We start from the raw sequence: 115,343 nt of genomic DNA on the forward strand, positions 1-115,343 counted from the left end.
GGCCGCCACGCCGGCGTGCAGGCTGGACCCGGCTACCTTGCCAATCCCGTCACCGAACGGATCACCACTGGTCGGCAGAGTTTGCAAAGTGAACACCTTTCGCCCCGCCTGTGAACCGACAGCGATACGGTAAGTGATCGAGTGCCCCAGCAGGGGTGTCATCGGGTCGTCATCCACCGCATCCGAGGCCAGATAGCTGTTTTCGACATCCCGTTCCAGCAGGCCTTGCCGTTCCAGATAGCGACCCACCCGGTGGGCGATGGTGTGCGTCAGCTGGGTGAGCTCTGGGCTGGTCGGCGCCTTGACCCAGCGGAAACGCGCTGAGCCGTGGGATTGCTCGACATACACACCGTCGAGAAACAGCATGTGGAAGTGAACATTCAGATTGAGCGCCGATCCAAAACGCTGGATCAGGGTGACCGCGCCCGTCTTGGCCACTTGGTGGGTATGGCCCGCTTTCTTGACCAGGTGCGTGGCAATGACGCGGTAAACGATGCCCAGCACCCACCCCATGATCTCGGGCCGGCTGGCAAACAGGAAACGCAGCTGAAACGGGAAGCTCAACACCCACTGACGCATGGGTTGTTCAGGCAGTACTTCATCAACCAGCAAGGCGGCACTTTCGGCCATCCGCCGCGCCCCACAGCTCGGGCAGAAACCGCGACGCTTACAGCTGAAAGCGACCAGGTGCTCGGCGTGGCAAGACTCGCAGCGAACCCGTAGAAAGCCATGCTCCAGCCGCCCGCATTGGAGAAATTCTTCAAATTCCCGTTGCACATAGCCCGGCAATTCCTTTCCCTGTTTTGATCTCCTTTTTTCATTATTCTTCTAAGTAATTTGTTAAAGCTTCCAAGAACAGCTGGGCTTTAGCCAATGTTTCATCATCCATCGTTGCCAAAAAATTTAAATAATTTGCTTTAGCTTGCTCATGCAACACATGATGAATATCCGCAATATGCTCACCTTCTTTCGTTAACTGATAAAAAATCGACTTTTGATTATCTTCCACTTGGTATGTCGTGATTAATTCATCCTTCAATAACTTATTCACAGCCTTTGAAACTGCTGCTTTTGTTAACGCTAAAGCATCACTGAGCACTTTATTATTCACAGCATCATGTTGCTGAATACAGCTCAAAATATGCAATTGCGTTAATGTGTAATTGCCCAAATCCTTCAATAAAATTTCACGCTTTTTCTCTCGATGAATTTCTTGTGCATGTATTAACTTTACTAAAGTTCGATACATTTTTTCTGTTTGTGTTGTCATAATCATTATCTCAGCTTTGTTTACCAGTTAACTATATTCCTGATTTAAATTATTGTCAACTGGTTAACTATAAATTTGAGTTAGTTTTATAAATACTTATAATGTTCCAATGATCAATAATCCTTTACTCAAAAAACCGAGAATCGCTCGCGGTTGATGCACTTGGAATGTAGTGCATCGAATCGATAAAACATTCCATGTATTTGCCATTTTATTTGGAGCTTTGTCATGGAAAAAAAACATTGGTCAAAAGTGGAATATCTCCACGAAACTGTTAAAAACTCAAACATTATCATTAAAGGTCAACATAGCTATTACAGCGATTGTTGGGATCAGGGCTTTGAAGCTTCTGTTGTGCGCTATTTATATGGCGATGAAGAAAGCTTAAAGTGGGAACCTTTATGGCACATCGATCAATTATACATTGGTGATTATGTCTGCATTGGCGCAGAAGCGGTAATTCTCATGGGCGGCAATCATACACATCGCGCAGATTGGTTCAGCTTATATCCTTTTATGGAAACTATCATCGATGCTTATCAAAGCAAAGGTGATACGCATATTCATGATAGCGCTTGGATCGGTATGCGAGCGATGATTATGCCAGGCATCACAATTGGAGAAGGCGCAATCGTTGCCGCTGGCAGTATTGTGACAAAAGATGTGGAACCTTATGCAATTGTAGGTGGATCACCTGCACAATTAGTAAAATACAGATTTCCACCAGAGATCATTCAACAGTTATTAGCATTGCATATTTATGATTGGGCACCTGAGAAGTTTCAGGCGCTTCGCCCATTCTTAACACAAAATAATATCGAAGCATTGATTGAAGCTGAGAAACATTATTCGCTGTAATCGTGATTTTCCTTAATGTATCTATCCCTTCCTTTAGAAGGGATCGTTTAAAAATTTTCCTGCCACTGCCAACCGTTTTCAGTTGCCACTAAATATTTTGTAATACCAATATTTTCTAAAAATTCTTGATCATGAGCCACAATCACTAAAGCGCCACGATAACTTTGTAATAATTGTTCCAATGCTTGTAATGATGGTAAATCCAAGTGATTATTGGGTTCATCTAGCAATAGCAATTGTGCAGGCTTTTTTTGATATAAAGCCAGAATCAAAGCTGCTTTTAGCTGTTCACCACCACTTAAAGCCTTCATCGGCTGATTAATCACTGTATTGTCCAATCCCAACTGCGCTAGCTGCATTCTTAAATCTGTAATTTTCTCTTTGGTTTGCCCGTCTGAAACCTGCTCCAAAATAGATTTTGATAAATCCAAGGAAGACAATTGTTGATCCAAATAAGCAAAACTCACATGATGTATTACTTCGCCTTGTGAGGGCGAAATCTTCCCTGCTAATGCTTTCAACAATACAGATTTACCACTGCCATTTTTACCCACAATTGCAATGCGATCGCCCTTCTCAATTTGCCCATGAAATTCGCACAGGTGCTCAGCTAAATATGGCAATATCAGCTGGTTCAATTCTGCTAATATTTTCGGCACAAAAGCATCCACATCATAACCATGCAACACAACAGATTCCTGCTGATCTATGCGATTTTTTGCAGATTGAATGGCTAATTTACCTTGTTCAGCAATCTGATCACGTTGCTGCTTTGCTTTGCCTGAACTTAATTCACTACGGTTCTTTTGGCGATCTAACAATATCTTTGCTTGATTTTGCTCACCGCGTTGCTTATTGGCTTGAGAGGATCGTTTAGCTTGTCGCTCCAATTGTTGTTGTACAACTGCCAAGCGCTTTTTCTCTGTCTGTTTTACTGCATTCAATTGCTGAATAGCAGAAGCTAATTCGGCATCCCTTTGCTCAATATAATCTTGATAAGCACCGCTATATGCTGTTAAGCCTTTAGCAGATAATTCCACAATGGCATTCACTTGGTTCAACAAATAACGATCATGAGTAATGATGATCACCTGCCCTTGCCATGATTGAATCATCGACCATAAAACTTGTTTATAGTGATAATCCAAATGATTACTTGGCTCATCCAAAATCAAAATTTGTGCTTGTGATAAGAAAGCAGCCGCAATGCGAATACGCATTTGCTCACCACCACTTAATTGCTGCATAGCAGTTGCTAACGAAACATGGGATAAAGACAGATCAGCCAATAAATTCAGAGCCTCATCCTGAATGCACCAACGCGAACCCACAGTTTCAAAATCATCAGGATCAACACTACCATTTTCAATGCGTTGTAATGCATCCAATATAGACTGAATCCCCAGTGCTTCAGCAACGGTTTCGGCACTATTTTCATGGGCTTTTTGTGATAAGTAATAAACTAAATCTCTATTGATACATGAGCCTTCCGTTGGCAATAATCGCCCCGCCATGATTTGTGCCAATAAGCTTTTGCCCACGCCATTTCGCCCAATCAAAGCTGTGATTGGCTGAGAGAATGTATAAGTTAAATTTGAAAAAACTGTGTTGCCATTTGGCAAACCATAAGACAACTGATTAAGCTGCAAAAATTTGGACATAAAACCTCCTTGATTGATCGTAATAACAAGTCAAATCAAGTTAATTGTTCATGTCAGCAAACCTCATCAGTTCTAAATTAAGATGCACGTATTTTAACTTTGTACAAAATAAAGTCAATGAAAAACACGTATAGGAAGAATAAACGCCCTTTTCACCCAAGTCCAACAGCTTTGGACCGCAGTTGACTCTTTCGACACCCCTGCGATGCAACCCAATCCGGCTGACGGGGAGCCAGCAACGCTGAAAATTTACCCTCCTCTTTCCCACTAGCGGCTCCTTTTCCGACAACCAGCACGGCGGATCCCTGCCGCGGCGCTGTGAACGCAGCATTTTGATTGGTATCGTTGGCCTTCAGGCTCGTCAGTCAAACAGACCCAGGAGCAGCTCAGCCGGTGGCGCCCGGCTTTCGGGTAACGCCCTGGTCCCGCTGGTTTCGGCTTTGTGCTTCAGGTGATCAAGGATCTGCTTGATCACTATAGGGTCTTCAATGCAGGCGATGACTTTCATGGCGCCGCCGCAGCCGCTGCAGGTCTCGATGTCGATATTGAAAACACGCTTGAGCCGTTGCGCCCATGTCATCGACGCTCGCCGTTGTGCTGGTGTTGCCGGTTCATCAGCCACCCTGACCTTGTTGCCCCTGCCCCGTTTTGCCGGCGTGACCAACGCCCGGTGCCGACTGTTGGGTGCGAACACCCCGTGGAAGCGGGTTAGGTTGACTCTGGGCTTCGGTACCAGGGGCGGCCAGCCTTGCAATGAAATCCAATGGTTCGAAAATGACGTGCGTGGTGCCGTCCCGGTACGGCGTCTTGAGCTGGTAGCGCACGTTGCCGCCTCGTGTTAACGACAGCCGCTTCTCGGATACCGCCGGGCGGCTGATGTACCGGCACAGCCGTTCGAGCTTCTTGCGTTCATCGGCCCTGGCCGCCACGCCGGCGTGCAGGCTGGACCCGGCTACCTTGCCAATCCCGTCACCGAACGGATCACCACTGGTCGGCAGAGTTTGCAAAGTGAACACCTTTCGCCCCGCCTGTGAACCGACAGCGATACGGTAAGTGATCGAGTGCCCCAGCAGGGGTGTCATCGGGTCGTCATCCACCGCATCCGAGGCCAGATAGCTGTTTTCGACATCCCGTTCCAGCAGGCCTTGCCGTTCCAGATAGCGACCCACCCGGTGGGCGATGGTGTGCGTCAGCTGGGTGAGCTCTGGGCTGGTCGGCGCCTTGACCCAGCGGAAACGCGCTGAGCCGTGGGATTGCTCGACATACACACCGTCGAGAAACAGCATGTGGAAGTGAACATTCAGATTGAGCGCCGATCCAAAAACGCTGGATCAGGGTGACCGCGCCCGTCTTGGCCACTTGGTGGGTATGGCCCGCTTTCTTGACCAGGTGCGTGGCAATGACGCGGTAAACGATGCCCAGCACCCACCCCATGATCTCGGGCCGGCTGGCAAACAGGAAACGCAGCTGAAACGGGAAACTCAACACCCACTGACGCATGGGTTGTTCAGGCAGTACTTCATCAACCAGCAAGGCGGCACTTTCGGCCATCCGCCGCGCCCCACAGCTCGGGCAGAAACCGCGACGCTTACAGCTGAAAGCGACCAGGTGCTCGGCGTGGCAAGACTCGCAGCGAACCCGTAGAAAGCCATGCTCCAGCCGCCCGCATTGGAGAAATTCTTCAAATTCCCGTTGCACATAGCCCGGCAATTCCTTTCCCTGCTCTGCCATAAGCGCAGCGAATGCCGGGTAATACTCGTCAACGATCTGATAGAGAAGGGTTTGCTCGGGTCGGTGGCTCTGGTAACGACCAGTATCCCGATCCCGGCTGGCCGTCCTGGCCGCCACATGAGGCATGTTCCGCGTCCTTGCAATACTGTGTTTACATACAGTCTATCGCTTAGCGGAAAGTTCTTTTACCCTCAGCCGAAATGCCTGCCGTTGCTAGACATTGCCAGCCAGTGCCCGTCACTCCCACTCAATAGTTGGCACAAAGTCCTATTCTAGGCACTACCATTACTTTACAACGCCTGAAGAAAAGAGGATATGTTTCCTTAACTGAATTACATTTACAACTTAACCCATCTCTTTGCGAACCGCCGAGTACGTGACCCGTACGCTCGGTGGTGTGAGAGGCGCACTCCGTCAGTTACTGGCGGAGCCGTCTACTCGATTATGTGCCGTTTTATTCCATTTTATACATTTAACAATTGCTGAAACGTAAAGTCGGGTTTAAACATTTCAATTTCGTTTTGAGTTGATTCTTCTTGTGCTTCTTTGCCATAGATAAACATTTGCTGTTCATAATTTTCAATAGCCTCTTCAATGCTGTTAAATTTCCCATTGGTCAGATTATCCGACAATATCAAGGCATCCATCAACCCGCTGTTTACGCCTTGTCCTGCAAAAGGAGGCATCAAATGAGCAGCATCTCCAATCATCGTTATGGGTAATGGACGCTTACTTTTCCAAGACTTACCTAAGGGAAATATTCGTGTCGCTAACCCTACAAAAGATGATGTCACACGAATCAGTTCTTTGTAGCGTTCGTCCCAATCGGAAAATTCTTTCAGAAGAAAATCAACGACACTATTTCTGTTTTGAAAATCTACCTGCGTTTGGTTTTTCCATTCATCAGGTGTTTTAAAACTTATTCCAAAATGCAATGCACCATTATTATTAGGATTCGCAAATAATAAATTACCTTGATGAGCAGCCATTAGCCGGTTTCCATTGCATAGCTGAAAAAATCCAGGACAGTTCACCTCTGGATGATGAATATCGGCTTGTATATTGAAAGTACCTGTTTCTTCAACTTCCGTGTCGGTAACAAATTTTCTTACTTTAGACATTCCACCATTGGCAATAATAACCAGATCTGCTGTTTCACTCGGTTTATTCTCAAAAGTTAGTGTCCACTTCTTCTTACCAGGTTCAAGCATAACAAGTTTTCTATCCCAAATAACCGTGTCGTTTTCTAAACTATTCAACAAGATAGCCCTTAAGTCATTTCTGTTTATTTCAGGATTGTCAAATCGATTTTCGGGCTTTACATTTTTTGTGGATAAAATATTGCCTTTTTCATCAGCAATATTTACACCCATTGGTAAGGCTAAGTCATAATAAGTTTGTAACAATCCCGCTTTTTTCATTGCTTCCTGACCTGAACCTTTGTGTAGGTCAAGGGTTCCACCAAAAATTCTTGCCTCTCGGTCGTTGTCTCTTTCGTAAACTGAAACGTCTATGCCGTTTTGCTGTAATAATTTTGCCATAGTCAGTCCAACGGGTCCACCACCAATTATTGCAACGTTCTTATCACTAAGTAAATTCATTTGTTTTTCTTTATTGCTCATTTATATGTTTTTCAATTCCGTCAATTATTGTTGTCCAATCTTCAAAGTGCAATTCGTGTCCTGTTCCTTCAAGAGTAATTAATTTCGTATTTTGTATTTTCTCAATTAATACACCAGCGTTTTTATAGTGCCAAATTTTGTCATCTGTTCCGTGAATTATCAAGGTTGGTTGATTTACTTCATTTAGTCTATTCCAATATTCTTCACTACCTTGCAATGTAGCGTGATTGAACATACTTATATAATTGTTTGCTCTATTGAACTCAGCTCTTATCAGCTTTTCACTTCTTTGTTTATCAAATTGTTTCTTGCCGCACATTAATTCTGCACCCTGAATTAAATAGTTTACCACACTGTCTTCATTTGACCAATCGACTGTGCCTGCTTTACCATGGAAATCTAAAATACGTGTGTCCATCTCAGGAATAGTTGGGTCCGAGTCTCCCCAAGGGCCTGTAGACATAAGTGTTAATGAGCTAACTCTATCGGCAAACTTTATAGCTGCTATTTGTGTAATTAGCCCACCTAATGACATACCCACAAAATGTGCTTTGTCTATTTCATAGCCGTCCAAAATTGCAATGGCATCATTTGTTAAGTCAACAATGTCGTATGGTGCTGAACCCGGCTCATAATTAGTGGATTTTCCTACATCTCTGTTGTCGTAACGAATAACAAAAAATCCTTTTTCAGATAATTGTTGGCAAAATTCAGTGTCCCAATACAGCATTGATACGGTTGCACCTGCTACCAAAAGGATTGCTGGATTTTTCTTATTTCCAAAACTTTCCGTACAGAGTTCAATGCCGTTTGTTTTAATTATTTTCTCTTTCATTTCTGTTTTCCTTTGTTTGCAACTGATTATTATCAGTCCTAAAATTAATATCCAAAGTAGTTTTTTTTCATTTATCAATGTTTAACTGTTATGCTGGTATCTTTCACAATGCCCGCTAACTTATATATATACGAAACATTCTACTCTATTTCATACCCATATGGCAAGATAGGCGAATGTTTTTACTATTTTATTTCGCATTTTGAATTTCTCAAATATAAAAATTATTTTAACATTTTAGTACTTATAGTGCTTAATTATTGGTGATGCTGCCAACTTACTGATTTAGTGTATGATGGTGTTTTTGAGGTGCTCCAGTGGCTTCTGTTTCTATCAGCTGTCCCTCCTGTTCAGCTACTGACGGGGTGGTGCGTAACGGCAAAAGCACCGCCGGACATCAGCGCTATCTCTGCTCTCACTGCCGTAAAACATGGCAACTGCAGTTCACTTACACCGCTTCTCAACCCGGTACGCACCAGAAAATCATTGATATGGCCATGAATGGCGTTGGATGCCGGGCAACCGCCCGCATTATGGGCGTTGGCCTCAACACGATTTTTCCGCCATTTAAAAAAACTCAGGCCGCAGTCGGTAACCTCGTGCATACAGCCGGGCAGTGACGTCATCGTCTGCGCGGAAATGGACGAACAGTGGGGATACGTCGGGGCTAAATCGCGCCAGCGCTGGCTGTTTTACGCGTATGACAGGCTCCGGAAGACGGTTGTTGCGCACGTATTCGGTGAACGCACTATGGCGACGCTGGGGCGTCTTATGAGCCTGCTGTCACCCTTTGACGTGGTGATATGGATGACGGATGGCTGGCCGCTGTATGAATCCCGCCTGAAGGGAAAGCTGCACGTAATCAGCAAGCGATATACGCAGCGAATTGAGCGGCATAACCTGAATCTGAGGCAGCACCTGGCACGGCTGGGACGGAAGTCGCTGTCGTTCTCAAAATCGGTGGAGCTGCATGACAAAGTCATCGGGCATTATCTGAACATAAAACACTATCAATAAGTTGGAGTCATTACCCACTGCGCATACCGTATTCCTCACGAATTAATGCTCAAATACAGACCGGTCAAAAGAGATGTCAATCATAGCATCAGGCAAGCCGGTGACTAACAGGTTGCATAACCTCATTATCATTGGGAGATGTGCCCCTCCGCCGCCTTGCCCGAATCGACCTTGTTCGGTCATCGTGAAAGTCTGTTTGCTATTGTCGTTGGGGATAAACCATCAAGCTTTTCAGCATCGCGCATCAAGTCCGCAACCCCTTTGCTGGCGTGCCCCAAATCAAACACTACGACCGGGCCAACCTCTATACCCTGCCCAAGAAGCGCCGGATCAATCACTATGATCTGACCTAAATGCTCTGATTTTTTCTCAGTACTAAAAGCTAACGTGGATGGTGTAACTTGAACTGGTGACTGCCCGTAGACAACAGTTTTCACAGATAAAGCGAATATTTTGCATGTCCTCATCCCACATAGTGTCCGACTAAAACCCAGGCCGTGCCCACCCGACCATCCTGCCCGCTTCAATACACCCTATGTGACAATCGTGCCCTGACCAGGCCGCATGCGAATTTTGAGGAAACAGGGAGAAAATAAAAAGAAAACAAAAAGTTATCGGCTGAAGTATTTGCACTGATCTCAAATCAGGCGAAGCCTGACAGCACGTATGGGTCTGGCAGGGGACTTTAGGGATGAGGACATGCAATTGTGATAACCCTCCCGCCACGGGGTCGGTTAAATTCGTATCCTGCCGGTGCAATTCCAACGGACGCATTACCAGTTCGCCGGGTAGCATGGCCAACAAAGCCAGGCATCGAGCACACGGGTTTCACTGACGGCCGCTGCATAGACGCCGGTATCCGGGAAGAAATAAACCGGGGTGGCGTTGTTCAACTGGTCGCCTTCATCGGCCAGAGCACCGATCACCTCATGAGGCTTCAGCAGCATATCCGTTAAATATTCATCCGGGTGGATGGCATTCAGCGATATGGCCAGCTCCAGAAATTCATCCAGGGTGTGGCGGGTACGATACCCCCGGAATACTTCGTATGAAGGCGAGACGCATTCTCCATACTGGGAACAGGCATCATACCCGGCCAGCTGCTCTTCGGTGAATCTGGAGGCATGCTTTGCCACGAGACTCGTAAACTGCTCTTTATCGTCCATCACAATCCTTACACTGTAGGGGCCTGTTTTGTCAGACGCGACCACCGGCTATGAACCGACAAGACGTCAGTCGCCTGCCAGCCCGGGCGAGGTGGAATACAGTTTACCAGTTCCGGCCGACCGACTTTGCTGCCAGGAGACGCTAAATACACTAATATTGAATCGTTGCATCTTCGATATCCGGGTGACATTCTGGTTCCCGGCTTTTCTGATCGGGTATGTAATGATCAATGCCCCCTCCCCCAGGATAAAATTATCAGGGCGCAAGGGTAGCTGGAGGAAGGATGGATACCATACATTTCTGCTTAATGCTTTTTTTTTGCTTCTGACGTTCTGGTAATCTAATTTTTATCACGATTTGAAAATGATAAATGGAATACACGTAATGAGTTACGCCCACCTTTTTGAAAATTGCGATCATGTTATTGAGGGCAACATTCTCCTCGACATTGCGAGTATTCCGCCCGTTCTGAAAAAGGCCCTGATCTTTCTCATCCAATCCGGACTGGAGCGGGAGGCATTTAACGCTCAATTAACAGAGCTCTTGATATTACCGCAGCCGAATTGTCAGCCCACCTGCTTACTCCGGGAAACGCCTGAATGCGGTTCTTTGTCTTTACCTTGTTTTAATTTCACTACATGCTAACGTATGCATACATTAGGCAAAATGGTTTCTCCAATGGAAAAGACGCAATCACCCGCAGAGCGCTTTTACGAAAGCATTTATTATTCTGATGAAAGCCTGGAAGAGGATTACCTCGCGGAGCTCCGCAATTTCAGCAGCGACCACTGGGACACTGCACTGCGTGCCGCCCGTTTGTCTGCGGCGGTAAAGCGTTTCAAGACATCGGAGATGCTTCGCTTCATTCTGGAATTCGTTGTTCCCGAGAACGCTCAGGAAGACGCCCCCGATCTGACACCGCTCGCAGCGAAGCGGCTTTGCAACTCCCTGTTCGGCCGGTCTGGTAGCCAGTCCATTCTTGTCTATGTCTTTGGCCAGGCAGGCCGTGTGCATCGCAGTGCAACCTGTTCCCCCAAAACCATAGAGGCTATCGCTGCTCTTTATCGTTCTGACGCTGAACGCTACTGGAATTCAACTCTTGCGACAATTGAAAGGGTCAAACACACCTACCGCGCAAAAATCCGAAACTCCTGATCCAGTTATTAGACCTTACGCCTTAATGCTAATGTATGCGTCCATTAGCTTTAAGCGAAGACGGACTTATTCAGGATGCTTTTACCAAAGAAGAACCACTGGGATTGGTTTTGATGGCTGTGCCAATTTATATTACCGGTCTGATCATGATAGGTACTCTGTTCACATGTAAGAAATGAACAGCCTGTTTCTGTTTAAGGCGAACAGGTTTATTCTCTTCACGCTTCCATGTCCCCCATAATTTCCCATCCCTCTTCAGAGCAATGAGTAATTGTTTGGTCCTTCAGATTCTCCCACCCTACTGTCTTCGCAGGCCGTCAGGCAGACACTTTTAAGCCGGTGGTTATAGAGACCAATACGGACGATTTCCTGGAGATAATCCCTTTCCTCCACCGTTAGTAACTGCCCTTCCTTTGATTTTGTAATCATGTCCTGCCAGTTAAGCAATTTCTCGTAATTCACATGCTCACTGGTGTCGAGGCAATGCAGCCGGAAGTAACGCATAAACAGCGGGAATTCGTCGGTCTGGGCGATATCTGAAGCTCTGACGGTGAGCCGACACAAACACACAATGGTGGCCTGCTGCATTCTTATCAGCACATTCATGCTCTGGGGTAAGTTGTCCGGCAGCTTCAGGGGGCAGTCGGAAAGGCGTTGTAGAAGTGGTCCTGCTTCCGCTGGCTCGCGGCCCTCATATACCTTCAGGGGCTCGGTCCCCAGTTCCTGCATCATGGGGTGATACAACCATTCGCGTGACTCCGTCGCATCAATGATGATTTTCTCGATACATTCACTGTAGGTACCATCTCGTCTACCAAGCTGAACCTGACTGATTTCGTATTCTATATCCGGCAGATCAATGCGCAATGCAGCTACCATCTCCGAGGCATGGAGATGGTCGAACGTCAGTTTCCCGGCCACACTGCGGTCAATGTCCAGAAACACAGCTACGCAGAGATCGTTCACCTTCACAAACAGATCTGCCGTTGCGCCGAACATGCTTCCGCTGCCGCTGACTTCATCAAGTGGGACCGTGCCTCCATCGTAACCGGCCAGAAGATGCGGGAATCCTAGAAGTTGTTTTTCCTGAATAATTTCAATAATTTTTCCCCGAATCGCCTCCATCAGGCCATCACAATCACCGAGGAGATCGGTACTGTGGCTATAGTGCCAAAGTTTGACCTCTCCCTGTCTGGCTATCAAATCCGTACGACACCCAGGACAGATGCAGTTGCATGCGCTTCCTCTGCTGACTTCCGTGATGTCCAGAAACCGTCCGGTTTCGCGATGGAGTCCGAAAGGAATCCCATAGGTATAGCTCTTTCGCATGTCAGTGCCCCCGCTGAATACATACCTTCACTATATCGGGCGAAGACAGCATGACACTTCGATAAGAAGACTATTTTTCGTGAGATTTTAATACCGTAACTGAGCGGATTGATAAAACGATGATGATTAGACACGGGTGAAAAGTTACTTTTCCGATTGCCAAAACCTCCACCAGCAGTGTGCCATATTAATCTGGACGGATTCGGAATTAACGAGCGTTTCTTCAGCTGACTCATTTTTTGGCCGAAAATGGCTTTGTTTTATACACCGCAATTACCTTCAATGCAGTTTGTGGTTATTAATATAATCCATTATAAATTTCATGAGCTCCGGGTCACTTCGGGCTGAAAAAAGGACTTTCGCTACTTCTTTCATTGCATTTGTCGCATTACTGGGTAATGACTCCAACTTACTGATAGTGTTTTATGGTCAGATAATGCCCGATGACTTTGTCATGCAGCTCCACCGATTTTGAGAACGACAGTGACTTCCTGCCCAGCCTTGCCAGATGCTGTCTCAGATTCAGGTTATGCCGCTCAATGCGCTGAGTGTAACGCTTGCTGATAACGTGCAGCTTTCCCTTCAGGCGTGATTCATAAAGCGGCCAGTCATCCGTCATCCATACCACGACCTCAAAGGCCGACAGCAGGCCCGGAAGACGCTCCAGCGTGGCCAACGTGCGTTCACCGAATACGTGCGCCACAACCGTCCTCCGTATCCTGTCATACGCGTAAAACAACCAGAGCTGGCGTGATTTAGCACCGACGTAACCCCACTGTTCGTCCATTTCCGCGCAGACGATGACGTCACTGCCCGGCTGTATGCGCGAGGTTACCGACTGCGGCCTGAGTTTTTTAAATGGCGGAAAATCGTGTTGAGGCCAACGCCCATAATGCGGGCGGTTGCCCGGCATCCAACGCCATTCATGGCCATATCAATGATTTTCTGGTGCGTACCGGGTTGAGAAGCGGTGTAAGTGAACTGCAGTTGCCATGTTTTACGGCAGTGAGAGCAGAGATAGCGCTGATGTCCGGCAGTGCTTTTGCCGTTACGCACCACCCCGTCAGTAGCTGAACAGGAGGGACAGCTGATCGAAACAGAAGCCACTGGAGCACCTCAAAAACACCATCATACACTAAATCAGTAAGTTGGCACCATTACCCGGGAAGAGGGGGAAAATCTAGTGTGACAAACTACCCTCAGGATAGGATGACAAATTGCCCTCAATTCTGGCTCCACTACCGGTTACAGCCAAAAAACCATGAGTAAGCGCAGGATGCCAGGGAGGGAACAGCAAAACTGTGACAAATCACCCTCAACCTTCCAGATCAAATGTGACGAACCACCCTTAAATCTGTGACAAATCACCCTCAACCTTCCAGATCAAATGTGACGAACCACCCTTAAATCTGTGACAGATAACCCTCAACCTTCCAGATCAAATGTGACGAACCACCCTTAAATCTGTGACAGATAACCCTCAACTATTCAATCGTCATGGAGGTTATATCACGGAAGGAAAATACGATATGCGTCGTCTGGCGGCCTTTCTTTTTCTCGATGTAAGAAAGGCGCATTGGTGTCCGGCTGTTGATCTCGTCAACACTTGCCTTCAGGAAACGGCGGCGAAAGTCCGGCATACGCTGGTAACTTTGAGGTAGCTGGTAGCGTTCCATGATCCAGTCGATTTTCAGGGACACGACACCTGAGCCATCAGGTTTACGGTACTGGCACAGAGATTCGTATAAACGCATGGCGTACGGATTGGTAATCTCTTTTGTTTCACTGAGCCGGAACTGCGTAAACCGGTTCTGTAACCCGATGAAGAAGGGAATCAGATATGGGTTGATATGTACGCTGTAAAGCCCTCTTGATGGGCTGTGCGCACGTTTAATAAACCAGGGAAAGGATTCATACCCTTTTTCATCGCCGGCATCCTCTTCAGGGCGATAGAAAACCACTTCCTTACCCGCAAAACCTTTTAAAGCCTGTCGTATATCCTTACTGGCTTCAGCGGAGGTCAACCCGAATGTTTCAGCGTATTTAGCAACGTGAATTTCGCAGATGCCGTCATGTTCCTGCAGGGAGCCGTCGGATTTTCTGATCTGGTGAACGAACAGATACAGCAGACGCTTTTGATCCCTGGAGAGACTATATGCCGCCTCAGTCAGCTCATTTGACTGGACAATCCGCGGGCTATTTTTACGTTTTTTATGGTTTATAACCGCTATTTCCGCCATGACAGGTCCATGTGAAGTGTGACAGACTTTAAGATTGTCACACTTCATAAAACAGAGTCAACAGGGATGGATAACTTTGTGAAAAGCAACGCTTCCTGAGGGCAATTTGTCACAGGGTTAAGGGCAACTTGTCACAGAAAGGGCGGCTATTTGAGGGTGATTTGTCACACTGAAAGGGCGTTTTGTCACAGATCCCTCTCTGGAACCCGCATGGATAAAGGCCTGTGGGCATTCTAAAAATAAAGATCTAACAACTATTTAAAAAGATCTTATAAAAATATCCCCGTGGATAAGTGGATAACCCCTAGGGGAGGTGATTTTGCAGGCATTGAGCGTATGCAGAATTTATGAGTACTGTTCCATGGTGCTTCCTCGCTCACTCGGGGCTTCGCCCTGTCGCTCGGCTGCGGCGAGCACTGCTGGCTCGATTATATCTGTGGCCAGAAGTTAGACATACAGCCTATTAATTACGTGATGAGCGGCAGGGAAAAACACCAAAAGCCTCCCCCATTACCCCGGAACAAATTGAAATCCGTGAGCTCAGGAAAAAGCTACAACGTATTGAAGGTAATGACTCCAACTTATTGATAGTGTTTTATGTTCAGATAATGCCCGATGACTTTGTCATGCAGCTCCACCGATTTTGAGAACGACAGCGACTTCCGTCCCAGCCGTGCCAGGTGCTGCCTCAGATTCAGGTTATGCCGCTCAATTCGCTGCGTATATCGCTTGCTGATTACGTGCAGCTTTCCCTTCAGGCGGGATTCATACAGCGGCCAGCCATCCGTCATCCATATCACCACGTCAAAGGGTGACAGCAGGCTCATAAGACGCCCCAGCGTCGCCATCGTGCGTTCACCGAATACGTGCGCAACAACCGTCTTCCGGAGCCTGTCATACGCGTAAAACAGCCAGCGCTGGCGCGATTTAGCCCCGACATAGCCCCACTGTTCGTCCATTTCCGCGCAGACGATGACGTCACTGCCCGGCTGTATGCGCGAGGTTACCGACTGCGGCCTGAGTTTTTTAAGTGACGTAAAATCGTGTTGAGGCCAACGCCCATAATGCGGGCAGTTGCCCGGCATCCAACGCCATTCATGGCCATATCAATGATTTTCTGGTGCGTACCGGGTTGAGAAGCGGTGTAAGTGAACTGCAGTTGCCATGTTTTACGGCAGTGAGAGCAGAGATAGCGCTGATGTCCGGCGGTGCTTTTGCCGTTACGCACCACCCCGTCAGTAGCTGAACAGGAGGGACGGCTGATAGAAACAGAAGCCACTGGAGCACCTCAAAAACACCATCATACACTAAATCAGTAAGTTGGCAGCATCACCATTTCGTCCAAGCTCGCCGCGTTTAAATAAAAGGAAATGAAGGGAACAGGTAAAAATATTAGATGTTTAATTCTCATACGAGTTACCACCATGGAGCGGAAACAGGATTTTGAATGACGTGATGACTTTACTAATTAAGCTTATTTAGAGGTATTAATAGAATATTAAAAAATTTTAATTTTACTGCTGACGTTTTCATAAATCTCCTTTCCTGAAAAGTCGGCGATAAATTGGTTACCAATATCTTCATATTACTGACGGACCAGTGTCCATACGCTTGCGGGTACTTTATCGTAGAGTTTCTTCATTGTCAGTTCAGCTTTTCGATGGTCATATGCCCCGGAAATTTCCAGTGATGCTATACCTGCATTTTTTTCACAGAGTCGTTCGAATACTTTTTCCAGTGTGTCGAAAGAAGAGCACTTACGAAATTTCATTAAATACGCCTGCTTAGTTTCGGACATGGTCAACCTTAATTTATTTCCCGCGAAAGTACGGTTTCCCAATCTTATGTCGTTTTGTCCCTAGAATCTAATTTTTTTCACAAATATTTGATGTTTATCTCCGGATCGTTGTTGTAGTCGCTCTCTCTTTTTTAGTTGCTGTGAACCTGTTCATAAGTGGATACCTCAGTGCTAAAATAGCTGTAAATAAAAACAGTGTATTCAGGTGACCACCATGAACAGCAAGCCAGTAACCAGACAGTTTGAAGACTCAGACCTCCATCAGGAACTGGTCACGTTTGAGGTGCCCAATAATGACCTTAAGGAGCTCATTTTTTACTTTTCTCATATGAAATACAACACGGCTAAAACTTACCTTCAATGGCTGCGTTCCTGGAACGAGTGGTACCAAGCTAATGCAGGAAAGGAGGGAAACGAAGCCTGGCCTGCCAGTTCTCTCCCGGTGACAGAACCCCCGTTGTTGGCCTATCTGGACTATCTTCAGGGCTCGCTGTCACACAGCAGCATTAAAGGTTGTCTGCACGCGCTGAACAGTATCCATAGGAAAGCACTCGATCGCCCTGGGATCATCACATCCAAGGTCAAGAGTATTCTTGCAAGCCTCGAACAAGCTGAAGCCCGAGAGCAAAAAGTGACTCGTCAGGCAACGCCATTCCTAGTCTCCGACCTGAAAGCTTTGATTAAAGCCCACGGTACGACACAGTCGGTGCGCAAACTCCGAGACCTTTGCATTATCTGGACAGGTTTTGAAACACTGTTGCGCTCAGCAGAACTTCGGCGCATTCGGATGCAGGACCTTGTGCTGAATGAACAGACAGGCAGTTTTACCCTGACGGTGTACCGGACAAAATCCACTGTCAGTACCCTGCTTACCTATCATCTGACCCCTCATCTCACTGCCACCCTAATCAGGCTGATGGATATGGTCAAAAGGGACCAGCAAAGCCATCCGAAGGATTATCTCTTCCAGGCAGTTAACTATCAGGACAGCGGATATATGCCCCCTGGATGGGGTCTCCGGAGCAAAGGGAATGAGATCAATACGCTGCTGAAAAATCATAATATGCCTTACCGACCTACCCGTCCCCCGATCGGGAAAAATGGAAAGCCCATTATTGTCGATGATGAGGGTATGCTCAGTAAAAACACATTGCTCCGGGCCTTTGAAGCGTTTTGGGATGAACTTCATCCGCAGGAAGCGGGCACCCGATGCTGGACTGGTCACAGCGTTAGGGTTGGCGGCGCCATCGAACTTGCTAATGCCGGGTACACGCACTTGCAGATCATGGAGATGGGTAACTGGAGCAATCCAGAAATGGTTTCCCGCTATATCCGTAACATTGACGCAGGTAAGAAAGCGATGACGAAGTTCATGCGTGAGGCGCTGGATGAGTAGCGCCCCTGCGGGCGCTAATGAGGATTACTTCTTTCGAAATGGATTAAAGCGGCCAAGATCATGAGGGGCGTCTTTCGGCGGCATCATCCCGGTGCGTTTAAATTTATAAACCCCGTTTAGCTTCATCGTCTGCACGCCCAGATTTAACAGTGCCACCAGCTTCAGGGTATACAGAAACGTGAATGCCGGGACCATCTGAATAAAAATAAATAGCAAACCCGCACACATCACACGCAGCCAGGCTGCATACTCCATGCTCAGCGGCCGCTTAAAGTAATGGATTTCCAGCAATCCGACCGTCTTGTTACTGATCCACACCGCTGCCAGTGAGAGTAACAACACGATGCACACCATAATGCCCAGTTCCATGATCCTCACTCCCCGTCGATTTGATATTTTGAGTTTCTGATTTACCCGCTTTGGTTTTGTTTTTCGCCTTCTTTTTGGGTTTGATATGGTGGAACAGGAAACAATCCACCAGCACCCAACCATTAGCATATCGGGCCAGCAGTAATTTCTGGCCCGGATAATGTGTGTGGAAAAGCATTTTCACATCAACGGTATTCATGATCTTCTGCTTGCGCTTCAGTTCCTCCCCAGGCATCTCAAATTCCTGAATAAACGGTGATGACAACCGCTGGCGAAGCATTCGAATTGCACTAGCGTTTTCATCGTGTTTTGCCAGCCTCCCGAATCGCACAAGCGCCTTATGAGTTACCTGAACAGGCCCCAGATGGGAATTAACCAGTTCATACTGCCAGTAGTATCGCAGATCCACTTTTACCCAGCTGATGCTGTCTTCCAGTGCGGCTTTCATGATGGTTCCCGACATCGGGACCATGGTCAGCTTGGCCAGACGCATCTGAATGTAATCAGCCAGGGGCCTAAGGGACTCAGGTACATTGCTGTTCAGGAGAAGGTGCTGAAGCCCCGGTGTCGACGTCTGCCAGCTCAGGTTGCGGCCGTCAGGCAAAAATTCAAAGTTCTGATCCGCTGGCGCCGATTTTGCGTTGTTCTCTTTCCGCATCAGAAAATAATGCCCACACAGTAACTCGGCCCGTACCTGGTCCTCTATCGGGTCATGGCGGGCCTTACTGAGATCAACCGTCAACACAACACGGTTGATGGCATCCTCATGGTATTTTTTCACCCAGACACAGACACGATAAAGTCTCTCATCAAGTTTCTGGCTGGTCGTGGAAATCCATTGCATGCTTTTCTCCTCAGACCTTTCTCATAATGAAAATGCCAAGATCTGCACCGGGTACAAGTTCCGTGTAGCTATGGTTGCTCCTTCGACCATTGGACAGTGCTTCATCCTGCGCTGGCACCCAGTCCTGAAGTCTTTTAATTGTTGGCTTTTGTCCGACGCCAAAAATGGGTAATGAGGCTTTCACCACCTTGTAATCAGTCTCGGCATATTTGCTACTTCCACGCTCCTTGCCTTCAGGCCGGTATGTGAACAAATGCGCTATCGGAACCGGGAAGGTATTGGTTCGACAAAGGCGATACCCTTCGCCGTCTCTCAGTACTTTTCTTTCCAGTAATGCCTTCGCTCTATCGATGTTCGCCACCACTGTCAGGTCAGTTGTCACGGGCGATTTGACCGCTACTAAACGACGCTTATCCAGCATCGCGATGAGATCACTTGCGTTTGTTTTTACCTGGTTTCGGTTTAGCCGCCAGGCAAAAGTAACTTTTTTGAGCTGTTCTTCCACAAACAGAATTTTGCGAGTGGAATGCGCAGTCACCAGACCGGGAAGCTTACGGTGAACTTCCTTAAACCGGATGTGTTTCTCCGAATTCACCCTTTTCATTGCAGAGGCAAAGTCACTTTTGGCATCATTTATATCGCAAATAATTCCGCTCAGCTGTTCGGCACCCTCAGGAACAATAATCAAACCCGGGTATTTGGTTGTCACTTTCGTCGAATTCCTGCTGAGTACATCAATGTCATCGATACAGAAATCCTGAATAACACGGATAATTTCATCCACGGAGGCATCTGAAATAGTACTCACCTCGATGGGGTTCACCTCTTTCAACCGCTCTTCGTGTCGTGTGACGGTCCCCACAGTCATCAGCTCGGCCATCACCGGCTGATGGTCATTCAGAAAGGATCTGAGCTTTTCAATTCGCTCCAGAATCCGGTCACGGTAAAAGAGTAAATCTTCACTGGCCATTCATCACTCCGGTTTCAATAAAGCAGCGCAACACCGTTACGTCTTCAACGACTTCTGAAGAGTCGATATGCAGCCGGTAGTTGTACTTTTACAGCACCTTCCGCAATTCCCCGGGATTGCCGGTTGTATAAAGTGGCAGAGGTTCAACCTGCTGACCGTCATGCCGAAAACAACGATTAAGGTCATTCAAAAGGCCAAAACTGACCGGCTGGCGTTGCAGATTGATGCGCTGCCAGTCCTGCTTTACACCAAACTTCACCCACCAACCCAGACCAATCAGTTCATTACGTATGTTCTGCACATTGCCCAAATCCGATACTGAAACATCCGGGATTACACCCTTCCCTTCCACCAGCAAATGCATCACGCTCTAAAAATCAGGCTGACGGCTCTTCCTTGCGTGCTTCAGAATTGTACGAATCGAACGCAAGCTGTGGCGGGAATGCAAATTACGACGTTCAGCCGAACTAAGCCATCTCTGGATAAGCTCATTTGAATATGACACCGGCATTTCACCGGGGCCTGACCTTTCGATTTCACGCACATACAGCAGGCAGGAAGTAGCGGCACTCACTACTGCGTCAGAATTTTCGTTCATGTTCACGTCCGTTAATATCAGAAATCTGCTTATCCGGTGTCAGGAACAAAGGCTGATAGTACAGGCGCCACGGATAGTGTACCGTCAAACCATCCGTTCCAATCCGGTTCAACCGGTAGCGTCCATTAATTCTGTCAACAGACCAGGTGCCAGGAACTACAGAACGACTCCAGCGGAAAACCGGCAGATCTCCGAGCTGAAGTGTATTCACGAGCCCTTTATCCATTTCGGTCACGCGTACCTTCAACAAGAAGCCCAGCCAGGGTAAAGACCAGATACACAGCCAAACGGGCTGGAGGACAACTTTGTTTAACAAATGACCTGTCATGAACATCGCTGATAAAAACATAAAACTGATGATAATCCAGAACACCATCCATCCTAACCAGGCTCTTGTCTCACGAAGTTTCCATTCAAGAAGGTAAAGTCGCTTTTTCATCCAGAGCCCCCGGAACTCAGTGAATGACTGATGTCTGCTGCATCAAAATAGTGGTGCGTGGCAGGATCTCGTTTCGCCACAACTCTTGAGCCGTCGTCCATCCATGTAGAATTCCGTTGCCACAGTGTGAATTGAACGCCATGACCTCATCAGTTAGCTGATAGACCAGCCTGTCTGGCATTTCAATGTACTCCGGAAGCGAAAGCAGGACGCCGTGTATCACGTCGCCGGTAAGCCTCGACAACGTCTCTTCGTCGTCCAGATTCTTTGTGGGCATCGTCGAAAGCGGGATAGAGAAACAACAGAGATCCATTCCCACCGCGTCAAAACCAACATCAAAACCTTCGTCATTGAGCACAAATCGGAAGATAGCCTCAGGCGCCTGTTCTAGACCCGGCAGCGAGCCCTCCGGCACTTCTGTGCCGGTAAAAAACTTATCAGTCCAGTTACTGAATGGACTGGTGAACACCCAACAAAGCAGAGGCAACGCAATATCCGTTTTAAGTACTCGTTTCGTGCCGGACGTTCCTGAAGAGTGAATTTTGCTTTTCATTATTTACCTGTAGAGTGCTTTACTTACAGCTATATAAACACATTCCGGAATTTCCCCAATAGGTTGGAAAACACTAAAATTCACAGATACTGGTTCCCTTCTGTTTTAGCCGGTGCTCAAGATAGATACTTGCCAGGTCGAGTGGCTGATTTTCTTCGAGACAGGCCTGAACAAGGTCTTCAGTGGATACGGATACCAGCCCTCGGGTTTCAAGAATTTCTTTCGCCGTCGTCAATGCTCGTGAGGCGCTTCGACTTAGCTGAATTTTCACCTGAGAACTGTTTTCACACAGGGCATCAGCTGGTACGGTCTGTGAATCTGTATTGCTCATAGGGGTATCACTCCATATCAGGGATCGAATGAAAATTAACTGCAATAGACTTCTCTGGTTGACCGTTTTCTACAGTGCTTAGCCAGGTTCGAGCCGGAAGTTGTTGCTCACAAAGAAGCAGATAGCCCTCGCCATTTCGGTGCTTTTGTCCCAGAGCATGCAGGAGATCCCCAGAATATGGACCCAGAGCTGTTCGGGTATAAAACAACGTCCCAGAATGTATCACTTTCGACAATTTGCTAAGCAAAACGGTCTTCTCGTCTTCATTTTCGGGTAAGACAAGGATTATCCTGAATCCCTTGGCTACATGTGATTGGAGATCTGCCACCAGCGTCCGAAACCTGAACGCATAAATAACCAATCTGAATCGGGTCATTAACAGCGTTGTCGCGGCAAAAATAACGACAACTGAGCCGAATTTAGAACGGTAGAACCACCAGTTGAGGGCACCGGCCACTATCAAAACGACCAGCAGCACAATGCTTCCGTAAAAAAATGCAGCCGGAAAACGGGTTCTTTTTCCTTCGAGGAACGCAGATGCCAGTATTACGCCTGTGATGCAATACACAACCCAGTCAAAGAACGATTCAGTCATCATTAGGTGATAGTGTCTCGTGTTGTATTAAATCGGACGCCTGCCGTTATAAAGTCCTCAGCAATCGTGTCCCATGCAGCCATCAACTTCGCTAAAATTGTCACAACTCTCGGTTGTAACGTAACGTTCCCCACTAGCTAAACGGCGCTGTAAATCGATCTTTACTTCAGCCGCCGGTTTGAGAAACAGATATTCCAGTTGTGAGTCAGTTCCTGAAGAAAGCAGTAGCTCAATACTGAAATCAATATGCCGGTATGTGAAATGGCTATTGTCATTAGAGAAGACCGAATTCACAGGGTTATTGCTCAGGATTGTAGTGGCAGGCATAGTGACTCCTTTGTTTTAAACAGTATACAAATCTCTAACGATCCATTTTTCAGATAAGAGACCTATTTTCGCGAAACCGAAACAAAAGAAGTAAAAAGTAATTTGGAGGCTCCAGCATTCGGACTGTGTGCTGCCGGAAACGTCAGCAAGGGGCAAAACATTCGAGTAAAAGAAGCAGAGAAGGAAACAGCTGGAAGGATGTAAATTAGGCTAGGTTTGGTTGAAGAAGGTAATGGAAGGCTTACATGTAACGGTGCCAAGAGTACAGTACCGTAAAACATATAGGGCAGTAAGAACGTTGTAAAATTGTGAAATCAATGCAAGTTTTGACGAAAGCAAAAAAAAAGGCACGGATAACCGTGCCTTCTTAGAAGTATAAAAACCTGAAAATATATAATTCAACCTTCAGGACTCATGCCGCATCAAAGATTTTATCCTCTGATGCTGGGATGAATTCACGTAAGTTAGCGAACACCTCAGAAATTAATTCCTGACGGTCATGGATTTTAATCCGACCACCAGCTAATTCTGATACATTCACCCCTTGGTAAAGTTCAGTAACAACTTCACCATCTGTATCAAGGACTCTAACATTAGCAACCATAGGAAAGTAAGATTTTGAAGCATATCCTTCATAAATCCCAATAATTGATTCATTATTACGGCGTAAAACCACCTTGCCAGACGGCAGCGTTGTTTCATCCATATAACAATCGGTTAATTGCTCTTCGAAATCGTCCTCTTTAAGTGAAATATGCAAACTAAGTTCGTCGGTAATACGACGCGTATATGAATACTCACTAAATGTATAACCGGCCATGTTTATATCACTGAACGTGCGATAAACCTCATAAAGCCCGGATGTTATTTCATCTGATACATAGTTGATAAGCCCAATAAAATGCGTATCCCAGAATTTTTCCAGTGCAAATCGGGCGATTAAAACCTGACCATCAACTTCCATCAGTCTTTTGTACTCTTCACGATCATAGCCACCTGGCTGGGCGCTGTCCGCAGAGTTACTCAGGATCTCACTACAGACATCGTCGTATTCAAAGCGGCTGGTCGCGAAATGTTTACCGGAAATATCCAGATATTGACCGGAAACCAGGTCGAAAACCTCAAGGAAGTAAACCAGTCGCTTCTTGAGTGCATCCGCATCCAGGCCAGCCAGTTGGGTATCATTAAGAGTATCCACATAATGCCCCGCAGATTCTCTTAACTCACTGGCTGATATACTGCATGTAAACGAAACTTCGTCGCTCTGGCAATGAGAGACACTGATAAACATCTCTGTTTCATCAAAATCAATACCAATGCCTGCCAGTACTGCACGAACGTAGTTCTGGTTATCAGTAGAATTAGTCATCTTCACTTCCTCAGGATTATTAAAGGAAGTGCCCCACAGGGGAGCGACTTCCCCAGTGGGTGGATTAAAAATATGTACTACTGCGCCATTCTTTCCTGCAAGTTGATCAGAATAGGTAGCGCGGTCATTTGGTAGAACAAAGTTACTTTTTGGAATGAAGAGGTAAAAAACAAGGGTTAAACAACATCCCGTAACTCTTCGACCGCTTCTTGGACCAACGCAACTCTGTCACAAACCTGCACTCGGCCGGTAGGTCCCACGGAACAGAAAGTACCGTGCGATGATTCAGACAAAACACTCCCGTCACAGCCAGTGAATCGAACGGTCATCATTACAGGAACATCCTTTCCGGAACTAACGCCAGTATAAAGACGAATGATTTTTTCATCATCGCGATACACTCCCGTCGTCCCTTCAGACTCCTTGAAACCGATGTAAAGGTCTGGCATACAGGCCGGGTATTCATCTGTATTCAAATCAAGATGCAAAGTCAGGTCATCTTTTACACGACGCTGATATTGATATTGACCTAAACGGTTAAATGAGTTCTTTACAGATTTAATTATCTGGAGAGAAGTATTCAAACACTTGGAGATACTTTTCTCGAACTCTAAGATGAAATCACCAAAATCAGAATGGAAAAATTGCTTAAGTGCAAAACGGGCAATGAGAACTTTACCCTCAACACTCATGCGATTTTGATAGATTTCCTTTCTTAAAACAGGATCTATTGAATCATGTTCAGACTCCGGTACAGACCCCGCCAATATTAATGATGCGATATCGACAATATCTATAGTACTGTGCGCGTTATGATAACCGCGAATTCTTATGTTCTGAAAACCAGACTTTTCATATACTTTAAGAAAGTATTTGATTTTAGTCCGAAGGACTTCAGTTTCAGAATACGGCGCATTATGCTTAATCAATTCTGATATATATAAATCCAGATAAAATAACAAATCATCAAGCGCCACATTTGCTTTAAAAGAAAGTTGTTCAAAATGATTTTCTTTGTCATATATTGTAATATCCTCTTGGCTTATATTCAGGCCAAGTTGACATTTAAGCATTGCACTAACAAAGTTTTTATCATCACTTTCATTAAACATATTCACTTCCTCTTTAATGAAGAAAGGAAGCAACCCCCACGGGGAATACGCTTCCCCAATGGGTAAAATTAATTACATAGAAAGCAGGTCATCTGAATGCTCTGGAGCATACGAATTAACTTGCTTAAGCGAGTTATTTATAGCCTTTCGATAAAGCGATGAAGAGTGTGACTGAACCATTTTATACTCAGTTACGAGAAGAGGTGATGTAAAGCAACCTAAGTTCGCATTGAGGGATAAAGATCCACCGTCGCAAGCTTCTATAACAGCGTAAATACGCCGCTTCATCACCCTACCCGACAGATAACGATTAACATGGTTCAGGAACTTATCCGCTCCTGAAACACTACACACATTCCAGTCAGCAGAAATTATCTGGTCTGCGACTGAAACGGGTACAGGTTCGACTACTATCTGGGCATTGATTTGATGGTCAACACTGAAAAAGCTGGTGATTACTTGTGGAACTGAACTCTCCGCAATCTTTTCTGTAACTGCGAAAATCAGCGGCAAAGCCGTTGATAAGCGCGAGCGTAAAAGTTCATGCAGATGGTTGATAAAATTATGTCCTTTTTCAACCATACCAAGTATTAGATCCTTGTCTGCATTGCTGGAGCGGTAATATACATACTCCAGTTTTTCACGGTTCACACCCTCATTTAGACAGTCCGGCTCAACATCCACAAGCCGCAGGTGAGCAGTTGACACTGAAACCTCAAACCGAAAGGTTTCAAGAGTGACCGGCCCAGCCTTCAACAACGCAGCTCCTGAGCAATATTGTGCTATAGGGTGGTAATCCACGTCATGTCCCCATAAAGGCTCACAATCGCGCAGATATCGCCTTAAATGCGGCATTAAAGTCCGGACAGGAATATCAGCCTTAACAACTAGACTCTGAATCACACCCGTTTCCAGATTGACACTTTGGATCACGGCACCTTCAAAGCCCATTTTCACCAGCATCGCTTCAATTATTTTATAAATCGCTTTCATTTTGTAGCCCTCGGTTAAGAGGGAATCCTCCCCAAGGGAAGAATTCCCTCAGGGATTAGATAAGTTGATAATAAGTATTAATACCCGTTACGAATCGCGTGTTGTCTTTCACTCAGGTATGCTTCGTATTCATATTTTCCGGATGCGAAACACTCTTTAAAAAAGACACTGCAAAACGCCTTAAGATCATCTCTGGCATGCATTTCTCTATCTGACATAACTTTCGCATAGTCAGATGTGTCAACATCTGCTAAACGCCATCCGTATTTCATGTAAACACGATTACTGAGGGCAAAGCCTTTAAGATAGCGACTTGCATTTTTCATAATCTGACGACTACCTGACAAGTTAGACAACAACCTATCAGGTGCAATCATCGTTTCAAGGATATCAACTGGCAGACCCTTAGAAAATATTTGTACATTATAACTGCCGAAGCAATCATGATACTTAAAGTCTTTTATAAGACGGTCTGGTTGATCAGATGTAATCTTGTTTAAAACATCAAGTGCCAAACGTATACCTTCCTTCACTATTTCATGTAATTCGAAATTCACAAATGAAAAGAAGGAACTCAGGCCATCCTTGAACGTGAGATAGTCTTCACAAAAACGTCCTTGTCGGGTCAGATGTAGCAATCGTTCCTTATTATATTCACATTCAGTCACGTCGTAACTATCACCGCGTGTCAGAGTGAATCCTTCCCTTGAGGAAACTGGAAATCTAATATGGTCAATTAAAAAAGACCGATTCCGTTTATTTTTAACTACATCTAACTGACATTTAACACAATCCGCGATGTCCTGGTCTTCAAACCCAGGAAACGGGATATCTAAAAATGTTGAACTGTATGCGGGGGCATACGAATAAAGAAAATCAAATGAAACATCGGCGTCACAGCATATTCCAGTAAATTTACCGTCGGTGCCACTCAAGCAGATAACATTACTGACCTTCACTGAATGTTTACGCGATATCAGAAATGCATTAATGATTTTCTCAATAATTTTCATGTAATCCTCACTTAAATAAAAAATGGGATTACACCCATCAGGGATGTAATCCCCGGATGGGTAATGTTAATCAGAAATCGTAAAGACCTAAATCTTTATTTCGCCCCGAAATCGTGGAAGATATAAGGCGATTGACACGTTTCTGTATATTATGCTCAGATGTCTCTTTTATAAAAAGTGGTAATGACTTACCAAGAGACCGTCCATTTTTTGAATATTGACAGACTATATAGCCATGTCTCCAACCAGTACTGATATAAGACTGAATGCATTTGATAAACCCAGAAGCCGCCGCTTCTGTTCGTAAAGAGGCATATGATTTCAGATACCTTTCTATTGAACATAGTGCAACAGCTTTAAGAGTCACCTCCAGCATTTCATTCCCGTGCTTAACTCTCTTAATCAACTGATCTTCATTCCGTTGCAGGTATACATTTCGCAGTCCTGCAATCAAAATTAAAACCTGTCTGAGTAATGCACAGAGCCTATTACGAACATATTTCATGAAATCTTCAAAATACAAAAGCCAGAAACAAGCCGCCTGACTTATTAAGATTTCATGCGAGCAAGACAGCATCTTAGCCAGCTCGATATCTTCAGTTCGAAAAGAAAAGTTACTTTTCTCAAACCGCTGTTGCTTTGAATTACACGTATAGAGCTCTATCCATACAGAGATAAACTCAAGTGACTCCATGTCTTCACAGAGCAATTCAGCACTGTTGATACACTGCTGAAGTTCAAGGCCGATATCATACGAAACCGGACAATCTTTCAGAGACTCAACGTAGTCAGGGACGAACTGAGATAAATGCGTTGTTTTCAGATACAGGCTGAGATGCACTTGTGTCAATGGCTTTACCAGCGACGTTACAGGCAACTCATTAATGGAAGTTGGTACAATGCCATTCTTTATCAGAACCGCATTGACCAGATCTGTAGCTAATTTCATAAGACCTCCAGATTCAACTCTGAGGGCCACCCCGATGGGAGGTGCCATCAGGGATGTAGTAAAAATATGTGTTATCTTTATGCGCAAAGTGCCATGACATTGTCGATATAACTGACAAGTGATGGTCGCTCATCCTTTACTGCAAAGTGACGAAGGCCATCAAGGTTGTATGCTGGAAGGAAATCGGCATACCCTCGCGCACGAAGATCATCAATAACAAGTTTTAAATAATCAAATTTACCAAGTGAACCTCTTAATGGAGGTCTTCCCGGCTTGGACAAAATTTCAAAAGCTTGCTGCCAGGTGATTTCTTCCGCTTCTCGTGTTGCAAGATTAAAATGCACATACTTAAATGCTTTATAATCTCCACGACTTGTAAGATAGTAATTCGGAAAGAAGTATTTATCACAACGCAACAAACAGGTTCCTGAAGGACGAATAACGTACAACAGGTTTTTGTCTTTATCTATTATGCTGTGTTTTAAAATCGTGAAGTCAATTTCATTATCATGAAGGTAATAACACGAAGATGGTTGCTCAACGATATGAGATGAAATCACAGCAGCGAACGTATTAAATAAATCTTGATTTTCAATATTCATAACAATGCTCTCCGATATTTAACGATGAGCATCACCCTAACGGTAATACTCCCGTCAGGGGTTTTAAGTTTTATGGATATACCATGTCATACAACCGACCGTAGCCAGATGTATCGCACATTTATTAAACTGAGCAAGCATCTCAGCCGTAAAAAAAACCTGAATAACAGGTGATTTTCACGAAGGAAATCGGATTATCTGTTTAGGATTTAACGTAAATAAACACTAAAGAGATAACCCACCCCGGCCTGAAAAGGCGGGGGAGTTATCGGATTTAAAGCTGAGCAAGACATTCAGGAGCCCATTTTACGGGGAATCCATCCGGTCCTGTTAATTTTAGTACATCGTTCCAGTCGACTCCTTTCTTCCCTACAGGAATATCGAAATCAGGTTCAAAGACTTTAATTGTCAGCTCTGAAGTGGGATATCGCTTTGCAAAAAACTCTTTCATACGTTCCTGAAGTCGTTTAGCTGACTCCATTCCCGGGGAAGTGCCTTTTGTATTCACAAGATCCTTATCCGCCCAGATGTAAAACTGTATTACTTTCACACCAGGGGGAGGCAGGAGACTATCCGGCACTTCAACGTTTTCAAGGCACCAGGCAGAGCTCGCGGCCCAGCACGGTGTTGAAGTCGCTTCAGTAACTGACAGCGCGTTTTCTATGCCTTCAGCCACACCTAACGTCCAGGTACGGGTACCTGGATTGAAGTGTGGATCGTACAGCTGAATTGAGCCGCCAGTCATATCGGCAGGCGGTTTCATCATCAGTTTCGGATTCTCAACATGTGCCTTATCACCATTTAACTCGACGAACGTTCTGTGGATTGTCAGAGGACGCCCACGGGTATCGCGATAAATTGCGATCATTCCCGGGTAAATCGTGGGTTTTTCCAGTGACTTATCCATGTAGTAAAGTCGTTTGTTCAGACCTAAATCCTTGGGAAGGTTGCTCAGAACTCGATTAAGACCTCGATTTCGGAGATACACCCACACAGGGCTCTCAGGTTTGATTTCACCGGTATAGTGATATATCACTTCAAGTTTACGCCCTCGTTTTTCAACTTCATCGCTGTCAAGCGTTTCGGTTGCACGAACTGTTGATTTATAACGACGTTCACTTTCGAGATCCGCATCAGTTAATGGAGCGTACAAATCCATCCCAAAGAAATCAGTCAGGATCTTCTTACAAGTCTGGGTCTTGCTCAGCTTGTAGTACTCTGCCAATACATCAATACCGTCACAAAATGCATTCACTGGAAAATCATTGTGAATGGCACAACCGGTAAAGAGGTCCTTTTTACGGAACCGGAACTTTGATTTCCCGACCCCACTAAATGGGCAAGGAACCTGGCCAGGTGCTTTATCACAAGCGTCTTTAAATGCCGGTATTCTATCGAATACATAGCGCCAGCCTGATACTTCCGCTATACGAGCGTGAACCATTTTTATAAAGTGGTCAGTGACTTCATGTGGTGTACGCTTAACAGCCTGGGATGCATAAGTCATTTGTTCTCTCTTATCTGGCATTGTGGGTTTCTCAATGCCCTCTGCGATGCAGAAAACAGGGAGAAACCCACAACGCAGAATCTAAGAATGAGGGCCCACAAGAGCCCTCAACAATTACGCTTCAGTCTTGAAGCCGATATTTTCAAGACGCTGGATAAAACCATCAACCATTGACGTTGCCATTTCTCCATTACCCTCTGGTATAGATACATCCCGGAGAATTCTTTCTTCTGGCAATTCACTTTTGACAATTTCACCCATGCGACCAAAAATACGGACACGATGCATCGTCCCGACTTTTTCATACTCGACACGGTAAGTCTTTATCTGAGTCATATATTGCTCCTTAATCCTTCAGGGAGCAAAGCGACCCAACCGGGCGTCGTTTTGCCCCGATTGGGTAGAGTTTAATTAGATAGAATTTGATGTACTAATTTACTGACCTCATTCGGCAATAAAGAAATATCATCAACATTTACGAAGGTGCCCTCATTAAAACCCATCAACACATCAGTTTTAATACCAACACCAGCGATTTCAATGCCGTTACTTTCAGCAACTGAAAAAACATCATTAATGGTGTAAGCCGACTCAGTCGGATAACCATCAGTAATAAGGAAAACAATTTTCCTGTCAAACTGGCTTTCAAGTAACAACTCTAAAGCAGCATTTAATGCAGAACCCGTTGGGGTATTATTGCCCTTGCAGCCAAGTGAGAATTTTGAAAGTTTCTCTTCCGCGTTTTCATCAAACGTTTTGATAACTTCAAAATCTTTGTCTACAAACGGATAAATCACATTAGCAACATGCATTTTTGAAATAGCTTCAATTGCCAGAGTTAATGCAAGGTCAGTCTTAATTGCATGGATATAACGGTGTTCCAGACTCATTGAACCTGAAATATCACGAACAATGACCAAGCCGACGTGGCCCCGGTTTTTAGATTCGCTTTGTGACCGAAATACATCCCTAACACCCATCGGAGACTGGATCAGTCGATTAATATCGAATGACAAGCCTCTATCACGGGTTTTAAATTGACCACGCATTTTTACCTGCTGTAAAACAGATAAATCTGCCCCAAGGGTCTGGCTGATATTTAATGCTTCATTGTAGACATTCAGATCAATGTTCAAATCTGGAACATCCCACTCACTTGCACCAAATTCAGCTTTAACCTCATCCGACACACTGGCAGCAATTACGGAGATCTCTTTTGCAAGAACCTCATGAAAATCCTCGCTTTCCTCATCACTGTTTAAAAAATCATCCAGCAATTTGGCAAGCATATCCCACTGTTCAGGAGAAAAGTTACTTTCCCCATCAGAAGAATTTCCATTTGAACTGTCGTTTAGGGAAGGTGTCGAGTCAGCATCATCCGAGCCGGGGGTCGCCGATTCATCACCTTCAGACTCACCATCAGGTTCGCCGTTAGAGTTCTCAGCATTTTGTTCATCCCCTCCGGATTGGTCCGGTAACCCATTACCTTCCGCAGGCGCCTTACCATCACCAGAATCATCGCCTTGACCTTCTTTATCACCATCCCCTTCACCCTGGCTATCACCATTGGGTTCGGTATCAGGTTCATTCTCAGAGCCAGATGATTCATCTGTATCGTCATGCGGGTCTTTCGACTGCTCCTCTTCTTGCTGTTTCTCTTTTGCTTCATCCCTTAAACGCTCTAAAAGAGCCAGAGTTTTACGCGCCAGAGAATCGCAATTTTGCGTACTTTTGCAACTTAGAGCTTGATGAATGATCTCATCGACTTCTGAAGTTACAGGTGCAAGGATTTTCTTTGCATAATCGAAAAATGGGTCAAGCGTTTCTTTATGCCCTTCTTGTTGGAGAACGTTAACCCGCAATGTATTAAGCAGGTACATTTCAATAAACTGAACCGGGTTTTGAGGGGTTGAAGAAATATCAACCGTCATACGCCCAGCTTCAACCATCAAGGCATAAGTCACCGCGAGGCGTTTTTTTGCCTCCTGATAATCAATACCCGTCTTCGCTTCCATCTGGACATCATCAAAAAGATTAATAAGTCCTTTTAGTCGACAAGCACGAGCATATGCTTTTTGCTTTTGTTTTAGGTTTTGAAAATCAGCCTTCAAGTCATCATCAATACTGATGAAGCCATCTGCATTGATCAATTCTCCAACAAAAGCTTCACGGTATACTTCATGCTCTGTATAACGACCGTGTCCTGCTTCATGACATATGAATCCTTCAATTAGCTTGACAAATCTCTCATCGCTATAATCACCGTTAGGTAAAACACAGACATTGTTTTGGGTGTTGAAATAAGGTGTACTCACCTTATTGTCAATAATTACATAAATCCCATTTATACCGCTTATCACGCTGGCTATATTCGTCAGGCGTTGAATATGGCGTGGTGAAGATTTTAAATCAAATTTCATTTGAGTACCTTTATTTGATAAAGGGTACTCACCCAGATGGTGAAGTACCCATCTGGGGATATTTTTACAAGACTAAATTACCAACCGGTCAATTCGAGTTCGCAGTCAAATGCTCTATTACTACCACTGGCCTGAATAGAAACATCTTCATCAGGGCCAACAGCAGGCTCAGGTGCATTCACTGCCTTGTTCTCAAGATCTTCAACCGGGTCTTCTCTGAAAACATTTGCTGAAGAAAAAACATCATCCTCAGCAGTATTCAGAGAGTTAGCCGCTGTAACCTGTGAATCGATATTGAATGACCGGGTTATGGAATCCAGCCAGTCGGTTACCTTTTGTTCACCGGAGATAATACGTTTCAGCATTGACGCATCGCTCATGAAATAGAACCACTGCTTTAATACCGCAACATCACGGGGAGAAGAAATGGCACCTTTTGGTAAATTATTCATGATATGCTTAATAGCTTCTGCAAGAACAACAGCCTCTTTATGAATGAACATGAAGCTAATTATTTTATCCTGCATCTGCTTTAATCGGTCAATCGTGCTGGAACGCAAATTATCATTTTTGCTGATTTTTGTATAAACCTTCATAGCTTCATCGGCCAAGTCAGTTATCAGTTGTTCTTGATAAAAGTCCTGCGTTTCATCCCCCTCCACACTAATCGGTGAAAACGGAATGAAATGTGCCAGATTAAACCGGAATGATTTAACAAAATCATCTTTAGTCAATTTCAACTGGTCAATTAAATCTGACATCAACGGACTGCGATCTTTCTCAGCCTGAATATGAGTGTCATAGTTATCAACCACGTTCTGGATACCGGCTTGAAATTCACGTTCGATTTCTTGTGCCTCTTCGAGAAACTCCTCCATCCTTTCAACTGGCAGTATCCACATATTGCTATAGCGGATGCACAACCGTGAACAAAGGGTTGAAATTCGACTAGTGATAGTGCTTTTGAAACTCAGTGCCTTTATGTCTATCCAGCGAACTTCGCTTTTAGACACGCTCTTCTGGTCTGTTATATCATCACCGCCATAGGACAGTTCGATTTTATCAGTTCGCCGAGAGCCCTGACACCCACTAATTTCAATTTTTGTTATAACAGCACCTTCCTGCAAGTCAGGATATGCTTTTATAAAGTTTTCACTGATTTCCTTTGCAGAAACTTTATTAAGTTTAGAAGTATTGAAAGTCATAGGTTTTCTCCAGATTTAGAAATGGGAAAACCTCCCCGTCGGGAAAGATTTCCCGATAGGGTTAATAATATTACTTTTCAAGTGTTGTTAAAAGAATTCCAGGAAATTCATTTTCGACATCCGCCGATTGAATGCTCCCTTGATACATGAATCCTTTTGATTCAAGGCCCTTAATCATGGCTTCCATATCTTTGTTACAGACTTCATAACAAATAAATGAATAGTCATTATTATGCTGCTTCAGACCTATATATTGATTTCCATCTTGTGCAATCACGAAAGTTTCAGTTCCGTTTGCACTCAGAAAACCGTAAAACGTAAGATGAGCAAAGTCTGTCACACGGCATTCAGCCTTCTGATAACTCGTCCCATCTATAACTACTTTTTTGCAGTGTAATACTCCATTGTACGGTTCTTGTCGTCACCGAGAATTAAGTCGATGGCTTCCAACACCATACCAGTGGCATGTGCAGGCAGAGCCGACGCAAAAGCAATTTTAAATGTATCCAGTAAGGACATGGTCTTTAACGTCATTGACGTTCCAACCCATGCCACAAGCTGGCGTATATCCATTACACTGTCGTCAGTTCCTGTGTTGTTTACTGCAACGGCTACCGAAACGAATTTTTCAATTACCAGCATAGGCAGGTTATTGTAGCGTTTAAGCAAAACGTTGGTTAATGCAACCTCTGAAGGCCTTTCCATCTCCACAATCAGGAAGCGCTTGATAAACGCTGCATCCTGCCGCTGCGATGAAACGAACTTACGAGATCCCCCACTCATGTTTGTGTTTGAAGTACCCATAAACCGCGTAAACTTATTTGCCTTAACCACTTCGCCACCGTTGGCAGCTAGTGACCAGGGCTTTCGCTCTATAGGCATATGAAGCTTTGCGGCAGTATCAGGGTCAATCTTGTCCACTTCATCCAGAAGAATGAGGTGGCCTTCCTGAAATGCCGTTACAAGCTCGCTAGGCACAAAACTGGTGTTACCGTTAATAAGACTACGCTCACCTTCCAGCTCATCAGCGCGAATATTGCTGTTGATTTGCTTTATGGTTAGCGGCCAGTTCAGCATATGGCTAATATACATTGCCATTTCAGTCTTACCTGATCCAGATTCTCCTTTCAGGCATACACTCAAATCTATATCGTTACTTACAAGCAATTTTACTACTTGCTCAAGTATTCGAGAATTTGGTATATAGTCCTTATTCAGATTCGCACGATATGGAGAAAACTTTTTAAACACTGGAACAATCATATCCTCATCCATCTCAGGAATGCCAAATAAATCTTTTGCTTTGACAAGATAATACTGTTCTTTATTCGCAAACATCTTACTTGATATAACATTTGCGGGTAACAGATTACCAATGATTTCTTCCTGTACGGAATTGTCGGATTTTAATACAGTTGCGGCGTTAGTCATTTTTAAAACTCCGGTAAAATGCAAACACCGCCCGCTGGCAGATGTTTGCCAGTGGCATGTTAGTGGAAAGTCATCCTACACGCGGTCGCCATCTGTGTTCTGATAGCGGCAACGTTGTAACCAAGATGAGTTCCTACGATTTCGAATACTTCTGACTCAATCCATTCAAACTGGCGTTCAAATGTAGGGTTTACGATTACCCAACCAAAAGTATCTCTTAAGGTTAACTTGTTATTAACGACAAGTTTTTCAAACAAATTAATTGTTGATTTAAATACTTTAGAATAGACATCCATTATATCCCGATCAGTCCATTTCATTGCCAGTTTGTTTTCTTGCAACAAATAGTCCTGTTCGAAAAAGATATCCCATCCCATCTCTTCCTTACAATCATGCAGAATAACCTCTTTATCTTGATGATAACGAGCTAATTCAGCATTTTCACCTCCGTAACTGTGCGTATATTCATATAAGCTTTTTTTAAGCTCTGACCTGAACTCAATAGCATCAATACCATGAGTGGCACATGTAAGCTCAAATGATTTCGACATATACCACCGTGTTTCGGCTTCAAGAAGCGGATTCACGGTTATGTTACCGAATTCATCAGTGGAATAGAGTGATTTTGTAATGACGAGATGCCTTACGTTTTCCAACGACTCTTCCATTGCGACGACGTATAACTGATATACATCTTCAGGGGCCCAGTCAAAAACCAGACCACCTAACTCCGCACTGTACTCTTCTAGAGTGAAGAGATAATCAGTTTCCGCAGCAAAACTAATGTCATGCAGAATTTGATTTTTGAGTAGTTTGGGACAATTACCAGGCAAAGCAACATCTTCCGACACACTAGGCTCCAGTTCCGGGCCTGAATGTTTATCTTCTGATTGAATACTTTGTTGTGCGGCTATTGCATCATTTATATAGTCAAGTGGAGACTCAACTATAGTTATTATTTCTTTTTCCTCTTCTTCAAAATCGAATATAGAGAAAAAATCCATTTGCTTACTGCAAAATGCAGTCGGCCTTATTTTTTGTTTCATGGGATCTCCTAAGGGAGAACTCCCATGAAGGGATTTCTCCCCTTTTGGGTGGTTTAAATGTCAGATCTGTCTAAAGCTACTTTGCCCAAAACCCTTAGGAGGTTTAGGTATGTGAGCTAACTTACTTGTTGCAACTACTCTCATGTAGTCAAGAGGATGCTCTCTCCCTTCCAATGTGATGGTATCCACAACAAGATAACCGGAGACCATTAACTCATCACCTTGATTTATACCAGTGAAACAGCCTGAATACATCTCTGGTGATACTTTGATTTGAATCGAAAATTCTCTCTCAGTAATTTCACCATTAATTTCAGTTTTCATTCTGTTTTTGAGCTTTATCAATAACCCAACGTTTCCGCTAGTCATTTCTTTCTCCATTGCACTGATAACTATCCCGGACACTTTTACTTCATTAACATATTCAAGATATGACATTACTTCTCTCCTCAATTTAAGCAAAGAGAAGCCCCGTCAGGGTTTCCCCTTAACAGGATTAGATAAATTTGTTTACAATGAACATAAATGTCATCATGGCAATAACAGAAAAGCCAAACAGCTGACCAAAAGATCTTGGTGCTTTTACCGTTTTAGCGTTATTGATTTGTGCCAAGAGTTCATCAACTGTCGCTTGCCGTTTATCTGCTTTCATTTGATAATCTAAACATTGCTCCTCGCGTTTAGTGAGAAACTCAATTTTCGACTTGATAGCATAATCCCAGCCTTTGGAATCGAAAACGCTCAATTCACTAAAGGTGTGTAACATGAGTTCATCAGGAAAACCTAACTCTTTCATTAATGGGCGAACGGCTGCATACATTGCATCTACAGTTTCATAATGTGCTTTGGTCACTTCATTAAATCGATTACGCAATGCTAATTTCTCGCGCTTCTCAATAATTTCAGAAACCCAGGCAACCAACTGATCATTTTTTAACTCTCTGGATTTAGCGAGTGAATAATCAAGGTTATCCACATCAAGAAATGTGTTCAACCCGTACTTTTCAAACTCTTCATTTAAGAACTTATCCAGATCGGCTAAAGTTTTAAACATTGGAATTGCAGGTGCTTCTTTGAGAAGTGTGTAAGCTTTCTCAAAGTCAATTGGATTGACAAGAATTTGCTGCATTTCCACATGATAATAAGTAGAAAAAGCAGAAAGCTTTTGAGCCAGCATTGAAACTGATTTCAAAGAATTCAGTTCAATTATGGTTGGACCATCTTCATTCATAATAACAATAAGGTCATTATCATGCCCTGAATAAACATTCAGAGAATCCAATAACTTCTTGTTAACCACCTTATCCATATCTGGGATCAGATCAGCGAAGGCGATGAGAAGAGCTTTACTGCGTGCTTTACTTTTAGACATTTGGGGTCACCTATATATAGTAAGAAGGAAGGAATCATTAAATATCCCAACACAAAGGCAAAGCCTGTCATTCATCTCCCGTAAGCTATGAACCGCCTGATTTATACTTTCTGGCATTAGAAGTACGCAACGAAAATAGCTCAATTAAGAGCTAAGTTAGTTACGATTTGGTAAATTCGATTGTCCTTTTTCAGACATGGGAAAGGCACCAGCGACAAAGGTGACATTTTGCCGGTGGTGCCTTGCAGCTTTAGAAAGCTGGCCGCTTTTCACGGCTGAATATGCGCTTAACGCGCAAAGTAACTTTTATAAAGTTACTTGAAATGTGGGAGCAATAAATTCAAGCTCATATACGTTATACTACACGGGTTCATTCCTGTAAATAAAGAAATCAAAATTATTCTGTCAAAGGGGATTCTGTTCTACTTTTCGCAGCCTCTTTCAATTTATCTTCAGCACATTCGCTTAAAAAGAAAGACGGATCACCGTACCACATTACATGCAGCTGTTGCTCTGCTCGTGTAAACCCAACAAAAAGCAGTCGTCTTTCTTCTTCAATCGCCTCCTGCCCCACAGACCGCTTACTTGGAATCTGATCTGCATTACAACTCATAATAATTACATTTTTCCATTCAAGACCCTTCGAACCGTGCAACGTCGATAAAACTACTTTATCCGGTGTATATTCCTCATCCTTCTTCTTTGGCCCCAGACACATCGCCGCAGCTCGATTTATCATATTTTGCCAGCCTGTCTTTTCGGCCCATTGCTTACAGGTATCCAGCGCAATTCTGCTCAGTGATGGTGATCCTTTCTGCGTCCTCATTTTTATCGACGACAACTCCATCCACTTAATCAGATTTGCGAACCTTTTTTCTATTTCAACCTTTTCCCGAGTCTCCTGTGTAAACCGGGTGAAGTTTGAATGAAGCGTTCTTGTTTCCAGGGAACTTTCATTCGGGATGTTCAGTTCACCAAAAGTTACTTTTCTTCCTTTCATGCTCAATGCTGTCTGGTCCAAGACCTCTTCATTTTCACCGAAAAGCGCCAGCACCCTCTTCATTAACCGGACATCGTTGGAATGTCGGAAGAATGCCATCAAATGCAATACATCGCTTGTCTCCTTTTCATCCCAAAATGACTTCCCACCATAACGAAGTACCGGCTGCTCTATCAGGCTTTCAAGCTGATCGAGATGTGCATTACCTCTGCTGAGGATTGCCCACCCAATCGGGTCTTGGTTAATCAGATTGAGAATGCCTTGAATTTGCTCATCCATATCAACATATGAGCGGAAATGAACTTTTCCCCCACCGCCCTTAGCTGAACGGAGATCTTTAGCGTATCTGTAAACATTTTTTTCAATCAATGCCCCTGCTACCTTCAAAATCTCTGGTTCACATCTGAAACAAGTATTCAAATAAAATATGTTGGGCCTGAATTGTTTTTCAAACTGCTGGAATATTTTGACTCCACCTGATGCCCTGAATGAATAAATTGCCTGATCATCATCCCCAACGATGCTAGTGTTAACACCTGCCCTCGTATGTAGTGAGATCCAGGCATACTGAATCGAGTCGGTATCCTGAACTTCATCTACAACTAAATGTGTCAAGTTAAGTGGCTGCATTTTCCCCGAGTACATCTGGCCCACAACAAAACGTGAGAGTGCATTCAAATCTGCAACGTGGTCTTTCTGACATATTGCCTGATAGGTGTTGAACAAGTGGATTTGTTGCCGCGTATGGCGAACTGAAATGATGTCCGTATCCATTTCCCTTCCAATCGCGTCAATAGCAAATTCTGCATCCGGGTATCGAAAAGGCGCGCCGGACTCCTTCAATGCCCTGTGAATTACAGAACGCTGTGCCGAGCTAATCAACATCTTGCCCTTCCAGTTGACCATATCCAGTTGCATCCGGATAAAGCCGTGGAATGTATTGACCAGCACCCTATCCTGGTCTTTCTTACTTAATCGACGTTTCAGTTTTTCAGCCAATGAATTTGTTGCTGCACGGGTAAATGTGACCATCCCCACTTTGGCATAAGGGAACTGCCTGAGGATAGAGATCACCGCCTCTATCATCGTGAATGACTTTCCAGATCCCGGTGCTGCAATAACCATATTATTAGCATTTGCATTTTCAATGATGACCCTTTGCTCATCTGTTGGTTTACCCATAAAAGCCTCTGAATATTTAGTCCCCTTTATTATACGATTTAAATTTGACGGATTTTTCTTTACAAGACTCATTTTTGGTCACTTCATATTTTTCCATTTTTTCTTCATTTAGGTTGTTTGAGAAACTGGCGAGTATGAAATAATGCTTCTAGACATAAAATTCATTCAAAAAGGGTCATAAATGAAAAATAAACGGTTTGTATCCTTGGTTTCAGCTTTAGTTGCAAGTGCGTCTCTGGTAGGGTGTGCTGGGAACGCAGGTCAATCCCCTAACTCCGCCCAGCACAGCGACACTCATGGGCTCTACTGGCATGCTAACGCAAAAGATTCTGTAGCCAAAAATGCTTACTCTCTGGCCGGGTTTGACGTTTCTTTTAATGAGGAAACTGTTCAGCCAGGTGGTGATGCAGATAACTTCCTTTCCAAACTCTTGATTAGCGGCTCTATGGGATATGTGACAGGCGGTCTCAGCGGATTAAGCATTATGAGTTTGGGCTCTCTATACAGCTCCTCTGACGCCGAATACATTCAGGTTAACCAGTATGTTGTCTTTGTCCCGAACCCGAAGAAACTTCCTTATAACGATGAAAGCCTAGTTCGTGCCGGTGCTGCGTATGTTTACAATCACACCAAAGAGTCACAGGTAATGCTCGGATTCAACCCATCGAAGCAAAGTGCAGCTCTGGCGTCCTGCAAGATTGATAGGGCGGTCATCAATAAATGGAGTACATGCGAGCTCACTTCAAAACCAGCTCCTGACGTAATGCCAACTAATTCCATGTACAGCTTCCAGGCTATTCGCCCTGCGACTGGAACTGAAATCCCCCAACTTAATCTACCTGCCGGTGAGTATTCAGTTATTCGTTACGTGTTCATTCCATTTAAAGGCAATGAGTCAAGCAATAATTTCTCAGGTATTATTTTCCGTTCTGATAGTCCAAAGTTCACCATGCCAGGCGGCGCAGCTGCTTCAATTAATGGGAAAGACTATTACCTCTTCTCTGGTGAGTATGGTCAGAAAGGATTCCCGGAAAAAACTCTGAAATCAAAATAACAAAAGGGGCTTTACAGCCCCTTTTTTTTAATATTTTGGTATTTCCTTACCTGTAATTGGATCTACATAAGTTGACCCAACTTCACAAATCGCAGGGCGTGGAAGATAGCTACAGTCTACGTTCTCCTCTTTAATGGCCTGAGCGTTTTCCTGTCTGGCTTTTATCATATTCTCCTCTCCTCCCATTGCATCTTTTGTTCTTTCTGATGGAAGTTGATAATTCTCGTTTTTAAATGGCAAATTTGCTGTTATTGACGATTCTGAGAATGTAGCGTACTGGTCCGGTACTTCTCCGACCTGAACAGCATCGTTAATCCATTCTGTTAAATCAATCTTGTCAAAATCTAACTTTTGGATCTGCCCTATTGATAAGCCAACGCAGTTTGAAGTAACCGGGTCTATTCCAAGCTGCGGGTAGGCCTGCTGCATAATAACGCGAGATAACATTGAATTGTAACAGCACATGTCTGTTGCTTTTTTAACACATTTCTTTGTAAATCCCAGATTCAGATATTTAACACAACGGTTTGTATCCAGTGTAAAACAGGATTTCTGATTTTTGTGAATAGATGCTTCCATTTCTTTTTGATCGCAGGCCACCAGCATTTCAAGCAGCATTTTTGTGACTTGATATGCCGTATAAATCCAGCCGATTACATTTAATGCAAGCATAAAGTTTTGAACAGCAGCAGAAAAGACTATTTCTCCACCCGTTGTCGCTACATTTTTAAATACGAAGTCTCGAACTGTATCGGGAAGCAGGTCATAGGCTTTTTCCATGGCCATCTGCTTAAGTTTACCAAGCCCGAATGAACTCATAGTCTCCTTAGCAAGCTGACCACTTTCACCAGCAGCGGATGATCCTACTGTTCGGCCAAGGTTACCGGCCACGTTTTCGTAAACGCTGGTTATTGAACTGGTCACATTGTTCCACATTTGTCCGACAGTTTTACCTGCCGATGCAGTCCATTCACCCACTGAGTTAGCCATTGATGCCCAGGTTCCGCTCTCCCCTCCAGTCCAGTTTACCAGTTGAGCATTCACTCGGGTCCAGTTCGTGTTTCGGATCATCGACCCGGCCAGCATTATCGCCTCCAGTGACCCAGCAGCACCCTGCGGCTTTTCGCAGCAATCTGTTTTGGCCAGTCCGTTCACAAAACCAACGGACCTGCCGCACCACTCTGCTTTCCCCTCAAAGACAGAGCAGGAGTTAGGGTCGTTTGGATCTTCGCATTTTGCTTCACCTTGCATGTACTGAACCATATTGGAGTACGCGGCCACTTTCCCAAAATCTTTGTTTTCTTCTTTTGGGCCTGTTTCACATGTTCCGCCAGAACATGGGATCATACCTACACAGGAGTTAGTCTGTGACTCTACCTCTCTGACTACGTCTTTCCCTCTGTCACATGTATATTTCTGCTCATACATGTAGCAAGTATTTGTGCCTTCATCGAACCAACCTTCAGCACATGTCTGATTATCTAGCACACACGCAGCATCATTTTTATATGTGCTGCATGCGTCAGGCATATTTTTTATATCGTCGTAGTTGTAGCAAAGGTCTTTGCCTGTGGGGTCTTTCATGATGTTTCCCTTCGCATCATAAGAGCACAGTTTTTCCTTCGCCAGGGGATCACAGAAATAGCCTTCAAGGTTTGTTTTCCAGGTTAAGTATCCTGTATCACCTTTGTAAAGCGGTGTGGCCATCTTAAGCACACTTTCCGGGAGTCGCTTTGTACCAACATCCATGTTGACAAACCTGTCAAACCGACAGAATGAATTCGGCGTTTGTACTGCATCAAAACATCCTGCGGGCTCCTGTATATGTTTATCCTCCAACTTCATATTTTCAAAAGTCATCTCAACTTCAAAATAGCCTTCCCCACCACCGCCAACCCATACGCGCGAAGCCATAGTCACTTCACGATCCTGCTCCTGATATACAGAGGTTTTTACTTGTTCAGTAATATCGTAGACTTTATCGAGCTTCCAGGATTTCTTTAACTCCCATTGACCTTGTGGAGATGGATAATTGCTACTTCTATATGCTCCATCTATATGAGCAAAAATCTGTGTACCATCAAGCGTGACCCTCATATGGTCATCCCACTCTGCGTTAATTATTTTCGCAGTTGCGAGCTTTGCATCTGGATGGAATTTTAAGGTTAATGAGTTGTCATAGACTCCATCGTTCCAATAGTTGTCGTCCCTTCTGCCAAACCAGACTCTCACACAATTATCTCCGCACATGGACATATCACCATTACCACCTGAGATATAAACCGGCACGGAAAAATCACGAGTTATCGTGCAACTGTTAAAGTTATCTTTCTTGGGTGAATTGCAGTAAAACTCTTTGTAATCTGGATAGTGCGTAGTAATTGTTTGTTTTGATGTTTCCGTATTACAATTCTGTAGCCAGTTTCCTGTACCAGCTACAGCATTTCCTATTTCGTTTCGACCCGCATTGAACATAGGGTCGTTAGGTTTAATAGTAGATGCTGGGTTTTCTTTATTTGCATTCACCAGAGTACGGTAGGCGACTCCATCATAACTTTGCGCTTCAAACAGCTGACTTTTTCGATTTTTGATGTCATTGATGAAGCCATTTTCATCTCCATACCGGCCACCAGCATTGAACTGAACATCACTGTGCTTCTGCTCTGAGCTGAATAGTTCCCCTGTACTGGTTTTGGTACCTGCCGTTGTATTCGGGTTGTTACTTATTCCAATATTACCGCTGCTGTCCCTAGAAAGTAACTTTGCCCCCTCTTTCGTATAATTCGAGTTAATTGTACCGCCCGACATGCTAGGTAATTGTACAGCCTTACCGATCGATTTCCCGTCGGACACCCCATTACTCATAACACTTTCATTTGAGTTCGGCGTCCCGTACTTCCCAACATTTAGGTTTGTTGACTCTGCTTTACCAACATATTTCTCGGAAATTTTGCCGCTCAGATTTTCCCCGGAATCAGCATTTTTATACTTTTCCACAATATCCTGAGCACTGGTGGTTGCGTTCCGGTTGGCGTTGGGATTGGCAAGGTTAAAATTGTTTTCAAGCTGGTCAAAAATCGCATCTGCCGCAAATATTTTAGGCGTTAACGCAATGTTTATGAGCGACACGTAAAATGCCCAACTCATAGTATTAGCTATCATAGACGCAATAATTGCTGAAGAAATTATTTTTCTATGTTTCATATATAATACTCAATTTTTTCAATTAGTTGGGTATATACCTGACGCAGCAATCATTATAGCGCCACAGCATGTAAACATAGTTATCTATGCCGATTTTTTTCCGTCCACCTTTAAGCGTTGACCAGTCATGGACAGAATCGCCTAGGCGATGACAGCAATCCGGACCATTCGCCTCCGGCGTTGGGTAAAGCATTGAAAGTCGGTATTGAGATCGAGGAGTGAAGTATTCCCACGTTTTTTCACACATTGCGTCAGCTCCCATTGTTCTCATAAGCATTCCCTGCCTATGTAACTTCGTCAGTAGACGCTGAGTTATAAGTGAGCTGGTTCTGACGGCATCATCATTCGCATAGATGTGTCCAGTTAACGGATAAAGGTTCCCATCACACCCGGCACAAAAATATGCAGCCAAATTATCCTTCCCGGCAGTCACGGCCACGCAGTCAGCTGCACATACCATTGAGGCGATAGGGTTTGCAAATACCACAGCTTCGGGGTTTAGCACGAGCGTCAATAGGTCACTTTCCCACATCGGATCTACTTCGCTGATATACGTCAGACTGGCATCAACATAAGGTTCTGCTGTACATTCACCAATAACCAGCAATTTCAACATCGTCATGATTGGGAATTCCCAGAGATGTACGTCGTAGAATCCGGCTTCTGTTGCGGTCATAGGCTGGTTAGTATTGCTCTTGCCGATGTCGAACTGTGATTTTTGCAGCATGGTTCCCTCTAAAAATGGGCTGCACCACGGACTTTTCACCACTTCAACAATTTTTACTGGTTGGAAAAAACTTAGCTGCCATCCGATTTCTGGTATCCCATTTTGATCCGTGCAATAGCAACCAGGGCGTGAGGGGGCGGCACCTTCAGGGGCTGCTCCAATTCCCATGATCCGCATCGGGAAGATACAACTCCAGCAGATGTTTTTGATTAGGCCCTGCCATACTCCCGCTGACTGGCACATTGCTCCCGGGACACCGGTATCTGCGGCCATTGTCATTGCAGGCAGCGAGAGCGACAGCATGACAGCGATCAATATTTCCAAAAGTAACTTTTTTAGCTTCTTCACCGGCACGCTCACTATTTAGTAATGAATGTTGTCACGCTTTCCATATACGCAACCACTTTGTTAAAACACTCTCTCATCTGGTCCGGGTAAGTTAGCGTCAGCCAAGTGGCCAGCAGCGCCCCAAAAATAAATCCTATTTTCATATCAATTCTCCTCTGCCGCGATTTTTGTTCCAATACCACGTATTTCAGCTTCACTGAATTGCGTTATACGGAATTTCTCTTTTTCAGTGGAGATCAGCGCTGGCGTGTTTTTTATCTGGAAACGAGCAATAATTTGCTCATTAACTTTGAACACCTTCCCATTGAATTTTTCGCGCAGATCATTCAAATGATCCCATCCATTTTCCTGTTTGATGCGCGTGAACATCGGCATCACCTGACCGCTGCCAAGACGCTGGCGATATTGCTTCTCTGCCCACTCAAGTTGCCCTGGGTTCATTGGGTCAAAAATTATCATTGTGAGGTTCTGCGGGAACCTGGCCAGTGGGTTAATGAGCTCGCCAGCAGAAGCAATGACGCGACCCTGCTTATCTTTAACGTCCTGAGTAACCCTGATTGTCGGGTCGATTAGCCATTCCTTGTGCTCTTGAGCGGGAGGCAGATTAACCATGTACTGGTTTTTCCAGGTATCAGCGACTGCTCTCTTCTTGGCGCCGTCCCAGTCGTATTTCTGTGCTCGCTCTTCGAGCTCTTTAATAATGCTCTTCTCTTCAACCGGATAGGTCGTACCAGCAATCGGGAAAAGATCTTGGTCGGGTTTTCTGGCCAGTTCGCGCTGGAAGAAATCAACGTTGAAAGAGCCGACCATTTTTGCAAACCGGGATTGCTCACGGGAGATTATTGTCGGGACCTGCGTGATCTGGTACTGGTTAAATGCGTCCGGGTCAATCGTAATTAGTGGGGAGTCAAACTTCCCCTTCACCACCAGCTGGTTGATAGCTGCCTGAGTTTCAGGGAGGCGTGTAGTGCCTTTCTTCAGACCATTAAAAACCACTCTCGCCTTATGTTCTGACGCGGTACGGAGTAGATCTTCCAGGACGTAATCAGGCAAGCTAAATGACGCAAAGATAGTGATACCGTTTTCTGTCGAGAGCACCTCTTCCCGACTGCTGTCTATTTTACGCTCGAAGTCAGCGGCGGTGATTCCTGATGAACCAAACATCTTTTCGATATTCGAAGACTGACTGCGCATAACTTCTGGTTTATTTTCGACGGATTTCAGTGCAGACTCGCTGAGCTGTGAATTTCCCTGAATCTCATCACGTCTGCGAATGATGTCGTTAACTGCTTCCGAGTTATTACTCTGAGCGCGGATAGCCTGCGTATGGTCTATAACTGCCTGCACACTGTCAGCATTCATACCCGGGACATAACCGCGATTTGTTTGCTGACTGAGGTCCCCGTTTTTCTTCATAGCTTCGGCCTGGCGGATGTATTTCTTGGTATCAGGAGAATCCAGAGAACCAGACGGGAGCGGACCTTCTGATGCGTGTGGTACCGGTATTTGGGCGCCCAGAACCTGAGCTTGCCTTGCAATGTCATCAGCAACCTGTTGATACTGGGGGCTAGCCACAGCGGTGGATATTAAGGCGTAAAATGCCAGACAGGAGGCCAGAGGCTTAATAGTTGTTTTTAATTCAAAAGATCGCATATGTTTTCCCAATAACTGAAGTCAACTTAACCGGCCCCCAAAAACGTGAGTCCCATGAGTGGTCCGTTTGCCCAATTAAAAAGACCTCCCCTTCCGGAATAGTTAATTCTCTTTCAATGGTCTCGGCAGGTATGCCGTATTTCACAGAAATACGTCTGGCATTGGCTTTATAAAATTTGTTCCCATTATAAACACCATCCAATGTGACCCTCAGGCGATCTCCGCCGACTCCTGCCACAATTTTAATAACCTTCTCATTTTCACGTATAAAACGGACTGATTTTGGCATATGAAAAGCTATGATATTCCCTGACCTTACCGATTTATCCTTCAGATCGATCATGTAAAAATCAGCAGGTAAACATCCATTTAATAGTCCATGACCAAACGTAAATCGATTAAAAAAAATCAACATAACCAGTATCAGGATTCCGAGATTTATTGGCACGTACCAATCAAAACTCAGTAAACCACGCTTCTTAGGTATGTATTCTCTCATAACCTACTTCTCTCAGAATCAGAAAGCAAAATGGACTGTCTTTTACATTACCTTAAAACCTATTATCCATGTTTTGGTACTTCCTTATTTCAGCAAAGCCAGCTATTTCTGATTATTTACCGCCTTTTTTTCTTTCATTCCGTCTTTGATTTGTGATTGTCCTGGCCGCTGTCTTACTCATGTAAAGTAACTTTCCCGACGTTACCCCATCAAAAAGTGAAAAACAAAAAAGCCGGGACATTTCTGCCCCGGCTGTTATTTCATTAGCTTGCCTTACTGCGAGGTTTCAACTGAATCTACGGACTTTGACGCGCCCTCATCCGGACCATAAACGGTCGTACGCTGAGTTGCTGAATCCCCACTATCATCATACGCGACAACTCGTATATCTTGCTTCCCACGATTAAGGTTTTTGGACAGTGTCGCAGTGCTGCCGAAAACATTCCTTAGCTCATCATTGATATACCATTCATATCGAACCAGCTTGCCATCAGTGTCAATACATTTGTTTGTGAAACTCCAGCTCATATTAGACTCTGTGTAGCTTAATGCACATTGCGGAGCCGCGTTTTTAACAACCTCAAAATCAACTGATGCGGTACCTCTTTGGCCCATTTTACTGACAACATCCAGCGTGACTTCGTATTTCTTCTCAGTAAGACCAGAAATTAACTGAGCCCAATAGTTTTTACTACCAGGAACAACCTCGCCGTTTACTTTGTATGTCACAGTATCAATACTGTCAGCAGAGTGCGCCAGTTTAATGTTAGATCTTAGCGTGACATCAAGAGGCGCCCTCATGAACTTATTAGAGAATTTCGGTGTCATTTCTACAGTCATGGGCGTTTGCTCATCGACTACGAAGGTATTTTCAATACGCTGTTCGTTGTTACGGTTATCACGGAAAACGATTACCAACGTATATTTCCCCGGCTTCGCAATTGCAAATTCTTTCGTATCACCATCATCTTTTAAAACTGAGATATTGTCCTTATCGTAGATCCATTCCCGAGAATAAGTTACCCCAGGATAGCCACCGTCTTTTATTCCGCTCAGCGCAACATGTAAGGTCGACGGGGCCATGGTGTATTTAAGCTTTGTACTGACTTTCATCTCAGGAAACTTATACACCCAAGATTTAACAGATACTTTCCGCGTGGAAATAGTACTGTCCTTACTGTCAGCAAGCCATGCACTGTATTCAAATGCCGCATATCCTTGCTTATCCAGCATCTGCTCAGTCAAAGTTATCGACAGATTCGCACCTCTGATTTTTTGTCCGTCAGGGGCAGTCCATTCTTCAATGACGTCATTTCCGTTCTTGAATCGGCTGTTCGGGTTAGTGTATTTACCATCTAAAGTAACTTTACTTCCCACCTCGACGCTTGAAATACCACTTACTGAAACAGATAGGCGCTTGGGTTTAGCGACGGTTAACCGGGCAGACGTCTCTTTCCAGGATGACTCTTCAGCCAACTCATCAGAATCCAGGTAACGCATTCGGGCGTAAATGGTCGGAGGTAGCGTATCAGCGGCCGATACGTTATAGGTAGTGTCACCCTGAACCCAATTCACTTTATCCTCCGACCACATCACTTCGGCCGTACCCTGCGGAATTGGTTCATCGTTATCCAGCAGCGTGACAGGCAAATCATCGCCTTCGAGAATTTCAGCAACATCGATGCTCAGCTTAGGCTGTTTGTACGTTACAACCGTCAGAACGTCGCTATAAGACTCTTTCGACGTAAACTTGTTGGTCATTTTTGCCCTGTAAAGCCATTTACCAACCTCAGTTTTCCTGATCGAAATGCTTCGCTTCCCTGTCATATCCTGAAGCATAGTCCATGTCTGTCCATTATCAGAAGACTCCTGCCACTCGGTAGGCGCCAGCGCATCGGAGTTAGCTGTACTGGCCGATTTGAAGTTAACAAGCGTACTGAGCGGGATACGTCCGATAATCAGACTCTTTGAGAGATTACCTTCTAGCTCTTCGCCCTTATAAACACGGATGCTAACTGCACTGGTTTCCCGGGTCAGTTCGAAATCTGCGAAAGGCGATCGTACTTTAGCAATCCCGACAAGTCGCACGTTCCCGAGGTCCATATTTTCTATCTTGATCTTGGTTTCAACCACCCCGGCATCATTCACGGGCAGTGCTTCGGTTAGGGGTGTACGTTCATACGTCGTTTTATATCGGCCTGTTTCTGGATCTTTTCCATAAACACTTTTCTGAGCGTAAATGGTTACATCCCAGTCCCCCATTGTTGTCCGACTAAATGAACTTTTGCGGGTTGAATTGTTATAGCGGCCAACAGACACCTTCAATGGCAATTCCATCGTGGTAGCAGTCTTTTTGTCCTCAATTTCCATTGCCGCTCTAATGTTAAAGTCGGGTACCGTATACACATTGAGCGTATCAACGGTTCGCATAGTCGGTTCCTTCGAGTACTCGACAGCTATGTCGAAGACATTCTTCGTCCACAACGGGGCTGATGCCACTTTAAGACGTTGAACAAACGTCGTTGCATCGTTATTTGATGAACGGTTCTTAAACGTCGTTTTTACGCTTTCCCCCCCGTTTTGTGAAACATAGACTGTCACATCAGCAGGAACCACTTTTGCCAATAGACGAGCTGCTTCCCCGCCAGTGGTATACGCCAGTGCGGTGTTATCGTTAATCCCCGTCAACACCTTGTTTTTCTTGTAGGTAAGGACCGGGTTATAAGGTAACTGCGTAATCAGCACATGGCGGTTTCTGGACGATACAGCTTTAGAGCCCTTGCCGTTTATCATATAGACCTGATAGTCGAGCAGGTTATCGCCTGTTTTATTGAAGAACCCTGTCAGGCCTGGCGTCCGACCTTTAAAGTAAAATTCAAGCCCGTCAGGCACATTGTTCCACTGAGGGTAACAGGCGGTGATATCAGATTTGTCACCATACCATTCAAGGTATGCCAGTGCGTTCTCTTCTGTAGTAAAGAGAGTGCATTTATCACCGGCCGTCTGACTCATGAGATCGGTATACTGCCGAACTCGTGAGTACAATGTGATGTCTTTCTCAAAGTTTTTAAGCGTGAATCCTGTTGGTTGATACGTGAAAGTAGTATTAAATGTCACAATCTTGCCGTACAGGTTTTCAGCTATGACCGTGATTTCATGGTCAGCATTCACTTCTAGATCATCCCCAACCGGCAGATAATAAATGCCTTTGTGGTTCGTGGGGGTGAGCTCAACAAGTTTGTTATCTATCGTAACAGCTTTAATATCCGCGACTCCGGCCTGGCCCTGGAATGCGGCAACAATAATTTCATTTAAGAAATACACAGGAGCTCGTTTGGCCAGAGCTGCACCGTCCTTAAGCACCATCAGTGTTGGGTTATCAGAAAGCATCAGTTTGCTTTCAGGCTCATTGTACGTAGAGGTATTCTTGCTATTGTTCTCTACCGTGAACGAGGCGGCATAAGAACCATTCGTCAAGTCTGTTAAGTCAAAGATATACAGATATTCATCGCCGACTTTCTGTGGCCCGCTCACGGGCTGAAGAGTACGACGTAGCGGTGTTGCCCAGGATTGCTTAAAGTCGATAACCGTACCATCTTCTAAAGTAACTTTTGTTGTCGGCTTAAACACCCCATCAGGATTCATCGTTAGCGTCATAGCGGTTGGTAACCACCACTCACCCTCAGTTTCTTCCTGAGGCACTTTGACGGCTACGGCCACCGTTCTAGCTCCTGTATAGATCTCCTGTCCACCAACACTTATTGTTTTAGCTTCATCCGTGAAATTCCAGAGAGTATGGTCAACAACAGGAGGACGGTAATCCCAGGTCAGCGTTAGCTTCTGCGCTTCAGGAGGGGCAAAGTAATTATTTTTCGAATTGGCAGTGACCGTGATTTCCCGTGAACCCATCAGCAAATCCGAATCACTTACTTTGATGCTTCCAACATCGATCGTGCAGCCATTCCCACCAATTGCGACTTCGCAAGCTGATCCAGACCCGATAGAGATATATTGCACATAATTGCGAGGCTCTACGGAGACAGTGACATTCCTAATTGCTTCATCCTTAAGATAGGATTTAAGAGTGTAACCATCCTGAACCACTCCATTCATAGACGATTTCAGGCCCGTTATCGTCGGTTTAACCGGTACAAGAGCATTAACTGTATACTCCCCATTAACCACTTCTACTTTCTGCCTTTCTGATCCAGAAAAATAAGAAATTTTATACGGCAGTTTTAGTTCTCCTGCCGCATTGGGTATCCCTGTTAAATTGAATCCGTTTGCTGTAAAGCCAGAGGTATTTGGAAGCCATTCAAAAAAGCAGACCAAGTTATCTACGCTTGATGTCGCACGATCATCAACCGTCACATTGCATGCGTTGCCAGTACCTGAAGCAGTAATTGTATTATTGTTGACGAATGCAACAAAATCGCCCGGGCCGGGATTAAACGTGGTGACGGCAGGCATATCAGCCTGGAGTTTTCCGGAAATCATAATTGCCTCAGCTTGTACCGATTTAATCGAAGCAATTAAAGAAAACAACAGGGTTAAACATAAACCTGATTTTCTCATGACGAACACCTGTTTTTTTACGCAGAATTAGAATCACTCTACGTTAAAAAATTCTGAAATCTTGTTCGTAAAGAGGAAAAAAAACATTAAATTTTTGCAGGAAATTGAGGTTTTTTAGCTCACTGACCGCTCTTAGACTCAGATAGGCGAAGGGCGGTAATTATCGATTCTGAGGATACCCAAGGCATTTTAAGTGTCAGGAACCCCAACAAGAACAAGCCTGTTGAAACGCAATCCATTTGTGTTACGGGAAGGTTATAATTTAAAGGCTTAAACGTCCCCATTTTAACCGGTACAATGCTTGCGCTTACCAAAAGGCCCCCACGGTCGTTGGGGCCGATATTGATATTTTTGTAGGCTTGGTGAGTGCGATGCGTGGTCTTACGCTTTTCAAATTTTAGTGTCGGCTTAATTCTCAGAAAAACAGATGCCAGCGCCATGGCTTCGTTTTGGGATAGTTTCATGAGAATGCTGCCCTCTGAATTCCATCCATATTCCCTATTGTCAGACGGAGGAGCAAACTGGAGAGACAGGTAATACTTTTCAGTCTCAGTTACAAACGCCGAATTATCAGCAGAGCGACTTTTGTCGAGATTTACTTCGAATGCCATCGCGACAGATTGGCTGAATACTCTGACCCGTTGAGGCTTCGCACCAGTTGCTGACAGATCGCTCATTGTCATACTCTCTTCTTAAAGAACCATGTACCGGACATAACTTCATTATCCTTCGTGTGCGTCAAATCCGAAATAACAAAACCACCTTTTCCTTCCGAAATTATCATGGTGTAAGAGCTCGTATGCACAAGGCGGGAATTTTTGACTTGCAGACCCGTACACTTAACTGCAATTTCATTACCCGGAACTCTCTCAACAAAAGTAACTTTTGATGCAACGCCATTGATATGTACGCTTCCGTTATCTGCTATCTGGATGTTCAACGAAGGTGTGGATTCTTTATCACAAGGTTGGAAAACAGAAGTGGTTTTAAGAACTTTGCCAGTAAAATCGTACAAGTCAGGCTTCGACGGTTTTGCGTTAAAGATCGAGTAAGACCCCGCCACTGTTAAACCAACCATTAAAAGGGGGATTACCTTTTTAAAATTAACTTTCATCCTCCAGTTCCTCTCCAATCAAGTGTAAAGCACTTACGCACATAAGCCTGAGTTGATACAGCAAATTGTCGGCGGTGATCCCCCCAACAAATGTCACTGTACGGCGTATCGAAACGCCTCCAGGCTCGCATTGAATATGGCCAATACCTGCATCGCGAAGGAAATCATTCTCGGCGCTTACCAGGTCTGCTTCAGCAGGCGGAATGACCACTTCGATGAGTATTGTATCAATTGGAGCCCACTCCCAGTCGTACTTAAGCGATGAAATTGGGGCAATGGAAACATGAAATTCATCAATATTAAAAATGACTGGTTTTTTGCCTGTTGATTTAGGCTGAATGAAGGGATTCTCGACCAGGACAACTGGGAATTCAGAAATAGACAGAACTTCGATTAACTGATCTCGACGTAAACCGTGTATTAGTGAGTTGCGTGATAACATTCAGTCAGCCTTTATTATAATAATCAGATAGTTACACATGATCCCGCTAGTTCCTTACCATCTTCCCGCTTGCAGCGTAGTAACCATTAAGATCTTATGGGTTAGGGTAACAAAAAAATCTAACTTAACCAGTAAAGCATAGAGATTTTTTACATAAAATAATAAATAAGTACCAATTTTATTAAGATATTTCCTATCTCAGCCAATACTTTAGGAAAAATCTGTACCCGTTTTAACACCTATACATACATCGTGCAAACAAAGAACAGTAAACGGGGCCTAAACCACCTTTTTTTAGTGGTTTACCTAACCAAAATTAATTTATCCAAAATCGTAACTGGTTCGACCTGAATCAACCCACGCGAATTTTAATGATTTCTTAGAACTGGCTCTATAATTCTTCAAACTGGCTTAACTGGAGATGTGACAACGAGGGATTCATTTAGTACATGAAACCGGTTTACCATTCCCCCTCACCTGTTAATAATATACCAAAAAAAAGCCAGCTGGTAAGCTGACTTTTTATTAATAGATAACTCAATCTAATCAATTGATATTACTATACTTACTTCGCAAGATTTGCGAGGTTTGCATTGGCCTTTTTCTTCGGCTTCCTTGTCACACCTTGGATTTGCGCATGTTCACTCAGCACCGTGTTTTCGCTTTGTGAGGCGCTAACAGCAGCAGAACCATGACTAGTATTTAAACCTGAATCATTCTTTTTTGCGCTCTCAATCGGCGTTAAAATCTCTAAAGTCTCAGGTTTGGGATTTACAGTCAGTTCTTTAGGTATTAATTCCAGCCGCTGATCCCTTACCCTCTCTGCCTTTAATGTTTCACTGACATCAGATTGACTAGTAGTTGAAAAAGTTGCCTTAGAAAAATCACAGCCATTAATCATTGAAAATAATTCATTGAATTTCGAATCAAGCATAAAGCTTATTTGTTCTTTCAAATTTTCATTGTTTAATTTGTCTTTATTAAATTCATCATTAAAAAATCGATTTAGATCAGCAGCTGTTAATCTCTCATTCAGTCCATTAATAAAACTAGATAACTCGGGGAAGAGATTATTTAGCACTAACCCCGTAGTGATTGCAGATCTTATTAGAGAAATCTGCTCGCCACGATGTGTTAGGGCATTTTTTTTCAAAAAATTATATGCATACGGAGATTGTCGTTCCGATAACCAAAACGCACTAATCTGAATACGATCGTTTTCCTTCTCAGATTTTTTAGTCATAAAACTCTCCCCTTTGCAAAACCATCATCATGCAAAACCATCATCATGCAAAAACAGTATCTGCGATAGCCAGTGAAAGTGCGAATTGCGGATTATCAACCATGATGATTTTCGATTTGTCAAAATGTTTACGAACTGCCGGTTCAATCAGGTAAGAACCTCCACCAACAAGGAAAACATTATGCGGCCGTTCTTCCACTTGAGTGACTGCTTTAATCACTTTTTCTTGAAGTTGCGCCACAGCCCCATTAACAGCATTGAACACGCCGTCAAGATCTTCCGGGGACACCTTGAGCGAGGCTTTGTTTTCACGATTATCGACTAGGTGATGAATATAGGCGTTACTTGCATTCAGCTTTGCAGAATCCAAATAACGACGGATTTCATCATATACGATTGAGCAACCAATACGGTCAAAACCCCTGACACTGGAGATCTGTTCCAGCTGACCTGTAATGCTTGCAACATCAAGTGTTGTCCCACCTAAATCGATAACTAGGCTTGATTCAAAAGATTCAATTGATTCGATTTCATCAGCACGCGTTACCGCTGGAAGGGATTCCGGGAAAACGGTAACTGAAACAACATTAAATGAAACACGTTTACCATCAATATAACGCTCCACCGGCTTCATCAGGTTGTCTTTTTTTCGTTGGATGTTTTCATTATTGGTTTCACCCAGAGCGGTATAAAACTGACTGAGTGGCAAAGTTACGTAGAGATGAACATCCTGTGGCATTAGACCTGAGGAATGTAGAGCATGGTGAACATTAAGACGACTGATTTCATCGTACTGATGCGCAACGTCGGTAGTTTCTAAAGCATTGCTTGATTCGCTGTGGTGCGAGAATCGTTGAAGACCATCAATTAGATAATTGAATGGAATAAGTCCGTCATGGCTTACCCGGAAATCTGCAACGAAACTATTTTGAGTCAATAAAGGTACAAGGTCACCTTGATTGTTAGTGCAAACCAGTTTTGCCGCTTTACTACCATCATCAATAACAACTTTGAGTGTCTCAAGTTCAGTAGAGTTTGATTCAGCCACAGCCAGTTTTGTTTTTGCTAATTCAGTCATGCAGAAACCCTCGTATTGGTTTATTTAGCCCACCACTTTTGTTATGGAATTTATACACCAATGGTTGCTTTAGGTCAACATTAAACGGGACAAAACACTAACGTAAGTCCTTGTTAAAAAAGAATCCTTCAGTTTTAATCCAGATACAACCCTAGATTCATGTACACCTGAGCAACACACGCAAAAACTATATTTTGCTCAGCGTTTTTATACCAAAAATAAAACAACTGAGGTGCATTACAGTTGATACGGCTCGGAAACCGAAAAATGATTTCTAGCTCCATTTTGGACACTCACAAAAATTACCCCTCTTATCGAAAAAATTGATGACTTTCATCCGGTAGTATTAATGCAATTTCAGAAAGAGGCATTTATGGCATCCGAGCACGTCCAGACAATTGATCTGACTAATTTTTCAGGAAGGGTTTTCTTTCTGGCAGACCCTCATGGTCATTATTCGACGCTATGTAACCTTATCCATTCGATATCAGAACCTGATGAGGAGTTGATCGTTTTCTCCACAGGAAATCTCTTCGATTATGGACCTGAGCCTATGGAGTTAATGACAGCGATCAACACAGGGATTTTTGACGGCCGTTCTGTTCGTGTGTTCTCAGCTGCCGGGGCCGGAGAAGAGATGCTGAAAAAGCTCTTACCCATAAATAAAGACCGCAGGACTTATTATCCAAGCACATTTCTTAATGAACGGTGGTGTGCAAGAGGCGGGCGATGGCATAAACAAATTAACCGCAACTATCTTGAAGAGGAAATCTGCAAACTGCTCTCCACCCAGCTGGCTACTGTGATGAAGGTGCTTTTTAAAGGCAATATTTCTATAGGTATTTGCCCATCCGATTACACAGACATACGGCAGGGCTTCAACAATACATATAACGCCCTCCTCGCTTTTAATCAGGCAAATGTGAATATTTTTCAGAGTCAGTTTCTATACGGCATGGATCACGCAGTCAGGCCAGTGAATGTCAGCGATGTAAACCTCGTAGTATTGGGTCGGAATCCAGTTAACAGCATCAGAAAGGCCCATGGGCTACCGCTGACTAACTTACCGGTACTCATAGGAAACTGCCTCCACATCAATACAGGTTCTCTGTACATGTCAGAAATCAGTAGCCCAGCACTACTGGCACCAGGTATTCCGCCTACTACAGTTCCGGCAATAACACTGGTCGAGTTGATCCTGGCATCTACACCGACCCTGATTTGCCACCAAATGATCCTGAATAAAAACGGTATTTACACACAAAACACTGCACCACTTAACCTGGATTCAAATGATAATAATATAGAGGCCACATTATAATGCTTAAATTAGAACTGATAATTTTGCCGTTGCTGGCATTTTTAGGTCCATCCAACATTACAAATGCATCGACTAAAACCCCGATACCGTCGTCCCAGCTATCTGATGCCAAAACTGGGGTTAACTATGAATTTATTACTATTGCTGCAAATTACGTCAACGGAATGTGGCTTGTTGATGGTCGACAAAGACCAGTAATTAAAACAAGCATGACTAAGCGTAACTATCTTCAGATTGAAAACGACTCTGCTTCAACTCCTTTAAATCTTGTAATACCCAAAATTGAATTTTCCATCATTGCAAAAAATGGCGTGTTTATATCAAAATTTATCTCCCTTGATGAAGATGCATCCGGGAAACGAATTCTCTGGTTAGAACCTGGTTCCAGCATGACAATTTCATTCGTCAATGATCTATCCAGTACCCCGTTACAGGCGTTAGTGTCCGTAACAAAGCAGAAAAAAGAGGTTATTGCCATTTTTGGCCCAGATCAGGGTAAAAAATTCACCCTGCCCCTACCGTCAGATTCACAACAATCGTCAATTGACTATGTCCCCTCTCCAGAAATCGCATTACGTATCAATGCCCCCAAAAAACTTCAACCCGCTATCGCAATCCCGGAGGACGCTAGTGCATCTTTATTACCTTCACATACCTACAAGATCAGAGCGGCAGAAAAAGTAAGGACTTTTAAATTTTCGTCGTTCGTTTGGGTTGGAAAGCGTAACAACCTCCTCGGTGGTTCAGATTATTTCACCAAAGAGTTGAAAATTTACCCAGGAGAAAACTTCGATATCAGTACCATACAGAAAACGACTATGAGGACTGAAAATGATTAAAGTTTCAGCATTTATTCTTACCTTACTTGTGACTGGATGTCAGTCGGTTGGAAGCAAAATTGCAGTCCTCCCTTCGGTAGGGTTCGACCCTATAATGAGCAACAGAACTGAAGCCTACACCGACGGAAAAGTTACTTTTCTGATTGAGAGTTCAGGCACTGATGTCTGGTTACTCGCCAAGAATGGGACCAAAGAATTTATTGAGTTGTCTGATCTGAATCTCGGCGGGAGTCGTTGCACCTATTCGTCACGTGGAAAACAGTTGATATCACCTAGTTCAGTTACAATTTTTACGGTGCCCACAGTTGGTTTACTTGGTCTTTGTTACGATAACAATGACCAATTAACATTTATTAATAACTCATTTAAGAACATCTCACAGTCTTCACGAGATGGACTCACATTGCCATTACTGTTCAGTATTAAATATAAATTCCCAGGTTCATTTGATTCCAAACAAATTGTAGTCACTCAATCATTTGATTTAGAATTTTTGCAAAAGGAGCAATCATGAAATATATATTGACCGTTTTGTGTATTTTTTTCTGCCAGACTGCAAGTGCTTACCCTTATCGCATTTACACTGCCCCAGAAGGTGCAATTGTGAAAAATATACTTACTAATGAAGTGATCGGGAAAACACCGGTTGAAGTTGATGTCAGCAATACTGAAGCTGGATCAACTTTCGGAATTTCAATGTATCGTCATGAGAATGTAGCTATTAAAATTTTCACAGTAATGCCAAATGCAGAAAATAATTTTACTGTTTCTGGTCCAGACGTTGCCACTATGTCTTTACCGGGTAAGGCCCCGTTAAACGTGACCAATGACAGTAATGCAGCAGCGGTTCATATAGATCTAAGACCTTTTCTGTCTGAACCGGCCCATCACCCTGTTCAATAACACTTCTAGGCCCCAATCTTTGGGGCCTGCTTAACAATACCGTATATGTTAAAACCCATCATTATCAGATAGTTAAGATATTTTTTGCTATTGATTTCTTTTAGGACTTGGTAATGCGTAGACTAAATAAAAGCGTACATGAATAATTTCATCCGCATCTAATGATGCGGATATTTTTTGATTTTAATTATTCATTTCGCTCAGTTTTGATTTTATAAACTTCTCAATTTCGTCAATTAATTCTCGGTTCATTCTATTAAACTCAAAACGGATTTTACGCCCCGAGGAACTTTTGCTAATTCTTGCATATTTATCTTTATTAGTAAAAGTTGCCAATTCACGTGTATCCCAACCTTTGCTAGGTGGTTTAATATCAAGTTTTTCAACTACCGTTGTAATCTTCTCCATTACGGTTTTCTGTGCTTCAGCAATATCAGAAATATCCAGATCTCGAATTTCCTCACGTGTATTCTCAACAACTTCTTCAAGAGAAAATAAATTCTTCTCTATATATTTTTGAAGTCGGAATAGGCGATTGTAATAAGAATTCGGAATAGCTTCATAGTCAGGAAACAGTGCAATAAGAGTGCTGTTAATCTTTGCAGCCTGAACTCGCTTAGAGACGGACACGTGACTGATACCATGATAGTTTGCAAGCTCTTCATTGGTAACAAATCCATGCTCTTCCATTTCCCTTAAATACTTTAAACCTACTTCACGATATGAAAAGCGTCGAGAAGTTTGTGTTGCTGATATGATGGAATTAATATCATCTGCGTTAACATCATCAGGCAAAACCCATAATGGCAATTCTTTTGCTGATTGAATGCAACAGAAACGCCTGCGGCTACCTTCTATTAGCAGATACACTCCGTTCCGCTTAACTGCAACGCCCTCAGTATCAACACCTCTTGCTTCAATGTCCTTCAGAATATCTCTTACTGCATTTACAGAAAGAGCCTCCTGATTTCGTGGGTTCAGAGGGTGTACTGTGGTTTCCAGTTCCACCTTTTCCGCCGGAACAATGATGTGTTCCGCCTCAAGCTTCCGCCCATTGTGTAATGTAAAAAGTTTCTTCAGGCGTGGCTGACCTTTCAGGCCTTGAAGCCCGGAGCGATGGATTACTTCAGTACGCTTAGGCGCATTAATATAACGGGATTTGTCGTTCCCGATATGCTGCTCATCACTCATACATTACCCCCTTGCTTCACTGAAAAACTCTTAATCTCATTAATAAATTGCTGGTAGACCGCCATCACGGATTCTTCGGCAACATCAAGCTGTTTGGGAGAGCAGAGCTCTTCTGATTTTTTGATATCCAATACGGTTCTACCCCTAGAAGCTGCGGCTTTAAACGCTTCTGAGTTTTTGATATTTGCAGACATAAAGAGTTCCTGCACTGTCCTTACCAGTTTATCCAGGACAATCTTTTCATAGGGACTCTTATCGTCGACATTCACTGCCAACACTTTGAACCAGCTTAGATTTTCGCCCTTGCTCGGCGATTGTTTGAATCGCTCACTGATCGTCAACATGAAATCAGTTGTTGAGGCATAATCATACTCACGAGGTGAAACGGCAACCAAAATGCCATCAGCAGCTTCATCCGCTGCCCATGTGATTGGCGAATCTTCTGGTGGAGTATCGATAATGATCAGGTCGTACTTGCTCTTCAAGACCGGCAGGATTACCTCTTTAAAACGTAGTAATAACTCAGTTCGTTCTTCTCTGGAACACTGCCAGTATTTATCTTTGAAACGTGCATCTGTAGGGAATGCGGTAATAACATCAAGATTCGGAAGGTGTGTTGAAAAAGGCATACCTTCAATAATTTGTTCTTCCGAGTACCCTAAATCAAGATATTTTCTGTAATCTGAGTCTTCTTCGTAAACCCCTAAGATGGCGTCAATAGCAGTCAGGAAAACATCATCTTCCGCTACGCTCTGGATCATCCCGCTTCCAATAGACCCTTGTGGGTCCCATTCGATCAACAGTATCCGCGCGTTTAGATGCAAATCAAGTGCTGCCGCAACTGCAAGAACGCCTGAAGTTGTACTCTTCCCCGTACCACCCTTATGGTTCTGCGTTACGATTGTACGGCTACAGTAGAAGTCGCTATATCGAGGATAGTTCAGAGCATCCATTATTTTCTGGACATCCCAGCGGGTATAGAGATGGTTTTTGTTCTGGTAGATAGGAGCACCAACCAGTTCTTTTTCTTCAAGATCCGCTAAGATTTTGTTAAAAGTTACGCGAGATTTACCAAAAAAATCTGACAGATTTTTTTTATTCAAGCAGTGGTTATAGATTAGGCGATCAACACCGTCTACACTATCATCCGATACCGAAACCCTCGAAGAGACCAATAATGACTCTTTCAGAGAGATCTGCTCGCTCTTCATGCGTTGACCGACAAGGGCGATCTTATCAATTAGATTCATTCTCTTCCGATCCCTTTTACCTAAATAGTGAAATTAAACGTATATACGTAAACTTTACGCATAATGCGTATACTTTAGCGTTATGCGTTTAATAGTAACCTTAATTCTATTATTACGCTAACGTTCTGTATTCTTTTCTTAGATTTTGGAATATCTGCATTATTGAATTTCAATTGGCAGTTGATTGAAGTCTTCCAAAAGCCTCTTAAGTATCAACAATACCAATCTTCCGACATAGCAGGATCACTCCATAGATGTGGCAATAAGGGGGGTAAATCCCACGGTACCCGACCAGCATTACCCCATAGCCTGGCGATTAAGGGGGTTAAATGCCATGGTACGAGACCAGCATTCCTCCATGGCCTGGCGATTAAGGGGGTTAAATGCCACGGTACCCGACCAGCTTCCCCATGGCCTGGCGATTAAGGGGGTTAAATGCCACGCTACGCGACCAGCTTCTCCATGGCCTGGCGATTAAGGGGGTTAAATGCCACGCTAAGCGACCAGCTTCCTCATGGCCTGGCGATTAAGGGGGTTAAATGCCACGCTACGCGACCAGCTTCTCCATGGCCTGGCGATTAAGGGGGTTAAATGCCACACTACGCGACCTGCTTCCCCATAGCCTGGCGATTAAGGGGTTAAATGCCACGCTACGAGACCAGCTTCCCCATAGCCTGGCGATTAAGGAGGTTAAATGCCACGCTACGCGACCTGCTTCTCCATGGCCTGGCGATTAAGGGGTTAAATGCCACACTACGCGACCTGCTTCCCCATAGTCTGGCGATTAAGGGGGTTAAATGCCACGCTACGAGACCAGCTTCCCCATAGCCTGGCGATTAAGGGGGTTAAATGCCACGCTACGCGACCAGCCTCCCCATGGCCTGGCGATTAAGGGGGTTAAATGCCACGGTACCCGACCAGCTTCCCGCCATGCTCTGGCGATTAAGGGGGTTAAATGCCAGGATACGCGACCAGCATTCCCCATGGTCTGGCGAATAAGGGAGTTAAATACCACGGTACCTGACCAGCATGACCCCATGTCCTGGCGATTAAAGGATTAAATGCCACGCTACGCGACCAGCCTCCCCATGGCCTGGCGATTAAGGGGGTTAAATGCCACGGGACACGACCAGCTTTCCTCCATGGTCTGGCGATTAAGGGGGTTAAATTCCATGGGACACGCCCAGCTTTCCTCCATGGTCTGGCGATTAAGGGGGTTAAATCCCACGGTACCCGACCAGCTTCCCGCCATGCTCTGGCGATTAAGGGGGTTAAATGCCAGGATACGCGACCAGCATTCCCCATGGTCTGGCGAATAAGGGAGTTAAATACCACGGTACCTGACCAGCATGACCCCATGTCCTGGCGATTAAAGGGTTAAATGCCACGCTACGCGACCAGCCTCCCCATGGCCTGGCGATTAAGGGGGTTAAATGCCACGGTACCCGACCAGCTTGCCTCCATGGTCTGGCGATTATGGGGGTTAAATCCCACGGTACCCGACCAGCAGGCACCGTGGTCATTGGCTAAAGGGGAAATTGCCTCGGCTTGCAGACAGGACAACGTGACGCCCTAGCGGTTAAGTGGGTTTAATACGACGGTACACAATAAGTATCCCACCAGAATCTGTCTATTGAGTGGATTAGATTAAAAGATATTCGGCCTGGATCTCGACTTAGAATGACGAAATATTTGGCAAAAAAATAGGGTATTCGGCAAATCCTGTTGTTAGGACATCCCGAATACCCAAAAAATATTTGGCAATCAATATGAATTGCCCATACCCCCAATTGACAATAAAAGAGTTTTTTGGCAATTCGTATAATTAGGCCAATTCATCCGTGTCGTCTATTGCACTAACGAAGTATTCCGTGCGGTAGTCATCTCCCCCCCTCAACTAGACTGAAGGTGATCCATCTTTTGCAAGCGTACGGTCACCTGACACGCTGTCCGCTCGTACAGGAATTGTCATGCATTCTTTAATGGTATCTGCTTCAGCCACGTGTCCAGTACACTGGTTTTCAAATCCAGCAACTACTACATACGCATCCGGGTCGAGCCTTTTAAGCTGGTCTATAAGCTCTTTTACTTTTATGGGTTACCTCTACGTTTTTGTATATTTTATCACGCTGAACGGAAGGGCGAATAACTGTAGTGAAACAAAAAAAGTTTTGGCCGGAAAACCTTTTAGACTGGCTTTCCTTTAGCAAAGAACTGGTGAATAGGGGAGCAATTCCGCGCTACGCAACCAGCATCCCATCGTGTACAGACGAGTAAGTGGTTAAATGGCCTGGTACCCGGCAATAATCCCTCCATGGTCTGCCGATTAAGGGGTTAAATGCCACAGTACCCGACCAGCTTCCCCCCATGGTCTGGCGATTAAGGGGGTTAAATACCACGGGACACGACCAGCTTTCCTCCATGGTCTGGCGATTAAGGGGGTTAAATGCCACGGTACGCAACCAGCTTTCCTCCATGGTCTGGCGATTAAGGGGGTTAAATGCCACGGGACACGACCAGCTTTCCTCCATGGTCTGGCGATTAAGGGGGTTAAATTCCATGGGACACGCCCAGCTTTCCTCCATGGTCTGGCGATTAAGGGGGTTAAATGCCACGGTACGCAACCAGCTTCCCTCCATGGTCTGGCGATTAAGGGGGCTCAATGCCACGGTACCCTACCAACTTTCTACCATGGTCAGTCGATTCAAGTGGTTAAATTTCGTTATTGAATAAGCTTAAAATGGTTTCTTATTCCAACCAGAAAGTTAGATGGTTAAGTTATTATGGAGATAAGACCTGATCTTACTTGTTTTTTGGTTGTTTTAACAAACCATTCACCTTAATAATATCTACGCATCGCATAACAGTTGCATTCTCAAATCTAATTAACGTATAGTTTATACAACCATCATCTAGATATTAGATCCAATTATTTCAAAGACTTAAAAGAAAAAACGATAAATTCATCTATATAATGGTTATTTATTATAACCGTAAAAATGATGTTTGTATCTGCCATACAAAAACCACACCCCCTTGGTTGGTTCTTGTACCCAAAACATAATACCTGATCTGATTAACTTCACAGCAAAAGCCTGGTAGGGAGAATAATTCTGGAGTAAATTTCATCATATTCATTCACCTTCAAAAGAAGAATGACAAAGGCATCGAATTTCATGTATGACGGTTTGAGAGGACTTAATCCGAGCTAGATATTCTTAACCCGGGCTATTATTTCGGGGGAGGGCAGGCAATGACAGCTAACAACTATTTACTTCAAAGACGTACTGGATACCTCAGTCAAAACAAAATGAGGTAACCAGTAACTTAAAACGTCAGGCAGCTGATTTGCTCGCAACTTCCTGTTCGTACAGAATCTCAATTGCTTCGCCGTAAGAGCAATCAAGTCGGCTTTGGATTTCCCATAGTTTTCCACGATCGGTGCTGTCAGTCGTAAAGCAAAGCTCCATTTTTCTATCTACATAGAGGCGACATATCTCCTGGAAATTTTCGAATCGTACGAGCATCTCGGAAAATGCACGCTTTACCGTTCGAATATTTTTCATACGCTCATATTCCGCATCAGTTGTGGAGAAGTAGTTGTTCACCTTCATGGCTTCAATACTTTCCTTTTCCTGCTTCATGATGATCTTCCACGGCGAGTTAGCCGTTAGTGCGCGACCAACCGATGAGGTGAAGTAATCTTCAAAGGATTGAGTAATACAAATACCGGCACAGTTCGTTTTCCTGAATCGGCGCCAAGCGGCCTCAAGGAAAGAGGAGAAAAATTGATTTGAATGATTACTGGAACCTGAAGCATTGTCCGGACGGATATACTCCCATGCCTCATCAAGTATGAACAACCGGCGGCGTCCGTCTTTCTTGATAAACATTGCATGCTGAGCGGCCTGAATAATCGACATCAGAACGACAGTCTGAAGGTGTGGGGTCCCCTTCAATTCTTCAAGTTCCAGAACAATAAACCGGCTATCAAAATTTATTGGCGGGAGATTTTCTGTAAAGCGATTCCCATAAATCCCTCCTTCACACCATTGCCCCAACTGGTCACCGATATCTTTAATACGCTTATCTTCATGGTTAGAACAGCGTCGCGCAAATCCAGTAATAGAGCCTGTACGTCCAACTTTGCGTGATTCGTTATATTCTTCACTAATCAGTTGCAGCATGACCGATTGTTGAAAATCATCAATATTTCCTTTTTCAGATGCCATTATTTTTAACTGGTTTAGAACCATAATGGTCTGGGCTACTTTATCCTTATCATCATCATGATTATTTGAATCGTCATTAAAGACAGGTGCTTCATCAAAAACACGCTCTCCAACAGTCACATCAGTCAAAAATGCGAATGGATTTAGCGTAAAATCAGGCTTTTTCCCAAAGTCTATAAACTGACTATTAGTATATTGTTCCGAAATACCTTGGTATGAGCGTCCGACATCAACTACGAAAATCTGGGCTCCATCAGGGTCAAATGCATCATAAGAATTGTTTTTGAATCCCTCAAAAGTATCTCGATAATGGATCAGATTATTAGAACGCGGACCTGCGCCTAGATAATTATTAATGATGTATGCGACCCAGAATGATTTACCAGCACCAGACGTTGCACCAACGACCATGTTATAGCTGGCAGAAGTCTTGAAGATATCCAGCCCCAACAGCTGTCCTTCTCGTGAGACAAGGTTAAGTACGGGTCTGTCCGTATTACCTTTCCAAGGACCAAATATGGGGGTCATGTGCGCAGCACCAGTATTACTCACGACCTCAAAACGATCCAGTTCTAGTATTGTCTTTGGGTCATTACACATTGGCAGGCTTGAAACAAATGAGGGAAATACTATGTACGAGTCATCAGCAACATTAACACGACTTTCCAGATAAAATGATTTTAACTGGTCTGCGGCAGACTGAACATCAACTGCTGAATTCCCCATTACAGTAAATGTCAGATAACTGTGTAGGAGGCGAGCCCCATCTTCAAGTTCGCGTGTTATCGTCATGTAATCATTATCCATATCCTTTAATCTTGGACAAAACGTCAAAACTGTTGGAATACTGGCTTGTTTGTTAGTAATTGCCTTATATCTGACGTTTTCTCTTGATAATTTTAAAGGATCGGCGAAATGGACAGTCTGGGTTATCATGAAAGGGCTAAAGATCGTTTTACGTCCATTCAACCAATTAACTACAAGTTCATACATGCAGCCAAAGTTTACAAATTCTGGAAACTTCACTACTGATAATTGTTTGAAATAACGATGCTCAGAAATATCATTGCTCTGCGTTGTAGATGAGAAATGATTCTCTGTCACTGTATATTTTCGACCCGGTACATTGATCTGCTCGTTTAGGCGTCTCATGGTGCTAGCTTCAACATGACCTTCAGACCAACGCGATGTTTTTCCCGGATGCAATAACTTATCCATGCAATAAAGCCAATTTTCAGCACCAACTTTGTGTGGGAAAAGGCCTACTGTATTCAACTTACTGATTAAGTCAGAGTAAAGCGCATCAATGCGAGTCTTTTCTATTTCAGAAGGAAGTGCTGACTTCAATGGAATTGAAAAGGAAATCCAGACCTGAAAATCTCGAAGCATCAATTTATCGTGGTCCGGCTTCAAAGGTTCATTCAGGCTTCGGTCATAATAATCCAGTTGATATGCAGTGAGTAAATCCCCCTTAAGCTTATCATGACCTTCCATTCGACCACCACGAACGGCAGACCAGGCACTTAAGTGCAAGATCAAGTCTGGCAGCGCAGTTAATGAGGTCTGACAGATGGTGTCAGTTGGGAAGTCCATTTTAAATAATTCAGTTAACACATCCTGCTGATTATCAAAGACACCGGGCGACGGACTACAGATAAACATAAAACCGAGTCGGTTTCCGTCAAGTAGAAAATAATGTGTACCCGGAATCTGATCATACACGGGAATAAATCCACCTAACTGATGACGGCTTAATTCTTTATTATAGACGTTAGCTGATCTCATTCGTGACCTCAGAGTTGTCTCACAATACCGTTTGACGAAACTGCTTTCGTTGCTCGCTGTTGCTGTTGCATATTTTCACGAGCCGCATCCTGGACTTCCAAAGGAACAATTCGTGCCGGATTTGATGTTGAATTTTTGCCCGCAATCCAAGTTTGCGGTTTGACATTCACATAAACAAAGCCAGGCAGATTTAGCGCGTCATTATCATCCGTATATGGTGCAAAGGTGATTCTCATGACGCGGCCTTGCTGAAGCACAGCAAGAGGCTCTGGTGCAACGACTGCCTGTTTGTAGCCTTGTGTACGGTATTGCTGTACCTGCCCAGAGCTGAGCGTAGGATTTACTGGCTGTCCATTGTTAATGGAATAAAGGTCTTTACTTGCATTGATATCAGAATTTGGTGCTACATAGCGCGGTGCAGGCGCGGGAGTAACAACCTGAGTTGTTTTTTTCACGACTTCAGCAGACGGATGCAAAAAGGGGTTAACGGATGACCCATTTGAGTTGTAACTCGTTGTCATCCGTACATTAGAATTAACAGGATTCCCGCTGATTGGCCGTGGTCCAATTGTTGAAGTTGGCGCCCCCATTTTTAATGTCTGATCATACATCACCGGGAGCTGTCCAACCGGTTTTACTTCCGTCGTTGTGTATGTCACTGGCTTATTAACAAGTACAGACGACTTGGGGTACTGCACTGCGCCAGGCGGCGTTAGTTGGGCAGGGTACTGGCTGTCATTGACAGCCGATTTCCCCTTTCCCGAATTAGCCTCTTCCTCCCCAAGGCCGGAGAGATCATCACGATTGTTCGTCAGTTCCATAACTTCACGCGGGCCTTTACAAATAACTCCTTTTTCAATTCCCGGGCATTCAGATTCTGCGCTGCCAATAGTACAACCCGCCAGGTATGAAGATGAACCAACAACCAGAGCGCTGAAAATAACTTTTTTAATGTTCATTTCATTACCTTAATTAGTATCAAATGGGTTTTTGAGTAAGGGTTCGACACTTTGTTTTAACCAGTAATCAAAATCTTTCGGTATGCCATTACCAGCGAGTCCATCCTGTCTTACAACTGAGGGGACTCCCTGTAATTTATAAATGCCAGCCAGCATTAATGACGCGACTAACGGTTCAGCCGGACATGCTTCTGCCTCTTCTTTCGTCAGGAGTCGTTTTTCTATATCGGCCTTATTACCCATAAGCCAACGCAAGATATCAAGATCATTCACTTTGCCTTTTTCTTTACTGCACCATAATTGACGCAATTCCTGCTTTGGCTCGCCGGGGGAGGGGATTAAAACTATATCGACCCGATACTTTTCGCGTTCATCATAGAATTTCTTTATTAAATCCTGACAACCGTCACAATCAAGCGTAATAAATATTGCCGCTTGACGTTTGAGTTTTGGGTTTCCTAAAGGTATCGATGCCACAGTTTCAAGAGGGAAAGGGGCGTCGTCTAAATTAATAAAGAACGACTTTCGTATATCCTCTACTGATAACACTGACTTTCTCTGAAGAATGTCCATGACGCTCCCCCCCGTGATTGTATACCGTCCGTCAGTGGTCACCGCCATCAACTGAGAACGTTCATCCTGGAACAAATAAAGACCGCCAGTAGGGATGTAAATAGCATCTTTAGGCTTATAGCTTTTCATTTTCGCCAATACACCGTCTAAAGGTTTCGTTGATACTCCACCTTCTTTTGCCTTTTCCATTAACGCAGCGGCATCACGATTGTTTAATACATTTTCAACAGCCAGAGTAAGCGGCGGGCACGCTGAGGTAATGGAAATCAGCAGAGACAAAAGTAACTTTTTCAATTATCGAATCTCACTTTCTTTAGGTTCGCCTGGAAGAGATTGTACCTCACCAAAACTTCCACCAAGGTCGATATAAGAGACTATTTCAACATTCTCTGGAATAGTTACTGCCAAGGATGCATCAATAACCAAATAGCCACGTTCACGGTAAACCTTCATTAATGCCTTAAAATAATTTTCAAAGTTAGTTTTGGATTGCTGCGAATCCAACACCGGATTTTGCTTATTAAATACTTTTCTTAAAGTTTGCATATCCAGCACGGCAATCTGGTAGGCCGGTTGCGACATTGCTTTGAAGTTGTCATATACAAAACGTCCACCCTTGTATCCATAGATCACGATAAGAACTGCCAGGCCTGCGACCATCAGATACTTAAGAGTTTTCTCGATATCGATCTCTAAAGTTACTTTTTTGGTAGTACGTATACCCCCAACCGGTTTAGCCGCGTCGATATTTAAGCTATCAGCAGACTCACTCTTTTTTGGTGATTCATTGTCGTTGTTATTTTCCATAATTATTCTCAGCGGCTTGTCAGGTTTGTAGGTATTGTCGCCCCTTTTTGAACAACAAAAGTAATTGGGCGCCCTGGGCTAATTTCTACAATTGGCCACTGCTGCTCAGCTATTGACGTATAGTAGTCCACAAGACGGTTTAGACCCCCCTGAGCTGCACCGGCTCCGGCCAGCGCTCCTAATGCACCTATGTTTGGCGATTGGTATTGTGCCGTAGAGTTTGGATCTATATTAAGCGAAGACACCTTTGATGGACTCAGACTCCCCGCCAATGCTGACAGCCCTCCTGCAAACGCAGAACCTGCAATCGCATTTCCATTTCTGCTTATCAGATTCCCACGAATGCCATTTTTCCCGTCATTTTCACTAACCGCATAAGCTTCCACTATTACGTCGAATGCTTTTCCTTTCGAGTTGACACACGATATGGAGGTTGCCCTAATGTACGCACGCTGAGATGCCAGATCCCCCACAGCAGAACCCAATAAATTACAATCACGCAAATCCATCGTGTAATTGTTAGGCATGATGATGTCTTTTTTAATGCGCATGGTAACCGGCATCGGTTCTGCTTTAGAGGACAAACTCGTTGGAGCTTCCAGCCCGGTAATTAGCACCCCAGTAATAATTGACGTCGCTGGAAGAAACATTTCATCCTTACGGGCCGCATGACGAGCTTTACTATCAACAGGTGCAGTCCCATCGCCGCGAATAGTTCGCGTTGGGGCCTTTTCACTTCCCGCAACAACCTCGCGCCCCTCTCTGATCCGGTTCTCTGATATCGGCATCACCTGAATGACACCATCAGTGCCGTTTGTCTTAATTGAACTCTGTGTTATTGTCCGCATTGGACTGTTTCGGGTCGGAGATATAGGTGCGTATCCAGAACTAACCCCGTTCACCGCTGCATTTGGATTAAGCTGGTATGGCTTTGCTGGGGCTTGTTCATTGACGTTGTTGCGTGGTCCGCCTGCATCGAGATTGCGATTACCATTTCTTGAGGTCTGCATTTCAGTCAACTGCGTAGTGAGTTGCTGAACTTGCGAAGCAAGACTGGCTATCTGTGCTTTGTTTTCTTGCTGAGCCTTTTCAGCTTTGTCACGGTCAGCCTTGGCAGCGTTCTGGTCAATACGGTTCTGCCTTACCATTTCGTTATAAGTCTTCTGGCTTTCCTCATTACTCAGCTTGTTCATTTGTGAATCATCAATAAGGAATCCAGTTTGCATATCTTTTTTCTGGGTTTTCTTCTCTTTTTTAACTGGTGTGGTAAAGATTGATTGACTGATGACAACAATCAATACCATCAATGCAGCACCAATTACTGAGATTCTGACAGTTTTATTTTCCCAGGCCTTTTTAATGTCCATTATTAACTCCATTCTTTGGTTGCTGGAATCGCTTAACTTTCAAATTCCGCTCGTATTCTGTCATCTGAGGCACGATATAAGGTTCACCAGCCCTGGGCCATTTATCTCCAACCGTCAAACCTGATTTATCAGACTCATCATGAACAAATTTCGAACCATTATTTTGCGTGCCCAATTCTTTTATTACATTAACTTCATGCCGACCGACAGACTCGGTTGAACTTCCAACAAATTTATCCGCAAGCGTTGGGTCGCTTATAACAATCGTGCTTTTCTCAAAGGCATCATCAACGATCTCACCCTGTCGGTGGACATCAGGAAATATATTCACGGTGCCTTTCGGGATATACTTAGTTTGGTAGTAATAACTGGTACCCAAAAAGACAACTAAACCAAACGAGATCACTGTAAGAAAAGTAGCTTTTCTCATATTATCTTTTAATCAGGCTTGGGCGCGTAGTAACACGAGTCTGACGCTCTTTAAATAATTTATCCCGCACAATATAAAGTTCGGTCTCTTCCCCGGGCTGAAGGAATGCTTTATCGAATAGAGCGCTTGCAACCACGCCTTCAGTTATACATTGCTGATCAGCCACTACCTGTCCGTAAGGCTTATCATTCTTAACAAGAACGACATCTATCAATTCCCGAGATCCCACCAGTCTTTGACCTAACTTGGCGTACATATTGAAATTACATGGGGACTGCTCTGAGCTTGGTATGCGTGACAAGCGGTCTTCTTGTAAACTGAAACCAGAAGGAACCTCACCCAGTGCAACCGGAGTCAACAAATCAATGATCCGCTGTTTATGGTCATCCTGCCGAGGGTCTGAAGGAGTCAACTCTTCTGATTGTGAGCGTGCCAGCATCTCATCATAATTTTGTTTATCAAGAGAAGTTTCTCGTTTTGCCTGCATTGTCGGGCTCAAAGAAGTTGTTACTGAAATCATGGCCCCTGGTACATCCAGTGGAACCAGTGTCAGGTTATAAGTAGATTCAGGAACTGAATCTTCTGAAAGCATAATTCCTATAGGCTTATCTGTATTTGTTGAAATAAAAACATCCCCGCCATTAACGAAAATACTGGCTTCATCAGCTGGCGTTGAAGTACTTACAGATGCATTTTTAAATGAAGTCGAAATTCTGTTTTGCAGCCCCCGAGAAACCGGGAGTACAATATTGCCACCAGGCGGAACGTTTACTCGTTGTACTTCTTTATAGCGATTACGTGCTTCAACATAAAGTTCATCTGCCTTTGAAGGGGACCCGGTACTTTGTGCATTTTGTTGAGGTTCTTTCCCTGCTGGTCTTCCGTAACTATCAAAATTTCCTGATTTAACCTGTTGCTGGTAACCAGCTAGAGTAGGGTTATTTGACAACGCCCCGGTTATTTCATTGACTGCGGGAGAAGCACTGCTTGCAGGTGAAAGACTTGGCAGAGCAGTTGTCGGTTTTGTTGCTTGTACGGTCTCAGTCGTAGTGCCAGTGTCTTTAATTATCGCATTTTTCACACCGTTCTGAAATTCATCGGCCCCGACAGGCATAACTACCGGATTATTTACTGTCGCCGGTAACTGATAGTCTTCAGCAAATACCACATTCGAAGTTGCCAGCAAAATCACTGCTGTAATCGCGGTGCAGTGAAAAACCTTTTTTGAAGTCATAATTAGTTACCTATTGACGGCGGCGGATTATCGAGTGTTGCCAGTTGTTCTTTGCCGTTGATTGTAATTTTCTTAATATTTGGTGTACCTGAATACTGGTTCACATAGGCTATGCGCGGTCGTCCATTTTTCATTCCCAGGACCCATTCAAACGTCCATTTGGATGATTCAGTTTTGTCCGGAACATTAATCAAACGAGTTGACTTTGTTCCCCAGACATAGACCATGTCATTTTTGGTGTCGTAATACATATCGATCGGCTTAAATGACTGCTCTACACCACGAGCCTGCATTATATTGGTTTGCTGCTGTAGTGATTCCCGGGTCTTTGCCTGTAAATCCGGAGAAAGCGCATCCAATATAGTTGTTGTAACAAAACCGATGTTTGTTGGGTTTATGTTTCCAATCAAAGTACTAAAGAATAAGGCCCACTGCGTTTTATATGATTCTGAGGCTTTATTTCCAACAACTTTGACTTCTTCCGTCATATTTGGCGGTAGCACTATAGTCACAGGATCAGTGAGAAATTGATTTTTTACAACCAGAACCCCAATAATGATCATTGCAACTGTATTCACACGTAGGAGTTTTTCGTCGCGTTTAATCAATGCACTATATGTAATTCCAATTTCAGAACCTTCAATTTCTTTACTAAAGCGTGCTTTTGAATCCAGAAAACTTCCTTTTACTTCTTCACCTCCTTTTTGCGAAGTCTCATCCTTGTTATCAAAATCGCCATTACTGGAATTTTTAATGAATGGAATTTTTAACCTGCTGAGAAGTTTCATTCTTAGCTCCATCAAGAATAGAGGTTTCTGATAAATGGATCGGTAAAGTAACGACTACTAAACACCGATTTTCCAGGAAAAAAGCCGTACCACCACAGTTTGTGTTTTAGTTTTCCTCTAATCCCTTCCTCTGCTGCTTTCTTATATGCAAACCAGAACACCACCGCCACAACTACCGAAGTTATAAAGAAATCAAAAATATTACCGCTCGCGATAGTCACGAATGTTATACCCAATTGCTTTGCATCCCAGAATAGAATTAGTAACGGCATATTTATTCTGTATGGAAAGCGATATGTATGTGGCGGTATCTCGTACTGGCTTGTCATAAAAACTCCAGAGAGGGGGAATATCCCCCTCATTGTTATTGTTCTAACAAATCACAGAGGAATACCAGCATCCAGGAACGAGCTGATAATTTTTTCACCGTTTGCCATAACCAGCATCATTAATGCTGATACCAGCGCCAAACCAAGGTTAGGTTTTACAACGCCGAAATAAGCCACCGAGAACAACATGCCGCACGCGATGATTTTACCCGGCGCACCAGTCAAGGCTTCGCTCATGTAGGCCCAGATATCGCCGAAGGCTCCATCATCGGAACCCGCGTACGCAAAACTGCAATTTGCTAAAACCAAGAGAATAAACAAAGGCACTTTTGCATGTTTGGACTTCAAAAATGCAAAAGCGTTAGTTTTTCCTCTTTCAACGTTAGTATTCAATGTCAGTTCCATAATTACTCCGTGTTGATTTAAATTCACGAAAACGCATTGGCATAATACTTTTTATTTTTCTTTCATTTTTCTGTTAACCACCTTTTTTTTGACTTAATTGCGCTTGGTGTTTTTTTAGCCATCGAATGTCAGAAAAGAATCCCGCATGTAATCGGATTAAAGAAGGTGCGTTTAATTAACATGCCAAATAGGGAAGAGGGGCATCGTCTGCCCCTTTACCATTTTTATGGCATTCATCCAGCCAGATATTTAACAAAGGACACGGTAAGGATGACATTCCAAAAGTCACTTTTCCCCCATTGATGCGAGTGCTTTTCACCCACAAGGATTATGTATCACCCATTCATACAAATGCTTTTCAATGAAAGCCACCTCTGCGGAGCACATTCATACGAATGCTGTTCGATGAAAGCAAAACTGCGGAGCTCATTCATTCAAATGCTGATTGGGGAATGCGCGTCTGCGGTGCCCATTCATTCAAATGCTTATCGTAAAAGTCACTTCTTCTGAATCCATTCATGCAAATGCTTTTCAAACAAAGACACCTATCAGGGACTCATTCATGCAAATGCTTTCCAACCAAAGGCAACTTACACTTCCCCATTCATTCAAATGCTTTCCGACCAAAGGCAACTTGCATTCTCCTATTCGTGCAAATGCTTTTCGAACAAAGGCACCTTACACTGTCCCTTGCGAGCCCTGCTTCCCGACCAAAAGCAACTTTCACCGCAGCATTCATACAAATGCTTTTTTCAAAAGGCACTTTTCTGCCGCCATTGAAGCAAATGCTTTTATACAAAAGGCACTTTTCTGCCGCCATTGGAGCAAATGCTTTTATACAAAAGGCACTTTTTTGCTCTCCATTGAAACAAATGCTTTTCATCTCCTTGATATCCAATTTGAGTAATTTTCATTTATTATCAGAATGTTATGTTATTTCTCTAGGTCCTTCATTGGCCTGCATATTCATAAAATGCCGTCGACCAGGCTCATATCCCAGTCGTTTGCAGGCGTTAAGGAACTGTAAATACGCCGAGTGGCACAAGGAGTATAGGGATTTGCGTTTAAAGCCCAATACAACACGATGGAGGGTAGTGTAGTTAAAGGCATATGTATGAATGAGTCTTATTAAACTAGCAAAATGAATAGGTTACGTTGTCTCAACTAGCAAGCATGATTTTTTCTGAAAAGCATTCGAACGAATACCAGAAGAACCCGGGTATCAGAAATGATAGGAAGTTTGGAAACAGGGAAGGGTGTTCAAATCCGGAGAAACATTAAAAAGCATTTGGATGAATGCCCATACTCCTCATTACATCCAAAGTAACTTTTGTGCGTACTATACCCGGAGCATCAACTGTGTTTTGCCAGAGCAAGTTTTGGACTTCTTTTAAAAATCTGGAACTGGATATCTCTACCTTTCTTAACCTCTTGATATTCAAGATATCCTATTGATTTTAACTCCAGCATCGCCTTCCTGATGATCTGGTTTTGAGTTCGTACAGGAGTCGTCAACAGAAGTCGCTCACGCAAACGCTTCATGCTTACGAATAGCGTACCGGCAGGCATCGCCTCAAAATATATGTACAGGCTTTGTGCTGCCTCTTTTTTAGCGAGAACCGAAAGCACCTGCAAACTAAGTAAGGTTTTATGATCATACCGGTAAAGCTCCCACATTGAGGGATCGCCCACCAACTCTACGGTGTCCTTCTTAGGATCAATCACTGCTTTCTGCACAAGGTGCGTGACAGTAAAACGTTCAGTTTTTGAATCACGGAAAGAAATCACAACGGAAGCTAGGTTTGCTAGCGCCTCCTGAAATCGTGAGCGAGTTCGCTTGTTTATGTTTGTAGAACTGATACCACACATTTTTGCAAACTCATTGAATGACAATGTGATTTTATCGGAAGCGAAACCATATTTGCTGAACGCCATTATGCAACCGAGCCAACACTTAAAATCGGTTGACATCGAAAGCTTAAGACCAGTGATCCGAATGTCATCGTATCCTTCTGAACGGGCCAGCTCCATGCTCGACAACTCATCAGAAGCGTCAACCTCAAAATTTCTGTATCGCTTCTCTTTAGTTCCCACCGGGGTAAAAACACTTAAGCGCAGTAAAGCAATGGGTTGGACCGATTTCGAAGAGTTTGGACTCAGTTGATAAGTCTTCCCTGTCTCCGTGTTGGTCACATCAAAAGGATGTGTTACCTCATTGTTATCACTCATTTAAATTTACCCACCATGGTTTATCCCTTGATACATTTAGATGTGAATAGATTATTCGTGCAAATGCTTTTCTCGCATTAAACTAAATGCCTTTTCAATTCAAGTAAATGCTTTTCTTATTCAATCAAATGCTTTTTACATGCACCTGAATGCCTGATCATGCTTATTCCATAATAAAATCAGTTATTTACGGCACCTGTGATCTTTTTTGTACTCTCTTGATCTCTCTTGATCTAAAGAATTGATCTAACTTGTGGAAAACGTGGATAAATTCCGTCTGTTAACCAACTCTGACCTAAAAAGTTCAGGTTCGGACTCTAGCCAAGTAGGGAATGCAGCCGGAAGAAGTATCAATCAATCTGAAGCTTTTAAGATATATTAATTTCAAACCATTCAGATTTAAAAATTTCAAATTAAAATGGCCTAATTCCTTCATAACTAAAATTACAGTCAAGCACCGAATTAATTGTTTTTTGCTTTTGGGTTATTTGAAACTGAGTCAATTAATGTATCATGTAATAAAAAGGAGGTTATATGAATCACTGCGACTATCAGATTATTGAGATCAGTCCTAAAGCACTTTTTATCGAATCTGGATTCAATCCACGTGAAGCGGTAATTGGTGAACTTTGTTATGAACAGGAACCAGTAAAATCGACCATTGTTTCTATTAAACAAGCCTATAAAGAGGGCAGACGAGTCGATTTAATTAAGGTTGTTAAGAAAGACTCCAATTACGTTGTAAGGCAGGGGCATTGCCGTTACAGAGCACTATCTCTTGCTCTTGCGGAAGGAGCTGATATTCAGCTCATTTCAGTAGTTGTTATGAACTATAAGAATAAAAGTGAAGAATACCTGGAGAACCTTGATGGGAATAGGAATAACGGTCTTAATCCCGTAGCCTTAGCTTATGCACTGGCAGAGGCGCTGAAGCTTGGCTCTACCGTTGAATCCCTTGCTATGCGCTATCAACGGTCTAGCACTGCTATTCGTAACCAGCTTAAAATCCTTGATATGCCTTTAGAACTACAACGTTTAATCAGTCTAAACCTGATTAAAAAAACACTCGCGATTGAGATCATGTTGAAGTATTCCAATGACCATGCAAAAGTCCTTGCACATTTGGAATCGTGTTCTCTTTTAGTACCATCAACTGAACCAGAACCTGTTTTATCTAAGACATCAAGCGTTCAAACATCATCAAACGATGAGAAACTAGATAACCCGGAAACACTCCCTGTTCATGTTATTCCTAAGGAAGTTAAAACAAAATCCATCACTCGCAGTTCATTGGGTATTAAACGGCTTTCTCATAAAAAAACTGAACGCTTAAAAACTGAATTTATCGGGCTGATTGATACTGTACGGCCAGCACTAAACGACAGTAATAAACTCACCGAATTAATTTTCGACGGACAACATTCCAATTTATTTACGAACATCAGCAGCACTTCCATCACAAAGACAACGGAAAGTGTAAAGATCACTCTAGATGAAGCAAAACTCCAGCTTTTATTAAGCCTTCTGAATGATGAAAATACTGCTATCATCATTCCAAAATCTAAGGTTACAGAACTGCATGAAATTCGTGACCTGTTAACAAGTGAGTAGAATGCTAAGGACCGTTTATGGACAAGATTGCACAGTTTACTGTAATTAATACTTATAACGATCTACTTATTACAAAAGGCACACTCGATCGCAACATTGAAGAGATCAAGGCTGGAAAGCGTTTTGATCATTTTGAAGAAGGGCACGATCAATACGTACAGAAGGTAACTGACGCTTTACAGCTCGTGGAGGCTCGACTGGAGAACCTTAAAAAATGAAACATTCTCTTTTTTTTACTCAGGATGGTTATTTACTGCCATCATCCGTAAAGCCTATCTACGGTAAAGATGGACACTATTACGCCGTTATCACCCGTGAGTGTTTTGAATGCGGAGGGACTGGAAAGATTGCGAACGCCGTCTGTGTGACATGCAATGGCTCCAAAACGTCTCCAGCCACAGAGGAAAAGCTGGTACTGAAAGAGTGCATTGAATTCCTTGAAACTATCCCGGAACTTCGCTGCAATCCCGATCTTGAAGCCTGGAAACGTAGGCACAGCGAGCAGTTAGCATTGCTGCAAGCTGACAATTCTAAGTTTGCAGCAAGCATTGCACAGCAGTTAAACAACAATCTCTTTTTAACAGTCCGTCAGTTGGAGTCTTTCTACTCGACATACCAGCCTGTTTCTAAAGCTTTTTCAGAAAACGCCGGTTTTCCAATTGAACATTCTTTCAACATTGGTGATGTAGTTAGTTTTGATATTATTTTGGGTATCCGGAATTTCTGGTTGATAAAATGTCAAAGATGTAAAGAAGAAAATCTTTCTCAGCGGATTATCTGATTGATCCTCTTCAGCCTACTCTACTGCCAATTTTCTGTTTCCACCTTCGCCTGAGTCTTCATAGCGATGCTGACTAGGGAGGACAGCGAGAGCTGGGCAAGCGTCAAAGCGGTTCTGGTTCATGCGCAATCCGGACACCTGCACAACATTCCTCTTGTAAGAAACCGATCAAATTCTCTAGGTGCCCATACTCGGGTATACAGACAATCGTGCGGCTATGTTTCTCCTGCCGGATCAGCCCTACCTTGGCCATGCGCGCAAGGTGATGTGATAGCGTCGAAGCAGGAATACCCAGCCCCTTCTGGATATCTCCGACCGAAGCCCCATCATGGCCAGCTTTGACCAGAAAGCGGAACACGGACAGTCGGTGACTATTCCCTAGCTCAGCTAAGCTGGCTGCAACCTTTTCGTGATCCATAGCACGCCCCAATAATTCGATGTTTCTAGAATTATAGTTGACAGGTCGGATAAACGCAAGTAGGCTGCGTACATCATTTCGATAAAACTAGAAATATAGGAGTAATATTGAATGTCACCTCAACTCCAAGACGCTCTAGGCATGTTCGCCTTTCTCGCTATCGAGCTATCGGTTTTATTCATTGGCATTAGCTTGCTGGTCGGAGTTCTTCAACGTCACATCCCACCATCCAAGGTGGAAGCGTTACTGACTTCCAGTGGGAAGCGAGGCTATTTTCTTGCTGCTGGTTTAGGAGCTATAACGCCCTTCTGTAGTTGCTCGACTATCCCCATGTTGAAAGGGTTGATTCAGGCACGGGCCGGTTTTGGGCCGATGATGGTGTTTCTTTTCACATCTCCGTTGCTGAATCCTATCGTCGTCGGCCTGCTGGTTGCCACGTTTGGATGGACACTTACTGCTATCTATGTGCTCGCCGCTTTGGTGGTCGCGGTAGGTGCCGGATGGCTGCTTCACACGCTTGGCTTCGAGCGTTATGTGCGCCGGACGGCGACACAAGAGAGCAGTGGATGTAGTTCATCAGCAAGCCCGTGCAGTGCTACATCGACCGCATCGAGTTGCGGCACCAACAGCTGCGACACCACTCCGAAGACGGCTTCTTGCGGGGCTGATAGGAAGACAACAGTCTCTACGTCTAGCGAATGCTGTGACAGTCAACCCACTGTCACGGTTAAGAAAGAAGGGAAGTACAATGGTGTGTGGCGGGAAGCTTAGTCGGACTTTATCGATGTGTTGCCTTACCTGCTCATCGCTATTGCGATTGGCAGCGTGATCTATGGTTTCATGCCCACTGACTTATTGGAGCAGTATGCAGGCCCAGATAATCCCTTTGCCATTCCAGTTGCCGCTGTCATCGGCGTGCCGTTGTATATTCGCGCTGAAGCCGTCATACCTCTGGCAGCGGCTCTGATGGCCAAAGGCGTGGGTGCCGGGACGGTGCTTGCGTTGATCATCGGCAGTGCCGGAGCCAGCCTGACTGAGCTCATTCTGTTGCGCTCTTTGTTCACGCTGAAGCTTTTAGCGGCGTTTTTAGCAGTCATTTTTGCTATGGCGATGATTGCCGGTTACGCCACCTACCTGTTTTTCTGATCAAGGCGGGAGATGATTAATTCGTTAAGCCTTCCTGGTTACCAGTTGGTGGATTCTGATGAGCAGAATGAAGACATACATTTTCGGCTTGAAGCACCTACACCAGTAGCCTGCGAGGGGTGCTGCGTGCAGGGTGAGTTCGTGCGGTTCGGCAAGCGTGATGTTCCCTATCGTGACCTGCCCATCCACGGCAAGCGGGTCACCCTCTGGGTAGTTCGTCGCCGGTACACCTGCCGGGCCTGCAAGACCACCTTCAGGCCCCAGCTACCGGAGATGGTGGACGGCTTCCGCATGACGCTGCGGTTGCATGAGTACGTGGAGAAGGAAGCCTTCAATCACCCCTACGCCTACGTGGCTGATACCACTTATCCATAGTATAATGAATAATAGTAGTTAAAGTAGTTTAGGAGGGGGATATTAGGGAGGTTTTTACTTTAAATAAAAATTAACAAGGTCTATAATTTATAGTAGTTAAAGTGGTTAAAGAGAGGTGGGAGGATTTTTTATTTCTCCCTGAATCAAAATAAAGAAAGAAGGAATCGAATTGTTAAAACAAAAGGAACTAATGGCAAGGGTTAAGGAACTTGTCCAGTCAGATGAACGAATATCTGCTTGTATGATGTATGGCTCTTTTACAAAAGGAGAGGGAGATCAATACTCTGATATAGAATATTACGTTTTTCTAAAAGATGATACAATTTCCACCTTTGATTCAGCAAAATGGCTAAATGAAGTCGCTTCCTACACTTTACTCTATCAAAATGAGTACGGTACGGAAGTAGTAATTTTTGAAAATCTAATACGTGGTGAATTTCATTTCCTTTCCGAAAACGAAATGAATATTATTCCTTCATTCAAAGAATCAGGCTACATTCCTGACACAAAAGCAATGTTTATTTATGATGAAACAGGACAACTAGAATTGTATTTATCAGAGTTGGAAGGTCCGGGACCAAATAGACTTACAGAAGAAAACGTAAATTTTTTATTGAATAATTTTTCCAACCTATGGTTAATGGGGATTAATGTTCTTAAAAGAGGGGAAAATGCACGTTCACTGGAACTTTTATCTCAATTACAAAAAAATATACTACAACTCATTCGAATTGCGGAAGAAAATGCCGATAATTGGTTTAATATGACAAAGAATCTTGAAAAAGAAATTAGACCTGAAAACTATGAAAAGTTTAAAAAGACTACTGCCCGATTAAATGAATTAGAACTATATGAAGCCTATAAGAACTCTTTGCTTCTCGTTATGGAACTTCGAAATCTCGTTGAAAAACAGTATCAATTAACCATTAGCGATGATTTTTTAGGCAAACTGTTTAATTATATGAACGAATAAATAAAAAGCCTGTATCTCAAGTGATAACTAAGATACAGGCTTTAATTGTTATTTACTTTAAATACATGTTCTCAAAGTGAAAGTATTGATTTTAATGGATTTTTAATAGTTTACTCTTGATAATATTGCGGGCCTGGACGAGAAGACGGTACGCGACATTTTCAACGCCCGCGCCGAATTCCTGGGGCGCTGGCACCGCTTCGAGACGCCCCGCATTCTCGGCATTGACGAGTTGTACCTGAACAAGCGCTACCGCTGCATCCTGACCAACATCGAGGAGAGGACCCTGCTCGACCTGCTGGCCACCCGCCGTCAGGACGTGATGACCAACTACCTGATGAAGATGAAAGACCGGCAGAAGGTCAAGATCGTCAGCATGGACATGTGGAATCCCTACCGAGCAGCGGTCAAGGCGGTGCTGCCACAGGCCCGCATCGTGGTCGATAAGTTCCATGTGGTGCGCATGGCCAACGATGCCCTGGAGAAGGTGCGCAAGGGCCTCAGGAAGGAGCTGATGCCCTCCCAGAGCCGAACCCTCAAGGGTGACCGGAAAATCCTGCTGAAACGCGCTCACGAAGTCTCAAACCGGGAACGCCTCATCATGGAGACCTGGACCGGCGCATTCCCACAACTGCTGGCCGCCTACGAGCACAAGGAACGTTTCTACGGCATCTGGGACGCTACCACACGGCCCCAGGCAGAAGCCGCCCTGGACGAGTGGATAGCCACCATCCCGAAGGGCCAGAAGGAAGTCTGGAGCGATCTGGTCAGGGCTGTAGGCAACTGGCGCGAAGAGATCATGACCTACTTCGAGACGGACATGCCCGTCACCAACGCTTACACGGAGTCCATCAACCGACTGGCCAAGGACAAGAACCGTGAAGGACGTGGTTACTCCTTCGAGGTGATGCGGGCACGAATGCTCTACACCACGAAGCACAAGAAGAAGGCCCCGACCGCGAAGGTCTCTCCGTTCTACAAGAAAACCATCGGTTACGGACTGCCGGACTTCGCAGAGGAACTCAACTACGGGGTCGATCTATCAACCATCTGATAATGGTATCAGGTTGGTGGGGTAAAGGTGCCCCATCAACCATTAAATCCGTATACCCATTATTTTTACAGAAGTGCGAGCTGCGTTTTCAAAAGGTTCTCATAGCTATTTTTTTACTTTTACAGGCAAAAAGCAGAATGATGGATTCGCGTTGACTGGTAATGTTCAGGATCACGTTTTATTGGGGCATAGCTATCATCTTTCGGGAAAAGTGAGAAAGATCCACTACTTTGACTCAGTGCCCTACGCATTACTGACTGTGTTTAAATTAACAGCATAGCCTGGTGTCTAGTGACCGGAACTCCCAAATACAGGCCGTTTTTACATTAGCCACCGGCTTTCTGCACTGTCGTGCCGACTCACTCACGTCAAATCTGTTGCTCACGCATCGGGTTTTTACCCGGTTTTACACTCCGAAAATAAGCCGATTTATTTTAAATTCAACACCCGTTATTAACTAATCTTTTAAATTAAAAATGATAATCTTATTAATTATATTTTTTAATTTTTTGTCTCTTCTTAACATATAGGTTAAGGAGATTTTGTTAAAACGGAGTGATATATGCAAAATGATCTTGGACTTGGGTTCATCCGCAAGTCAGCAAGAACGTCAGCAAAAATTATTTCCCGAAAAGTTACTTTTCCGCTCGATGACTTGGATAATGCAAAGCTAACGCTAACTGGCCTACAGTGTCATCCATCCTGCCGTTTTCCATTTTACCAGCTGTCTATGCTTATCCATAACCAACTCGCTGAGCACGGCGTCATTTCTGCCGATGAAAACGCACCGTTCACTGTATCCATAAGCATTCACGAGTGGCTGAGTCGTGCCAGAGTGGCATTTATTGATTATCACGGTCTTCGTAATAGCGATAAGACGGTCATGATCACACGCGCTCATCTGGAAGAATTGCTTACTTACTTGTCTACGACATTGGCTGTTTATGTCCCGTATTCAAAGAAGCGACTAAACTTCAGCTTCCTGACGTCCTTCACTCTGGTCAAAACATCGCAGTCTTATACGTTAACGTTCCCTGGGGTACTTCGTCCGTTCCTGATGTTGCTGGGGGGATTAATTCAGGAATTTATGACGGAAAAATTATTGAAGCGACGGAATGCCCAGTTTGTCATCTTTGATTATTTGCGAAAGTCCCGGCGCCATTCACACAAAATTACCGATATCGTGAATGATCTTCAGTTGCATACAGTGAACGTACGAATCATGAATGTCCTTACCCAACTTGCAGATCAGGGGTTCATATCGTTTATATGCGAAGGTAAGAGAGGGGAGCGATCAATTGAAGAGCTTCAGTTTATTCCCTATGCCAGCCGTGACCATTCCGAAGTGCTGAGCTTCGAGGAATGGATAAGCCCGATCGACTAACTACTGATCGCCGCTCAACGAAGGACGGCCAGAATTTCTATTTCCTTCTTACGCGACTTTGATTGACTGCCGACAGACCGATAAGCGTTGTGAGTATGAATATCAAAACCGCGTTCTTCATAGAGCTCCAGCGTAAAGGGAGTCATGCTGTTGGATATGGCCACTGAGGCCCCTTTACGATTAGCATCCACCAGCATATCCGCCAGTTTAACATGTGCGCTCTTATCGAACGGTATACCATCATAGCTTACAAAGCTGGTTTTACTGATTTTGTCATATGGCGGATCGCAATATATTTGGTCACCACCACCTGCAAACTCCAGCGTCTGACCAAAATCTGCGGTTTTCAATTCAACGCTCGAAAGCCTGAATGAGAGGTAATCAACCTTCTGGATATCCAGACTGAACTGGTATCGCTTTCCCCATGGAACTGAGAACTTTCGCTTCAGGTTGTAACGACACAGACCGTTATATCCGAGTCGATTCATCGCGTAGAAAATGGCTGCTCGTTGTAGCGGGGCATCATCAAAACTGGTGCTGTTAAAGGTATTACGCAGCACGTAGTAATCCTCTTCTTCAAAATGCCTTTCCGCCAGCAGCTGCACTTCTCTGATGAATGCCGGTTTATTTCGCTGTATGTTGCGGTACAGATTGATTAGGTCCGGGTTGCTGTCTGCCAGGAGAGCCTCGGTGGCAAACATGTTCAGAAACACGGCGCCACCGCCGATAAACGGTTCAACCCAGCGTCGGCTCTTATCATGTGGGAAGTGCTTACTGAGGAACGGCATCAGTTTGGTTTTACCCCCCGCCCATTTGATGATTGGTGTATGTTTTCGCAACGAGTCTTCTCCGTTCAGCTTTATCGGTATGCCACACTTATGGTACCGAAAGGCGGATTGCTACCAATAAGGTATGAGCAGGAAAAAACGTGGCTTTTGTTAACGAGATTGTCATTTCGACACATTTTTTAATTTTTTTTCACTTCTCAGAAAAAAGTTTATCCTTTACGAATTAACCATAACCATCTGTTTTATTTGAGTTATTTTTTCTTTTTGTTCTGATCGCCAGAACAATTTTCCTCGTTCAATTCGGAATAGACCCAAAAAGTACCTTTTTAACGAAAAAGTGAGATTTTTTTTTCCGGTAGTATTCACGCACAGATGAAAGGTATGACAAAAAAGAATTCAACGGAGTATCTATGAGTGATCTGATGACTGATTCCCAACAGCAAACTAACTCACGGGTCTTTAAATCCCCACTCGTGTCTTTTTCAACAGTGACCGGTTCCGGCCGATTCGTCAGTGGTATGAAGCAGTTCCGCGACGCGAACCCTGACCTTTGTAATGAAGTCACTGAACAGAAAGCATGGGCTATCAGCCCAACCGTGGTTCAAATCACGGAAGGATTCAACTCCCGTGAGATGGGAATGGGGGAAGCTTATTACCAGTTGCCAGAAGTCGCCGATCATCTCAATAACATCAAGAATGCGTACATCCGGGGTGATTACGTAGACCCTATCCGCGTTCTGATCAAAGACGGCATTCCGTACGTTCGCCAGGGACATTGCCGTTTAAAGGCTGCTTTGATGGCTGTGGCAGAAGGGCATTCTAACCTCACCATTCTTTGCATCGAGATGAAAGCCGATGAGATCAGCTGCGAATTGACAACGATTGACGGAAACCGTGGCTTGGCTCTTTCTCCTGTGGCTTTGGGTGAATCCTACCGACGTCTTCAGGCGCTGGGTGGATGGTCGCTTGACCGTATTGCCGAACGTGAGGGAAAAAGTAATACCACAATTGCTGCTCTTATTCGTTTAACCGGCTGCTGTGTCTATCTCAAAAAACTGATCCATGCCGATGCCATTTCCTATGTAGCAGTCCTGTCCCTTATCGATGAGTTCGGTGAAACGGAAGCTGTTGCGCGGATCGAAAAGATGATCGCAGACCTTGAAAAGGCTGATTCAAGCGGTATCCAGATTAAGAAAACGCCACGCGGGCAGATCCGTGTTGTCCCTTCCGATTTTAAACCCGCACGTGTTCCACCAGTTCTCGCTACAAAAGCCGTCGAAGGGGTCAAACTCATTACGACGAGTCTATTGCAGAAACTCGGTGATATCGAGTTGCCGGAGGTGACCGACTCCAGCGAAGATGAAGAAATTACCTTTACGCTGAACCGGAGCATGCTGGAGATGCTCAAGAACCTGCAAAGTGAGATTACGGAATCAGAAAACAAGCAGCTTCGCCGGGCCGAAAATCGGCAAGCCCGATTGAAAGGGGAAAAAGTGACTTACAAAACCAAGAAAAACGATAAAAATGGCGGAGAACCGCAATCCGAAACACCCCCAGCACAGGCTTAAATGAATTATTTCAGAGTGTGAGAAGACTACAATAAGAAGTACGATATTTTAGAGCGAGCCACCCAGGCTCTCCCCCCGTTGCCCCTACTATGTAGGGGTTTTTTTGTCCTGTCTCCGGCCCGTTTCTTCTGATTAAAACCACATCTGTCTTTCTGACTTTCCGCAGTGTTAATTTCTCCATTTTCATGTCAGCCAACCTATTAGCTTTTTGTTCAAGGTTGTTATCCTGGTATCAGATAAACCCTTCAAAAAGGACTGGTGCTATGTCTGCTGTTGAATCTGATTCCCTGCCAATGGGTGCCCCTGGGAGTTCTCTGGTTGCTTATATGCCTCATACTGGCCTCCTTATTAACGACGATAACTTCCTGCCCGAAATGCGGGAAGAGCTCGATGTCATTAACAGGCAGGTCGAATCATATAACGATGAGCTTAGCTTACTGAGGTCCATGTCCGCTCAGTTCCTGAAATGCGGGAATCAGAAGCTCTATTCATACCTCTCCGGATACAATCATCTCATTTCAGAAGCGGATGCCAGCTACGCAGAAAACGCGCTGCGTTCAGAATACTGGAAGAGGGTCATGGCCCTGACCGATGTACTGTCTGTGATGTCTGACGAAAAGAAGAAAGAATGGGATAAGCAGTTTACTGCTGACCGTTACCACCTTCCTCCTCAGGAGATCCCTGATTTTACACTCGATGCTGTTGTTACCACGGTTGTCGCGTTGCTCAATGACCGGCATCAGTTCATTAAAGATCGTGTCTATGCCGTCTTTCAGTCATTAAGCCGTCAACACAAAACCAATAAAGCATTTGGCTTCTCTACTCGCATGATCACCTCCGGCGTATGTGAAGGCGTGAAAGACAAATGGGTAAAACTGAAGGTTGAGTTTAAAGAATCCGGCCTCATGCCACTTTCGGAGTTGCGGGTGATCTGTTCTTATTTCCGGGGCGAAACAGTTAAACCGGTCTATGACACGAAAAAAATGGTTGAGAATATGGTTGGTCATGTTGGATTCAGAAACTGGATCAGCCTGGATGGCAACAGTATTCGTTTTCGGGTCTACAAAAACGGATCGATGCACATTGATGTGCATCCTGATATCGCCGAACGGCTTAACAACATTCTTGCTGCCATCGTCCCTCTGGCTCTGCCTGCTGAACGCGTGGCCCATACCAAAGCGACGTTGCAGGAGTTCCCGGCACTGAAACGCTGCATCGATTTTCATTCACGGATGCAGCTTGCAGAGCTGGATTTTACCCAGAATGAAAAGGAATGGTCCAGCTGGACATCGCTCGGCTATGCCGGTGAGAACGCTGATAAAACGCGGCAGGTGAACGCGGATGTTCTGCGATTTCTCGGTGCCCGAGTGACAAGCTACCATGTGACGTTTGATTATGACCCGACCGAAGTGATGCGCTTCATCGGACATATGGGCGCCATGCCTGATATTAAATCCCACCAGTTTTATCCGTCGTCGGCGCGACTCAGTGAATACGTCGCATCCATTATTGCGGCCGGGGAGGGGGAACGGCTGCTGGAGCCCAATATTGGGCACGGGGATTTGCTTCAATGTTTCCCGAAAAGTGTCAACGTAACCGGCATCGAACTGGATACACTGAATTGTCTGGTCTCCCGGGCTAAAGGTTACGAGACCACGGAAGCCGATTTTCTGGCCTGGTCGGCGGCGAATCAGATTCAGAAATTTGATTGCGTGGTGATGAACCCTCCTTTTGCTGACAACCGGGCTAAGCTGCATCTGCTGGCCGCTGCGTCTCATCTGGTTCCCGGCGGGCGTTTAGCTGCCGTCCTGCCTCTGTCCCTTCAGGGGATCGATAACCTGCTGGGCGAGGGGTTCAGGACCGAGTGGATGGATACCTTCGATAATGAGTTTGACAACACTGCCGTCTCCGTCCGCGTTCTGTATGCAGAACGCTTTTAACTGAAGGAAAGACTATGTCCAAAAGTTCGCCTGTCTTGCCTGAGGACCGTGATGATATTGAGTTTGTGATGGATGATTTCCAGCGGAGCCTGGGGAAAAGTAAACCAGTACGTGAAGTGCAATTTCTGGGAGAGTCACAGCAAAGTGAAGAATCTGCGAACTCTGCCGATTCGCCCTGGTTTGAAAGCTAATCTATTCTGATGGCGCCGTGCTGATTTAAAATGACTCCCCGGCAGTGAGCGGGGAGTTATTACAACTTTTACCTGTACTGAACAACAGTTCCGGCTAAGGTACAAACGGGTATGAAGAGCTGGACATCAACATGATGCCAGTAAGGCAGCGGCACCCTGTACCCTCCCTTACGATGATGGACAATCATCGCCTGTTGCTGACATTTCACCTCATTTAATCGTCCTAATTTCTGCTTTTCCTATTTCTTCTCAAGAGAAAAGTTACTTTTCTTCCACCGTAATCAGCCCTGTTGAAGTTGCCTTAACTTTCGTTTTGTTCTGACCCGACAACATTGCTATCACGGCAACATTTAAAAGTTTTATGCCGTGAAATACCCCGGCTAACCAGCAAGCCCAGGTGAAAAGATTTCGTAAAATAGGGGCAAATACATCCCGGGAGTATCACATGCGTAAAATTCTGACAGGCTGTATCATTGCCACGGCCATAGCTTCAGTTTATCCGGCGGCGGCTCAGATTTTCAGCTATTCGTATACTGACACCAATCAGCTGGCAAAGACGCTTAAGCCTGCCACGCAGAGCTACCTTAATCCGGCAAGCACAATGACCCTGAATCTGATCTCCGGCCTTGACCGATACGAACGAGTGAGTGTGACCAGGGACAGTGACAAAAAGGTCATGTATTCCGCAGTGACAGGAAAGATAAGCGTCGCAGATCGCATTGTTGCCGCAGACGGCACGGAATATTACGGAAAGGACTTGGCGTTACCCGCACTCGGTGAAGGGGCCTTCACCGTCATCAACGATACTCTGGATCTCCAGCAGGCTGTCGTCAGCTCTTCAACGTATCATTTCACAATCGACACTACAGCGCCAAAGTATACCAGCATCTACCCGAGCCAGAACGCAGGCTATGAAATGGTCCTGAGTGGCCCAGTTTGGGGGCTTGGGCGCGGAGGATCTGGCCAGTTTTCCATCTTTGCTGATGGAGTTGATGATGCGAATGGCATAGACAAGATCCGTCTGGTCATCAAGCGCGGAAATGGCACAGTCGTGTCCGACAATACACTCAGTTACGATACGGCGGCAAAACGTGCCTTTTACCCCTGGATCAAGGACTCGGTCACTCAACCCGGTATGCCCACCAGCGATCTCAATGAAGAATTTACCTTCAATTTTATCATCACAGATAAAGCCGGAAACACGCTGAATATTCCGCCGCAGCGCTTTTTATTTGATGACCAGATAGGTGAATACACCCCCTTTGCGGTTCATGACTCACGCGTCAGTACGAGTGTGGTCCCGGGGATCTCTTCAGGGTACGTCCCGTTTGTTCGGGGGCTATCTGTACTCGAAAACCCATACCGTATGGTCATCCGTATCCCCCGAACCAACTGGAAGCCATACCGTAACGGCGGCATCACCATTCTTAACAATTATGGCGGTGCTAAGGTTATTTCAGAAGACACGACCTATGTGTACGTCGAGGTGAAGCTTCCCCAGGGCGCTCTGGATATAAACTACTATCGCCCAGTGAACACGTACCAATGGTCCGGAGGCGATCTGACTCAATACGCCTCCTGGCTGAACTGGGACCCGGCTTCGGTAAAAAGTCCTGCATGGGGGAGTCCGGCGATTGAGCGACAGATGTCCGATGGTACCTGGTTTAACAGCGTCAATTGGAAATACTTCAAGGCTTCAGATATGCCGGTGAACCTGACCCAGATCCGTTTCAATGTGCAGGCAAGGCCCTACGACCAAAAAATTACTGGCGGTGCCACCTGCAACATCCCTGCCGGGTCAACGTCGTGTACCGTCGCCCTGACACAGGCGATTACAAACGGCACCACCGGCTATCTGCATAGTGGTTATGAGGTACGTTCCACAACAGAATCCACCTTCTTCATGCCTATCTGGGAAAACGTCGTCTGGCATACGCTGGGGCCTTCGGTCACTGGCTATGACTACAATGATACGACCAACATCCTTCAGGTTTACATCAACCAGCCGGGAGACGGATCGTATTTCGATACCGTTAAACTGAGCCGGGTGTGGCTGTCCGACAAATCCCGCAATAACGCGGATATCAATGTGACCGGAACACTAACGGGGCGTAACACAGCAACCGGGAATTATACATACGAGTTCAACCTGAAACTAATCCCGGAGGGCAGCTATAACGTGCAGCTCAACGCCCAGGATTCGTTCAACAATACGGGTAGTCTGGACTATAAGACTGTGACGGTCGATAACACGCCGCCGTCCATCAGTATCAGCTACGAAACCAAACCTATCACCAGCAGTGTAACGGTGTATGGACTGGAGAACATTCGTATTCAGCTCGCAGATACCCTGACCAAGCCCTCTTTAACGCGAATGACGCTTCGCGGTGGCCCGGTATCTGATGCTGTTGAGTTGTCGTGGGTAAACCTCGGAAATAATCTTTATGCCCCGAATTACCCGAAGATCTTTCCTTCACTTAACGACGGCGAAACTTACACGCTTACCGTGCAGGCCAAAGACGAGATGAACAACGTTAAAGAAAGCGCCGTCGAATTTAGTTACTTGCCGAACAACCTGGTTCGTCTGGAAAACCTTAAGACCATCTCCGTTAGTACCGCGCTGAAAACGTCCGATGACACACCGCTGGCGGTTCTTTATGCCAGCCAGCTGCGTAAGAAGGACGGGTCTATCGCAACCGGGAAACAGGACGCGATACTGACGGTGCGTAAGGATGCAGCCTTCGGCGTCACGGTGAATGGGGTTTCCGCAGCTCCTGGGGAGAGCAAAAATGTTCAGTTGGATCTGGGTCTGGGTGACAGCCGCAGCTTCCCTATTTTTCCTTCGACTTCCGGCGTCGTTGGAACTTCTGAATTTATGCTGAATATAGAGGAACTGAAGTAAAAGCAGGGTAGGGTGGCCAAGTCCGGGCCACTTCTTTCTGTTGTTGTCGCCGCAATGATGATTATCCAGATTCCGGTCACAGGGTTATTCACCGTTTTTGTGGATAACCTTCCGTCCCATCAGTAAAACTGCGAATGACACAGGCCTGCCACTCGCTGCGGGTTTGCTCATAAAACTACCCGTCAGCGTGGATCAACATATCATTCACCCGGTATAGTGGATACCCTTCATCCGGCACGCGATTCCTGCGGCCAGCGCCTGTCATGGTGATGGATGCAGGGCCACCAGCTGCAAACACAGGTTCAGCCTGGGATTACACTATACCGGGCGACGTTAACCTAATTCGCGGCCATGATGTCAAACAGCGACGGACTGGCGGGGTGCGTTTAACTACTGTGGCTATAAACAGACTGGTCTTCCCATGACTCACTCTCATTTTCTAGGGGACCGGTGATCCACTTTGCGGAGCGTGAGGCTCGGGAGCGAAAAGCCCATGCCTCGTCAGGACCGATAGTGACGCTTTCCTCCGTCATTGAGGCGTTTTTTGGCATTCGCTTTACGCCGGTACAGAATGACGGTAACTTTTCTAAGGCAGCGGATGATTACAAACGCAGTCTCTCAAAACTCGTACAAAATGGAGCCCCAAAAGAATGAAAATTAGCACGGGCATGATGAAAAGCAATGCACCGCTCATCATTCTGATTTGTTTAATGATCGCTTTTTCCGCCTATGTTAAATCATGGTCATTGTTATACACCTTGCTGGCGGCAACAGTCTCACTCACAGTCATGATCTCACTGCCTTTTATCGTTTCGCCTCTACAGCACTCAAAATTTATAGCCTTACGAATTTTGCGTTTACTAGTTATTACGCTTTGGACGATTGGCCTTGTCGGCGTCTTCTTTTCAGTTGTTGAACGTCTTGTATGGGTTAATGCGGACAGCTATCCGGCATGGCTGGCGAAGGAACTGGATTCTCCGGCCATCACGGATGGTGAAAATTTTATTAAAGCAACAGAGTCTTTTGAGAAGATCTGCGGGAAAAATAAAGGCTATCTTAGCGTTGTCACCAAGCATAACGGCATATTTATGCGCTGCGATGATAGCTTGTCTTTCGACTCCTGGTGGAAGGGTGTCTACCGGCTTAAAACCCCTGAGACTCGATGATATATTTCTTTAATGCTGCGACTGAATGGTCATCTTTTAGTTAAGACCTTTACGACGATATCCGCCCCTCCACTGTACCGGGTGCTGCTCCCCCATCAGCTACTGGTACGCGCTTTAAGTCGCTCCACTAAACCGGGTTAAACTTTCACTTCAGCATCATCACGTTAACAGGGTTGTACACCATTCGCTATCCACTATACCGGGTACGGTTTCCTAACCGTGACGTCATGCTATCCGGAAAGATGACACTGCCACGATCCACTATACCGGGTAAACCTTTCCACCCAGTACCACCACATTCCCGGTAACCGATTAGCAGTAGTTCTCATCCACTATACCGGGTACGGATCACATTTCTGTGACTCCACTGTACCGGGTATAGATCACATTTTTGGTGAAAAAACACACTAAATATTCAGTGTAAGGCTGAAGAGGAGGGGCTGCATCGTAATTTTAGGCCTGACACTACCCGGTGTAGTGGAGATCCATTGTACCGGGTAAAGCAGAGTGGAAAGGAGAAGAATGTCCACTATACCGGGTAACGCAGCCACCCACGCGGCAGGCAGGTGCATTATCCGGCATCGGTCATGGCTTCATGTTTCTCTTTAGAATATTCAGTACGTAATCGCCGTTTTCTTTGTCTATGGAGTATTCCAGAAAACCGATCTCTTTAAGCTGGCCCAGCGCCTTTTTAACCGTGGCATTCTGGTTACCGAGGTGTGATGACAGTTGGAGTCGTCCACGAAGCCGATCGAATCCGATGCGGTAAAAGGTGCTCGGCAGCTCAGCCAGATACAGGTACAGGGCCTGTGCGGACTCCTTACGGGCCAGTTTTTGCAATGTCTTCAGGTAGAGTCGGGTTTTACCGTCGACGCGATACAGCGTATTGAGCTTCGAATTTGGCTTGATGATGATTTTTCCCGTGGAACTGTCGTAATACGTCGATTCCACCAGGTGCATGTTTATCGTTATCTGATCATCTGTACCGGGTATTTTCTTAATAAATGAAATGTTGGTCCGGGCTATACGCGTCAGCGAAGCATCAAAGCGCTCTTTCAGTTGTTTATCAATGCGCTTGGTATCAAACCCACAAAATTTTGCAAACTCCGGAAAATTCAGCTCCAGCTGACCTTCTGAATCAAGCGGCCGGTTAGACAACGCATAAACGATCCCACACCATGATTTGAAATCGGTATCCATATCGAGACGCGGCCCGTAGATTTGGATCTGGCTGTAACCTTCACCCTCTACAATAGATAACCTTGATAGCGGCTCAGTGGCATCGATATGATGGCTCTTCCTCCCCCCCTTGTCCGTAGATTTCAAAGTCGGCACAAACACACCTAGGCGGAGTAAAACTTTCGGTTGAATGGTCTGTTTTAATGTGGGAAAGAGTTGTATAACTTCCCCTGAATCTTTTAGGGACTCTTCAATGACGAGAGATAACTTGTTGTTATTACTTGACATATTGGGAGATCCGTTTTGTGCATAAGATCTACATCCTACCCGCTATAGTGTATCGAATCTACCCGGTATAGTGGATTATGCGCCCGGTACAGTGGATGGATTACCCGACATAGTGTATTTCTCCCCCTGTACAGTGGATGCTGATCCGCTGAGAGGCCCGATATCACTGGGCTGCGAGGATCGTTATTCCTTTTTGATCTGCTATTGATCCTCTATTGATCTTTATTATTATTCTATCCTGTTGATAACTATGCTCTGTCACGTATTGAATCATCACGATCAAAATGTGAGTAAATTCCGATCCGTTCTAAAAACATCAGAAGCACACTTCAACCCTTACAGAAAAAGTTACTTTCGTTAAGCCGCCAGTACTACCGACGGCCCATTCTCATTACTTCAGCTCATCGATCTGGATCATGAACTCGGATGTACCCACTTTGCCGTTTTCAGCAGGGTATATAGGTACTAAAAGGTTATCACCGAGCCCCATATCAATTTTCACCTCTACAGATTCACCAAGCGCGGCCTGCACGCCGTTGAACTTAATACCGAAGGCAGCGTCTTTACGTACCGTTAGCGTCGCACTCTGGACGTCTTTTGCAATCTCACCGTTGGACTTACGCAACACGTTGGTTGACAGATAAGCAAGAGGCTCATTTAACGACGTTTTGAGTGCTGAACTGACGGATAAGGTTCGCAGGTTATGCAACTGCACTAGGTTATTCGGGAGGTAGCTGAATTTCTGGGTATAAGTTTTGCTGTTCGACTGACTGTCGGAGACCGTCACGCTAAGCGCATAGTTTTCGGAAGGCTCGAATGAGGGGAACAGCCTTGGATATTCTGGCGCATAAACGTTCGTGCCAGCAGGTGACCACGTGAGCTCAACGTTATCTGCCGTTGGCCCTCCGGTTATCTGAAGACGGGTGATCCGGGGTGTTGTCAGGTTATCCGCCAGAGCTATACGGATATTCTCCAGCCCGTATACCACCGTACTAGGGCAGGATCATTTCAACGTAGGTATAGGTGCTGTCCGTCGCAATCTCGGTCGGGGAAGAATACAGGTTATAGAATAGCAGGCCGCCCTCGGCATATGACCGGTAGTTGGACTTTGGCACGCGATATACAAGATGAATCGGATTCTCATTAACGGTCATCCCAGCTGAATAGGCCGGATATCCGGAAACCCCTGGCACCACGCTGGCGGAGCTTTGCGGATCTCGGACCGCCCAGATAGTTATCATATCGAAAGAGCTGCAACGGAAGGGTTCGGGTGTTTCCTGCGTTGTCATAAATGACTACCTTGGCCGTGAAATCTTCATCCAGATTGCTGTCGGGAATACCCGCGCCTTTGACCGAGTTTTTTGAGTAAGTGTGATACATCTTCTGACCAGTCACGTCGTACTGAACAAACTGCCGTTACTGCGATAGACATAAAACATACCTTTCTCGATGCCATTTACGTCCGTGACATTGGTTGAGGTAAAATCAAACTGCCCCGTGGCCTCCAGCCCCATTTTCCAGACGCTACCCGCAGTTGATCCATAGGCGGCGTTGCCTGTGAGGGCATTAACAGACAGCGGTGTGGTGTCTACCAGCCAGTTGTAGCTGTAGGTGGCTACAACGGACTGATTCAGATCCAGAATACTGACCTGCACAACCGACCTGCCTTCGCCAAGCACCGGTAAAGTTACTTTTTTTCCGTAAAATTCGCTGCCATCTCCGGCCTTCAGACGGTCGGATACGCTGGTGCGCGTAGTAGTGGTGTTCAGCAGTTGCGTGCCGGTGGCGCTGGTGATTTTGACATTCACATAACGGTCAAGACCGACAATGAGCGTCAGGGTTACCGGTGAGGCCGGATTCAGCAACAGCCGGGTTGAGGGGGCGTGAACTTCAATACCATTGGTATCTGTGAAGATGGATTCATAAATTTGAGCAGATGCCGGAACTGAGACTCCGAGCATAGCCATAGCCAAAGCTATAGCCTGATTTTTCATTCAGTATTCCCCTTTTAGTTGTTGCTATTTTAAACGTCTGCCCTGCGGATTTTTCCGTTAAGGGGGGGATTTCTGGGGAATTAATCAGCCTAAAACGGACATTGGGATGGGGTATTTCCCGCAGGCCTGCCGATTAAATCTGGCAAAAAGCACACAAACGGACGATGTTTTACTGAACAATTACCCCTCTTAGCGCCCGGGCGAAGAAAACGATTCAGGTAAAATTTTCTGGCCAACCAGGAGAACCGAAATGAAATTTTGCCGACGTCCGTTGATTGTCGCCGTCTATACGGCACTGCTGTTCCCGCTTTACAGCCAGGCTCAGCTTTACAACTATTCGTATACCGACACACGCGGCACGAAAGTGAATGCTGAACCCACCAGAGAGTATCTCAACCCGGGCAGCGCAATTACGCTGAATCTGATATCTGGTCTCGACCGCTACGAGCGCGTTACCGTGACACGTTCATCCGATAATGTGCAGATGTTCCAGAGTGTCACCGGCCTGGTGACAGTGGCCGACAGGATCACTGCCGCTGATGGTAGTGAGTACTACGGCAAGTCCATGACACTGCCGGTACTGGGCGAGGGTACTTTTTCTCTTAAATCCGAAACACTCGACAATAAGTCGAATGTCGTGGCGACAACCAGCTACTCTTTCAGCATCGATATCACTCCTCCCGTTCTACCAGATCCGATGCAGTGGATCAGGGCTGGTTTTCAGTACGGAAGTCTGGATATTTTCGGCGACAGGACCGCAACCCAGGCCATTTCGTTATCGAACGTCTCTGATGCGAGGTCAGGACTGGATAAAGCGGAGTGGTTTGCTATTGACAGCAGCGGTGTCCGCCGGACTGTAAATGCTCAGCTGAATGCACTCACGGGGGTGGTCCAGGCACTGGCGGCGGTGGCGGCAGGAAGCACGGTTGCGCCCGTCAGTCCGGCATATTACACCGTAGGTTTTCGGGTTTATGACAAAGCCGGGAACTGGACAGAAACATCACATCGCTCTGGTATTGATCGTACAATACCCAGCTACATTCAACATCAGGTGCGGAATGCGAAAACAGGCGTCTGGGAAGATTATGTTCCTGGCATGACTATTTTCGAGAACCCAGTCAAATTCAGGTACAAACGCCTTAAATCGGACTCAACCAATTTTAACGGGACAGACTTCGGCTGGGTCGATCAGATTACCAACTCCGACAATACCTATTTTTATACTGAAGCCACGGTGAGCTACCCGGAAACCTATATGTACTACGAGCTTCATACTAAAGCGGGCCTTAACGTCAACCTCCAGTACAAAACGCTGAAATTTACTCCGGGTAACGGCGTGGCTGAAGCCCCCCGCTATTTGTCAGGGCAGTACCATTTCAGAGATGCTAATACATGGACTTCGAGTGACATCGTCAGGTTTACCGGGCCGGATTGCGTAGATTTGGGTCGTGTAAACGTTGAACCGCGCTCTTATGTGCAAACTGCTACTATCGTCGGCATTGGCAGTTGCAATGTTTCAGTGGGTGAGAGCAGTTGCCAGGTCAGCATGAATTACTGTAAGACGAGCGGGAAAGGCTATGTTCCGTACCAAATTCATATCAGAGGGACCGGTTCATACGCAAATCTCGGCGGACTACAGTCGCATTTCTACACCTACTGGGATATGAACGCCCCGGTTATCAACAGTATCGTCTCCAGCCCACTGGATAAAACGGTGGTAATGCTGGTGACGGACAGTGACGTAACTAACGACTGGACCAATTATATGTGGGCCACCAATATCTTTAACCTCACACTGAAGGACACCAGTAATAAAGTCTCTACCTTGTCGCCGAAAAACGTTACGGTCCTGAACTACCAGCTGAAACAAGTGACGTTTGATTACAGCGCGTTACCCTCCGGGAAATACACTGCAACGGGTGCCGCGACGGACACCTACAACAACACGGCAGAACTGACGCTATCGAATACCATCCTGCATGACGTCACGCCGCCTGTTGTCGATATCAGTTTTGAGGGAAAGCAGGCTGACGGAGCACTGGTCAAAGGGCTGGAAAATCTGGTGATCACACTGGCCGACGATATGACAAAAGCTTCCCTGAAAAGCATCACGCTGAGCGGCGGACCCACTTCTGACAAAGTCAGTGTGGGCTGGTACAGCCAGGGAACTGATAAATACGGGCTGAACTACCCGCGTATCTTCCCCGCGACAGATGATGCGGATTCCTACCAGCTTACTGCGGTTGCGGTAGATGAAGCCGGTAATACCACGACAAAGGTCAGCCGGTTCCGTTATGTACCGAACAACCTGATTGAATTTAACACTCTCAAAACGCTGGCCGTGGGTATGGGGCTGAAGACATCAGATAACCAGCCGCTGGCGTATCTGCGTACCAATAGCATCCGGAAAAAAGATGGTTCGCTGATCACTGGAGCACAAACCGGCACGCTGACGGTCCGCAAAGATGCGGCCTTTGCGGTTAGTATGAATGGGGTGGCCGTCGTACCCGGGGATTCGAAAGACATCACGATAGATTTCGGGCAGGGTGATGGCGTCCTGATCCCCATCTTCCCGGCCACCAGCGGCAATGTCGGTGAATCAAGCTTCATGATCGAGCTGCCGCAAATCCAGTAACTGCCTCCGAACCGGCCCCGTATTACGGGGCTTTTTCATAGTGTCTTAACGTAATCAGAAAGAAACGAAACAGGCTGATTTAGTCGCATGTCAGAACTTGCTGAGAAACCTCTTATCACGCGTGTAGCTCCCCTGGAGAGGATTTATTATTGCGCTTCCCGGGCAGAGGGTCTGAAGCCAGATCGCCATGAAATTCGAATGCAGAGCCAGTTTTTGCTGCTTGGCGTCATCTGGTTACCACCTGCACTCGCTATGGCAGAACTGGAACGCCTGCTGAAGGGATATGACGCTGACCACAGCCGGTTACTGGAAAACGTCCTGGAGACTGCCCACCAGCAATTCCTGAAGTTCTGTGAGCCGCAGAAGAGAGAAGGGGGGGGCGTAGAAAACCACGTAGAATGTCCCCGACAGGACGACGCACTTCAGTGTTTACGGTTTATGTCAACGCGGTATGCGCTGGCCGTTGATCTGTGTGCCGCGTATGTGTGCAGCAGGTATGGACGTTAGTGCATTTCATGATTTACGGGCGGGCGCACCGGTTACTTCTTCTCTTCCAGCGAGGCAAGGCTGCTCATTTCTTTCATACCCAGACGAGCGGCTACGCCCATGGCGGTGGCTTCGAGTTCGGCCTTGCCGTGTGAGACGATATTCACCATGGATTCCTGAATGAGTTGGTTGGTGAAGGCCAGATTGACCGGCAAGTTATTGATTACGCTTAACAGCGACTGATAGGCTTCGTCAAGCTCACGCTTTCCAGCCTTGCCTTTTACCGCCAGCAAACGCAGCACTTCCAGCTTTTCATGCAATTTCGCCATTTCACGCTCAGCGGCTTCCCGGATCTGCCGTTCGTATCGTTCGCGTGTCGACTCAATATAGCCAATCTCCGGCTGCCGCTCATAATCGCCGCGAATCAGGCTGTTAATGGTACACGGCACGCCGTCACTCATTCCGAACGATGTGATCATCGTGGCCCACTGCGCCGGAGACAGACTGACTTGCAGGAGCGGTGAGCGGCGTCGGCCTTCCGCCAGTCGATGACGGATCACACCGTCGCGTTCAATCTGCTCTGATTCACTGAAGGTCATCGTGACTACCTCTTTATGACTGAGGTCGGAGGCATAAAGGCGCTGTCCCGTCGTGGACGTGCGGCTTACTGATACCAGTCCGTAAGCCGAGTGGCGGGTGATCACCTCTCCCATCTCGTTTTCAGTCACCGTCGGTATTACTGTGTTTTTCATCGTCATGCCCTACAAAGAATTAAAAATGACAGCGTCTGGCGTAAATCAGATGCGGAACCGGAATGTCTGGGAACTTTTCCCACGTCACTCGCTGAATTGTACGCCTGCTGCAATTGGTGGCGAGTTTCCCACTTATAGGCCGCTTCCCGCACGACACGAGCCACGATATTTTTACCCTTCATTACTCTAGTTCTCCGGCGCAGCCAGCCATCTTACTCACTTCCGTGCGTATGTCAGCGAATAATGACCAGGTCAGGACCAAAACTGAATCCATCGCCCATCCGGTCGGAATGCTTGGATACATATGATTTCCCGTATTTCTCCAGGTCTTGCAAACTGGATCTTGCCAAGTTCCATGAATACTCATGCCCCCAGATTTCCCCATCCCGATCAGCAAATCGTGCGGGTTTATAGTTGGCCTTGAGCAGAGCATAGACCTGTTCGAGAGTGGGTAATACCGGGCTGGTCTTCCCGTCATTTGCGTTAGCGTTCGTCATTATTATGTACTCAGTCGAGTTATTGTGTGGGGATGGTTGCACGCGAACTGTGCCGCCTCCCGTTGTACGGAAGACCTGTCGGCGCTCATGCAGCACGGAATTAGAATGCTTGCAGGCACGTTACGCTTCCTGAAAATCTTCTCCCATTCCGGCGCTTAGGAAGCGCGTATTCGCCGTCAAATCGGTAAATCCCGACCTTAGAGCATGGGCCGTCGTTTTTAACTAATTCCCAGATGAAGTCGGCACGGTCACTGAAATAGCCTGGACCTTCGTCAAAGGATGAAAATTCACTATGCACAACGCACAGATCGCCGTGCTGGCCGTTGATAAAAACGAAGTGACCTTTATGCTTTTCGCCTAGCTTCGCGTCGAGGTGTCCGAACGTTTGATACATTACGGAGGCTTGATGTTCTGCACCTGCCATTCCAAGTAATTCGCGCAATTCACTCCTCCTTCACGCTAACGCCATAGTCGGCCAGCGCCTCTTTATCCGCTTTACCGCGAGCATTCCAGCGTCGAAGTACGCCATCGTTAATTTTCGGTGGTAGTGTGGCAACATCGCCCATCTGCCTGACTCCTGTTCTGAATAATTTTACCCGGGGCCAAAATACCGCTGGGCAGTTTGCCTGGTTACACCCCAGGCACCAACAGGGACGGGCTGTTATAAGAAAAGCGATCTACAGGAGCATCTTCAAATCTGTGGCTCGGTGCATCCGGTGTCAGAACCAGGCCGTCATGTGCCGCGTGAATATGCAGCAGTGAATCACTGCCCGTATCAATGTGCAGCGTCGGTACACCACGGTCGATCTCCAAAATGAGGCCGAAACACGTGGTGCCGGTTTCATTCGTCACTTCGCACTGAACGTTTTTATTTTCTGCTAACACCTTCACCTGGTAGGGCTGACAGTCTTCTTCTGGGATCTCGGCTTCACCCAGTTGCCAGTCCTGCAAAGTCAGTCTCATTTCTGAAGAGGTGGTATGGGATTCCGGCGTCAGCAGTGCATAAACCTGCTGGCGGAACTGCTCGCTCATCTCTGGAGTCAGGGCATCGGTCTCTCCGTTGAAATGCTCTTCCCAGCCATCATGATCAGCGTGCATCCAGACGTTTTGCGTCACCGACGGCAGTGAGGCGTCAGGGTGTACGATGAGATACGGAGAGCTTTCTTTGGTTTCCAGATAGCGGACGGACTGGCCATTCTGCAACGCGCCTTCAGCAGCCGTACCATCGGTCTCCGGTAGTGCGATTTCAGTGACATTACCGCCACAATGCTCTGCCACAACACGCCCCAGATCTTCCATCAGGGCGCGATGTTTTTCTGGGGAATCCAGCTCGCCCAGTAATTCTGGTTTTACCAGTAATGCAGTAATAATTGTTGCCAGTTCACGCGTCGAAATTAATTTAGCCATGATAGTCCCCTTTTCTCTGATGAATTAATTCTACCAGTTCTAGTTTGCTGGCTAATAACCTGAAAGAAAGTTTTTTAAAATATACTCGCCCCATAAGTTAGGGGCGAAAAATGGGGGTAAATAATAATGACGGATTTTGAATTAATAAATCAGTAGGCGGCTTTCAATAATAATCCAGGGCGTCCGTAGGTATACTGGTCAGAGGGCGAAATACTGAAATCATGATTAAGGGAGTCGGTTGAAAGAACCAGACCACCGTGAGCTGCCCGGATGTGCAGAACTGAAGGATCAGTGTCACCCGCATTAACGTGGACAGAGGGAACTCCATTTTCAATCAAGAGTGTCAGGGCCATCACCAGACGGGAATCTGTATCTTTTACTGCCAGCATGGCATGACCACCGAGCGCCATTGTGACGTTAAACTCTGCTGAAGAATCGGTCTGCTCAACATCGTCGGTGCTGTACTCACACATCCGTACCACCTGTACTGGCAGATTAGCATGGCTGGTTTCTTCCTGAAGGAGCAGACGCTGGAGGGTGTAGCGGCGTACAGCGCACTCTTTGTGGGTCGGCAGTTCATCAGGGCTTTCTTCGACACTGCCTTTGATATGGTCAAGCCAGCCATCCCGGGCATGATGACGCCAGACGTTATCTGTGAGGGAGTGCATGTCCTGGCCAGGAGAGACAACAATATAAGGGGTTTCATCTGGAGATGTCAGGTAATCGGCCTGGCTGTCTTCATCGCGTACCTCAGGCATGATCACGCCGTCAATTTGACCGCCGCAATGTTTCGCCACCAGCTCGCCGATGTCCTGCATAAATGCTTTATGCGTGGCTGGTGTTTTTAATTCATTCAATAATGCTGGTTGCACCAGTAATCCACAAACAATTTCCGCAAGCTCGGCAGGTAACAAATATTTTGGCATGGTTAGTTCTCCTCTTTTTGAATGAGAACACTCTAGCATTTTGACTTACTTTTCTAATAAGTTGACGACAGGTATTTTTTTAAAAAAATATCCCCTGAATTTATATTAAAAGCCAGACTGCATTAATCCTGGAAAAGTAACTTTTCTCAGGGCTTCACGGGAGGGCATTACCCGTTATGCCCTCACCACAACTGAATCACTTGAACAAAAACGTGTAGATGTCCATTTCAACAGCTACCTGAACGCCGGTGTTCTTTGACCCAGGCAGTTCCCGAAAGCCTCTAACCGTCTGGGAGTGCGCCAGCGATACCTGCGGATGAGACGGGTTTTGTAGACGGGGACGAGCGATACAGCCGGAAGACGAACAGGCTCCGGTGTTTCAGCTTGCGAGTGCCGCGATCCTGAGGCACCAGTAGATGCCTGCGTTTTCCAGATTAAAGCGGCATCACGCCGCTGTGCCACCCCCCGGAACTGCGTTAGACCGTGCGTGTTATACATGTCAGCCATATGGACTGTTTCGGCAACCGGAAGTAAAGCATCATTAAGGTGACGGACAGGCATTCCCTGAGCCGTATCACGCTGCTGTTATACCTTAAAACGGATAAATACTTAAGCATCGCTACTCAAATGAGTGAAAAGCAATCACTTTTATTGTGATGCAATAAATGCCTCATTAGGATTTGTTTCGTTCTTTGTAAACAGATAATTCTGAAAATACCCTCCATTAAAATTGAATCCTGCATATATAAATCATCTCAATCATCCTTCCTGATTTATTTTCAAAAAACGTTCGTTCAGGTTATTAGCCAGCGAGGCCAATCTGTCATTATTACTTCAGACCAAACCTGAGGAATCAAAAATGGATAAATACTTTGACCGTAGCGGAATGGCAATCGATAACGCTAAGATTAAGTGTATTGATTCAGTAAAAGGCACCGGGGAATATATTTACCGTGTTACTTGCAATAAATGCAATGGACGTGGCGAACGCAATCACTTTTATAAGAGCCGCTGTATTGCCTGTAATGCCACTGGCTATAGCCTGGTCACTACCCGTACCTGTTACACCCTGACTGCACTGTATCGCATATACCCAGAAGCTGCTCGCAAGATCTCAGCCGCTCAGGCAGCAGAGCGTCAACGTGCTGTTCAATCAAAGACTTCCGCGTTCAACCTCTGGTGTCAGAACCACCAAGAACTGGTGGACGCCATCACGCAGCAAGACGGCGAGAACAGTTTTTTGAACAGCCTGAAGTCGACGTTATCACGCAAATTTCCATTAAGTGATAAACAACTGACGGTCGCAGCCAGAATCCTCGGGATGTAATAAATTAGATTCAGGCTTTTTTAATTCTTATTTATTTAAACTCATTTCGTTACGGAGGAAAATATGATCCATTCATTTAAAGACAGGCGATTGGAAAAGTTTTTCCGTAATGGAAAATCCACGGCAGGCATTCCTGCTGAACTGATTAATGCGATTTCATGCAGACTGGAAACGTTAAATAATGTTAAAAACGAACGCGAATTGTTATCTGGTAGTTTGCGGTACGAACGCTTAAGAATGACCGCAAACCGGTATTCTTCCATTCGAGTTAATTCAAAATATCGGCTATTCTTTGAGTGGAACGATGGCGTACATAACGTCCACCTGTCGGCGCATGATTATAAATCGCTCATCCATTAAGGTAAAAAATGAAACTTTTCGGTATTTCATCCCGGGATTCAGGCATGGATGCGATGTTTTATATTCAGGCCAGCACAAAACAACAGGCAAGCTTCATATTTGACTTCCTCGCCACCCGGCTGTATGCGCATTGCCAGCTTATTGAACCTCTGAATGAAACCATCATTCCCTCCTTAAGTCGGACGACGCTTTCATTACAGCCCTGGTCCCAGAACTCCCAGACCCGGACGAGTGAGATGCAGATGGTTACGCACGGTCTGACACTCTCCGGGGCAGTGATGGTGGAGCACTCCCGCCAGATCGTCGACTTCTGCGATAACCTGGGTCTTCGCCTTGATGCTCCCACCGGAAAACCCGGTTGGACAGAACTGATCAATGCCGACTGCGAACAACTCAATTCCCCGCGTCTATACCCCGTCCTGATCCAACCGGGCACTGAAGGACAGTTTCAGATTTATGTTCCAGCTCCGGCTGTCATTGACGCCGATACGGTCATTGCCAGTGTGATCGACGAGTGTTTTAGCGATGTTACCTCGTACTGCTTGGCCGGTACGCCGTTTCCAATGACGGAGAAACCAGTGATCCGCATGGAGGCACACCTTAGTGACGCACATACCCGGGTTTTTGAGCTGACATTCATCAGCTATAACCTGGCGCTCTCTGCCACGGTCTATGACAAAAACCTGCGCCAGGTACTGATGTTATGTGAAGACTTTGGCGTCACTCTTCAGGGGCGAGCCGGTGCATCCTGTCATGCCTATATGCGTAACGAGTACCGACGTCTTGCTCATGTCGGCGTCTACTCACGCTCCGGGGCTGAAAATGATGTTCGCGCCTACAGCTCAGATAAAGAGGAAACCCTGATCCGCCAGTTGATGACTCAGGCGACAGCGGGGAGCGCGTTGATTCCGGCGCGGCACGGAAAGCAATTTAACGGCGTGCTGATGAATGCCAACCCGTCATCAGCCACCACTGGCTTTATCTACCTGTCACCGGAATTCCCGCAAGGGCAGTTTATGATGACGGCGGAAGTTGTGAAATCCAGTTGCACGCCACGGGGGATCAGCTACATCGAAACGGTGGACGGATACCGTTTTATTGTGACGGCATATGACACGAAGGCGATGCATTCCCTGACCGAATTTCTTGCTGTTAACGAGGACTATTTTACCCCTTATCGCTGGGAGTAGCGCCATCGTGCCGGACGACTAAGGAGGGCATCCGGGAAAGGCGATTTTACGCTAGGTGCGGGGCATTGAATCTGCGGTAAAACAGACCGGTTCTATTTTAATACCCGATCACCGTAGCCAGCTGCTGCCCAGGTAGGATGTAAGAGCAGACCGGTATAAACGATACGGGATCAAGGCAGGGCAACCGGGAAAAGTAACTTTTCAGCCAGACCATGCCTTCACAGGAATTGGCGTAATTCTCCGGCGGGGCATTATCAGTTTTTTTTAATAAACTGTCCGGGCAATGGATGCCCGGTAATTCAGCGCCCTGCCAATTTGCACATTAAATACCCTGATTAATAATAATTAAAATAGGCCGAGTCAGTTTAAATAATTAATATTCATTCCATATGAAAGAAACTTCAATGAATGAAAAAATCACTTCTTACTTATTAGCCAGAGAGCCGACTTTGGTAAAATATCCCTACAGCAACCCAACTGACGGTCGAGGTTAATAGTATGGAATCCGAACAGCTCATTACTAAAATTACTCAGACACTGAAACGCCCCGACGGCTCTGAAGTACGTATTGTGGTGGAGCAGGCATTCGGCAGTGGCCTCACGCCTTCGCTGGGTGTATATGTCCTGCGTCGCCCGACCATTGCCGACAACTGGCAGTTGTGCAAAACCGCACCGCACAAGGACTGGCGCACTATGTCGGTGGATGAATACCAGAAACACGGGCGTTCGGAAATGCTTCGGTACGTCTCCATCGGCGAAATCCTTCGCCTGAGCGCCGCGATCGGCAAACCAATGAGCTACGTTGATACCTGTCCGGGTTTACAGGGCTGATGCTGTTTTTTACACGTAGCAGAACTGACAAATTTAAAAATTGAAGGCGGAGAAAAATGATGATTAACGAACAGGGCATCGCTGTAAATACCCCGGACTTAAGCCGACTGTATATTATCTCAGGCCGCATGATGTTTGATGATGAGGAAGAGGTGATGCTGGTCGAAGCGGACTCCTGCGGTGAAGCTGAAGCGGCATTCCAGCAACATATCGACGAAGGTGTAGCGCACTTGGATCAGGTGCTTGTTATTTCGTCTGCGTCCCTACAATCACTGTTACCAGACAGGCTCATTGCTTCCTCCCTGACACATACCGTATAACCAAATCTTTCCCGTCTAATAAATTCCGCCCTTGTGGCGGTTTTTTGTTTTCCCGTATATTTATTTTACACCGTATCCAGAATAAAAGTTGGATTATTAAATATGGCGCTGTCTGCTCTATAAAAATTTCGAACATATTTCATTATTGGTTATTAGGTGCAGGTATCTGTTTTGATATTATCTATTCACAGACAGTAATCACATTTAATTAAATAAGGAGTTATGCAATGGCGAACAATTACACTCAGGCATCCTTCACAATTCTCTGTTCACAGGAACAGGCACAGATGGCACTGGACGCGATTGCGTATGTTACAGACACGGATGTGGCGGAAGGTGAACACTTGCTGTCTAAACCGGTTTCAGAGTGTTCCCTCACTGAATTGCTTGTCCTGGGTATTATTCAGAACCACCCGGAGTGCGATCCGTTTGAGCCGACTTTTGGTCAGTCGGAGTCACCAGAAGACAATTACGAGCTGGAACTCAAAGCGGAAATCACCGGTAAAGGCCTGGCAATCTGCCATGATGAAAGCATTAACCTCGACCACGCTATCGCGGTAACAACTGCCGTGTTGTCGGTGTTTAACCTGCCTGAGATGGTCACAATCAATGCCGCTTTCGTCTGCGACCGACCACGCGAAAACGAGTTCGGCGGTGCGACTATTGTGGTGACTAAAGATACACACCACTACGAAGAAGGCTTTAATTTTTCTCGCCTGATGAACGAAGCTCATGATGCCGGTGTTCAGTATGCGTTGGTGAAAGTGAACCAGTACAACCACGAATACACATACACTCAATGCTATCTGATGAGCTGCAAAAAATCAGAATCGGCTTATGACGTTGCACGCCACCGCCTGGCCTCTGACGAGAGCACGCCCGACAATCCTGGTGAGGATGGAGTTATCATTCTCAGCGAAGAAGACAATACCAGCATGGCGCTTCACAGCGTCACTGAATTGATGCCCGTCGTGTACGAAAGCCTGAGCAAATTACTGCCTTCACTTGACGAATTGTGCCCCGTGACTGCCTGATAATCCCTGATTGCCACCGGAACAGCCGGTGGCATGGAGAGCTGAAAATGACCAATAAAATCCTGATTTTGTCCGCTAGCTGCATCAATGAATTTGCGAGTGATGTCCCGCAAAGCGTCTTCTTTTCCATTGATACGTCGCTGGCTAAGCGTATCCGTGAACTGGCGGCATACGTGAAAGAAAATGATTTGTACGCCGCCGAGTTTTTCTTCTATGACTGCCACTGGTCCGAAACATTGGAAGAGGACATTGAGGTTCTCATGTCGCAGGCTGCGTTTATTGAAAGTGACAGCAGCGGACAGGAAACGATGCTCCGGGACGTAATGCCCTCCTGCCGCACGGAAACAACTTCCATCCGGGTCATGAAAGAATCATTTCATCTGACGGCTGTACCCCGTCATTGCGGCGATGACATGATGCTCAATACGCCCCTAATTCCGTTGGCAGAGCTGGAATCAAATGCGACGGTTTTAATTACCCAGCAGTATTCGTGAGAGCGTGGAGAACATAATATATTTATTGCCGCGTAATTTTATTTGTTCAGTGTTATTTAATTAAATTGGCATGATTTCAATTTAACTATTTTTAGCTTCACATATTGCGCTGAAGATATTAAATGGATTTAATAAATATCGCGACAATACAGCGAAAGCCAATTCAGGAAATAATATGTATATCGAAATGAAAGAAACATTCCTTGAATTACCCTCAGAAATTCAATTTTCTGAGGCGGCTAACGCTGCCATTCTGACGCAGGATAAATGGGGCGATGTCTGGCAGACACTGAAGACCGATGCGGATCTGAATTATACTGATGCCGGTGAGCCGGTCAGTCTCGCTTCGCGCGTGACGACGGCAACCAGTGCCATTTATCATGCGATTACCGAAGGCTGGACCATGTGCGTCGGCTACAGCGGCGGGAAAGACTCTCACTCGCTACTGCACTTGTTCCTTATGGCCTTGATCCGTGCAGTACGAAACGGGTCGAACGTCAGCCAGCACCACTTCATTCAGATGTCTGACACCCTGATTGAAAACCCTGAGATGCATCATCAGGCCACGCAGGTTCTCAGCCAGCTCAGAGCCTTTATTGCCGAACAAGAACTGCCTTTGACCGTCCTTGTGGCCCGCCCGTCCATGACCCAGAGCTGGGTCGGACGCATTCTGACCGGGCGTGGACTTCCAACCTGGACAAATTCTTCTACGCGTCAATGCGCTACAGATCTAAAGCGTTCTCCACTGCGCCAGGCCAAAGCCCGTTATCTGAAAAATGCACCTGCTTCTGTCCGCAACAAAGTGTGCCTGATGCTGGGTTCCCGCGATGATGAGAGCGCCCGTCGGGCAGACAACATCCTAAGAATGGGCGGGCAGGCGGACAGCGTCTCGCTCACGGAGCACGGCGGCGAACTGTACCCGGTGAAAGAGTGGCGGGCACAGGATATCTGGTCATTTCTGATGGCCTGTGGTTCTCTGGCGCGATTTCCGCTGCCAAGCTTTTTGCCGGACAACTTCAGCCTCGCCACGCTTTACAAAGACGCGACCGGGGAATGTATCTGGACGCCGGAGAAATCCACTGTCCGGTCTTCTGCCTGCGGCGCTCGCTATGGATGCTCGCTATGCTGCGCCGTCGGCATTGATCACTCGATGGAAACCTTACTCCGCACTGACCCTGAGAAGTACGGCTACCAGGCTGGTCTCAACCGCCTTCAGCGTTTCCTGACCAAAATTCAGTACGACTGGAGCCTTCGGGATTATATCGGACGCAAAGTGTTTGAGGGCGGGTATGTGCGTCTTCAGCCCAATGTGTTCTCGTCGTCCCTGACCGAAAGACTGTTCCATATCTGTTGCAGCCTCGATTACGTGGAGGCTCAGCGGGCCGCAGCGGTGCATGAAAAGTTACTTTCAGGCGAGATCGAAGATACCGCGCATAACCGCCGCATGTCGGAGCCGCAGTTTCGACTGGTGCAGGAGGCTAACGTGCTGCATATCGACTTTCTCTGGTCACTGCATTGCTTTAACCCGCGCCCATTTCGTGCCATTGAACTTTACCGCCAGGTGTGGGAAGGGGGGGCACTGGATCTTCTCGACGATGAGCCAGCTATGCAACCAGTACCCCGCACGCCGATGCCAGCACCACGCTGGATGAAGTTGCCGGAAGGCCGTATCGGGACGTCATTTGACGGGCTGTCCGATCCGTCATCCGAAATAGCCTATTTTGACGGTCGGGAGGATGAGCGAGCTTCCCGCAGTCTGATGAGTAGCGGGGAAGGCCTGAACATCGTTGCATTCGAAGAAGAGGATGAGCTGACGGTCGATGAAGACACGGCATCCTGGATTATCTGGCATGAATATGACGGATTACGCCAGCGTGTGTCTGACGGTGAGTTTACCCCTGTGGCGGCGGCACAGTACCTGCTTAGATACGGCGCCGTCCGAATTTCGCGCGGGAAAGGTGCGGTGTACCATCGACTCGCTCAACGCGGGCAGGCCTATTCACGTCTTGGCATTAACGACCAGACGTCGCTGCCGTCTCTGCTCGCCAGCCGCCGTTTCAAGATCCTGGCCGACAGCGATTATCGCTTGCTCGTAGCCCGCAAACTGCGGGGGCAGCGGCAGAAACTGCGCTTCTGGTGCTGTGTTGCGGCCTGTGTGGCACTGCACACCTACAACAAAACCCCTCTGGGGGGGTGGATAACGACGCAACTGGAGACAGAACAACAGCTACATCTGGCCCGGACGGGAGACGAACTGAAGGCAAGGACTCTTGACGCTGTCCTGACCCTCTGTAACCTGCGGATTTCGTCACAGCAACCGGAAGAACGTCTGTATTACCGGGCCGTAAGAAAACGCTTTCTGGAGACATTAGCCGGGTGTATTTCGCCGGAGCGCGAAGGAACCTTACGGGAAGTCATCTGGGAGCTGCGGATGTTATCCGGCCCTCAGTCTTCGAAAAAGACGGGGTTCCGGCATGTGGATGAATGCCGGGAGAGGACGGCGGCGTTGTTAAGGCCTCTGTTGAAACGCATGGTCCGCCTGCTGGCGTGAGCCCACCAGCAAAATCAGACATACGTGCAAAAAACGTGAAAATAGCCCCGTTAACGGAAAAAGCGCCGAATGGTGTGTGTTGTAATGAGCGCAGGTGCGGAATTCGTTAAAGGGACTGTTTTGAAAAGTAACTTTTACATCAGACTAATAATAACCATTTTTTTATAAGTAAGGACTGATATATGACCGATATTAAGGAGAAACAAAATCACTTTAGTAAATTAAAGTGTATTGCAATTTCCTGGCATTTTAATAAACCTACTGGGAAGGAGCACCTTCTTTTATTTGTTGCCATTGTGGCATGGATTTTCCCAGGACTGGTGTTTTTCAAACATTCTCTATGGGGCGGACTCCTGTTCTTTTTTTTTGTTGCAGGTAGTTATGCATTCCTGGCTTTTCCTCATTTTACTCATCGGAAGAAAATCTGGAAGGAAAGGCTTGACCAGTCGCTGAAAGAGTATCAGCCGCTTGATCTGCAAGCCTGGGCGTATTTTAAGGACCGCGTTAGAGAGGAAGGCATGACTTATAAAGCCTGTGAGTCGTGGATGAGTACTGAGGCTAGTGCATTATATAAAAGCCCCAAACAAGAATGGTCATTTCTCGACAGCACTTCGGTTGGAGAAAATGATAAGTCACAACCCGATTAACAGATTCACTAATTATTGAAAACGAACATTTAAATTTAATCAAAAACCGCCCTGATCACAGGGCTAATTATTCAGAGGATTGCACTATGCCTATTCAAGAAAAAACCACCGTTTTCGTTTTTAATGCCTGTCATGCTGACAAGGCTGCTGCTGCCAGCGCCAATGCACTGCACAGCCTGGAAGTTGAATACCCAATGACCCTGAATGATTTGTCATTGCTGTGTGAGTCCGTCGCTAAAGCGTTGGATGTACCCGGCGGAGTGAAATATGAAATTACGACTGAGCCGGTAGTGGATGGGGAATACGATTAATTTTGGGGGAGAACACCACTTTATCAGGTAGGGGGGCAGTTGCCCGTTCCCGTAAAACTACCGACAGTTTCGGTATGCCTGGCTGATAAAGAGGGATAGGCCTCTCAATGTGTGAACCATGTGTGAAAGGAGACAGCACAGTGAAGACACATGGAATGCTTTTTAATGATGAAATGGTCCGGGCAATTCTGGCAGATCAGAAAACACAGACGCGGCGGATTATAAAGCCTCAATATAGTTCGGATGAATGGTCTATAAGGCCTGCGCAAACACCGCGACATCGCGGGCACACGCATGACTGGTGGCTTCCAACAGGGACCCAGCCATACTCGGCGCTTCGGCCTTGTCCGTACGGCGTAGTTGGCGACCGCATTACGGTCCGTGAGGCGTTTTCATTGCTCGGGAATGAAGATGCGTGCGCGGTGGACTGGAATGACAACATCGTGATGGACAGGACTGAAGCAGCCCGCATTTACCGGGCGAGCTGCGAACAGCGGTCGGGGGATTATGGGCTGTGGTCGATCCCTGATGAGGCCGACTGGAAGCCTCGTACCGAAAATATGAAGTTCGAAGGTGCGTGGACACCTTCAATCCATATGCCTCGCTGGGCCAGCCGTATTGCACTGGAAATTACCGATTTGCGGGTAGAGCGGTTAAATACCATCAGCGAGGAAGATGCCAAAGCTGAAGGCGCACCAACAGAATGTTGTGTTCTTGGCGATAAGCACTTTCTTGGCTTCCGCAGCCTCTGGAAAAACACGTACGGCGAGGACAGTTGGCAGGCCAACCCGTGGGTCTGGGTCGTCAACTTTAAGCGTATTACCGGGGAGGTCGTATGAATAATGAGATGAGTTCGCTGGGTACGCAAAAGGCCGAGGGCCCTTTTGTCCTCCTGACGTTGGTCGGAGAGGGTTTTATCTTCGACGAGCGGCATGAAATCGTCAGAATTAATGGAAGACCAAAGCAGATTGGGGTAAAGCGGAATTACTTTGAATCTGATCTGGGAGAAGGTAAAGCGAAATACTGGACACTGGATATTAATGAGGCCCATGTATTTCCCACTCTGGATGCCGCGACCGAACAGCTATGCAAATTAAGCCGACCACACCTGATTAAAATTCGAAAACTAATTCAGGAAAATAAATAAAAAATCGTCTTAATATGGTTGGGAGGTCCGGTGAAAGTTCTAAATAACAAAGGCGCAGTAATCGAATTACCCAATTTTTCAGAACTCCTCCCGAAGGTTGAATCTGATGATGGGCGATTTTCAAAACCAAAAAATAAAATATCCAAAGAGCAACGAGCCGAACTGCGTTTGAAATTTGGCGGTCGGTGTGCCTACTGCGGCTGTCCTTTGCCGGAAAAAGGCTGGCATGCCGATCATGTTGAACCGGTGAGGCGGGATTTTGAAATGGTCAGAGCCCCCGCTGGAAGTCGAGTGACACACCGGGCTCGAAGTACCGGTAAGGTCATGCACCCTGAACTGCATGCAATCGAAAATCTTTTTCCGGCTTGCGCCCCCTGCAATCTCTTTAAAGGTGCATTAAGTGTTGAAGGCATGAGGAAAGAAATAAGCCGCCAGGTAGAACGCGCCAGGGCATACAGCGTCAACTTCAGAACCGCAGAGCGATTTGGGTTAATTGAAGTCACGGAAAAGCCGGTTGTCTTCTGGTTCGAAATACATCAGGCGACGGCACAATAATTGAAGGCTTAATAAACGAGGAGAATACCGATGTTTTTGCACCTTGTACCAAAAATCCTGCATCCGATGGGAAATCTTTGCACGCTGGATTCCGTAAGCGTCCCGGAACTGTCGCTACGCCTGACTGGTAATGACCTTGTTGCGATGCGCCCTTATCCCAACAAGCAATACCTGGTGGGGATGCTGAAGGGGCGTAGGGCGCTGAATGGATTTTTGGTCAAAAGTCCCCGTGCGTTTGAAGAGTTTACGATGGTGTCCGTCTGGAATATCGAAGGATTCGGCAAAATAACGCACACCCTGAAGACTTTTGTCGAAGATACAGATTATGACCTGGTTTCCCATGACGTGCTGCTGGCGCAAGGGAGCTACCGAGCACAAGCGTCTGAACAGTGTCGTGTTCACCCTGTTTATAAAAACATTGCGCCGGTACACATCGAACCGAAGATGGAATCACTGCTGTCGACCGAACCCAATTTCGAGAACGATGTCTGTGAAACCCATTCGTGGGGGATGCTGGTGCGTTCGCGGGATGAGGGGTTTAAGGCAATGACGATGCCTTCCGCACGCCTCCAGGAGTCGGTAGCGCTGCGGGGGGATCGCCAGCCACAATTGGAACAGGCCATCGTTATTACCGGGTGAGCGAAGGTCAGCCTGATGTCGTTGCTCAGGCTGACAGATATCTCAATGGATATATATGACATGACTGAAAAAGAGGTTCGAATGGACGAAGATAAGGTACTGAGTTTCATAAACAGCGGGGACGGCGACGCCGGAGATCTCCTTGATGATGCAATGCCGACTGCCGCACGTCGATTCTACCGACTGACTCAGTCGATGCACACATTGCTGGGGGAAGTCAGAGAGCATTTTCCTGATGCTATGTTTTTTTCCGCTAACGGCAAGGTGAGCCTACTGCTTGGGAGTAGTCATAACAAGCATGACCAGCCAATGCAGGAAATGGTGGCTGTTTCTGCGACGCAACTTCATATCGAAGGTGGTGACTGGTAGGCCTGTCGGTGTAAATCGCGAAAACGCGAAAAATTTTAGAGACGTGTCCTATATGTCGAATACATACTGAAGGTGGATGATTCCTTTCTTCATCCTGAAGGATATTAGTTTAGTAACTCGATTCAGTATAATAAATTTAAACCCCATCCATTCAATTACCTGCAAGGACATGAATATGGATAAGTATCTGGCGCTGGACAGGGCACTCAACGAAATTCTTAC

106 protein-coding genes and 6 pseudogenes (2 of these 112 cut by a window edge) are annotated in these 115,343 nt (G+C 45.5%); 40 read left to right on the top strand and 72 right to left on the bottom strand.

The window, feature by feature from the left end; all coding sequences use genetic code 11:
• Both LRS40_RS00640 and LRS40_RS00645 read right to left on the bottom strand, forming a co-directional pair.
• Positions 1-807, bottom strand: a pseudogene (locus LRS40_RS00640) (IS91-like element ISVsa3 family transposase); its annotated part reaches 558 nt to the left of the window's first position; the annotation flags it as partial.
• A gap of 13 nt (positions 808-820) precedes the next feature.
• Positions 821-1,270 carry a MarR family transcriptional regulator gene (locus LRS40_RS00645; RefSeq protein ID WP_166488538.1) on the bottom strand — a complete coding sequence of 150 codons (450 nt, stop codon included), beginning with the start codon at positions 1,268-1,270 and terminating at the stop codon, positions 821-823.
• Positions 1,271-1,498: 228 nt separating this feature from the next.
• Here LRS40_RS00645 and LRS40_RS00650 point away from each other — a divergent pair, with 228 nt between their 5' ends.
• Positions 1,499-2,128 carry a CatB-related O-acetyltransferase gene (locus LRS40_RS00650; protein ID WP_136655510.1) on the top strand — a complete coding sequence of 210 codons (630 nt, stop codon included), beginning with the start codon at positions 1,499-1,501 and terminating at the stop codon, positions 2,126-2,128.
• Positions 2,129-2,175: 47 nt separating this feature from the next.
• Here the strand turns inward: LRS40_RS00650 and LRS40_RS00655 are convergent, their stop codons facing one another.
• The 4 genes and pseudogenes from LRS40_RS00655 to estT all read right to left on the bottom strand — a co-directional run bounded on the left by LRS40_RS00655 (position 2,176) and on the right by estT (position 7,977).
• Positions 2,176-3,789, bottom strand: coding sequence for an ABC-F family ATP-binding cassette domain-containing protein (locus LRS40_RS00655; protein WP_136655509.1), 1,614 nt, complete (start codon positions 3,787-3,789; stop codon positions 2,176-2,178).
• A gap of 361 nt (positions 3,790-4,150) precedes the next feature.
• Positions 4,151-5,646: pseudogene (locus LRS40_RS00660) on the bottom strand (IS91-like element ISVsa3 family transposase).
• Between the two features lie 338 nt (positions 5,647-5,984).
• Entirely contained in the window at positions 5,985-7,142 is a 1,158-nt protein-coding gene (locus LRS40_RS00665) for a tetracycline-inactivating monooxygenase Tet(X4) (RefSeq protein WP_094309310.1), read from the bottom strand.
• Positions 7,132-7,977, bottom strand: coding sequence for a macrolide hydrolase EstT (estT, locus tag LRS40_RS00670; protein WP_164538741.1), 846 nt, complete (start codon positions 7,975-7,977; stop codon positions 7,132-7,134). Before estT ends, LRS40_RS00665 begins: the two co-directional genes overlap by 11 nt.
• 317 nt (positions 7,978-8,294) lie before the next feature.
• On the opposite strand from estT, the gene LRS40_RS00675 reads away from it, so the two are divergent.
• Positions 8,295-8,994, top strand: a protein-coding gene (locus LRS40_RS00675) for an IS1-like element IS1B family transposase (RefSeq protein WP_231311752.1) whose coding sequence is annotated in 2 segments (ribosomal slippage) — positions 8,295-8,534 and positions 8,536-8,994 — 699 coding nt in all. Because the reading frame shifts where the segments join, the coding sequence is not laid out codon by codon here.
• A 773-nt stretch (positions 8,995-9,767) separates the two neighbouring features.
• On the opposite strand, the gene LRS40_RS00680 is transcribed toward LRS40_RS00675, so the two are convergent.
• Entirely contained in the window at positions 9,768-10,160 is a 393-nt protein-coding gene (locus tag LRS40_RS00680) for a hypothetical protein (protein ID WP_000341067.1), read from the bottom strand.
• A 679-nt stretch (positions 10,161-10,839) separates the two neighbouring features.
• Here LRS40_RS00680 and LRS40_RS00685 point away from each other — a divergent pair.
• Positions 10,840-11,316 (top strand): hypothetical protein, encoded by a 477-nt coding sequence (locus tag LRS40_RS00685; protein WP_000416123.1) that lies wholly within the window; start codon positions 10,840-10,842, stop codon positions 11,314-11,316.
• Between the two features lie 255 nt (positions 11,317-11,571).
• Here the strand turns inward: LRS40_RS00685 and LRS40_RS00690 are convergent, their stop codons facing one another.
• The 5 genes from LRS40_RS00690 to LRS40_RS00710 form a co-directional block, all read right to left on the bottom strand.
• A complete protein-coding gene (locus tag LRS40_RS00690) occupies positions 11,572-12,645 on the bottom strand; it encodes a hypothetical protein (RefSeq protein ID WP_001232452.1) in 1,074 nt (357 codons plus the stop codon).
• 409 nt (positions 12,646-13,054) lie between these two features.
• A protein-coding gene (locus LRS40_RS00695; protein WP_223201584.1) for an IS1 family transposase occupies positions 13,055-13,752 on the bottom strand; the annotation gives its coding sequence in 2 pieces (ribosomal slippage) (positions 13,055-13,503 and positions 13,503-13,752; 699 coding nt in all).
• 377 nt (positions 13,753-14,129) lie between these two features.
• Positions 14,130-14,885 carry a replication initiation protein RepE gene (gene repE, locus LRS40_RS00700; RefSeq protein WP_000807689.1) on the bottom strand — a complete coding sequence of 252 codons (756 nt, stop codon included), beginning with the start codon at positions 14,883-14,885 and terminating at the stop codon, positions 14,130-14,132.
• 581 nt (positions 14,886-15,466) lie between these two features.
• A protein-coding gene (locus LRS40_RS00705) for an IS1-like element IS1A family transposase (RefSeq protein ID WP_223171527.1) occupies positions 15,467-16,164 on the bottom strand; the annotation gives its coding sequence in 2 pieces (ribosomal slippage) (positions 15,467-15,915 and positions 15,915-16,164; 699 coding nt in all).
• A 306-nt stretch (positions 16,165-16,470) separates the two neighbouring features.
• Positions 16,471-16,683 (bottom strand): Hha/YmoA family nucleoid-associated regulatory protein, encoded by a 213-nt coding sequence (locus LRS40_RS00710; protein ID WP_001324690.1) that lies wholly within the window; start codon positions 16,681-16,683, stop codon positions 16,471-16,473.
• Positions 16,684-16,897: 214 nt separating this feature from the next.
• Here LRS40_RS00710 and LRS40_RS00715 point away from each other — a divergent pair, with 214 nt between their 5' ends.
• On the top strand, positions 16,898-18,079 hold the full coding sequence (locus tag LRS40_RS00715) for a tyrosine-type recombinase/integrase (protein WP_001086279.1): 1,182 nt from the start codon (positions 16,898-16,900) through the stop codon (positions 18,077-18,079).
• A 24-nt stretch (positions 18,080-18,103) separates the two neighbouring features.
• Here LRS40_RS00715 and LRS40_RS00720 read toward each other — a convergent pair whose 3' ends face one another.
• The 25 genes from LRS40_RS00720 to trhI form a co-directional block, all read right to left on the bottom strand.
• Positions 18,104-18,448 (bottom strand): hypothetical protein, encoded by a 345-nt coding sequence (locus tag LRS40_RS00720; protein WP_000418845.1) that lies wholly within the window; start codon positions 18,446-18,448, stop codon positions 18,104-18,106.
• Positions 18,384-19,292, bottom strand: a complete 909-nt coding sequence (locus LRS40_RS00725; protein ID WP_001198597.1) for a hypothetical protein — start codon at positions 19,290-19,292, stop codon at positions 18,384-18,386. Before LRS40_RS00725 ends, LRS40_RS00720 begins: the two co-directional genes overlap by 65 nt.
• Positions 19,293-19,302: 10 nt before the next feature.
• Positions 19,303-20,262, bottom strand: a complete 960-nt coding sequence (locus tag LRS40_RS00730) for a DNA replication terminus site-binding protein (RefSeq protein ID WP_000135563.1) — start codon at positions 20,260-20,262, stop codon at positions 19,303-19,305.
• An 88-nt stretch (positions 20,263-20,350) separates the two neighbouring features.
• Positions 20,351-20,626: a hypothetical protein gene (locus LRS40_RS00735; RefSeq protein ID WP_000550466.1), complete on the bottom strand. Its 276-nt coding sequence runs from the start codon at positions 20,624-20,626 to the stop codon at positions 20,351-20,353.
• A 217-nt stretch (positions 20,627-20,843) separates the two neighbouring features.
• Positions 20,844-21,299 carry a hypothetical protein gene (locus LRS40_RS00740; RefSeq protein WP_011011072.1) on the bottom strand — a complete coding sequence of 152 codons (456 nt, stop codon included), beginning with the start codon at positions 21,297-21,299 and terminating at the stop codon, positions 20,844-20,846.
• A gap of 16 nt (positions 21,300-21,315) precedes the next feature.
• Positions 21,316-21,852 (bottom strand): hypothetical protein, encoded by a 537-nt coding sequence (locus LRS40_RS00745; protein ID WP_000836954.1) that lies wholly within the window; start codon positions 21,850-21,852, stop codon positions 21,316-21,318.
• 73 nt (positions 21,853-21,925) lie between these two features.
• On the bottom strand, positions 21,926-22,183 hold the full coding sequence (locus tag LRS40_RS00750) for a hypothetical protein (protein ID WP_000072212.1): 258 nt from the start codon (positions 22,181-22,183) through the stop codon (positions 21,926-21,928).
• Positions 22,184-22,190: 7 nt separating this feature from the next.
• The gene (locus tag LRS40_RS00755) at positions 22,191-22,781 is read right to left on the bottom strand and encodes a hypothetical protein (protein ID WP_000988154.1); all 591 of its coding nucleotides are present in this window, start codon (positions 22,779-22,781) and stop codon (positions 22,191-22,193) included.
• Between the two features lie 54 nt (positions 22,782-22,835).
• Positions 22,836-23,105, bottom strand: coding sequence for a hypothetical protein (locus LRS40_RS00760; RefSeq protein ID WP_001111914.1), 270 nt, complete (start codon positions 23,103-23,105; stop codon positions 22,836-22,838).
• Between the two features lie 412 nt (positions 23,106-23,517).
• Complete coding sequence (locus LRS40_RS00765) at positions 23,518-24,474, bottom strand: hypothetical protein (RefSeq protein ID WP_000185349.1); 957 nt, start codon at positions 24,472-24,474, stop codon at positions 23,518-23,520.
• Between the two features lie 176 nt (positions 24,475-24,650).
• Positions 24,651-25,586 (bottom strand): hypothetical protein, encoded by a 936-nt coding sequence (locus tag LRS40_RS00770; RefSeq protein ID WP_000481479.1) that lies wholly within the window; start codon positions 25,584-25,586, stop codon positions 24,651-24,653.
• Between the two features lie 72 nt (positions 25,587-25,658).
• Positions 25,659-26,579, bottom strand: coding sequence for a hypothetical protein (locus LRS40_RS00775; RefSeq protein WP_039026200.1), 921 nt, complete (start codon positions 26,577-26,579; stop codon positions 25,659-25,661).
• Between the two features lie 77 nt (positions 26,580-26,656).
• Complete coding sequence (locus tag LRS40_RS00780; protein WP_000691116.1) at positions 26,657-27,592, bottom strand: hypothetical protein; 936 nt, start codon at positions 27,590-27,592, stop codon at positions 26,657-26,659.
• 70 nt (positions 27,593-27,662) lie between these two features.
• Entirely contained in the window at positions 27,663-28,541 is an 879-nt protein-coding gene (locus LRS40_RS00785; RefSeq protein WP_000762007.1) for a hypothetical protein, read from the bottom strand.
• A 77-nt stretch (positions 28,542-28,618) separates the two neighbouring features.
• Positions 28,619-29,143 (bottom strand): hypothetical protein, encoded by a 525-nt coding sequence (locus tag LRS40_RS00790; protein WP_001019609.1) that lies wholly within the window; start codon positions 29,141-29,143, stop codon positions 28,619-28,621.
• Positions 29,144-29,417: 274 nt separating this feature from the next.
• Positions 29,418-30,671 (bottom strand): toprim domain-containing protein, encoded by a 1,254-nt coding sequence (locus tag LRS40_RS00795; RefSeq protein WP_001113001.1) that lies wholly within the window; start codon positions 30,669-30,671, stop codon positions 29,418-29,420.
• A 93-nt stretch (positions 30,672-30,764) separates the two neighbouring features.
• The gene (locus LRS40_RS00800; protein WP_000192122.1) at positions 30,765-30,986 is read right to left on the bottom strand and encodes a hypothetical protein; all 222 of its coding nucleotides are present in this window, start codon (positions 30,984-30,986) and stop codon (positions 30,765-30,767) included.
• 71 nt (positions 30,987-31,057) lie between these two features.
• Positions 31,058-33,070, bottom strand: a complete 2,013-nt coding sequence (locus LRS40_RS00805; protein WP_144314412.1) for a VWA domain-containing protein — start codon at positions 33,068-33,070, stop codon at positions 31,058-31,060.
• 77 nt (positions 33,071-33,147) lie between these two features.
• The gene (locus tag LRS40_RS00810) at positions 33,148-34,275 is read right to left on the bottom strand and encodes a DUF3150 domain-containing protein (protein WP_000143798.1); all 1,128 of its coding nucleotides are present in this window, start codon (positions 34,273-34,275) and stop codon (positions 33,148-33,150) included.
• A gap of 70 nt (positions 34,276-34,345) precedes the next feature.
• The gene (locus tag LRS40_RS00815; RefSeq protein WP_000129110.1) at positions 34,346-34,615 is read right to left on the bottom strand and encodes a hypothetical protein; all 270 of its coding nucleotides are present in this window, start codon (positions 34,613-34,615) and stop codon (positions 34,346-34,348) included.
• Between the two features lie 38 nt (positions 34,616-34,653).
• Entirely contained in the window at positions 34,654-35,706 is a 1,053-nt protein-coding gene (locus tag LRS40_RS00820; protein WP_000180136.1) for an AAA family ATPase, read from the bottom strand.
• 59 nt (positions 35,707-35,765) lie between these two features.
• On the bottom strand, positions 35,766-36,752 hold the full coding sequence (locus LRS40_RS00825; protein WP_000810456.1) for a hypothetical protein: 987 nt from the start codon (positions 36,750-36,752) through the stop codon (positions 35,766-35,768).
• A gap of 60 nt (positions 36,753-36,812) precedes the next feature.
• Positions 36,813-37,190: a hypothetical protein gene (locus LRS40_RS00830; RefSeq protein WP_000120823.1), complete on the bottom strand. Its 378-nt coding sequence runs from the start codon at positions 37,188-37,190 to the stop codon at positions 36,813-36,815.
• 58 nt (positions 37,191-37,248) lie between these two features.
• Positions 37,249-38,124 carry a hypothetical protein gene (locus LRS40_RS00835; protein ID WP_000045554.1) on the bottom strand — a complete coding sequence of 292 codons (876 nt, stop codon included), beginning with the start codon at positions 38,122-38,124 and terminating at the stop codon, positions 37,249-37,251.
• A gap of 397 nt (positions 38,125-38,521) precedes the next feature.
• The gene (gene trhI / locus LRS40_RS00840; RefSeq protein ID WP_000517883.1) at positions 38,522-40,306 is read right to left on the bottom strand and encodes an IncHI-type conjugal transfer helicase TrhI; all 1,785 of its coding nucleotides are present in this window, start codon (positions 40,304-40,306) and stop codon (positions 38,522-38,524) included.
• A gap of 181 nt (positions 40,307-40,487) precedes the next feature.
• On the opposite strand from trhI, the gene LRS40_RS00845 reads away from it, so the two are divergent.
• On the top strand, positions 40,488-41,360 hold the full coding sequence (locus LRS40_RS00845) for a lipoprotein (RefSeq protein WP_000792088.1): 873 nt from the start codon (positions 40,488-40,490) through the stop codon (positions 41,358-41,360).
• A 27-nt stretch (positions 41,361-41,387) separates the two neighbouring features.
• On the opposite strand, the gene trhN is transcribed toward LRS40_RS00845, so the two are convergent.
• The 10 genes from trhN to parM form a co-directional block, all read right to left on the bottom strand.
• Positions 41,388-44,564: an IncHI-type conjugal transfer protein TrhN gene (trhN, locus tag LRS40_RS00850; RefSeq protein WP_096099051.1), complete on the bottom strand. Its 3,177-nt coding sequence runs from the start codon at positions 44,562-44,564 to the stop codon at positions 41,388-41,390.
• Positions 44,565-44,586: 22 nt separating this feature from the next.
• On the bottom strand, positions 44,587-45,639 hold the full coding sequence (trhU, locus tag LRS40_RS00855) for an IncHI-type conjugal transfer protein TrhU (RefSeq protein WP_001395465.1): 1,053 nt from the start codon (positions 45,637-45,639) through the stop codon (positions 44,587-44,589).
• Between the two features lie 144 nt (positions 45,640-45,783).
• A complete protein-coding gene (gene trhW, locus LRS40_RS00860; RefSeq protein ID WP_001255990.1) occupies positions 45,784-47,292 on the bottom strand; it encodes an IncHI-type conjugal transfer protein TrhW in 1,509 nt (502 codons plus the stop codon).
• Complete coding sequence (gene trhF, locus LRS40_RS00865) at positions 47,279-47,791, bottom strand: IncHI-type conjugal transfer protein TrhF (RefSeq protein ID WP_001209619.1); 513 nt, start codon at positions 47,789-47,791, stop codon at positions 47,279-47,281. Before trhF ends, trhW begins: the two co-directional genes overlap by 14 nt.
• Positions 47,792-48,064: 273 nt before the next feature.
• Complete coding sequence (gene rsp, locus LRS40_RS00870; RefSeq protein WP_144314411.1) at positions 48,065-52,366, bottom strand: IncHI-type conjugal transfer protein RSP; 4,302 nt, start codon at positions 52,364-52,366, stop codon at positions 48,065-48,067.
• A 119-nt stretch (positions 52,367-52,485) separates the two neighbouring features.
• Positions 52,486-53,049: a plasmid transfer protein gene (locus LRS40_RS00875; RefSeq protein ID WP_000178792.1), complete on the bottom strand. Its 564-nt coding sequence runs from the start codon at positions 53,047-53,049 to the stop codon at positions 52,486-52,488.
• On the bottom strand, positions 53,046-53,480 hold the full coding sequence (locus tag LRS40_RS00880; protein ID WP_000867278.1) for a plasmid transfer protein: 435 nt from the start codon (positions 53,478-53,480) through the stop codon (positions 53,046-53,048). The genes LRS40_RS00875 and LRS40_RS00880 overlap by 4 nt, the downstream gene beginning before the upstream one ends.
• Positions 53,470-53,922 carry a transfer repressor gene (locus LRS40_RS00885; RefSeq protein WP_000952687.1) on the bottom strand — a complete coding sequence of 151 codons (453 nt, stop codon included), beginning with the start codon at positions 53,920-53,922 and terminating at the stop codon, positions 53,470-53,472. Before LRS40_RS00885 ends, LRS40_RS00880 begins: the two co-directional genes overlap by 11 nt.
• A 565-nt stretch (positions 53,923-54,487) precedes the next feature.
• The gene (locus LRS40_RS00890) at positions 54,488-55,165 is read right to left on the bottom strand and encodes a hypothetical protein (RefSeq protein WP_000163156.1); all 678 of its coding nucleotides are present in this window, start codon (positions 55,163-55,165) and stop codon (positions 54,488-54,490) included.
• Between the two features lie 43 nt (positions 55,166-55,208).
• Positions 55,209-56,243: a plasmid segregation protein ParM domain-containing protein gene (parM, locus tag LRS40_RS00895; protein ID WP_000137273.1), complete on the bottom strand. Its 1,035-nt coding sequence runs from the start codon at positions 56,241-56,243 to the stop codon at positions 55,209-55,211.
• Positions 56,244-56,592: 349 nt separating this feature from the next.
• Here parM and LRS40_RS00900 point away from each other — a divergent pair, with 349 nt between their 5' ends.
• From LRS40_RS00900 to LRS40_RS00915, 4 genes are read left to right on the top strand one after another with little or no spacing between them, the layout of a single operon-like run.
• Positions 56,593-57,564 (top strand): metallophosphoesterase, encoded by a 972-nt coding sequence (locus LRS40_RS00900; RefSeq protein ID WP_001160355.1) that lies wholly within the window; start codon positions 56,593-56,595, stop codon positions 57,562-57,564.
• The gene (locus tag LRS40_RS00905) at positions 57,564-58,403 is read left to right on the top strand and encodes a hypothetical protein (protein WP_000915491.1); all 840 of its coding nucleotides are present in this window, start codon (positions 57,564-57,566) and stop codon (positions 58,401-58,403) included. The genes LRS40_RS00900 and LRS40_RS00905 overlap by 1 nt, the downstream gene beginning before the upstream one ends.
• Positions 58,396-58,917 (top strand): lipoprotein, encoded by a 522-nt coding sequence (locus tag LRS40_RS00910; protein WP_000598755.1) that lies wholly within the window; start codon positions 58,396-58,398, stop codon positions 58,915-58,917. The genes LRS40_RS00905 and LRS40_RS00910 overlap by 8 nt, the downstream gene beginning before the upstream one ends.
• The gene (locus LRS40_RS00915; protein ID WP_000875157.1) at positions 58,914-59,306 is read left to right on the top strand and encodes a hypothetical protein; all 393 of its coding nucleotides are present in this window, start codon (positions 58,914-58,916) and stop codon (positions 59,304-59,306) included. The genes LRS40_RS00910 and LRS40_RS00915 overlap by 4 nt, the downstream gene beginning before the upstream one ends.
• Before the next feature lie 183 nt (positions 59,307-59,489).
• Here the strand turns inward: LRS40_RS00915 and LRS40_RS00920 are convergent, their stop codons facing one another.
• The 12 genes from LRS40_RS00920 to LRS40_RS00975 all read right to left on the bottom strand — a co-directional run bounded on the left by LRS40_RS00920 (position 59,490) and on the right by LRS40_RS00975 (position 74,656).
• Complete coding sequence (locus LRS40_RS00920; RefSeq protein WP_001278833.1) at positions 59,490-60,497, bottom strand: ParB family protein; 1,008 nt, start codon at positions 60,495-60,497, stop codon at positions 59,490-59,492.
• Entirely contained in the window at positions 60,494-61,747 is a 1,254-nt protein-coding gene (locus tag LRS40_RS00925; RefSeq protein ID WP_039026198.1) for a ParA family protein, read from the bottom strand. Before LRS40_RS00925 ends, LRS40_RS00920 begins: the two co-directional genes overlap by 4 nt.
• Positions 61,748-65,082: 3,335 nt before the next feature.
• Positions 65,083-67,764 carry an IncHI-type conjugal transfer ATPase TrhC gene (gene trhC, locus LRS40_RS00930; RefSeq protein WP_001255540.1) on the bottom strand — a complete coding sequence of 894 codons (2,682 nt, stop codon included), beginning with the start codon at positions 67,762-67,764 and terminating at the stop codon, positions 65,083-65,085.
• Between the two features lie 8 nt (positions 67,765-67,772).
• Positions 67,773-68,723 carry a TraV family lipoprotein gene (locus tag LRS40_RS00935; RefSeq protein WP_001022266.1) on the bottom strand — a complete coding sequence of 317 codons (951 nt, stop codon included), beginning with the start codon at positions 68,721-68,723 and terminating at the stop codon, positions 67,773-67,775.
• Positions 68,724-68,732: 9 nt separating this feature from the next.
• On the bottom strand, positions 68,733-69,485 hold the full coding sequence (htdT, locus tag LRS40_RS00940; RefSeq protein ID WP_010892304.1) for a protein-disulfide isomerase HtdT: 753 nt from the start codon (positions 69,483-69,485) through the stop codon (positions 68,733-68,735).
• Positions 69,486-69,590: 105 nt separating this feature from the next.
• Positions 69,591-70,103, bottom strand: a complete 513-nt coding sequence (locus LRS40_RS00945) for a hypothetical protein (RefSeq protein ID WP_000429933.1) — start codon at positions 70,101-70,103, stop codon at positions 69,591-69,593.
• Between the two features lie 8 nt (positions 70,104-70,111).
• Positions 70,112-71,470 carry an IncHI-type conjugal transfer protein TrhB gene (gene trhB, locus LRS40_RS00950; RefSeq protein WP_000351840.1) on the bottom strand — a complete coding sequence of 453 codons (1,359 nt, stop codon included), beginning with the start codon at positions 71,468-71,470 and terminating at the stop codon, positions 70,112-70,114.
• Positions 71,460-71,900: a plasmid transfer protein HtdO gene (gene htdO / locus LRS40_RS00955; RefSeq protein ID WP_001224094.1), complete on the bottom strand. Its 441-nt coding sequence runs from the start codon at positions 71,898-71,900 to the stop codon at positions 71,460-71,462. Before htdO ends, trhB begins: the two co-directional genes overlap by 11 nt.
• A gap of 1 nt (position 71,901) precedes the next feature.
• Positions 71,902-73,134 carry a type-F conjugative transfer system secretin TraK gene (locus LRS40_RS00960; RefSeq protein ID WP_000202110.1) on the bottom strand — a complete coding sequence of 411 codons (1,233 nt, stop codon included), beginning with the start codon at positions 73,132-73,134 and terminating at the stop codon, positions 71,902-71,904.
• A 2-nt stretch (positions 73,135-73,136) separates the two neighbouring features.
• Positions 73,137-73,922 (bottom strand): TraE/TraK family type IV conjugative transfer system protein, encoded by a 786-nt coding sequence (locus LRS40_RS00965; RefSeq protein ID WP_000771920.1) that lies wholly within the window; start codon positions 73,920-73,922, stop codon positions 73,137-73,139.
• An 11-nt stretch (positions 73,923-73,933) separates the two neighbouring features.
• Positions 73,934-74,251 (bottom strand): type IV conjugative transfer system protein TraL, encoded by a 318-nt coding sequence (locus LRS40_RS00970; protein ID WP_000203871.1) that lies wholly within the window; start codon positions 74,249-74,251, stop codon positions 73,934-73,936.
• Positions 74,252-74,302: 51 nt separating this feature from the next.
• Entirely contained in the window at positions 74,303-74,656 is a 354-nt protein-coding gene (locus tag LRS40_RS00975) for a pili assembly chaperone (RefSeq protein WP_000424120.1), read from the bottom strand.
• Between the two features lie 562 nt (positions 74,657-75,218).
• Here LRS40_RS00975 and LRS40_RS00980 point away from each other — a divergent pair.
• The gene (locus LRS40_RS00980) at positions 75,219-75,563 is read left to right on the top strand and encodes a hypothetical protein (RefSeq protein ID WP_153253765.1); all 345 of its coding nucleotides are present in this window, start codon (positions 75,219-75,221) and stop codon (positions 75,561-75,563) included.
• Positions 75,564-76,009: 446 nt separating this feature from the next.
• On the opposite strand, the gene LRS40_RS00985 is transcribed toward LRS40_RS00980, so the two are convergent.
• Complete coding sequence (locus tag LRS40_RS00985; RefSeq protein WP_001282731.1) at positions 76,010-76,885, bottom strand: RepB family plasmid replication initiator protein; 876 nt, start codon at positions 76,883-76,885, stop codon at positions 76,010-76,012.
• Positions 76,886-77,419: 534 nt separating this feature from the next.
• Here LRS40_RS00985 and LRS40_RS00990 point away from each other — a divergent pair.
• The 3 genes from LRS40_RS00990 to LRS40_RS01000 are packed head-to-tail and all read left to right on the top strand — an operon-like array spanning position 77,420 to position 79,277.
• A complete protein-coding gene (locus LRS40_RS00990; RefSeq protein WP_001015069.1) occupies positions 77,420-78,496 on the top strand; it encodes a hypothetical protein in 1,077 nt (358 codons plus the stop codon).
• 17 nt (positions 78,497-78,513) lie between these two features.
• Positions 78,514-78,714, top strand: coding sequence for a hypothetical protein (locus LRS40_RS00995; protein WP_000357614.1), 201 nt, complete (start codon positions 78,514-78,516; stop codon positions 78,712-78,714).
• Complete coding sequence (locus LRS40_RS01000; RefSeq protein ID WP_223417146.1) at positions 78,711-79,277, top strand: hypothetical protein; 567 nt, start codon at positions 78,711-78,713, stop codon at positions 79,275-79,277. The genes LRS40_RS00995 and LRS40_RS01000 overlap by 4 nt, the downstream gene beginning before the upstream one ends.
• Before the next feature lie 103 nt (positions 79,278-79,380).
• On the opposite strand, the gene LRS40_RS01005 is transcribed toward LRS40_RS01000, so the two are convergent.
• Positions 79,381-79,695: a helix-turn-helix transcriptional regulator gene (locus LRS40_RS01005; RefSeq protein ID WP_000349485.1), complete on the bottom strand. Its 315-nt coding sequence runs from the start codon at positions 79,693-79,695 to the stop codon at positions 79,381-79,383.
• Between the two features lie 111 nt (positions 79,696-79,806).
• Between LRS40_RS01005 and LRS40_RS01010 the strand changes: the two are divergent.
• From LRS40_RS01010 to LRS40_RS01030, 5 genes and pseudogenes are all read left to right on the top strand, one after another.
• Positions 79,807-80,841 (top strand): annotated as a pseudogene (locus tag LRS40_RS01010) (permease).
• 12 nt (positions 80,842-80,853) lie between these two features.
• Positions 80,854-81,207, top strand: a pseudogene (locus LRS40_RS01015) (transposase family protein); the annotation flags it as partial.
• A gap of 178 nt (positions 81,208-81,385) precedes the next feature.
• Positions 81,386-82,189, top strand: a complete 804-nt coding sequence (gene lnu(G) / locus LRS40_RS01020) for a lincosamide nucleotidyltransferase Lnu(G) (RefSeq protein ID WP_136655517.1) — start codon at positions 81,386-81,388, stop codon at positions 82,187-82,189.
• Positions 82,190-82,319: 130 nt separating this feature from the next.
• A pseudogene (locus LRS40_RS01025) lies at positions 82,320-83,243 on the top strand (ISL3 family transposase); the annotation flags it as partial.
• Positions 83,244-83,805: 562 nt separating this feature from the next.
• Entirely contained in the window at positions 83,806-84,627 is an 822-nt protein-coding gene (locus LRS40_RS01030) for a hypothetical protein (RefSeq protein ID WP_001178650.1), read from the top strand.
• A 14-nt stretch (positions 84,628-84,641) separates the two neighbouring features.
• Here the strand turns inward: LRS40_RS01030 and LRS40_RS01035 are convergent, their stop codons facing one another.
• On the bottom strand, positions 84,642-85,415 hold the full coding sequence (locus LRS40_RS01035) for a Dam family site-specific DNA-(adenine-N6)-methyltransferase (RefSeq protein ID WP_005046551.1): 774 nt from the start codon (positions 85,413-85,415) through the stop codon (positions 84,642-84,644).
• Between the two features lie 410 nt (positions 85,416-85,825).
• On the opposite strand from LRS40_RS01035, the gene LRS40_RS01040 reads away from it, so the two are divergent.
• The 5 genes from LRS40_RS01040 to LRS40_RS01060 all read left to right on the top strand — a co-directional run bounded on the left by LRS40_RS01040 (position 85,826) and on the right by LRS40_RS01060 (position 93,182).
• Positions 85,826-86,983, top strand: a complete 1,158-nt coding sequence (locus tag LRS40_RS01040) for a DNA-binding protein (protein ID WP_001281654.1) — start codon at positions 85,826-85,828, stop codon at positions 86,981-86,983.
• 263 nt (positions 86,984-87,246) lie between these two features.
• Positions 87,247-88,923: a DUF4942 domain-containing protein gene (locus tag LRS40_RS01045; RefSeq protein ID WP_001277090.1), complete on the top strand. Its 1,677-nt coding sequence runs from the start codon at positions 87,247-87,249 to the stop codon at positions 88,921-88,923.
• 14 nt (positions 88,924-88,937) lie between these two features.
• On the top strand, positions 88,938-89,114 hold the full coding sequence (locus tag LRS40_RS01050) for a hypothetical protein (protein ID WP_000047134.1): 177 nt from the start codon (positions 88,938-88,940) through the stop codon (positions 89,112-89,114).
• Between the two features lie 445 nt (positions 89,115-89,559).
• The gene (locus tag LRS40_RS01055; protein ID WP_001226764.1) at positions 89,560-92,016 is read left to right on the top strand and encodes an Ig-like domain-containing protein; all 2,457 of its coding nucleotides are present in this window, start codon (positions 89,560-89,562) and stop codon (positions 92,014-92,016) included.
• A gap of 650 nt (positions 92,017-92,666) precedes the next feature.
• Positions 92,667-93,182 (top strand): hypothetical protein, encoded by a 516-nt coding sequence (locus LRS40_RS01060; protein WP_052247328.1) that lies wholly within the window; start codon positions 92,667-92,669, stop codon positions 93,180-93,182.
• A 585-nt stretch (positions 93,183-93,767) separates the two neighbouring features.
• Here the strand turns inward: LRS40_RS01060 and LRS40_RS01065 are convergent.
• The 4 genes and pseudogenes from LRS40_RS01065 to LRS40_RS01080 form a co-directional block, all read right to left on the bottom strand.
• A complete protein-coding gene (locus LRS40_RS01065; RefSeq protein ID WP_000097746.1) occupies positions 93,768-94,649 on the bottom strand; it encodes a RepB family plasmid replication initiator protein in 882 nt (293 codons plus the stop codon).
• A gap of 391 nt (positions 94,650-95,040) precedes the next feature.
• On the bottom strand, positions 95,041-95,637 hold the full coding sequence (locus tag LRS40_RS01070; RefSeq protein WP_000262469.1) for an Ig-like domain-containing protein: 597 nt from the start codon (positions 95,635-95,637) through the stop codon (positions 95,041-95,043).
• A gap of 4 nt (positions 95,638-95,641) precedes the next feature.
• On the bottom strand, positions 95,642-95,890 hold the full coding sequence (locus LRS40_RS01075; RefSeq protein ID WP_196615840.1) for a hypothetical protein: 249 nt from the start codon (positions 95,888-95,890) through the stop codon (positions 95,642-95,644).
• Positions 95,793-96,643 (bottom strand): annotated as a pseudogene (locus LRS40_RS01080) (Ig-like domain repeat protein). Before LRS40_RS01080 ends, LRS40_RS01075 begins: the two are co-directional and overlap by 98 nt.
• Before the next feature lie 250 nt (positions 96,644-96,893).
• Here LRS40_RS01080 and LRS40_RS01085 point away from each other — a divergent pair.
• On the top strand, positions 96,894-99,278 hold the full coding sequence (locus LRS40_RS01085) for an Ig-like domain-containing protein (RefSeq protein ID WP_000666931.1): 2,385 nt from the start codon (positions 96,894-96,896) through the stop codon (positions 99,276-99,278).
• Positions 99,279-99,817: 539 nt separating this feature from the next.
• Here the strand turns inward: LRS40_RS01085 and LRS40_RS01090 are convergent.
• The 6 genes from LRS40_RS01090 to LRS40_RS01110 all read right to left on the bottom strand — a co-directional run bounded on the left by LRS40_RS01090 (position 99,818) and on the right by LRS40_RS01110 (position 103,346).
• On the bottom strand, positions 99,818-100,363 hold the full coding sequence (locus LRS40_RS01090) for a hypothetical protein (protein WP_000144249.1): 546 nt from the start codon (positions 100,361-100,363) through the stop codon (positions 99,818-99,820).
• A gap of 386 nt (positions 100,364-100,749) precedes the next feature.
• Positions 100,750-101,013 carry a hypothetical protein gene (locus LRS40_RS01095; protein WP_001395483.1) on the bottom strand — a complete coding sequence of 88 codons (264 nt, stop codon included), beginning with the start codon at positions 101,011-101,013 and terminating at the stop codon, positions 100,750-100,752.
• A 100-nt stretch (positions 101,014-101,113) separates the two neighbouring features.
• Positions 101,114-101,455 carry a hypothetical protein gene (locus tag LRS40_RS01100; RefSeq protein WP_001395482.1) on the bottom strand — a complete coding sequence of 114 codons (342 nt, stop codon included), beginning with the start codon at positions 101,453-101,455 and terminating at the stop codon, positions 101,114-101,116.
• 1 nt (position 101,456) lies between these two features.
• Positions 101,457-101,579 (bottom strand): hypothetical protein, encoded by a 123-nt coding sequence (locus tag LRS40_RS24665; RefSeq protein WP_000502996.1) that lies wholly within the window; start codon positions 101,577-101,579, stop codon positions 101,457-101,459.
• Positions 101,580-101,643: 64 nt separating this feature from the next.
• A complete protein-coding gene (locus LRS40_RS01105) occupies positions 101,644-102,420 on the bottom strand; it encodes a hypothetical protein (protein ID WP_039026426.1) in 777 nt (258 codons plus the stop codon).
• 149 nt (positions 102,421-102,569) lie between these two features.
• Entirely contained in the window at positions 102,570-103,346 is a 777-nt protein-coding gene (locus tag LRS40_RS01110; protein ID WP_001127353.1) for a hypothetical protein, read from the bottom strand.
• Between the two features lie 859 nt (positions 103,347-104,205).
• On the opposite strand from LRS40_RS01110, the gene LRS40_RS01115 reads away from it, so the two are divergent.
• The 16 genes from LRS40_RS01115 to LRS40_RS01190 all read left to right on the top strand — a co-directional run.
• On the top strand, positions 104,206-104,673 hold the full coding sequence (locus LRS40_RS01115) for a hypothetical protein (protein ID WP_000362161.1): 468 nt from the start codon (positions 104,206-104,208) through the stop codon (positions 104,671-104,673).
• Positions 104,674-104,736: 63 nt separating this feature from the next.
• The gene (locus LRS40_RS01120) at positions 104,737-105,033 is read left to right on the top strand and encodes a type II toxin-antitoxin system RelE/ParE family toxin (protein WP_000581856.1); all 297 of its coding nucleotides are present in this window, start codon (positions 104,737-104,739) and stop codon (positions 105,031-105,033) included.
• Positions 105,034-105,041: 8 nt separating this feature from the next.
• Entirely contained in the window at positions 105,042-106,223 is a 1,182-nt protein-coding gene (locus LRS40_RS01125) for a hypothetical protein (RefSeq protein WP_000765095.1), read from the top strand.
• A gap of 498 nt (positions 106,224-106,721) precedes the next feature.
• Entirely contained in the window at positions 106,722-107,054 is a 333-nt protein-coding gene (locus LRS40_RS01130; RefSeq protein WP_000443266.1) for a hypothetical protein, read from the top strand.
• A 56-nt stretch (positions 107,055-107,110) separates the two neighbouring features.
• A complete protein-coding gene (locus tag LRS40_RS01135) occupies positions 107,111-107,374 on the top strand; it encodes a hypothetical protein (protein ID WP_000973213.1) in 264 nt (87 codons plus the stop codon).
• Positions 107,375-107,601: 227 nt separating this feature from the next.
• Positions 107,602-108,408: a hypothetical protein gene (locus LRS40_RS01140; RefSeq protein ID WP_000002926.1), complete on the top strand. Its 807-nt coding sequence runs from the start codon at positions 107,602-107,604 to the stop codon at positions 108,406-108,408.
• Positions 108,409-108,455: 47 nt separating this feature from the next.
• Positions 108,456-108,902 carry a hypothetical protein gene (locus LRS40_RS01145; RefSeq protein WP_000182377.1) on the top strand — a complete coding sequence of 149 codons (447 nt, stop codon included), beginning with the start codon at positions 108,456-108,458 and terminating at the stop codon, positions 108,900-108,902.
• A 175-nt stretch (positions 108,903-109,077) separates the two neighbouring features.
• On the top strand, positions 109,078-111,453 hold the full coding sequence (locus tag LRS40_RS01150) for a phosphoadenosine phosphosulfate reductase family protein (RefSeq protein WP_039026427.1): 2,376 nt from the start codon (positions 109,078-109,080) through the stop codon (positions 111,451-111,453).
• A 182-nt stretch (positions 111,454-111,635) separates the two neighbouring features.
• Positions 111,636-112,100: a hypothetical protein gene (locus tag LRS40_RS01155; protein WP_000129671.1), complete on the top strand. Its 465-nt coding sequence runs from the start codon at positions 111,636-111,638 to the stop codon at positions 112,098-112,100.
• A gap of 86 nt (positions 112,101-112,186) precedes the next feature.
• Complete coding sequence (locus LRS40_RS01160; RefSeq protein ID WP_001122308.1) at positions 112,187-112,411, top strand: hypothetical protein; 225 nt, start codon at positions 112,187-112,189, stop codon at positions 112,409-112,411.
• A gap of 140 nt (positions 112,412-112,551) precedes the next feature.
• Positions 112,552-113,250 (top strand): hypothetical protein, encoded by a 699-nt coding sequence (locus LRS40_RS01165; RefSeq protein WP_001395479.1) that lies wholly within the window; start codon positions 112,552-112,554, stop codon positions 113,248-113,250.
• Entirely contained in the window at positions 113,247-113,558 is a 312-nt protein-coding gene (locus LRS40_RS01170; protein WP_001058453.1) for a hypothetical protein, read from the top strand. Before LRS40_RS01165 ends, LRS40_RS01170 begins: the two co-directional genes overlap by 4 nt.
• A gap of 30 nt (positions 113,559-113,588) precedes the next feature.
• Positions 113,589-114,113: an HNH endonuclease gene (locus tag LRS40_RS01175; RefSeq protein WP_001395478.1), complete on the top strand. Its 525-nt coding sequence runs from the start codon at positions 113,589-113,591 to the stop codon at positions 114,111-114,113.
• Between the two features lie 30 nt (positions 114,114-114,143).
• Positions 114,144-114,752 (top strand): DUF6012 family protein, encoded by a 609-nt coding sequence (locus tag LRS40_RS01180; RefSeq protein WP_000478449.1) that lies wholly within the window; start codon positions 114,144-114,146, stop codon positions 114,750-114,752.
• A 60-nt stretch (positions 114,753-114,812) separates the two neighbouring features.
• Entirely contained in the window at positions 114,813-115,121 is a 309-nt protein-coding gene (locus tag LRS40_RS01185) for a hypothetical protein (RefSeq protein ID WP_223953267.1), read from the top strand.
• 175 nt (positions 115,122-115,296) lie between these two features.
• Positions 115,297-115,343, top strand: partial view of a hypothetical protein gene (locus LRS40_RS01190; RefSeq protein ID WP_039026428.1) — the beginning only. It continues 175 nt past the right edge of the window; only the first 47 of its 222 coding nucleotides appear in the window; its start codon is at positions 115,297-115,299; the stop codon falls past the right edge of the window.

Origin of the sequence: Leclercia sp. G3L (genome assembly GCF_021117075.1) — a bacterium.
GTDB lineage: Bacteria > Pseudomonadota > Gammaproteobacteria > Enterobacterales > Enterobacteriaceae > Enterobacter > Enterobacter adecarboxylatus_C.

Coding starts and splice junctions, on each gene's coding strand:
- LRS40_RS00645 (WP_166488538.1), bottom strand. CDS start 1,270: ATGACAACACAAACAGAAAAAATGTATCGAACTTTAGTAAAGTTAATA.
- LRS40_RS00650 (WP_136655510.1), top strand. CDS start 1,499: ATGGAAAAAAAACATTGGTCAAAAGTGGAATATCTCCACGAAACTGTT.
- LRS40_RS00655 (WP_136655509.1), bottom strand. CDS start 3,789: ATGTCCAAATTTTTGCAGCTTAATCAGTTGTCTTATGGTTTGCCAAAT.
- LRS40_RS00665 (WP_094309310.1), bottom strand. CDS start 7,142: ATGAGCAATAAAGAAAAACAAATGAATTTACTTAGTGATAAGAACGTT.
- estT (WP_164538741.1), bottom strand. CDS start 7,977: ATGAAAGAGAAAATAATTAAAACAAACGGCATTGAACTCTGTACGGAA.
- LRS40_RS00680 (WP_000341067.1), bottom strand. CDS start 10,160: ATGGACGATAAAGAGCAGTTTACGAGTCTCGTGGCAAAGCATGCCTCC.
- LRS40_RS00685 (WP_000416123.1), top strand. CDS start 10,840: ATGGAAAAGACGCAATCACCCGCAGAGCGCTTTTACGAAAGCATTTAT.
- LRS40_RS00690 (WP_001232452.1), bottom strand. CDS start 12,645: ATGCGAAAGAGCTATACCTATGGGATTCCTTTCGGACTCCATCGCGAA.
- repE (WP_000807689.1), bottom strand. CDS start 14,885: ATGGCGGAAATAGCGGTTATAAACCATAAAAAACGTAAAAATAGCCCG.
- LRS40_RS00710 (WP_001324690.1), bottom strand. CDS start 16,683: ATGTCCGAAACTAAGCAGGCGTATTTAATGAAATTTCGTAAGTGCTCT.
- LRS40_RS00715 (WP_001086279.1), top strand. CDS start 16,898: ATGAACAGCAAGCCAGTAACCAGACAGTTTGAAGACTCAGACCTCCAT.
- LRS40_RS00720 (WP_000418845.1), bottom strand. CDS start 18,448: ATGGAACTGGGCATTATGGTGTGCATCGTGTTGTTACTCTCACTGGCA.
- LRS40_RS00725 (WP_001198597.1), bottom strand. CDS start 19,292: ATGCAATGGATTTCCACGACCAGCCAGAAACTTGATGAGAGACTTTAT.
- LRS40_RS00730 (WP_000135563.1), bottom strand. CDS start 20,262: ATGGCCAGTGAAGATTTACTCTTTTACCGTGACCGGATTCTGGAGCGA.
- LRS40_RS00735 (WP_000550466.1), bottom strand. CDS start 20,626: ATGCATTTGCTGGTGGAAGGGAAGGGTGTAATCCCGGATGTTTCAGTA.
- LRS40_RS00740 (WP_011011072.1), bottom strand. CDS start 21,299: ATGAAAAAGCGACTTTACCTTCTTGAATGGAAACTTCGTGAGACAAGA.
- LRS40_RS00745 (WP_000836954.1), bottom strand. CDS start 21,852: ATGAAAAGCAAAATTCACTCTTCAGGAACGTCCGGCACGAAACGAGTA.
- LRS40_RS00750 (WP_000072212.1), bottom strand. CDS start 22,183: ATGAGCAATACAGATTCACAGACCGTACCAGCTGATGCCCTGTGTGAA.
- LRS40_RS00755 (WP_000988154.1), bottom strand. CDS start 22,781: ATGATGACTGAATCGTTCTTTGACTGGGTTGTGTATTGCATCACAGGC.
- LRS40_RS00760 (WP_001111914.1), bottom strand. CDS start 23,105: ATGCCTGCCACTACAATCCTGAGCAATAACCCTGTGAATTCGGTCTTC.
- LRS40_RS00765 (WP_000185349.1), bottom strand. CDS start 24,474: ATGACTAATTCTACTGATAACCAGAACTACGTTCGTGCAGTACTGGCA.
- LRS40_RS00770 (WP_000481479.1), bottom strand. CDS start 25,586: ATGTTTAATGAAAGTGATGATAAAAACTTTGTTAGTGCAATGCTTAAA.
- LRS40_RS00775 (WP_039026200.1), bottom strand. CDS start 26,579: ATGAAAGCGATTTATAAAATAATTGAAGCGATGCTGGTGAAAATGGGC.
- LRS40_RS00780 (WP_000691116.1), bottom strand. CDS start 27,592: ATGAAAATTATTGAGAAAATCATTAATGCATTTCTGATATCGCGTAAA.
- LRS40_RS00785 (WP_000762007.1), bottom strand. CDS start 28,541: ATGAAATTAGCTACAGATCTGGTCAATGCGGTTCTGATAAAGAATGGC.
- LRS40_RS00790 (WP_001019609.1), bottom strand. CDS start 29,143: ATGAATATTGAAAATCAAGATTTATTTAATACGTTCGCTGCTGTGATT.
- LRS40_RS00795 (WP_001113001.1), bottom strand. CDS start 30,671: ATGCCAGATAAGAGAGAACAAATGACTTATGCATCCCAGGCTGTTAAG.
- LRS40_RS00800 (WP_000192122.1), bottom strand. CDS start 30,986: ATGACTCAGATAAAGACTTACCGTGTCGAGTATGAAAAAGTCGGGACG.
- LRS40_RS00805 (WP_144314412.1), bottom strand. CDS start 33,070: ATGAAATTTGATTTAAAATCTTCACCACGCCATATTCAACGCCTGACG.
- LRS40_RS00810 (WP_000143798.1), bottom strand. CDS start 34,275: ATGACTTTCAATACTTCTAAACTTAATAAAGTTTCTGCAAAGGAAATC.
- LRS40_RS00820 (WP_000180136.1), bottom strand. CDS start 35,706: ATGACTAACGCCGCAACTGTATTAAAATCCGACAATTCCGTACAGGAA.
- LRS40_RS00825 (WP_000810456.1), bottom strand. CDS start 36,752: ATGAAACAAAAAATAAGGCCGACTGCATTTTGCAGTAAGCAAATGGAT.
- LRS40_RS00830 (WP_000120823.1), bottom strand. CDS start 37,190: ATGTCATATCTTGAATATGTTAATGAAGTAAAAGTGTCCGGGATAGTT.
- LRS40_RS00835 (WP_000045554.1), bottom strand. CDS start 38,124: ATGTCTAAAAGTAAAGCACGCAGTAAAGCTCTTCTCATCGCCTTCGCT.
- trhI (WP_000517883.1), bottom strand. CDS start 40,306: ATGGGTAAACCAACAGATGAGCAAAGGGTCATCATTGAAAATGCAAAT.
- LRS40_RS00845 (WP_000792088.1), top strand. CDS start 40,488: ATGAAAAATAAACGGTTTGTATCCTTGGTTTCAGCTTTAGTTGCAAGT.
- trhN (WP_096099051.1), bottom strand. CDS start 44,564: ATGAAACATAGAAAAATAATTTCTTCAGCAATTATTGCGTCTATGATA.
- trhW (WP_001255990.1), bottom strand. CDS start 47,292: ATGCGATCTTTTGAATTAAAAACAACTATTAAGCCTCTGGCCTCCTGT.
- trhF (WP_001209619.1), bottom strand. CDS start 47,791: ATGAGAGAATACATACCTAAGAAGCGTGGTTTACTGAGTTTTGATTGG.
- rsp (WP_144314411.1), bottom strand. CDS start 52,366: ATGAGAAAATCAGGTTTATGTTTAACCCTGTTGTTTTCTTTAATTGCT.
- LRS40_RS00875 (WP_000178792.1), bottom strand. CDS start 53,049: ATGACAATGAGCGATCTGTCAGCAACTGGTGCGAAGCCTCAACGGGTC.
- LRS40_RS00880 (WP_000867278.1), bottom strand. CDS start 53,480: ATGAAAGTTAATTTTAAAAAGGTAATCCCCCTTTTAATGGTTGGTTTA.
- LRS40_RS00885 (WP_000952687.1), bottom strand. CDS start 53,922: ATGTTATCACGCAACTCACTAATACACGGTTTACGTCGAGATCAGTTA.
- LRS40_RS00890 (WP_000163156.1), bottom strand. CDS start 55,165: ATGACTAAAAAATCTGAGAAGGAAAACGATCGTATTCAGATTAGTGCG.
- parM (WP_000137273.1), bottom strand. CDS start 56,243: ATGACTGAATTAGCAAAAACAAAACTGGCTGTGGCTGAATCAAACTCT.
- LRS40_RS00900 (WP_001160355.1), top strand. CDS start 56,593: ATGCAATTTCAGAAAGAGGCATTTATGGCATCCGAGCACGTCCAGACA.
- LRS40_RS00905 (WP_000915491.1), top strand. CDS start 57,564: ATGCTTAAATTAGAACTGATAATTTTGCCGTTGCTGGCATTTTTAGGT.
- LRS40_RS00910 (WP_000598755.1), top strand. CDS start 58,396: ATGATTAAAGTTTCAGCATTTATTCTTACCTTACTTGTGACTGGATGT.
- LRS40_RS00915 (WP_000875157.1), top strand. CDS start 58,914: ATGAAATATATATTGACCGTTTTGTGTATTTTTTTCTGCCAGACTGCA.
- LRS40_RS00920 (WP_001278833.1), bottom strand. CDS start 60,497: ATGAGTGATGAGCAGCATATCGGGAACGACAAATCCCGTTATATTAAT.
- LRS40_RS00925 (WP_039026198.1), bottom strand. CDS start 61,747: ATGAATCTAATTGATAAGATCGCCCTTGTCGGTCAACGCATGAAGAGC.
- trhC (WP_001255540.1), bottom strand. CDS start 67,764: ATGAGATCAGCTAACGTCTATAATAAAGAATTAAGCCGTCATCAGTTA.
- LRS40_RS00935 (WP_001022266.1), bottom strand. CDS start 68,723: ATGAACATTAAAAAAGTTATTTTCAGCGCTCTGGTTGTTGGTTCATCT.
- htdT (WP_010892304.1), bottom strand. CDS start 69,485: ATGGAAAAGGCAAAAGAAGGTGGAGTATCAACGAAACCTTTAGACGGT.
- LRS40_RS00945 (WP_000429933.1), bottom strand. CDS start 70,103: ATGGAAAATAACAACGACAATGAATCACCAAAAAAGAGTGAGTCTGCT.
- trhB (WP_000351840.1), bottom strand. CDS start 71,470: ATGGACATTAAAAAGGCCTGGGAAAATAAAACTGTCAGAATCTCAGTA.
- htdO (WP_001224094.1), bottom strand. CDS start 71,900: ATGAGAAAAGCTACTTTTCTTACAGTGATCTCGTTTGGTTTAGTTGTC.
- LRS40_RS00960 (WP_000202110.1), bottom strand. CDS start 73,134: ATGACTTCAAAAAAGGTTTTTCACTGCACCGCGATTACAGCAGTGATT.
- LRS40_RS00965 (WP_000771920.1), bottom strand. CDS start 73,922: ATGAAACTTCTCAGCAGGTTAAAAATTCCATTCATTAAAAATTCCAGT.
- LRS40_RS00970 (WP_000203871.1), bottom strand. CDS start 74,251: ATGACAAGCCAGTACGAGATACCGCCACATACATATCGCTTTCCATAC.
- LRS40_RS00975 (WP_000424120.1), bottom strand. CDS start 74,656: ATGGAACTGACATTGAATACTAACGTTGAAAGAGGAAAAACTAACGCT.
- LRS40_RS00980 (WP_153253765.1), top strand. CDS start 75,219: ATGCAAATGCTTTCCAACCAAAGGCAACTTACACTTCCCCATTCATTC.
- LRS40_RS00985 (WP_001282731.1), bottom strand. CDS start 76,885: ATGAGTGATAACAATGAGGTAACACATCCTTTTGATGTGACCAACACG.
- LRS40_RS00990 (WP_001015069.1), top strand. CDS start 77,420: ATGAATCACTGCGACTATCAGATTATTGAGATCAGTCCTAAAGCACTT.
- LRS40_RS00995 (WP_000357614.1), top strand. CDS start 78,514: ATGGACAAGATTGCACAGTTTACTGTAATTAATACTTATAACGATCTA.
- LRS40_RS01000 (WP_223417146.1), top strand. CDS start 78,711: ATGAAACATTCTCTTTTTTTTACTCAGGATGGTTATTTACTGCCATCA.
- LRS40_RS01005 (WP_000349485.1), bottom strand. CDS start 79,695: ATGGATCACGAAAAGGTTGCAGCCAGCTTAGCTGAGCTAGGGAATAGT.
- LRS40_RS01030 (WP_001178650.1), top strand. CDS start 83,806: ATGCAAAATGATCTTGGACTTGGGTTCATCCGCAAGTCAGCAAGAACG.
- LRS40_RS01035 (WP_005046551.1), bottom strand. CDS start 85,415: ATGCCGTTCCTCAGTAAGCACTTCCCACATGATAAGAGCCGACGCTGG.
- LRS40_RS01040 (WP_001281654.1), top strand. CDS start 85,826: ATGAGTGATCTGATGACTGATTCCCAACAGCAAACTAACTCACGGGTC.
- LRS40_RS01045 (WP_001277090.1), top strand. CDS start 87,247: ATGTCTGCTGTTGAATCTGATTCCCTGCCAATGGGTGCCCCTGGGAGT.
- LRS40_RS01050 (WP_000047134.1), top strand. CDS start 88,938: ATGTCCAAAAGTTCGCCTGTCTTGCCTGAGGACCGTGATGATATTGAG.
- LRS40_RS01055 (WP_001226764.1), top strand. CDS start 89,560: ATGCGTAAAATTCTGACAGGCTGTATCATTGCCACGGCCATAGCTTCA.
- LRS40_RS01060 (WP_052247328.1), top strand. CDS start 92,667: ATGAAAATTAGCACGGGCATGATGAAAAGCAATGCACCGCTCATCATT.
- LRS40_RS01065 (WP_000097746.1), bottom strand. CDS start 94,649: ATGTCAAGTAATAACAACAAGTTATCTCTCGTCATTGAAGAGTCCCTA.
- LRS40_RS01075 (WP_196615840.1), bottom strand. CDS start 95,890: ATGATAACTATCTGGGCGGTCCGAGATCCGCAAAGCTCCGCCAGCGTG.
- LRS40_RS01085 (WP_000666931.1), top strand. CDS start 96,894: ATGAAATTTTGCCGACGTCCGTTGATTGTCGCCGTCTATACGGCACTG.
- LRS40_RS01090 (WP_000144249.1), bottom strand. CDS start 100,363: ATGACCTTCAGTGAATCAGAGCAGATTGAACGCGACGGTGTGATCCGT.
- LRS40_RS01095 (WP_001395483.1), bottom strand. CDS start 101,013: ATGACGAACGCTAACGCAAATGACGGGAAGACCAGCCCGGTATTACCC.
- LRS40_RS24665 (WP_000502996.1), bottom strand. CDS start 101,579: ATGGGCGATGTTGCCACACTACCACCGAAAATTAACGATGGCGTACTT.
- LRS40_RS01105 (WP_039026426.1), bottom strand. CDS start 102,420: ATGGCTAAATTAATTTCGACGCGTGAACTGGCAACAATTATTACTGCA.
- LRS40_RS01110 (WP_001127353.1), bottom strand. CDS start 103,346: ATGCCAAAATATTTGTTACCTGCCGAGCTTGCGGAAATTGTTTGTGGA.
- LRS40_RS01115 (WP_000362161.1), top strand. CDS start 104,206: ATGGATAAATACTTTGACCGTAGCGGAATGGCAATCGATAACGCTAAG.
- LRS40_RS01120 (WP_000581856.1), top strand. CDS start 104,737: ATGATCCATTCATTTAAAGACAGGCGATTGGAAAAGTTTTTCCGTAAT.
- LRS40_RS01125 (WP_000765095.1), top strand. CDS start 105,042: ATGAAACTTTTCGGTATTTCATCCCGGGATTCAGGCATGGATGCGATG.
- LRS40_RS01130 (WP_000443266.1), top strand. CDS start 106,722: ATGGAATCCGAACAGCTCATTACTAAAATTACTCAGACACTGAAACGC.
- LRS40_RS01135 (WP_000973213.1), top strand. CDS start 107,111: ATGATGATTAACGAACAGGGCATCGCTGTAAATACCCCGGACTTAAGC.
- LRS40_RS01140 (WP_000002926.1), top strand. CDS start 107,602: ATGGCGAACAATTACACTCAGGCATCCTTCACAATTCTCTGTTCACAG.
- LRS40_RS01145 (WP_000182377.1), top strand. CDS start 108,456: ATGACCAATAAAATCCTGATTTTGTCCGCTAGCTGCATCAATGAATTT.
- LRS40_RS01150 (WP_039026427.1), top strand. CDS start 109,078: ATGTATATCGAAATGAAAGAAACATTCCTTGAATTACCCTCAGAAATT.
- LRS40_RS01155 (WP_000129671.1), top strand. CDS start 111,636: ATGACCGATATTAAGGAGAAACAAAATCACTTTAGTAAATTAAAGTGT.
- LRS40_RS01160 (WP_001122308.1), top strand. CDS start 112,187: ATGCCTATTCAAGAAAAAACCACCGTTTTCGTTTTTAATGCCTGTCAT.
- LRS40_RS01170 (WP_001058453.1), top strand. CDS start 113,247: ATGAATAATGAGATGAGTTCGCTGGGTACGCAAAAGGCCGAGGGCCCT.
- LRS40_RS01180 (WP_000478449.1), top strand. CDS start 114,144: ATGTTTTTGCACCTTGTACCAAAAATCCTGCATCCGATGGGAAATCTT.
- LRS40_RS01185 (WP_223953267.1), top strand. CDS start 114,813: ATGACTGAAAAAGAGGTTCGAATGGACGAAGATAAGGTACTGAGTTTC.